General features: G+C 68.1%; 100 protein-coding genes, 1 tRNA gene and 1 riboswitch (1 of these 102 running past the window's edge). Of the genes, 32 read left to right on the forward strand and 69 right to left on the reverse strand.

Translation table 11 applies throughout. The features are described 5' to 3' along the window. Both VQ042_RS02855 and VQ042_RS02860 read right to left on the reverse strand, forming a co-directional pair. A protein-coding gene (locus tag VQ042_RS02855; protein ID WP_331815300.1) for a sulfite exporter TauE/SafE family protein crosses the window boundary here: on the reverse strand, nucleotides 1-783 show its 5' portion. It extends 6 nt beyond the left edge of the window; only the first 783 of its 789 coding nucleotides appear in the window; its start codon is at nucleotides 781-783; its stop codon lies beyond the left edge, outside the window. Nucleotides 784-800: 17 nt separating this feature from the next. Continuing rightward, the gene (locus VQ042_RS02860) at nucleotides 801-1,805 is read right to left on the reverse strand and encodes a complex I NDUFA9 subunit family protein (RefSeq protein ID WP_331815302.1); all 1,005 of its coding nucleotides are present in this window, start codon (nucleotides 1,803-1,805) and stop codon (nucleotides 801-803) included. A 482-nt stretch (nucleotides 1,806-2,287) separates the two neighbouring features. Between VQ042_RS02860 and VQ042_RS02865 the strand changes: the two genes are divergently transcribed. From VQ042_RS02865 to VQ042_RS02885, 5 genes are all read left to right on the forward strand, one after another. Then, a tRNA-Leu gene (locus VQ042_RS02865) sits at nucleotides 2,288-2,372 on the forward strand. A gap of 375 nt (nucleotides 2,373-2,747) precedes the next feature. Beyond that, the gene (locus VQ042_RS02870) at nucleotides 2,748-3,014 is read left to right on the forward strand and encodes a YARHG domain-containing protein (RefSeq protein WP_331815305.1); all 267 of its coding nucleotides are present in this window, start codon (nucleotides 2,748-2,750) and stop codon (nucleotides 3,012-3,014) included. Between the two features lie 576 nt (nucleotides 3,015-3,590). Then, the gene (locus VQ042_RS02875; protein ID WP_331815309.1) at nucleotides 3,591-5,270 is read left to right on the forward strand and encodes an NAD(P)H-dependent oxidoreductase subunit E; all 1,680 of its coding nucleotides are present in this window, start codon (nucleotides 3,591-3,593) and stop codon (nucleotides 5,268-5,270) included. Next, on the forward strand, nucleotides 5,267-8,062 hold the full coding sequence (fdhF, locus tag VQ042_RS02880; protein WP_331815312.1) for a formate dehydrogenase subunit alpha: 2,796 nt from the start codon (nucleotides 5,267-5,269) through the stop codon (nucleotides 8,060-8,062). Before VQ042_RS02875 ends, fdhF begins: the two co-directional genes overlap by 4 nt. A 79-nt stretch (nucleotides 8,063-8,141) precedes the next feature. After that, complete coding sequence (locus VQ042_RS02885) at nucleotides 8,142-8,393, forward strand: DUF3329 domain-containing protein (protein WP_331815315.1); 252 nt, start codon at nucleotides 8,142-8,144, stop codon at nucleotides 8,391-8,393. Between the two features lie 22 nt (nucleotides 8,394-8,415). Here the strand turns inward: VQ042_RS02885 and glgX are convergent, their stop codons facing one another. Next, complete coding sequence (gene glgX / locus VQ042_RS02890) at nucleotides 8,416-10,650, reverse strand: glycogen debranching protein GlgX (protein WP_331815318.1); 2,235 nt, start codon at nucleotides 10,648-10,650, stop codon at nucleotides 8,416-8,418. A 278-nt stretch (nucleotides 10,651-10,928) separates the two neighbouring features. Between glgX and VQ042_RS02895 the strand changes: the two genes are divergently transcribed. Next, nucleotides 10,929-11,339, forward strand: a complete 411-nt coding sequence (locus VQ042_RS02895) for a hypothetical protein (RefSeq protein WP_331815321.1) — start codon at nucleotides 10,929-10,931, stop codon at nucleotides 11,337-11,339. Between the two features lie 33 nt (nucleotides 11,340-11,372). Here VQ042_RS02895 and VQ042_RS02900 read toward each other — a convergent pair whose 3' ends face one another. Continuing rightward, nucleotides 11,373-12,197: a polyphosphate kinase 2 family protein gene (locus VQ042_RS02900; protein WP_331815324.1), complete on the reverse strand. Its 825-nt coding sequence runs from the start codon at nucleotides 12,195-12,197 to the stop codon at nucleotides 11,373-11,375. 162 nt (nucleotides 12,198-12,359) lie between these two features. On the opposite strand from VQ042_RS02900, the gene VQ042_RS02905 reads away from it, so the two are divergent. Continuing rightward, nucleotides 12,360-13,511 (forward strand): YbfB/YjiJ family MFS transporter, encoded by a 1,152-nt coding sequence (locus VQ042_RS02905; RefSeq protein WP_331815326.1) that lies wholly within the window; start codon nucleotides 12,360-12,362, stop codon nucleotides 13,509-13,511. Between the two features lie 52 nt (nucleotides 13,512-13,563). On the opposite strand, the gene VQ042_RS02910 is transcribed toward VQ042_RS02905, so the two are convergent. From VQ042_RS02910 to ugpB, 8 genes are all read right to left on the reverse strand, one after another. Then, nucleotides 13,564-14,979 carry an alpha,alpha-trehalose-phosphate synthase (UDP-forming) gene (locus VQ042_RS02910; protein WP_331815328.1) on the reverse strand — a complete coding sequence of 472 codons (1,416 nt, stop codon included), beginning with the start codon at nucleotides 14,977-14,979 and terminating at the stop codon, nucleotides 13,564-13,566. A gap of 75 nt (nucleotides 14,980-15,054) precedes the next feature. Then, nucleotides 15,055-15,798, reverse strand: a complete 744-nt coding sequence (gene otsB, locus VQ042_RS02915) for a trehalose-phosphatase (RefSeq protein ID WP_331815330.1) — start codon at nucleotides 15,796-15,798, stop codon at nucleotides 15,055-15,057. A 215-nt stretch (nucleotides 15,799-16,013) separates the two neighbouring features. After that, a complete protein-coding gene (locus VQ042_RS02920) occupies nucleotides 16,014-16,847 on the reverse strand; it encodes an N-acetylmuramidase domain-containing protein (protein WP_331815332.1) in 834 nt (277 codons plus the stop codon). Between the two features lie 119 nt (nucleotides 16,848-16,966). Further along, nucleotides 16,967-18,265 carry a D-amino acid dehydrogenase gene (locus VQ042_RS02925; RefSeq protein WP_331815334.1) on the reverse strand — a complete coding sequence of 433 codons (1,299 nt, stop codon included), beginning with the start codon at nucleotides 18,263-18,265 and terminating at the stop codon, nucleotides 16,967-16,969. Nucleotides 18,266-18,413: 148 nt separating this feature from the next. Next, a riboswitch (glycine riboswitch) is annotated at nucleotides 18,414-18,503 on the reverse strand. Nucleotides 18,504-18,614: 111 nt separating this feature from the next. Continuing rightward, nucleotides 18,615-19,688, reverse strand: a complete 1,074-nt coding sequence (locus tag VQ042_RS02930; protein WP_331815337.1) for a sn-glycerol-3-phosphate import ATP-binding protein UgpC — start codon at nucleotides 19,686-19,688, stop codon at nucleotides 18,615-18,617. 2 nt (nucleotides 19,689-19,690) lie between these two features. Then, on the reverse strand, nucleotides 19,691-20,539 hold the full coding sequence (gene ugpE / locus VQ042_RS02935) for a sn-glycerol-3-phosphate ABC transporter permease UgpE (RefSeq protein ID WP_331815339.1): 849 nt from the start codon (nucleotides 20,537-20,539) through the stop codon (nucleotides 19,691-19,693). An 18-nt stretch (nucleotides 20,540-20,557) separates the two neighbouring features. After that, the gene (ugpA, locus tag VQ042_RS02940; protein WP_331815341.1) at nucleotides 20,558-21,439 is read right to left on the reverse strand and encodes a sn-glycerol-3-phosphate ABC transporter permease UgpA; all 882 of its coding nucleotides are present in this window, start codon (nucleotides 21,437-21,439) and stop codon (nucleotides 20,558-20,560) included. A 100-nt stretch (nucleotides 21,440-21,539) separates the two neighbouring features. After that, nucleotides 21,540-22,847: a sn-glycerol-3-phosphate ABC transporter substrate-binding protein UgpB gene (ugpB, locus tag VQ042_RS02945; protein ID WP_331815343.1), complete on the reverse strand. Its 1,308-nt coding sequence runs from the start codon at nucleotides 22,845-22,847 to the stop codon at nucleotides 21,540-21,542. A gap of 349 nt (nucleotides 22,848-23,196) precedes the next feature. Between ugpB and VQ042_RS02950 the strand changes: the two genes are divergently transcribed. Beyond that, nucleotides 23,197-24,330 carry an iron-containing alcohol dehydrogenase gene (locus VQ042_RS02950; RefSeq protein WP_331815345.1) on the forward strand — a complete coding sequence of 378 codons (1,134 nt, stop codon included), beginning with the start codon at nucleotides 23,197-23,199 and terminating at the stop codon, nucleotides 24,328-24,330. A gap of 87 nt (nucleotides 24,331-24,417) precedes the next feature. On the opposite strand, the gene VQ042_RS02955 is transcribed toward VQ042_RS02950, so the two are convergent. Next, nucleotides 24,418-26,172 (reverse strand): DEAD/DEAH box helicase, encoded by a 1,755-nt coding sequence (locus VQ042_RS02955; protein WP_331815348.1) that lies wholly within the window; start codon nucleotides 26,170-26,172, stop codon nucleotides 24,418-24,420. Between the two features lie 318 nt (nucleotides 26,173-26,490). Here VQ042_RS02955 and VQ042_RS02960 point away from each other — a divergent pair, with 318 nt between their 5' ends. Both VQ042_RS02960 and VQ042_RS02965 read left to right on the forward strand, forming a co-directional pair. Continuing rightward, nucleotides 26,491-26,703, forward strand: a complete 213-nt coding sequence (locus tag VQ042_RS02960) for a cold-shock protein (RefSeq protein ID WP_009211216.1) — start codon at nucleotides 26,491-26,493, stop codon at nucleotides 26,701-26,703. A gap of 215 nt (nucleotides 26,704-26,918) precedes the next feature. Continuing rightward, complete coding sequence (locus VQ042_RS02965; protein WP_331815356.1) at nucleotides 26,919-27,437, forward strand: metallophosphoesterase family protein; 519 nt, start codon at nucleotides 26,919-26,921, stop codon at nucleotides 27,435-27,437. Nucleotides 27,438-27,483: 46 nt separating this feature from the next. Here VQ042_RS02965 and VQ042_RS02970 read toward each other — a convergent pair whose 3' ends face one another. Further along, nucleotides 27,484-28,737 carry an ATP-binding protein gene (locus VQ042_RS02970; protein WP_331815358.1) on the reverse strand — a complete coding sequence of 418 codons (1,254 nt, stop codon included), beginning with the start codon at nucleotides 28,735-28,737 and terminating at the stop codon, nucleotides 27,484-27,486. Then, the gene (locus tag VQ042_RS02975; protein WP_331815361.1) at nucleotides 28,734-29,477 is read right to left on the reverse strand and encodes a response regulator transcription factor; all 744 of its coding nucleotides are present in this window, start codon (nucleotides 29,475-29,477) and stop codon (nucleotides 28,734-28,736) included. Before VQ042_RS02975 ends, VQ042_RS02970 begins: the two co-directional genes overlap by 4 nt. 215 nt (nucleotides 29,478-29,692) lie before the next feature. Between VQ042_RS02975 and VQ042_RS02980 the strand changes: the two genes are divergently transcribed. Then, nucleotides 29,693-30,646: a hypothetical protein gene (locus tag VQ042_RS02980; RefSeq protein WP_331815363.1), complete on the forward strand. Its 954-nt coding sequence runs from the start codon at nucleotides 29,693-29,695 to the stop codon at nucleotides 30,644-30,646. Between the two features lie 66 nt (nucleotides 30,647-30,712). Here the strand turns inward: VQ042_RS02980 and VQ042_RS02985 are convergent, their stop codons facing one another. The 7 genes from VQ042_RS02985 to VQ042_RS03015 all read right to left on the reverse strand — a co-directional run bounded on the left by VQ042_RS02985 (nucleotide 30,713) and on the right by VQ042_RS03015 (nucleotide 37,005). Then, the gene (locus VQ042_RS02985) at nucleotides 30,713-31,786 is read right to left on the reverse strand and encodes a tartrate dehydrogenase (RefSeq protein ID WP_331815365.1); all 1,074 of its coding nucleotides are present in this window, start codon (nucleotides 31,784-31,786) and stop codon (nucleotides 30,713-30,715) included. Between the two features lie 90 nt (nucleotides 31,787-31,876). Then, complete coding sequence (locus tag VQ042_RS02990; protein ID WP_331815367.1) at nucleotides 31,877-32,491, reverse strand: glutathione S-transferase N-terminal domain-containing protein; 615 nt, start codon at nucleotides 32,489-32,491, stop codon at nucleotides 31,877-31,879. Nucleotides 32,492-32,541: 50 nt separating this feature from the next. Beyond that, entirely contained in the window at nucleotides 32,542-33,426 is an 885-nt protein-coding gene (locus VQ042_RS02995) for an SMP-30/gluconolactonase/LRE family protein (RefSeq protein WP_331815369.1), read from the reverse strand. Between the two features lie 139 nt (nucleotides 33,427-33,565). Beyond that, nucleotides 33,566-34,165: a phosphonate metabolism protein/1,5-bisphosphokinase (PRPP-forming) PhnN gene (phnN, locus tag VQ042_RS03000; protein WP_331815370.1), complete on the reverse strand. Its 600-nt coding sequence runs from the start codon at nucleotides 34,163-34,165 to the stop codon at nucleotides 33,566-33,568. Beyond that, nucleotides 34,155-35,291, reverse strand: a complete 1,137-nt coding sequence (locus VQ042_RS03005; protein WP_331815372.1) for an alpha-D-ribose 1-methylphosphonate 5-triphosphate diphosphatase — start codon at nucleotides 35,289-35,291, stop codon at nucleotides 34,155-34,157. The genes phnN and VQ042_RS03005 overlap by 11 nt, the downstream gene beginning before the upstream one ends. Nucleotide 35,292: 1 nt before the next feature. Further along, nucleotides 35,293-35,976 (reverse strand): DUF1045 domain-containing protein, encoded by a 684-nt coding sequence (locus VQ042_RS03010; protein WP_331815375.1) that lies wholly within the window; start codon nucleotides 35,974-35,976, stop codon nucleotides 35,293-35,295. Nucleotides 35,977-36,105: 129 nt separating this feature from the next. Further along, on the reverse strand, nucleotides 36,106-37,005 hold the full coding sequence (locus VQ042_RS03015) for a CehA/McbA family metallohydrolase (protein ID WP_331815377.1): 900 nt from the start codon (nucleotides 37,003-37,005) through the stop codon (nucleotides 36,106-36,108). Nucleotides 37,006-37,214: 209 nt separating this feature from the next. On the opposite strand from VQ042_RS03015, the gene VQ042_RS03020 reads away from it, so the two are divergent. The 4 genes from VQ042_RS03020 (at nucleotide 37,215) to VQ042_RS03035 (ending at nucleotide 41,221) form a co-directional block, all read left to right on the forward strand. Beyond that, the gene (locus VQ042_RS03020; protein WP_442880013.1) at nucleotides 37,215-38,333 is read left to right on the forward strand and encodes an ABC transporter substrate-binding protein; all 1,119 of its coding nucleotides are present in this window, start codon (nucleotides 37,215-37,217) and stop codon (nucleotides 38,331-38,333) included. A 73-nt stretch (nucleotides 38,334-38,406) separates the two neighbouring features. After that, on the forward strand, nucleotides 38,407-39,315 hold the full coding sequence (locus VQ042_RS03025) for an ABC transporter permease (RefSeq protein ID WP_331815380.1): 909 nt from the start codon (nucleotides 38,407-38,409) through the stop codon (nucleotides 39,313-39,315). Next, a complete protein-coding gene (locus VQ042_RS03030; protein ID WP_331815383.1) occupies nucleotides 39,312-40,136 on the forward strand; it encodes an ABC transporter permease in 825 nt (274 codons plus the stop codon). Before VQ042_RS03025 ends, VQ042_RS03030 begins: the two co-directional genes overlap by 4 nt. Further along, nucleotides 40,133-41,221, forward strand: coding sequence for an ABC transporter ATP-binding protein (locus VQ042_RS03035; protein WP_331815385.1), 1,089 nt, complete (start codon nucleotides 40,133-40,135; stop codon nucleotides 41,219-41,221). The genes VQ042_RS03030 and VQ042_RS03035 overlap by 4 nt, the downstream gene beginning before the upstream one ends. Nucleotides 41,222-41,244: 23 nt before the next feature. Here the strand turns inward: VQ042_RS03035 and purU are convergent, their stop codons facing one another. Further along, on the reverse strand, nucleotides 41,245-42,099 hold the full coding sequence (gene purU, locus VQ042_RS03040) for a formyltetrahydrofolate deformylase (RefSeq protein WP_331815387.1): 855 nt from the start codon (nucleotides 42,097-42,099) through the stop codon (nucleotides 41,245-41,247). A gap of 275 nt (nucleotides 42,100-42,374) precedes the next feature. Here purU and VQ042_RS03045 point away from each other — a divergent pair, with 275 nt between their 5' ends. Continuing rightward, complete coding sequence (locus tag VQ042_RS03045; RefSeq protein WP_331815390.1) at nucleotides 42,375-43,328, forward strand: D-alanyl-D-alanine carboxypeptidase family protein; 954 nt, start codon at nucleotides 42,375-42,377, stop codon at nucleotides 43,326-43,328. Here the strand turns inward: VQ042_RS03045 and VQ042_RS03050 are convergent. Beyond that, nucleotides 43,325-44,512 carry an FAD-dependent oxidoreductase gene (locus tag VQ042_RS03050; RefSeq protein WP_331815392.1) on the reverse strand — a complete coding sequence of 396 codons (1,188 nt, stop codon included), beginning with the start codon at nucleotides 44,510-44,512 and terminating at the stop codon, nucleotides 43,325-43,327. The two genes, VQ042_RS03045 and VQ042_RS03050, sit on opposite strands and share 4 nt — an antisense overlap. 237 nt (nucleotides 44,513-44,749) lie before the next feature. Here VQ042_RS03050 and ltnD point away from each other — a divergent pair, with 237 nt between their 5' ends. Then, the gene (gene ltnD / locus VQ042_RS03055; protein WP_331815394.1) at nucleotides 44,750-45,688 is read left to right on the forward strand and encodes an L-threonate dehydrogenase; all 939 of its coding nucleotides are present in this window, start codon (nucleotides 44,750-44,752) and stop codon (nucleotides 45,686-45,688) included. Between the two features lie 52 nt (nucleotides 45,689-45,740). On the opposite strand, the gene VQ042_RS03060 is transcribed toward ltnD, so the two are convergent. The 7 genes from VQ042_RS03060 to VQ042_RS03090 all read right to left on the reverse strand — a co-directional run bounded on the left by VQ042_RS03060 (nucleotide 45,741) and on the right by VQ042_RS03090 (nucleotide 51,408). Further along, entirely contained in the window at nucleotides 45,741-46,859 is a 1,119-nt protein-coding gene (locus tag VQ042_RS03060) for an ATP-binding protein (protein WP_331815395.1), read from the reverse strand. Further along, nucleotides 46,856-47,857, reverse strand: a complete 1,002-nt coding sequence (locus tag VQ042_RS03065) for an ATP-binding protein (RefSeq protein ID WP_331815396.1) — start codon at nucleotides 47,855-47,857, stop codon at nucleotides 46,856-46,858. The genes VQ042_RS03060 and VQ042_RS03065 overlap by 4 nt, the downstream gene beginning before the upstream one ends. Beyond that, complete coding sequence (locus tag VQ042_RS03070) at nucleotides 47,854-48,258, reverse strand: ATP-binding protein (RefSeq protein ID WP_331815397.1); 405 nt, start codon at nucleotides 48,256-48,258, stop codon at nucleotides 47,854-47,856. Before VQ042_RS03070 ends, VQ042_RS03065 begins: the two co-directional genes overlap by 4 nt. Before the next feature lie 10 nt (nucleotides 48,259-48,268). Further along, nucleotides 48,269-48,637 carry an STAS domain-containing protein gene (locus tag VQ042_RS03075; RefSeq protein WP_331815399.1) on the reverse strand — a complete coding sequence of 123 codons (369 nt, stop codon included), beginning with the start codon at nucleotides 48,635-48,637 and terminating at the stop codon, nucleotides 48,269-48,271. 3 nt (nucleotides 48,638-48,640) lie between these two features. Continuing rightward, entirely contained in the window at nucleotides 48,641-49,501 is an 861-nt protein-coding gene (locus VQ042_RS03080) for an STAS domain-containing protein (RefSeq protein WP_331815401.1), read from the reverse strand. Between the two features lie 181 nt (nucleotides 49,502-49,682). Continuing rightward, on the reverse strand, nucleotides 49,683-50,471 hold the full coding sequence (locus tag VQ042_RS03085; protein ID WP_331815403.1) for an SDR family oxidoreductase: 789 nt from the start codon (nucleotides 50,469-50,471) through the stop codon (nucleotides 49,683-49,685). After that, nucleotides 50,461-51,408, reverse strand: coding sequence for a dihydrodipicolinate synthase family protein (locus tag VQ042_RS03090; protein ID WP_331815405.1), 948 nt, complete (start codon nucleotides 51,406-51,408; stop codon nucleotides 50,461-50,463). Before VQ042_RS03090 ends, VQ042_RS03085 begins: the two co-directional genes overlap by 11 nt. Before the next feature lie 242 nt (nucleotides 51,409-51,650). Here VQ042_RS03090 and VQ042_RS03095 point away from each other — a divergent pair, with 242 nt between their 5' ends. After that, complete coding sequence (locus tag VQ042_RS03095) at nucleotides 51,651-53,243, forward strand: gamma-glutamyltransferase family protein (RefSeq protein ID WP_331815407.1); 1,593 nt, start codon at nucleotides 51,651-51,653, stop codon at nucleotides 53,241-53,243. A gap of 69 nt (nucleotides 53,244-53,312) precedes the next feature. Here VQ042_RS03095 and trhA read toward each other — a convergent pair whose 3' ends face one another. Beyond that, nucleotides 53,313-53,966, reverse strand: coding sequence for a PAQR family membrane homeostasis protein TrhA (trhA, locus tag VQ042_RS03100; RefSeq protein WP_331815409.1), 654 nt, complete (start codon nucleotides 53,964-53,966; stop codon nucleotides 53,313-53,315). Nucleotides 53,967-54,189: 223 nt separating this feature from the next. Here trhA and VQ042_RS03105 point away from each other — a divergent pair, with 223 nt between their 5' ends. Next, nucleotides 54,190-56,022: an acyl-CoA thioesterase gene (locus VQ042_RS03105; protein WP_331815411.1), complete on the forward strand. Its 1,833-nt coding sequence runs from the start codon at nucleotides 54,190-54,192 to the stop codon at nucleotides 56,020-56,022. A 23-nt stretch (nucleotides 56,023-56,045) separates the two neighbouring features. Here VQ042_RS03105 and VQ042_RS03110 read toward each other — a convergent pair whose 3' ends face one another. The 4 genes from VQ042_RS03110 to VQ042_RS03125 form a co-directional block, all read right to left on the reverse strand. After that, the gene (locus VQ042_RS03110; RefSeq protein ID WP_331815415.1) at nucleotides 56,046-58,385 is read right to left on the reverse strand and encodes a putative bifunctional diguanylate cyclase/phosphodiesterase; all 2,340 of its coding nucleotides are present in this window, start codon (nucleotides 58,383-58,385) and stop codon (nucleotides 56,046-56,048) included. A gap of 303 nt (nucleotides 58,386-58,688) precedes the next feature. Further along, nucleotides 58,689-59,354, reverse strand: a complete 666-nt coding sequence (locus VQ042_RS03115) for an OmpA family protein (RefSeq protein ID WP_442880017.1) — start codon at nucleotides 59,352-59,354, stop codon at nucleotides 58,689-58,691. Between the two features lie 184 nt (nucleotides 59,355-59,538). After that, on the reverse strand, nucleotides 59,539-60,570 hold the full coding sequence (locus VQ042_RS03120) for an aspartate-semialdehyde dehydrogenase (protein WP_331815422.1): 1,032 nt from the start codon (nucleotides 60,568-60,570) through the stop codon (nucleotides 59,539-59,541). Nucleotides 60,571-60,812: 242 nt separating this feature from the next. After that, nucleotides 60,813-61,712, reverse strand: coding sequence for a mechanosensitive ion channel family protein (locus VQ042_RS03125; protein WP_331815425.1), 900 nt, complete (start codon nucleotides 61,710-61,712; stop codon nucleotides 60,813-60,815). Between the two features lie 260 nt (nucleotides 61,713-61,972). Between VQ042_RS03125 and leuB the strand changes: the two genes are divergently transcribed. Then, complete coding sequence (gene leuB, locus VQ042_RS03130) at nucleotides 61,973-63,088, forward strand: 3-isopropylmalate dehydrogenase (RefSeq protein WP_331815428.1); 1,116 nt, start codon at nucleotides 61,973-61,975, stop codon at nucleotides 63,086-63,088. 283 nt (nucleotides 63,089-63,371) lie between these two features. On the opposite strand, the gene VQ042_RS03135 is transcribed toward leuB, so the two are convergent. Further along, nucleotides 63,372-63,986 (reverse strand): hypothetical protein, encoded by a 615-nt coding sequence (locus tag VQ042_RS03135; protein WP_331815430.1) that lies wholly within the window; start codon nucleotides 63,984-63,986, stop codon nucleotides 63,372-63,374. A 148-nt stretch (nucleotides 63,987-64,134) separates the two neighbouring features. Next, a complete protein-coding gene (leuD, locus tag VQ042_RS03140; RefSeq protein ID WP_331815434.1) occupies nucleotides 64,135-64,740 on the reverse strand; it encodes a 3-isopropylmalate dehydratase small subunit in 606 nt (201 codons plus the stop codon). 136 nt (nucleotides 64,741-64,876) lie between these two features. Here leuD and VQ042_RS03145 point away from each other — a divergent pair, with 136 nt between their 5' ends. From VQ042_RS03145 to VQ042_RS03155, 3 genes are read left to right on the forward strand one after another with little or no spacing between them, the layout of a single operon-like run. Then, nucleotides 64,877-65,761 (forward strand): HpcH/HpaI aldolase/citrate lyase family protein, encoded by an 885-nt coding sequence (locus tag VQ042_RS03145; protein WP_331815436.1) that lies wholly within the window; start codon nucleotides 64,877-64,879, stop codon nucleotides 65,759-65,761. Continuing rightward, nucleotides 65,758-65,964, forward strand: a complete 207-nt coding sequence (locus tag VQ042_RS03150) for a DUF1737 domain-containing protein (protein ID WP_331815439.1) — start codon at nucleotides 65,758-65,760, stop codon at nucleotides 65,962-65,964. The genes VQ042_RS03145 and VQ042_RS03150 overlap by 4 nt, the downstream gene beginning before the upstream one ends. Before the next feature lie 53 nt (nucleotides 65,965-66,017). Next, the gene (locus VQ042_RS03155; protein WP_331815442.1) at nucleotides 66,018-66,260 is read left to right on the forward strand and encodes a hypothetical protein; all 243 of its coding nucleotides are present in this window, start codon (nucleotides 66,018-66,020) and stop codon (nucleotides 66,258-66,260) included. Here the strand turns inward: VQ042_RS03155 and VQ042_RS03160 are convergent. The 15 genes from VQ042_RS03160 to VQ042_RS03230 form a co-directional block, all read right to left on the reverse strand. Continuing rightward, nucleotides 66,206-66,616, reverse strand: a complete 411-nt coding sequence (locus VQ042_RS03160) for a metallopeptidase family protein (protein ID WP_331815541.1) — start codon at nucleotides 66,614-66,616, stop codon at nucleotides 66,206-66,208. The two genes, VQ042_RS03155 and VQ042_RS03160, sit on opposite strands and share 55 nt — an antisense overlap. Nucleotides 66,617-66,624: 8 nt before the next feature. Beyond that, the gene (locus VQ042_RS03165; protein WP_331815444.1) at nucleotides 66,625-67,884 is read right to left on the reverse strand and encodes a c-type cytochrome; all 1,260 of its coding nucleotides are present in this window, start codon (nucleotides 67,882-67,884) and stop codon (nucleotides 66,625-66,627) included. Further along, nucleotides 67,884-68,261, reverse strand: coding sequence for a hypothetical protein (locus VQ042_RS03170; RefSeq protein ID WP_331815446.1), 378 nt, complete (start codon nucleotides 68,259-68,261; stop codon nucleotides 67,884-67,886). The genes VQ042_RS03165 and VQ042_RS03170 overlap by 1 nt, the downstream gene beginning before the upstream one ends. 9 nt (nucleotides 68,262-68,270) lie before the next feature. After that, the gene (ctaD, locus tag VQ042_RS03175) at nucleotides 68,271-70,832 is read right to left on the reverse strand and encodes a cytochrome c oxidase subunit I (protein WP_331815448.1); all 2,562 of its coding nucleotides are present in this window, start codon (nucleotides 70,830-70,832) and stop codon (nucleotides 68,271-68,273) included. After that, on the reverse strand, nucleotides 70,829-71,890 hold the full coding sequence (gene coxB / locus VQ042_RS03180; RefSeq protein ID WP_331815451.1) for a cytochrome c oxidase subunit II: 1,062 nt from the start codon (nucleotides 71,888-71,890) through the stop codon (nucleotides 70,829-70,831). Before coxB ends, ctaD begins: the two co-directional genes overlap by 4 nt. 133 nt (nucleotides 71,891-72,023) lie before the next feature. After that, on the reverse strand, nucleotides 72,024-75,527 hold the full coding sequence (locus VQ042_RS03185; RefSeq protein WP_331815454.1) for an error-prone DNA polymerase: 3,504 nt from the start codon (nucleotides 75,525-75,527) through the stop codon (nucleotides 72,024-72,026). Beyond that, nucleotides 75,524-78,112, reverse strand: a complete 2,589-nt coding sequence (locus VQ042_RS03190; protein ID WP_331815457.1) for a Y-family DNA polymerase — start codon at nucleotides 78,110-78,112, stop codon at nucleotides 75,524-75,526. Before VQ042_RS03190 ends, VQ042_RS03185 begins: the two co-directional genes overlap by 4 nt. 212 nt (nucleotides 78,113-78,324) lie before the next feature. Further along, the gene (locus tag VQ042_RS03195) at nucleotides 78,325-79,137 is read right to left on the reverse strand and encodes a metallophosphoesterase family protein (protein ID WP_331815460.1); all 813 of its coding nucleotides are present in this window, start codon (nucleotides 79,135-79,137) and stop codon (nucleotides 78,325-78,327) included. Then, entirely contained in the window at nucleotides 79,134-79,931 is a 798-nt protein-coding gene (locus VQ042_RS03200; protein ID WP_331815462.1) for a 4'-phosphopantetheinyl transferase family protein, read from the reverse strand. Before VQ042_RS03200 ends, VQ042_RS03195 begins: the two co-directional genes overlap by 4 nt. A gap of 102 nt (nucleotides 79,932-80,033) precedes the next feature. Next, nucleotides 80,034-80,612: an SH3 domain-containing protein gene (locus VQ042_RS03205; RefSeq protein ID WP_331815464.1), complete on the reverse strand. Its 579-nt coding sequence runs from the start codon at nucleotides 80,610-80,612 to the stop codon at nucleotides 80,034-80,036. Between the two features lie 121 nt (nucleotides 80,613-80,733). Next, nucleotides 80,734-81,672 carry a glutathione synthase gene (gene gshB / locus VQ042_RS03210; RefSeq protein WP_331815466.1) on the reverse strand — a complete coding sequence of 313 codons (939 nt, stop codon included), beginning with the start codon at nucleotides 81,670-81,672 and terminating at the stop codon, nucleotides 80,734-80,736. A 117-nt stretch (nucleotides 81,673-81,789) separates the two neighbouring features. Beyond that, nucleotides 81,790-82,815 (reverse strand): glucokinase, encoded by a 1,026-nt coding sequence (locus tag VQ042_RS03215; protein ID WP_331815468.1) that lies wholly within the window; start codon nucleotides 82,813-82,815, stop codon nucleotides 81,790-81,792. A 137-nt stretch (nucleotides 82,816-82,952) separates the two neighbouring features. Next, complete coding sequence (mepA, locus tag VQ042_RS03220; RefSeq protein ID WP_331815470.1) at nucleotides 82,953-83,930, reverse strand: penicillin-insensitive murein endopeptidase; 978 nt, start codon at nucleotides 83,928-83,930, stop codon at nucleotides 82,953-82,955. A gap of 160 nt (nucleotides 83,931-84,090) precedes the next feature. Beyond that, nucleotides 84,091-85,083, reverse strand: coding sequence for a Gfo/Idh/MocA family protein (locus VQ042_RS03225; protein ID WP_331815472.1), 993 nt, complete (start codon nucleotides 85,081-85,083; stop codon nucleotides 84,091-84,093). A 97-nt stretch (nucleotides 85,084-85,180) separates the two neighbouring features. Next, on the reverse strand, nucleotides 85,181-86,182 hold the full coding sequence (locus VQ042_RS03230; RefSeq protein ID WP_331815474.1) for an adenosine kinase: 1,002 nt from the start codon (nucleotides 86,180-86,182) through the stop codon (nucleotides 85,181-85,183). A gap of 144 nt (nucleotides 86,183-86,326) precedes the next feature. Here VQ042_RS03230 and VQ042_RS03235 point away from each other — a divergent pair, with 144 nt between their 5' ends. Next, nucleotides 86,327-87,106 (forward strand): sulfate transporter family protein, encoded by a 780-nt coding sequence (locus tag VQ042_RS03235; RefSeq protein WP_331815476.1) that lies wholly within the window; start codon nucleotides 86,327-86,329, stop codon nucleotides 87,104-87,106. Here the strand turns inward: VQ042_RS03235 and nth are convergent. Continuing rightward, the gene (nth, locus tag VQ042_RS03240; protein ID WP_442880014.1) at nucleotides 87,063-87,863 is read right to left on the reverse strand and encodes an endonuclease III; all 801 of its coding nucleotides are present in this window, start codon (nucleotides 87,861-87,863) and stop codon (nucleotides 87,063-87,065) included. The two genes, VQ042_RS03235 and nth, sit on opposite strands and share 44 nt — an antisense overlap. 25 nt (nucleotides 87,864-87,888) lie before the next feature. Between nth and VQ042_RS03245 the strand changes: the two genes are divergently transcribed. The 3 genes from VQ042_RS03245 (at nucleotide 87,889) to VQ042_RS03255 (ending at nucleotide 90,192) form a co-directional block, all read left to right on the forward strand. Further along, entirely contained in the window at nucleotides 87,889-88,398 is a 510-nt protein-coding gene (locus tag VQ042_RS03245; protein WP_331815480.1) for a DUF2244 domain-containing protein, read from the forward strand. An 86-nt stretch (nucleotides 88,399-88,484) separates the two neighbouring features. Then, on the forward strand, nucleotides 88,485-89,402 hold the full coding sequence (locus tag VQ042_RS03250; protein ID WP_331815482.1) for a bifunctional helix-turn-helix domain-containing protein/methylated-DNA--[protein]-cysteine S-methyltransferase: 918 nt from the start codon (nucleotides 88,485-88,487) through the stop codon (nucleotides 89,400-89,402). Between the two features lie 94 nt (nucleotides 89,403-89,496). Beyond that, nucleotides 89,497-90,192, forward strand: a complete 696-nt coding sequence (locus VQ042_RS03255) for an endonuclease III domain-containing protein (RefSeq protein WP_331815484.1) — start codon at nucleotides 89,497-89,499, stop codon at nucleotides 90,190-90,192. A 21-nt stretch (nucleotides 90,193-90,213) separates the two neighbouring features. Here VQ042_RS03255 and VQ042_RS03260 read toward each other — a convergent pair whose 3' ends face one another. The 10 genes from VQ042_RS03260 to rph all read right to left on the reverse strand — a co-directional run bounded on the left by VQ042_RS03260 (nucleotide 90,214) and on the right by rph (nucleotide 98,740). Further along, the gene (locus VQ042_RS03260; protein WP_331815486.1) at nucleotides 90,214-90,762 is read right to left on the reverse strand and encodes a formaldehyde-activating enzyme; all 549 of its coding nucleotides are present in this window, start codon (nucleotides 90,760-90,762) and stop codon (nucleotides 90,214-90,216) included. A 105-nt stretch (nucleotides 90,763-90,867) separates the two neighbouring features. After that, nucleotides 90,868-91,488, reverse strand: a complete 621-nt coding sequence (locus tag VQ042_RS03265) for a 2,3-bisphosphoglycerate-dependent phosphoglycerate mutase (protein ID WP_331815488.1) — start codon at nucleotides 91,486-91,488, stop codon at nucleotides 90,868-90,870. A gap of 55 nt (nucleotides 91,489-91,543) precedes the next feature. Beyond that, a complete protein-coding gene (gene dapB / locus VQ042_RS03270; RefSeq protein WP_331815489.1) occupies nucleotides 91,544-92,353 on the reverse strand; it encodes a 4-hydroxy-tetrahydrodipicolinate reductase in 810 nt (269 codons plus the stop codon). A gap of 23 nt (nucleotides 92,354-92,376) precedes the next feature. Further along, the gene (locus VQ042_RS03275) at nucleotides 92,377-94,254 is read right to left on the reverse strand and encodes an ABC transporter ATP-binding protein (RefSeq protein ID WP_331815490.1); all 1,878 of its coding nucleotides are present in this window, start codon (nucleotides 94,252-94,254) and stop codon (nucleotides 92,377-92,379) included. A 120-nt stretch (nucleotides 94,255-94,374) separates the two neighbouring features. Continuing rightward, entirely contained in the window at nucleotides 94,375-94,758 is a 384-nt protein-coding gene (locus VQ042_RS03280) for a YraN family protein (protein WP_331815492.1), read from the reverse strand. Continuing rightward, nucleotides 94,755-95,678: a 16S rRNA (cytidine(1402)-2'-O)-methyltransferase gene (gene rsmI / locus VQ042_RS03285; RefSeq protein WP_331815494.1), complete on the reverse strand. Its 924-nt coding sequence runs from the start codon at nucleotides 95,676-95,678 to the stop codon at nucleotides 94,755-94,757. Before rsmI ends, VQ042_RS03280 begins: the two co-directional genes overlap by 4 nt. After that, nucleotides 95,675-96,109, reverse strand: coding sequence for a BrnA antitoxin family protein (locus tag VQ042_RS03290; RefSeq protein ID WP_331815496.1), 435 nt, complete (start codon nucleotides 96,107-96,109; stop codon nucleotides 95,675-95,677). Before VQ042_RS03290 ends, rsmI begins: the two co-directional genes overlap by 4 nt. Before the next feature lie 71 nt (nucleotides 96,110-96,180). Then, nucleotides 96,181-97,377 (reverse strand): radical SAM family heme chaperone HemW, encoded by a 1,197-nt coding sequence (gene hemW / locus VQ042_RS03295; protein ID WP_331815499.1) that lies wholly within the window; start codon nucleotides 97,375-97,377, stop codon nucleotides 96,181-96,183. After that, nucleotides 97,374-98,018 carry an RdgB/HAM1 family non-canonical purine NTP pyrophosphatase gene (gene rdgB / locus VQ042_RS03300; protein ID WP_331815501.1) on the reverse strand — a complete coding sequence of 215 codons (645 nt, stop codon included), beginning with the start codon at nucleotides 98,016-98,018 and terminating at the stop codon, nucleotides 97,374-97,376. The genes hemW and rdgB overlap by 4 nt, the downstream gene beginning before the upstream one ends. Beyond that, complete coding sequence (rph, locus tag VQ042_RS03305; RefSeq protein ID WP_331815503.1) at nucleotides 98,015-98,740, reverse strand: ribonuclease PH; 726 nt, start codon at nucleotides 98,738-98,740, stop codon at nucleotides 98,015-98,017. Before rph ends, rdgB begins: the two co-directional genes overlap by 4 nt. Nucleotides 98,741-98,956: 216 nt before the next feature. Here rph and hrcA point away from each other — a divergent pair, with 216 nt between their 5' ends. From hrcA to VQ042_RS03320, 3 genes are all read left to right on the forward strand, one after another. Further along, nucleotides 98,957-100,066: a heat-inducible transcriptional repressor HrcA gene (gene hrcA / locus VQ042_RS03310; protein ID WP_331815506.1), complete on the forward strand. Its 1,110-nt coding sequence runs from the start codon at nucleotides 98,957-98,959 to the stop codon at nucleotides 100,064-100,066. A gap of 130 nt (nucleotides 100,067-100,196) precedes the next feature. Continuing rightward, a complete protein-coding gene (gene grpE, locus VQ042_RS03315) occupies nucleotides 100,197-100,919 on the forward strand; it encodes a nucleotide exchange factor GrpE (RefSeq protein WP_331815509.1) in 723 nt (240 codons plus the stop codon). Nucleotides 100,920-100,995: 76 nt separating this feature from the next. Further along, entirely contained in the window at nucleotides 100,996-101,454 is a 459-nt protein-coding gene (locus tag VQ042_RS03320; protein WP_331815512.1) for a DUF411 domain-containing protein, read from the forward strand. Between the two features lie 88 nt (nucleotides 101,455-101,542). On the opposite strand, the gene folD is transcribed toward VQ042_RS03320, so the two are convergent. From folD to VQ042_RS03345, 5 genes are all read right to left on the reverse strand, one after another. Continuing rightward, nucleotides 101,543-102,460, reverse strand: a complete 918-nt coding sequence (gene folD / locus VQ042_RS03325; protein WP_331815515.1) for a bifunctional methylenetetrahydrofolate dehydrogenase/methenyltetrahydrofolate cyclohydrolase FolD — start codon at nucleotides 102,458-102,460, stop codon at nucleotides 101,543-101,545. Nucleotides 102,461-102,557: 97 nt separating this feature from the next. Beyond that, nucleotides 102,558-103,127, reverse strand: coding sequence for a winged helix DNA-binding protein (locus tag VQ042_RS03330; RefSeq protein WP_331815517.1), 570 nt, complete (start codon nucleotides 103,125-103,127; stop codon nucleotides 102,558-102,560). A gap of 2 nt (nucleotides 103,128-103,129) precedes the next feature. Further along, the gene (locus VQ042_RS03335) at nucleotides 103,130-104,437 is read right to left on the reverse strand and encodes a TRAP transporter large permease (protein ID WP_331815519.1); all 1,308 of its coding nucleotides are present in this window, start codon (nucleotides 104,435-104,437) and stop codon (nucleotides 103,130-103,132) included. Next, entirely contained in the window at nucleotides 104,437-104,973 is a 537-nt protein-coding gene (locus VQ042_RS03340) for a TRAP transporter small permease (RefSeq protein ID WP_331815521.1), read from the reverse strand. Before VQ042_RS03340 ends, VQ042_RS03335 begins: the two co-directional genes overlap by 1 nt. Before the next feature lie 81 nt (nucleotides 104,974-105,054). After that, a complete protein-coding gene (locus tag VQ042_RS03345) occupies nucleotides 105,055-106,035 on the reverse strand; it encodes a TRAP transporter substrate-binding protein (protein WP_331815523.1) in 981 nt (326 codons plus the stop codon). A 108-nt stretch (nucleotides 106,036-106,143) separates the two neighbouring features. Here VQ042_RS03345 and VQ042_RS03350 point away from each other — a divergent pair, with 108 nt between their 5' ends. Both VQ042_RS03350 and VQ042_RS03355 read left to right on the forward strand, forming a co-directional pair. Next, nucleotides 106,144-109,851, forward strand: coding sequence for a hydantoinase B/oxoprolinase family protein (locus VQ042_RS03350; RefSeq protein WP_331815525.1), 3,708 nt, complete (start codon nucleotides 106,144-106,146; stop codon nucleotides 109,849-109,851). A 485-nt stretch (nucleotides 109,852-110,336) separates the two neighbouring features. After that, a complete protein-coding gene (locus VQ042_RS03355; protein WP_331815527.1) occupies nucleotides 110,337-111,074 on the forward strand; it encodes a PAS domain-containing protein in 738 nt (245 codons plus the stop codon). Nucleotides 111,075-111,148 lie beyond the last annotated feature (74 nt).

Raw genomic sequence — 111,148 nt, forward strand, 5'->3', positions numbered from 1 at the left:
GAGCCCGGTCACGCCGCGCCGCAGGAGGTCGAGCGAGATGACGACCAGGATCGTCGTGAGCACGAAGCGGAACAGCCGCTCGTCGATGCGCCGCAACAGTGCCGTGCCGGCGAGGGTGCCGGCAAATCCCGTGACGACCATCGCCGCGATCAGGGGCGCATAGGCGGTCAGCCCGATTCCCAGGGCGAAGAAGGCGACGCTCTTGAACAGGTGCTGGAGGAAGGTCGTCGCCGCCAGCGTCGCGACGAGTTCCGACCGGTCGTCGAAGGCCTTGGCGAAGAAGGCTGCGTTGATCGGCGCCGTCGCCCCGACAAACATCGACAGGAAGGTCGTGAACAGGCCGGCGAGCGCGAAGCCGGGCGGCCCGATCCGGCCGATCGCCGGCAGCTTCGCCAAAGCGAGAACCAGGATGAACGCCCCGAGCGTGGTCTGCAGCAGGGCTTCCGGCAGGGTCACGACGAAGCGCGCGCCAATCAGCGCGCCCAGCGCCGCCCCGACGAGGAACGGCACCAGGGCCCGGACCGCCACCGCCCGTCGCTGCACCAGCACGCGGCCGAGATTGGAGGCGAGCTGCACCAGCCCGTGCACGGGAATCAGCACGGCGACCGGCAGCACCGTGCTCATGATGGCGAGGAGCGACAGGCCGCCGCCGATGCCGAAGGCGGCCGTGGCGGCCGAGGTGAAGAAGCTCGCCACGACGAGCATGAGGGCCGTGCCGGCCGCAAGACCCGGCGGAAGCAGCGCCACGGCCATGCCGGTCAGCCGGTCACGGCCGCAGGGCATCGCGGCGCTGCAACGGCTCAGACCGCTTCGTCGTCCGGCATCCGGACGCCGCCGGCCTGGGGCTGCGGCTGGGTGAACTGGCCGTGCGGGCGAAATCGGACCAGATAGGTCGGCAGGATCGCGTCGATGGTGCGCGGCCGGATGCCGAAGGCCTCCAGCGTGCGGCCTTCGCGGATTGCCGCCTCGGACACGACATTGTCGGTCTGGAGCTGCGTGACCTGATCCGGGGTCAGCGGCGCGCCGGGCAGGAAGCGCATCACCCGGGCCATCGAACTCGCGGCGCCGAAGGGGATCGAGACGAAATGGCGCTTGCGCTCGATGATGCGCAGCATCTCCTCCATCAGCTGGCGGAAGGTCAGCACCTCCGGTCCGCCGAGCTCGTAGATCCGGCCGCCGGCGACCTTGCCGTCCACCGTGTCGGCGATCGCCTCGGCGACGTCGCCCACATAGACCGGCTGGAACTTCGTCTTGCCGCCGCCGATCAGCGGCAGGAACGGCGAGAACCGCGCCATGTCGGCGAAGCGGTTGAAGAACTGGTCCTCGGCGCCGAAGATGATGGACGGGCGCACGATGGTGGCGCCGGGAATGGTCTCCAGCACAGCCTTCTCGCCGAGCGCCTTGGTGCGCGCATACTCCGACCCGGACTGCTCGTCGACGCCGATGGCCGAAATCTGCGTCATCCCGGCGCCGATCCTGGCGGTCGCCTCGGCCACCGTGCGGGCGCCGAAGGACTGCAGCGCATCAAAGCTCTGCTGGCCGCTCTGGGCGAGGATCCCGACGAGATTGACCACATGGTCGGCGCCCTCGACCGCCCGCCCGACGGACCAAGGATAGCGCAGATTGGCCTGGATCGGCATGATCTGGCCCATATTGCCGTTCGGCTGCAGGTGATAGGCGAGATCCGGCCGCCTGCAGGCGACGCGGATGCGATGGCCGCGGCGGGCCAGCGCCTGCGTCAGATAGCGGCCGACGAAGCCCGACCCGCCGAACACCACCACCGTCTTGTTCGTGTCGACACTCATCGTAGTTCAAGCTCCTGCCTTGCCGCCGCCGTCGCCCGGTGTTCCGCCGGGCAGGGCCGGATGATTCGCGCCAACCGGCGCGGGGCCCTGTCCGCCGCGTCATAGCCGGTCTGTGGCCGCAGGTGAAGGCGCCGGGCTGCTGTCGCCCGTCGCATTTCCCGGCGGTTGCTGCCATTGCATGCCCGCGCGGCTTCACGTCTTCGCCGGAGATGGCGCAGGCGGTATTCCGCAAGCCCCGCGTCGAAGGACCACGCCGGTCCCCGGCAGGCAGCCCGAGACGGCCGCGTATCGCCGACTGGAATGCGACCTCGATACCTCCCCGACGAGCCCGGCATCAGCCGCCGATTCCGGGCAGTCCGGAGGGTCCCAAGCCACGCGAACCCCTGATCTGCCGCGCCGCGAAAGAGAAATCGCGGACCGCCGCCAAACTTCGCGAAACTGCGTTGACAGCGACCCGGCCGCCCTCTAATGCTCCGCGCCGTGCCCAGGTGGCGGAATTGGTAGACGCGCACGGTTCAGGTCCGTGTGCCGCGAGGCGTGGAGGTTCGAGTCCTCTCCTGGGCACCATTCCCCTGTTCGAGATGATCCGAAGTGATCCGAACAGTAGCCAAAACCCCCGAAATTGTTGAAGTATTGATCCGGCCTCGTCCGGGCTGTGGGTGCCCGGAAGGTGCGTTGGCAGCTTGTTGGTATGCGCTCGCTAAAGCGGCGGCATCCGATACCGGCAAACGCATGCCCGGATAGCCCTGTCCCATACGCAAATCGTGGCTTTCAGGCCCTCGGATCGTCCCTTCGACGGATGGTCGCGGCGGCAGTCGGATTCCCTTTGGTCATGTCGCGGTCTTGATTCGCATCAAGCCACATTCCGCTGCGTCTGCTAGGATGGGTCGTCAACAACCCGGCCGTAAGGTGACCAGCATGACCCTGCAGATCGGAAAATTCTTGCGCGCGACTCTCATCGTGGTTACCGGCATCTCATGTGTCGGCGTGTCGCCGGCTGTGGCGCAAAACTATCGCGGCATGAGCTGTTACGAACTCTGGTATGCCCGAAACGTCATCTACGCCGACAAGGGGTATTGCTTCGAGACCCGTCGTGCCCGAGAGGAATTCGGCCGCAACTGCTTTCCGCCCTACGGCGAGTTGACGGCCTCCGAGCAGCGGCGGGTCGCCGAGATCCAGCGATGGGAGCGCCGGAAGGGCTGTCGCTAGGCGGCCGGTTGCCGGCGACAGATTGACGCGAAGGTCGTTCGACGAGCCGGCGCCGCAGGCCTAAGTCTTCTTGTCGCAGCGCGAGGCTCAACCGGTCATGGGCCTGGCGCAGCTTGGTGTCCCTCGTTCCGCCAGGCAGCTTGTCCGGCGGGTCGAAGAGTTTGGCAGACAGTCTACATCGCGCTCACGCGGATATGCGGCATCCTCACCCCCCAACGAACCATCGCGCATGGCTGGGCTCCATCTGGTCGAGGCCCCGTTCGGCACCGACAGCCCCGCAGATCGCTGTCGGCCCGGCGGGGTGACACCAATCATGTTCGGACCTGTATCGGCCTGAAGAAAGAGTGCCGCCCTCCGTCCCATGTGATCCGATCGGTGGCGCCCCCTTGCCGGATCGCGCCTGCATATGTTCGTCTCCCGCGGTCAGCCTCGGCCTTGGTTCGTAAGGCACAAGGGCGAATTGCGGTCGCGCGACCGGCCGGTGGTGGCCATGGCCGTTAAAATTTTGGTACGGTCTTTTGTCTCAAGGCGTTATGCGGCATTGAGCTTCATGGTGGGCACCGTGAAGGAGGAAGAATGGCGGTGCGGGAGCTTCGACCACGGGATCGTGGGCCCAAGGGACGGGAACTCGACGAGGCGGCGTGGTCGGACATACGGGAACTCCTCGGCGAACGGCCGCGGCGACGGGACCTTCTCATCGAACATCTGCATCTGGTTCAGGACCGGTTCGGCTGCCTGAGTGCCGCCCATTTGCGGGCCCTGGCCGAGGAAATGCGGCTGTCCCAGGCGGAAGTCTACGAGGTGGCGTCCTTCTACGACCATTTCGACGTGGTGCGCGAAGGCGAGGCGAAGCCGGCGCCGCTGACCATCCGGGTCTGTGATTCGATCAGCTGTGCGCTGGCCGGTGCGGAATCGGTGATCGGCGAGCTGCAGGCCGGCGTCGATCCGGCCGCCATCCGCGTGGTGCGCGCGCCCTGCATGGGCCGTTGCGCCGGCGCGCCGGCGGCCCGTCTGGGGGACCGGGAGGTGGATCATGCCACCCCCGACGGCCTGCGCGCCATGGCCGCGGCCGGCGAGACCGGCGTCAATGTGCCCGAATACACCCATCTCGCCGCCTACCTGAAGGCCGGCGGCTACAAGCTGCTGAACAAGATCCGCGACGGCGCGACCCCGGTCGAATCGCTGCTCGGGACCCTGCAGGACGCAAGTCTGCGCGGGCTTGGCGGCGCCGGCTTTCCGGCCAGCAAGAAATGGGGATTCGTGCGGTCCTATCCGGGACCCCGCCTGATGACCATTAATGGCGACGAGGGCGAGCCCGGTACGTTCAAGGACCGCTATTATCTGGAGAGCGACCCGCACCGCGCGCTGGAAGGCGCCCTGATCGCCGCCCATGCGGTGGAGGCGGAGCGCATCTACTTCTACATGCGCGACGAATATCCGGCGGTGCTGCATATCCTGCGCACCGAGATCGCGGCGCTCGAGGCCGGCGGCATCGTCACGCCCGGCTTCATCGAACTGCGCCGGGGCGCCGGCGCCTATATCTGCGGCGAGGAAAGCGCGATGCTGGAGAGCATCGAGGGCAAGCGCGGCCTGCCGCGCCATCGCCCGCCCTATATTGCCGAGGTCGGCCTGTTCGGGCGCCCGACGCTGAACCACAATGTCGAGACGCTGTGGTGGCTCCGCGATATCGTCGAAAAGGGCGCGGACTGGTTTGCCGGGCTGGGCAGCCCGGGCCATCCGGGCATTCGCTCCTGGTCGGTTTCGGGCCGGGTGCGCGACCCCGGCGTCAAGCAGGCGCCGGCAGGCGTCACTGTGCGCGAGCTGATCGAGGACTATTGCGGCGGCATGACCGAGGGCCATGCGTTCAAGGCCTATCTGCCGGGCGGCGCGTCCGGCGGCATCCTGCCCGCCGCCATGGGCGACATCCCGCTGGATTTCGGCGGCGAGCTGGCGCAGCAGGGCGCCTTCATCGGCTCCCATGCGGTGGTGATCTTCTCGGATCGCGACAACATCAGGGGCGTGGCACTCAACCTCCTGCGCTTCTTCGAGCACGAAAGCTGCGGCCAGTGCACGCCCTGCCGGGAGGGCACCGGCAAGTTGGTGTCGCTGCTCGAGACGAAGGGGCCGATCGACGAGACGGCCATCCGCGATCTGGAGACCGTGCTGCGCGACGCCTCGATCTGCGGCCTCGGCCAGGCCGCGCCCAATCCGGTCAACCATCTTCTGACGCATTTTCGTGAGGATCTGTCGCAATGACCGATACGATCACCTTCACCCTCGACGGCCGGTCCGTCGCCGCCGAGGCCGGCGAAACCATCTGGGACGTGGCCAAGCGCGAGGGCACGCGCATCCCGCATCTGTGCCATGTCGACATGCCGGGCTACCGGCCCGACGGCAATTGCCGCGCCTGCATGGTGGAGGTCGACGGCGAGCGCGTGCTCGCCGCGTCCTGCATCCGCAAACCCGCCGAGGGCATGGTCGTGCACACCGCCACCGAGCGTGCGGTCAAGTCGCGCCAGATGGTGGTGGAGCTCCTTGCCAGCAACATGCGCCCACCCGAGGAAGGCCCGGACAACCAGTCGATGTTCTGGGACTGGGCCTCGTCCATGGGCGTCGCGGGCAGCGACCGCTTCCCGTCGAAATTCGCCGACGGCCATGTGCCGGCCGAATTCGACGTCACCAATCCGGCCATTGCGGTCAACATGGATGCCTGCATCACCTGCGGCGCCTGCGTGCGCGCCTGCCGCGAGGTTCAGGTCAACGACGTCATCGGCATGGCCCAGCGCGGCAACCGTGCGGTGCCGGTCTTCGACATCCACGACCCGATGGGCCTGTCCACCTGCGTGACCTGCGGCGAGTGCGTCCAGGCCTGCCCGACCGGCGCGCTCTACGAGAAGTCCCTGATGGACGGGGCGGGCACCACCCGCGCGGTCCAGGAGTTCGACAAGGTCGTCGACAGCGTCTGTCCGTTCTGCGGCGTCGGCTGCCAGACCAGTGTCGCGGTCAAGGACAACCGCATCGTCCAGGTCGACGGCCGCGACGGCTACGCCAACGAGAACCGTCTCTGCGTGAAGGGCCGCTTCGGCTTCGACTATGCCATGTCGCCCGAACGCCTGACGAAGCCGCTGATCCGGCGCGACGACGCGCCGAAGGCCGGCGACATCGACATGCGCAACGTCGATCCGCTGACCGTCTTCCGCGAGGCGAGCTGGGAAGAGGCGATGGCGCGCGCCGCCGGCGGGCTCACATCGATCATGAAGGACCATGGCGGCCAGGCGCTGGCCGGCTTCGGTTCGGCCAAGGGGTCCAACGAGGAAGCCTATCTCTTCCAGAAGCTCATCCGACAGGGCTTCGGCACCAACAACATCGACCATTGCACGCGGCTGTGCCACGCCTCGTCGGTGGCCGCGCTCATGGAAGGCGTCGGCTCCGGCGCGGTCTCGGCCCCGTTCAACGATGCGATGAAGGCCGAGTGCATCATCGTCATCGGCGCGCGCCCGACGACCAACCATCCGGTCGCGGCGACGTATTTCAAGCAGGCCGCCAAGCTGGGCAAGCAGCTCATCGTCATCGATCCGCGCGGCCAGGACCTGATGCGCCACGCCACCCACTCGCTGAAGTTCAAGCCCGGCACCGACGTGGCCATGCTGAACGCGCTGCTCCACGTGATCATCGAGGAACAGCTCTATGACGAGCAGTACATCCAGGCCAATGTCGCCGGCTTCGCGGCGCTGAAGGAGAAGGTCAAGGACTTCTCGCCCGAGGCGATGGCCGAGATCTGCAACGTGCCGGCCGAGATGCTGCGCGATGTCGCGCGCACCTACGCCAAGGCGGAGCGCTCAATCATCTTCTGGGGCATGGGCATCTCCCAGCACACCCACGGCACCGACAATTCCCGCTGCCTGATCGCGCTGGCGCTGATCACCGGCCATATCGGCCGGCCCGGCACTGGTCTCCACCCGCTGCGCGGCCAGAACAACGTCCAGGGCGCGTCGGATGCCGGCCTGATCCCTATGTACTATCCCGACTACAAATCCGTCGAGGATCCGGATATCCGGGCGAGCTACGAGAATTTCTGGGGCCAGACGCTCGATCCCAAGACCGGGCTGACGGTGGTCGAGATCATCGACGCCATCCATGACGACGCCATCAAGGGCATGTACGTCATGGGCGAGAATCCGGCCATGTCCGATCCGGACCAGGCTCATGCCCGCGCGGCGCTGGCCAGGCTGGACCATCTCGTGGTGCAGGACATCTTCCTGACCGAGACCGCCTGGCATGCCGACGTGGTGCTGCCGGCCTCGGTCCATGCGGAAAAGCTGGGCACCTTCACCAACACCAACCGGCAGGTGCAGATCGGCCGTCCGGCGCTCGACCTGCCCGGCGAGGCCCGGCAGGATCTCGACATCATCATCGATCTCGCGCGGCGCATCGGCCTTGACTGGAACTACGGCCACGTCTCCGAGGTCTATACGGAGATGGCGGCTGTCATGCCGTCCCTGAAACACATCTCCTGGGAGCGCGTGGAACGCGAGGATTCGGTCATCTATCCGGCCGACGGCCCGGACACGCCCGGCAACGAGATCATCTTCTCGACCAGCTTCCCGACCGCCGACGGCCGCGGCCGCATCGTGCCGGCCGACCTGCTGCCGCCCGACGAGGTGCCGGACGAGGAATATCCGCTGGTGCTCACCACCGGCCGCCTGCTCGAGCACTGGCATACCGGCGCCATGACCCGCCGGGCCGGCGTGCTCGACGCGATTGAACCCCAGGGCATCGCGGCGATGAACCCGCGGGAGATCGGCCGCCGCGGCCTGCACCAAGGTGAGATGATCGCGATCGAGACCCGGCGCGGTACGGTCGAGGCGATCCTGCGGGCCGACCGTGAAGTCGCGGACGGCATGGTCTTCATGCCCTTCTGCTTCAATGAGAGCTCGGCCAACATGCTGACCAATCCGATGCTCGATCCCTTCGGCAAGATTCCGGAGTTCAAATATTGCGCCGCCCGGGTCGCTCCGGCTGCTGTCACTCGCGAGGCCGCGGAGTAGGCAGCAGACGACGGCGTCACTTGCGGAGCCGCGCTGCGGCCGGCCCGCAAGCGAGCGTAACGAGAGGGAAGACATCGCCATGATGAGCAGCAAGGAAGCGGCCCATCCGTTCTATCGCCCGCTCTGGGTGCGGGTCTGCCTGGTGGCCTCGCTCGTCGCCTGGTCGGCGCTGGAGTGGTTCCACGCCGCCTCCTTCTGGGGCATCGTCACTGCGGCAGCGGCGGTCTGGGCGATCTGGACCTTCTTCGTCACCTATGACCCGAACGCGGCCAAGGACACCAACGCGGGTGCCGGCTCGCGCACGCCCAAAAGTGCACGCGAGCCGGACTGAACCTTGCGGGTGAGCCCGTTCCTCAGGGCCGCGAGGTGTCCAGCGGCCGTTCCTTGATGTCGAGGATGGCGCCGATCGCCTCGCGCAAATTCCTCGGCTGGCGGTCTTCCTGGCTCAGCACGAACACCAGCAGCGAGCGGCCGGTCACCTCGAACACTTCGCCGAAGTTGAAGACCGGCACGTCGGTGCGCTCCGGCGTGTTGGTGTCGATCAGGCAGACCCAGCGCTTGCCGTCCGGCACTTCCGGCAGGGTAAACTCCACCACGTCGTGATAGGCGTTGGTGATCATGAGCAGCGTGGCGTCGTCGCCGCGCTTCTTGATGCCGGTCGGCTGTGCCCGTCCGTCGAGCAGCATGCCGAAGCATTTCGCGCCGGCCTCGTCCCACTGTTCCTGGGCCATTTCCTCGCCGGTCGGCGACAGCCAGGTCACGTCCTTAACCTCCAGCTCCTCGTTGTATTCCCCGACGAGGAAGCGGCCGCGATGCAGGATCGGATAGGCGCGGCGCACGGCGATCAGCTTGCGGGTGAATTCCTGCAGCGCCCGGCCGTCCTTGCCGACCGCGTTCCAGTCGAGCCAGTTGATCTCGTTGTCCTGGGCATAGGCGTTGTTGTTGCCGTCCTGGGTGTGGCCGAACTCGTCGCCGGCCAGGATCATCGGCGTGCCCTGGGACAGGAGTAGCGTCGCCAGCAGGTTGCGCTTCTGGCGTTCGCGCAGCTCCTGGATCTCGGGATCGTCGGACGGGCCTTCCACGCCGTGGTTCCACGAATGGTTGTTGGAATGGCCGTCGTTGTTGTCCTCGCCATTCGCCTCGTTGTGCTTGTCGTTGTAGGAGACGAGGTCGTTCAGGTTGAAGCCGTCATGGGCGGTGATGAAGTTCACGCTCGCCCAGGGCTTGCGGCCGCGGCTGTTGAACAGATCGCCCGAACCCGAGATGCGCCGCGCAAATTCCGGCAGCATGCCCTCGTCGCCCTTCCAGTAGGCGCGGACTGCATCCCGGAACTTGTCGTTCCACTCCGCCCAGCCCGGCGGGAACTGGCCGACCTGATAGCCGCCCGGACCGATGTCCCACGGCTCGGCGATCAGCTTGACCCGGCTCAGGACCGGATCCTGGCGGCAGACGTCGAGGAAGCCGCCACCCTCGTCGAAGCCGTGCGGCTCGCGGGCGAGGATGGTGGCGAGATCGAAGCGGAAGCCGTCGACCCGCATCTCCGTCACCCAATAGCGAAGCGAATCCGCCACCATCTGCAGCACCCGCGGATGCGACAAATTCACCGTGTTACCGGTACCGGTATCGTTGATGTAGTAGCGCGGCTGGTCGGGCAGCAGGCGGTAGTAATTGGCGTTGTCGATGCCCTTCTGGGACAGCGTGGGGCCCAGTTCGTTGCCTTCGGCGGTGTGGTTGTAGACCACGTCGAGGATCACCTCGATGCCGGCATTGTGGAACTGGTTGATCATCTCCTTGAATTCGTTGACGAATGGCGTCTGCAGATAGCGCGGCGCCGGGGCGAAGAAGGCGAGGCTGTTGTAGCCCCAGTAGTTCTTCAGCCCCTTCTCGATCAGATAGCTGTCGTCGACGAAGGCATGGATGGGCAGGAGCTCGGCCGAGGTGACGCCGAGCGCCCGCAGATACTCGGCGACCCGCGCATGGGCGAGGCCGGCGAAGGTACCGCGCTCGGCCTCCGGAATGCGGGTGTTGAGCTTGGTAAAGCCCTTCACATGCATCTCGTAGGCGATCGTGCGCTCCCACGGGACCATCGGGTGAGCCGCCGATCCCCACGTGAAGGCCGGGTCGATGACGCGGCATTTGGGGATGAGATGCGCACTGTCCTGGTCGTTGAAGGACAGATCCTTGTCGGCGTGGTCGAGCTGGTAGCCGAACAGCTCCGGGCCCCATTCCAGATTGCCGACCAGCTGCTTGGCATAGGGATCGATCAGCAGCTTGTTGGCATTGAACCGGTGGCCGGCATCCGGCTCGTACGGTCCGTGGACGCGGAAGCCGTAGACCGTTCCAGGCCGTGCTTCGGGCAGGTAGCCGTGCCAGACCTCGTCGGTGTATTCGGGCAGCTCGATCCGTTCGCGCTCGGTGACGCCCTCATCGTCGAACAGGCAGAGTTCGACCTTGGTGGCGTTGGCCGAGAAGATGGCGAAATTGACGCCTAGCCCATCCCAGGTCGCCCCCAGGGGGAACGGCCGCCCCTCGCGCACCACGGCACGTTGCTGCACCTGCGGGGAGGATGGCCTCGGCGAGTCGGTCATGAACACATATCCTGGTGAGAAAGGCAGGCAGCAACGCCGTACCGGGTGATTGAGTTCCGCCTCGGCACCAGCGCGTCCGCCCGCGGTAACGTTCGGGTAAGCATAGTCGCAGGACCCGTCACCGGCGAAACGCGCTCGCGCAACTTTCGTTCGCGCCGGCCGTTCCGTCTTCGACGATCCGCGGAACAGGTGCCGCTAACCATTTCAACCGGGATCTACGGCGCTTAACCGGCATTTCATCGGTTCCGACGACGATCGGCACGAAACGTATCGAGTGAATGACGATGCCCGCCCCGACCTTTGAGCAGATCCTGGACGACGTGGCTACCAGCGAAGCCGCTGTTGCAGCTGGCAATGCCGGCATTCGCAGTTCGGCCGGTTTCTGGTCCGCCTTTGCACGCATCGCCCCGCCACGTTCGGCCCGGGCTGCCCGCCGGATGCCGGCGACGCCGGAGCCGATGGATACCCCGGAGCCGGCGCAGCCGCCGAGTATTGAACCCGCCGACATTGCGGCCGAACTCGATCTGCGGCCGGGAATGACGGCGGCCCAGTTGCAGGGGGTGCGGCGCGCCTTTGCCCGCCGCAATCATCCCGATGGCTACGGCCACGACTTCCCGGCTGAATCGACGGTGCGGATGCAGATCGCCAACGCGCTGATCGATCGGGCGCTGAAGACGGTCCAGCGCTGAGTCGCAGCGTTCCAGCGTCCTGTCCGCTTCGGATTACGCCCCCTCCGTCGCCGCAAGCTCGGCCGTGAAGCGCCTTTCGAGTTCCGGGTCGAGTTCGGGCGGAGCCAGGTTCACGTTCGCCGACAGGCGTTCGGCGATCGTTTCCAGCGCGGTGACGCGGGCGTATTTCTTGCTGTTGGCGGCGATCACCGTCCAAGGCGCGGCGGCCGTGTCGGTGCGCGCCAGCATCTCGTCGGCGGCCAGCTGATATTCGTCCCATTTGTCGCGGTTGCGGAAATCCTCGTAGGACAGCTTCCAGCGCTTCAGCGGATCGTGCAGGCGCCGTTCGAAGCGGCTGAGCTGCTCGCTGCGATCGATGTAGAGGAAGATCTTGGCGATCCTCACGCCGTCGTCGGCCAACAGCTTCTCGAAGCCGTTGATCTCCTCATAGGCGCGTTGCCATTCTGGCCCGGACGCAAAACCCTCGACCCGCTCGACCAGGACCCGGCCGTACCATGATCGGTCGAAGACGGCGATCTCGCCCCTGGCGGGCAGGCGTGACCAGAACCGCGCCAGATAATGGTGGGACAGTTCGGTCGGGGTCGGCGCGGCGATCGGCCAGACCTTGAAGCCGCGCGGATCCATGACCGCCGCCATGCGGCGGATTGCGCCGCCCTTGCCGGCGGCGTCCCAGCCTTCGAAGACGATGAGGGCCTTCTCCTTGCTGTTCAGATAGGCCTGCTGGATCTTCTGGAAGCGAAGCTGCACGGCCTGGATCCGGGCGTCGTACTCCGTGCTGTCGAGCTTCAGGCTCATGTCGAGCGCCTCGAGACGCCCCTTGCCGGTCTTGTTGCCCATGCCGTCCTCGTCGATCCGCATCCTGTCTCGCTGCCAATTAGGGCGGCGAGTGACGACGCGGAAGAGTGCCTGTCCTCGCAGCACGGGCAGGGCACCGGTGCACCTTCGGCATTTCGTCAGGCGGGCATATGGCCTACAAGCGGCCGACAGAGCGTCCCGCTTAAACCCCTGCCAGTGCGTGCCATGCACCCGACCAACCGAATGCTTCTCGGCGGCTTCCTGACCCTGGCCATCGTCATGGGCGTCGGGCGCTTCTACTACACGCCGCTCCTGCCGCTGATGCAGCGTGACTACGGCTTCGGCCCGGATATCGCGGGTATTGTGGCAGCGGCAAACTTTGCCGGCTATCTGGCGGGGTCGCTGATGGCGACCCTCTTTGCCAGGGGTGCGCTCCGGCTGGCCGCCTTCCGAATCGGCATTGTCGCCAGCATCGTCACCACCTTCGCCATGGGGCTGACCGACGACCTCGCAGTCTGGCTGGTGCTGCGCACCGTCTCGGGTCTCGCCAGTGCGTTCGCCATGATCACCGCGGCCGGCATGGTCGCCGAGGCGCTGTCCGCGATCGGCGCGGAAGCGCGGCTGAGCTGGATGTTCGGCGGGGTCGGAATCGGCATCGCCGTGTCCGGCCTGCTTGTCCACTTTGCCGCGCCCTTCTTCGATTCGGCCGAACTCTGGATGGCGGCGGGGCTCCTGTCGGCGGTCCTGGCGCCGATCGTCTTCTCCGAGATCGGCGAGCGCGAACTGCCTGCGACCATGCGTCCGCCCGATCCGCGCCGCCGTGTGCCGCGCCCGCTGCCATTCTGGCCGCTGCTGATCAACTACAGCTGCGAGGGGCTCGGCTATTCGGTCTTCGCCACTTTCATTGTCGCCATCGTCAAGTCGCGGCCGGGACTGGAGGCGATGGGCGACTGGGTGTGGATCATCGTCGGCCTTGCCGGACTGCCGAGCTGCCTGTTCTGGTCGCGGATCGCCGAGCGCTTCGGCTTTGCCGCCGCGCTCGTGGCCGCCTATGCGGCGCAGATCGTCGGCGTGATGCTGCCGGTGCTGTCGAACAGCGGCCCGGCAGCACTGGTCGCGGCGGTGCTGTTCGGCGGCACCTTCATGGGCATCACCCTCCTGACCATTCCGCTGGGGCGGCACGGGCTGGGCGGCCGCGGCTTTGCGGTGCTGACCGCAGGCTTCGGTCTCGGCCAGATGCTTGGCCCGCTGATCGCGGGCTTCCTCGTTGCGGGGGACGGCAATTACGACATGGCGCTGGCCGGATCGGCCGCGGTTCTGGGCGTCGCGCTCCTGGCGCTGGCGACGGCCATCCGGCTGCGGCCGGTCACGGCCTGAGGCGCCGGAGTTCCGCGCGTCCGGCAGGGTACACAAAGCACGCTGCTGCAGGTCAGGCCTGCGGCGCGTCGTCGGGCAGGCTGGAATCGGCGTTTTCGAGCGCCGCGATAAAGGTGTCGCACCAGATTTCAGACGTTCCGGCAAAGACCGCCTCGCGCATCCCTTGCCAGCGCCGCATGCGCTCGTCGAAGGGCATGGTCAGGGCCCGCTGCAGGGCACGCGCGACGTCATCGGTGGAGTAGGGATTGACGATCAGCGCGTCGGGAAGCTCGGCCCGCGCCCCGGCAAAGCGCGACAGGACGAGGACGCCCGGATCGTCGGGATCCTGCGCGGCGACGAATTCCTTGGCGACGAGGTTCATGCCGTCGCGCAGCGGCGTCACCAGGCACACCCGGGCCGCGCGGTAGATGCCGGCCAGCGCCCGGCGGGTGAAGCCGCGGGTCATGATCTGGATCGGCGTCCAGTCGAGGGTGGCGAAGCGGCCATTGATGTGGCCGGCCAGTTCCTCCAGTTCGCGGCGCAGCTCGACATAGGCGTCGAGTTCGGAGCGCGACAGCGGCGCCACCTGCAGGAACTGCACGTTGCCGCGATTCTCCGGGTAATCCTCCAGCAGCCGCTCGAAGCCGCGGAAGCGCTCCACCAGGCCCTTGGAATAGTCCATGCGGTCGACGCCGACGATCTGCAGCCGTTCTCCGGCCATGTCGCGCAGCATCTCCTCGTGTTCGCTGGCTTCCGGCGAGACCGCGAAGCGCTCGTAGCCCGGCGCGTCGATGCCGATCGGGAAGACCCGCGCGGTCACCACCCGGTCGCCGACGCGGATGCGGTTGTCGGACAGCTTCTCGCCGCCGAGTTCGCGGATGCAGAAGGCAACGAAGTTGCGCCGGTCCGTGTCGGTCTGGAAGCCCACCAGGTCATAGGCGAGCATTGCCCGGACGATGTCGTGGCTGGCCGGCAGCGCCGTGAAGATCTCCGGCGGACAGAACGGGATGTGCAGGAAGAAGCCGATCCGACCCTTGAAGCCGCACTGGCGCAGCTCCGAGCCGAGAAAGAAGAAATGGTAGTCATGGACCCAGACGATGTCGTCCTCGTTCAGGAGGGGCGCCAGCCGGGCGGCAAAGCGCTGGTTCACGGATCGGTAGATCCGCTCCGACTGCCGGTCGAACTGGGCGAGGTCGAGCCGGTAGTGCAGCAGAGGCCAGAGCGAGCGATTGGAATAGCCGAGATAGAAGCCGTCGAGCTCTTCCTGATTCATGTCGATGGTGGTCATCGACACGCTGTCCTGCACCTCGGTCTTCGCTTCGCTGAACGTGCCCTGCTCGGACGTCTCGCCGCTCCAGCCGAACCACAGGCCGCCGCGCCGCTTCAGCGCATCGGACAGCCCGACCGCCAGGCCGCCGGCCTTGCCCTCGTCGTTGAGGGGGCCGACCCTGTTCGATACCGCCACCAGTCGCCGCCGCGCGTCCGCCATCGTCTCCCGTCCCCTTCTGCGAAGCCGCGTCCCCGGCCTCTTTGCTCATCGTCGTGTCGCTGCCAGCGGCGCTCGTCAGGAGGCCGCCGCGATCCAGGCGTGCACGGCGGCGATGTCCTTCAGCCGGAACTCCGCCACGCTCGCCTTCTCGGCGCCGCCGACCTTGATGGAGACCCCGCCTTCGTTGCGCACGTGGCGCAGCGCGAACTCGTCCGTCGTGTCGTCCCCGACATAGACCGGAATGCGGCCGGCAAAGGGCGCGTCCTCCATCATGGCGGCGACGGCCTTGCCCTTGTCCATGCCGGCCGGATGCACCTCGACGATGCAGTCGCCATGCATGACGACGAGGTCCTCGCGGCCTTCGGTCGCCTTGGCCATGATGCGCTCGGCGAGGTCCTTCAGGTCCGGCGCCGTGCGGTAGTGGATGACGAGGGCGGTGTCCTTGTCCTCCAGATGCAGGCGCTGGTTGGCCTCGAGCGCGGCGGCGATTGTGTTGCGCACCGGATCGAGGGTCTCCGGGCCCGCCAGCCGCTCCACCTCGCCGTCGGGGCTTCGCCGGCGCTCCAGACCGTGCACGCCGGCCGCGGCGAAGCGGGCAGGGGACAGGAACCGGTCGAGATCGGCGATGCGCCGGCCGCTGACGACCGCGAGGGCGCCACCCAGCCGTCTGGCCAGGCTCGCCAGTTCGTCCCGCGCGCCGGGCGCGATCGCCACGGCCTGCGGGTCCTCGACGAGTTCGACCAGCGTTCCGTCGAAGTCCAGGAAGGCGGCGTGACGGGTGGTGTCGAGGGCGGGGGGAATGGCGAAATCATGAGTCATATCGGTTGCATTACATAGCACCTGCAGCGCCGGAAGCCATACGATCGATACGAAAGTCGGGCTGTTCCGGCCGCTTTCCGGCGCCCGGAACCGGGCCTGCGGGGCCGGTGCGCGACCGCATCGGCCCGAAAATCAGGATCGATTTTCGGAAAGCACGATGCGGATAGTCAGACGGTTAGAGCGTTCTTTGTGCGTCCTTCCGGACGCACGGCGCTTTAGCCGGCACCGGGGCAGGGCTGCGTCGCAAGTCCCAGTCGCGCCAGCGTCGCGGCGTCGGCCATGGCCGAGATCGGCAACCCGTGCGCGCGCTGGAAGGTGGACAGCGCAGATTGGGTTGCGGTACCGAAGATTCCGTCCACTGCGAGGCGATGACCATGGGCGACGAGCGCGCCCTGCAGCCGGCGAACGGCGTCGCCGCGCGCCCCGCGGCGCAGGTCCTGCAGCGGCGGGTTCGTACCCAGCAGGCGCCGGGCGGTGCGCAGCGCTTCGGCGATCTTCTCGTCATAGCGGTTGCGACGATAGGCGGGGCCGTTGTAGCCGCGGGCAAAACCGGCGACGTCGCCGGCGACGAGACGATCCGCCAGCCTACCGGTGGCGAGGAACCGTGCCGCGATCTCGAACTGGCCCTCGGCCGATGCGCGCGCTGCCGCTGCCAGATCCGCCGCGCCGCCATAGCCCAGCGCCTTCCAGTGGGCGTCCATCACCTGGCAGAGACCCCAGGACACCGAGGCGCAAGCCGCCGTCCTGTCGATGGCCGCCGCTGCCTCGAAGAGCTGCCAGCGGGCGCTCTGGGCGGAAGGGTTGCGGACCCGCCCGGCGCGCGGATCTGCCAGCCCGGCGGCCCTGGCGCGGCTGCGGGCGGCGGGGGCCAGCAGCCGGTCGAAATAATGACCCTCGAAGCGGATCAGCGGTTCGCGCCGATCGGCGAAATGCGCAAAGGCCACCGCATTGGTTTCCACGAGCGCGACCGCCAGAAGCACCGCCGCGTCGATGCCACCGGTCTCCGACACCCGGCACGCCGCATTCAGGACCGTTTCGTCCACCCTCATCGTCGTCTTCCGCTCCATCCATCCGCCACCAGTGTCGCAGGGGTTCGGAAAGCGGGGACAAGACGGCCGCCCCATCGGGTGACGGGGCGGCCGGGTAAGGTCGTTGGAAGAGGCGGGCGTCAGGCGGCCGTGGGCAGGCTCCGCTCGGCTGCCGGGACCGGCCGGAAGCCCCCGGCATGGGGCCGTGCATAGCGGGCCTCGACCTCACCGGCGATCATGTCCGCGGTGACCGCCGAGAGCGTCCAGCCCAGATGGCCGTGGCCGGTATTGTAGAAGACGCCGGCGGCGCGGCCGGCGCCGACCCGCGGCATCATGTTCGGCATCATCGGGCGCAGACCCGCCCAGGGCACGACCGAATCTGTCGCGATCTCGGGGAAGCGGGTGCGGCACCAGTCGACCAGCGGCCGGATGCGGGCATCCTTGATGTCGCGGTTCTCGCCGGCGAATTCGGCGGTGCCGGCGATCCGCAGCCGGTCGGCGCCGAGGCGGCTGGTGACCACCTTGGCGTGGTCGTCGAGCAGGCTCACCCAGGGCGCACCGGCCCGGCTCGCCGCGTCGGCGAGGTTCACCGTCACCGAATATCCCTTCACCGGATAGATGTTCACCCGGTCGCCGAGCTGGCGCGCGAAGGCGCGGCTGGCGACCCCGGCACAGACGATGATGCCGTCGAAATGTTCCAGCCGCGGTGCCGCGGCCGGTTGGCGCCCGTCCCGCCAGGTCACCTCGACGCCCTGCGCGCCGCGCGACCGCAGCTTGCGCACGTCCGCATCGAAGGCGAAGGTCGCGCCGTGCCGCCGGCAGGCCTCGGCGAGGCGGCGGGTATATTTGTGGATGTCGCCGGTGAAGTCGGATTCGGTGAAGAAGCCGCCGACGAAATCCCCGCGGATGGTGGGCTCGATGGCGGCGATCTCGGCCGGCGTCACGGCGTCGCGGCGCAGGCCGCCCTTCGCGAGCAGGCGGTTCACATCGGCGGCGTGCGCCATCTCCGCGCGGTCCTCATAGACATGCAGGATGCCGCGCTTTTCGGCATCGAAGTCGAAGCCCTCGCGCTCGGCCGCCTCCAGCAGATGCCGGCGTGCCGCGATCGCCAGCCGGGTGGTGGCGATGGTGTTGGTCTCGTAGCTGCGGGCGGCGAGGACGAATTCCATCATCCAGGACAGCTTGTGCCAAGACGGGGACGGATGGACGAGCAGCGGCGCATCCTTGCGCAGCATCCATTTCAGCCCCTTCAGGAAGGTGCTCGGCTGGTTCCAGACTTCGGCGTTGGAGGCCGAGAGCTGGCCGCCATTGGCAAAGGAGGTTTCCATGGCGGCATGGGCGTGACGGTCGAAGACGGTCACGTCGAAGCCCCGCAGGACGAGCTGATAGGCAGTGGTGACACCGGTGATGCCGGCGCCGATGACGGCGATGGAGGTCATGACGATCCTTTCGCCCCGCCGCAGCGGGGGCGTCGTTCATGCCCCTCCCGTCATGAGCCTGAGAGCTTCGCGGCCGCGGAAGAATTTCCGGCGGACACTTTCTCCTTCGGCGGACGACCAAGACGGCCGTCGCTCTTCGGAATTTGCAGTGACGCAGGCGGTCCTTCTGCCTGAGAGTTTCCGGGGCGGTTGCTCCTTCGGCGCCGGCCTTGCGGCCGGTCTCTCCCGCTTGCGTCTGTAGTACCCATTCTAGGCCGTCCGCGGGCCTGCGGCAAGCGGCGCCGTATCGGCCTTTGTGCCGGGGCTCGCATGCCGGCAGCGCGGGACTGCCCGCGCAGCGGGCCGCAGATCAGTCGAGGCGGCGACCGCTGGCGGCGTCGAAGCGGTGCACGGCGGCCAGCGACGCGGCGGCGCGCACCGGCGTGCCCGGCTCGAGGTGGCTGTAGCCGGCCACCCGCACGGCGATCTCCGGGCCCTGGTTGGGCAGGGCGCCATAGACGTAGCTTTCGGCACCGACCACCTCGACGCCGGTGACCGTCAGGTCGCAGACGAACTCGCCGTCGACAGCGGGCGTGTCAGCGAGAAGCCGCATGTGCTCGGGGCGGATGCCGAGGGTCATCGCGGCAGGGGTCGTCGCGGCCAGCGCGTCGAGACCTGTGATGCCGGTCACGCCGCTCTTGCCGTCGCCGAGCGGGACGAGGTTCATGGCCGGGGAGCCGATGAAGGTGGCCACGAACAGGCTGGCCGGACGCTCGTAGATCTCCATCGGCGAGCCGGCCTGCTCGATGCGTCCGGCATTCAGGACGACGAGCCGGTCGGCCAGCGTCATCGCCTCGAGCTGGTCGTGGGTGACGTACAGGCTGGTGGTGGCGAACTGGCGCTGCAGGCGGCGGATCTCGGCGCGCATCTGCACCCGCAGCTTGGCGTCGAGATTGGACAGCGGCTCGTCGAACAGGAACGCCGCCGGCTCGCGAACGATGGCGCGGCCCATGGCAACGCGCTGGCGCTGGCCGCCGGAGAGCTGCCCCGGCCTGCGCGACAGGAGCGGCGCGATCTCCAGCACCTTCGAGGCCTCGTCGACGCGTCGGGCGATCTCGTCCTTCGCCATCTTGCGGTTCTTCAGGCCGTATTCCAGGTTCTGGCGCACGGTCATGTGCGGATAGAGCGCGTAGTTCTGGAACACCATCGCGATGTCGCGCTTGGCCGGCTCCAGCTCGTTGACCACCCGGTCGCCGATGGTCACCGTCCCCGACGTGATCGCTTCCAGCCCTGCCACCATGCGCAATAGGGTCGACTTGCCGCAGCCGGAGGGGCCGACGAGGACGACGAACTCGCCGTCGGGGATCTCCAGCGAGACGCCCTTCACGGCCTCCACATTGCCGGCATAGACCTTGCGCACGTCCCTCAGTTCGATGCCTGCCAAGACTACTTCTCCGCTTCGACGAGGCCGCGCACGAACCAGCGCTGCATCAGGACGACGACCAGGACGGGAGGCGCGATCGCCAGGATCGCCGTCACCATGACGAGGTGCCAGGGCGTATCGGCGTCGGCGAAGGACACCATCTTCTTCAGGGCGATGACGATCGTGTTCATCTGGTTGTCGTTGGTGACGAGCAGCGGCCACAGATACTGCGTCCAGCCATAGATGAAGAGGATCACGAACAGCGCCGCGATGTTGGTCTTGGACAGGGGCAGCAGGATGTCGCGGAAGAAGCGCATCGGCCCGGCAGCGTCCACCCGCGCCGCCTCGACCAGTTCCGAGGGGATGGTCATGAAGAACTGCCGGAATAGCAGCGTTGCCGTGGCCGAAGCGATCAGCGGCAGGATCAGCCCGGCATAGGTGTCGATCAGGCCGAGATCGACCATCACCTTGTAGGTCGGCAGGATGCGGACCTCGACCGGCAGCATCAGGGTGATGAAGATGAGCCAGAAGAAGGTCATGCGCAGCGGAAAGCGGAAGAACACGATCGCGAAGGCCGACAGGATCGAGATGACGATCTTGCCCACCGCAATGCCCAGCGCCATCACCGAGGTGTTGAACAGCAGCGTCCAGACGCTGACCCCGCCGATCCGGTCGACGCCGCCGAACAGCGCCTCGCTGTAATTGTCGAGGAACTGGTCGCCCGGCAGCAGCGGCAGCGGCGGCCGCAGGATGGTCTGCAGTGTCTGCGTCGAGGCGACGAAGGTGTAGTAGATCGGGAAGGCGACGATCAGAAGGCCCAGCACCAGAAGCACGTGGGCAACTGGCCGGCCGATGGGGCTGCGCTCGATCATGGCCGGCTGTCCTGACGCTCAACCATAGTGCACCCGGCGTTCCACATAGCGGAACTGCACCGCCGTCAGGGCGATGACGATCGCCATCAGGATCACTGACTGGGCCGCCGAACTGCCGAGGTTGAGATTCACGAAGCCGTCGACATAGACCTTGTAGACCAGCGTTTCGGTCGCCCGCGCCGGCCCGCCGGCGGTGACGGAATCGATGATGCCGAAGGTGTCGAAGAAGGCGTAGACCGTGTTGACGACCAGGAGGAAGAAGGTGGTCGGCGCGATCAGCGGGAAAACGATGGTCCAGAAGCGCTTGGTGGAACCGGCGCCGTCGATCGCCGCGGCCTCGGTCAGCGATTTCGGGATCGACTGCAGCGCCGCCACGAAGAACAGGAAATTGTAGCTGATCTGCTTCCAGGCCGCGGCCACCACCACCAGCAGCATGGCCTGGTCGCCGTTCAGCAGCGGATCCCAGTCATAGCCGTTGCGCCGCAGCATGTAGGCGAAGGTGCCCATGGCCGGGTTGAACATGAACAGCCACAGCATGCCGGCGACGGCCGGGGCCACCGCATAGGGCCAGATCAGCAGCGTGCGGTAGAAACCCTTGCCGCGCGTCACCTTCTCGGCTGCCGAGGCGAGCAGCAGCGCCAGGGACATGGCGAGGAGGGCGGTCGAGATCGAGAAGACCGCGCTCACCTTCACGGCGTTGAGATAGCTGGGGTCGTCCAGCACCGACCGGAAATTGGCGAGGCCGACGAATGTCGTCTTCAGCCCGAACGGGTCCTGCCGCAGCACCGACTGGAAGAGCGCCTGGCTTGCCGGCCAGTAGAAGAACACCAGGGTGATCGCCACCTGCGGCGCGAGCAGCAGATAGGGCAGCCACTTGTTGGGAAAGACGGCTTTCGACACGGCGTCTCTGAAACTGGGTCGCCGCGGCGGGGCGGGGGCGACGGGAAGGAAACGCCGGGCGACCTGGCCGCCCGGCGTCGATGGATGATGGCGCGGGCGCTTACTGCGCTTCGGCGATCGCCTCGTTGCCGAGCTCGACAGCCTTGTCGAGGGCGGTCTGGGCGTCCTGCTGGCCCGACAGCATCAGCTCGAACTGCTCGTTCTGGATGTCGCGCAGCTGCGGCAGGTTCGGCAGGCGCACGCCCTTGGAGTTCTCGGTCGGCTGCTTGCCCATCATCTGCGTGATCGGCGTCTCGCGGCCGGGGTTCTCCTGGTAGAAGCCCGATTCCTTGGTCGCGTCATAGGCGGCGGCGGTCACCGGCAGGTAGCCCGAGACCTGGTGCAGGCGCGACTGGATCTCGGTCTGGGACAGGAAGTTGAAGAACTCCCCGATGCCCTTGTACTCCTCGTCCGACTTGCCGCCGAAGACCCAGAGGCTGGCGCCGCCCGGGATGGTGTTCTGCGGGGCGCCTTCGGCATTGGCGTCGTAGGGAAGCTGGCCGATGCCGTAGTTCAGGCCGGACTTGACGATGTCGCCGAGACCGCCGGAGGATTCCGTCAGGATTCCGCATTCGCCCGACAGGAAGAGCTGCTTGGCTTCCGAGGTGCGGCCGCCGTAGCGGAACACGCCGTCCTTGGCGAGATCGGCGATGGCCTGGAAGTGCTCGACATAGAGCGGTGCGTTGATCTTCAGCTCGACGTCGGTGCCGGCCAGGCCGTTCTCGTTCGTGCCGTAGGGCACGTTGTTCCAGGCCGCGAAGTTCTCCAGGTGGATCCAGGTCAGCCAGGTCGAGGTGTAGCCGCACTCGGCCGCGCCCGATTCCTTGATCGTGCGGGCGGCCTCGAAGACTTCCTGCCAGGTCTGCGGCGGGCTGTCGACGTCGAGGCCGGCCTTCTCGAAGACGTCCTTGTTGTAATAGAGGATCGGCGAGGACGAATTGTACGGGAAGGACAGCATCGTGCCATCCGGCTTGGAATAATAGGCAACGATGCCGGGCAGGTAGTTCGCCTTGTCGAAGCTGTAGCCTGCGGCTTCCAGCACCTCGGCGACGGGCATGACGGCGCCCTCGGCGCCCATCATCACGCCGGTGCCGACGTCGAACACCTGGATGATCGCGGGCGGCTGCTGGGCGCGGAAGGCGGCGATGCCGGCATTCAGCGTCTCCGGATAGGTGCCCTTGAAGACCGGGGTGATCTTGTACTCGTCTTGGCTCTCGTTGAATTCCTTGGCGAGCGTGTCGACGACTTCGTTGTTGGCGCCGGTCATGGCGTGCCACCACTGCAGCTCGGTCACGGCGAAGGCCTGACTGGCGCCGGCGATCAGCGCGCCCATGGCGACGGCGGCGCCCAGAATTTTGCGGTTCATCATGTGTTCCTCACCCTTGATGCGACTCTCGGGCCCTGTTGCCGAGCTCGTTGCAAGCCGCTTGTCTAGGAGTGCTTCAAAACCGCTCCATGACACAAGCATGAAGCTTCGATGACGGTGGAAAATCTGTCGAAAGGCCCGTGAATTCTTGATTCCGGCGCACAGGGTGCGTCTTCGGCGAGGCATTGCGGCCCGAAATCATCCCTGGCTCGCGGAGGTCGATGAGCGACGCGGGCGAGGATCGCCTGTCGGCATTTTCAAAGCCGTTCGCAAGGGTTATGGATCCCTCGCGGCGCGGCCGGGTCCTGAGGAGCGAAGGCCAGCGCTGCGACACGCCATTGGGGAGCCACGCATGGCCTTGATCACTTATCTGACGAAGATCCAGTTCGAGGTTGGCGCCGCCGCGCTTCTGGCCACCGAACTCCACGAGCTCGGCCTCGGCACCCCGATGATCGTTGCCGACAAGGGCATCGTCGCCGCCGGTCTGGTCGAGCGGGTGCTCGCGGCCGCCGGCCTGCCGGCCGATACCGTGGTCTTCGACGGCACCCCCGAGAACCCGACGGAGGCGGCGGTCCACGCCGCGCTGGCGCTCTATCGCGAACATGGCTGCGACAGCCTGGTGGCGATCGGCGGCGGCTCGCCCATCGATCTGGCCAAGGCCGTGTCGCTGCTGGCGACCCATCCAGGACCGCTGGAGCAATATGCGGCGATCCTCGGCGGCATTCCGCGCATCACCGCCGACAAGCCGCCGCTGGTCGCCATGCCGACGACGGCGGGGACCGGCAGCGAGGTCGGGCGTGCGGCGCTGGTCACGCTGGAGGACGGGCGCAAGCTCGGCTTCATCTCTCCCCACATGATCCCCAGCGTGGCGATCTGCGATCCAGAATTGACCTTGGGCCTGCCGCCGGCGCTGACTGCCGCCACCGGCATGGACGCCGTTACCCATTGCATCGAGACCTACCTGTCGCCGCGCTACAATCCGCCGGCCGAGGCGATCGCGCTGGACGGGCTTGCCCGCGCCATGCGGTGGATCCGCCGCGCCGTCGAACGCGGCGACGACATCACCGCGCGCAGCGAGATGATGATGGCGGCGCTGCAGGGGGGCATGACCTTCCAGAAGGGGCTCGGGGCGGTCCACTCGCTGTCGCATCCGCTGGGCGGGCTGAAGAGCGTGCGCCTGCATCACGGCACGATCAATGCCATCCTCCTGCCGGCGGTGCTGCGCTACAACGCACCGTCTGCCGAAGCGAAGTACCAGGCCCTCGCCGGTGCGATGGGTCTGGAGCCGGGCGCCGACCTCGCCGCGGCGATCACCGCGCTGAACCGCGATCTCGGCCTGCCGACGACGCTGTCGGAGATGCAGGTGCCGCGCGAAAGCTTTGCGGCCGTGGCCGAGGGCGCAGAGAAGGACCATTCGACGGCCACCAATCCGCGGCCGGCGGTCGCTGCCGATTTCCTGCGACTGCTCGAGGAAGCCTGGGCCTGAGGCGAACGTCGGCCGGCTCCGGTCAGGGGCGGGGTATCAGATCCGAGGCCGGGCGACAGCCGCCCGGCCTCGGTGTCGTTCGGGGTGTCAGGCGTTCGGCTTGGGCCTGGGGCGGCGCGGCTTGGCGCTGCCCGGGCCGGTGCCGCCCTTGCGGTTGAACGGCTTCTTGCCGCCCGGCTTGCCGAAGCCGCCCTTGCGGTCGAAGTCGCCGCCCCCCGGCGCCGCCGTGGTGGAGATGGTGATGTCGTCGCCGTCGCTGACTTCGGCGGCATCGGCAAAGCGCCTGGCGACGCTCTCGGAAATCTCGAACTTTGTCTCCCGGTCGAAGATCTTGATCATCCCGATCTCCTGCCGGGTGATCTTGCCGCGCCGGCACAGCAGCGGCAGGATCCATTTCGGATCGGCATTGTTGCGCCGGCCGACATCCATGTGGAACCAGACCATCGGACCGCTGGCCTGCTCGCGCTCCTTGCGGGCGCCACGATCCTTGCCCTCGGAAAAGTCCTTCCCGGCCTTCGGATCGGGGCCATAGCCCGGATCGAAGACGTCCTCGGGGGCGGGCAGGCGCGAGCGATAGAGCCGCGCGAGCGCCGCTGCCACGTTTTCCGGCGTGTGCTGTTCGAGCAGGGTGCGGGCAGCCGCCAGATCTTCCTCGCTCGATTCCTGCGACAGGATCGGGTCGGTCAGCAGCCGGTTCTCGTCCAGCTTGCGGATCGCGTCGGCCGAGGGCGTGCCGCCCCATTCCGCCCGGATCCGGGCTTCGGCCAGAAGCCGCTCGGCCTTGCGCCGGCGCGAGATCGGCACCAGCAGCACCGAGATGCCTTTGCGCCCGGCCCGGCCGGTGCGGCCACTGCGGTGTTGCAGGGTTTCGGCGTCGCTCGGCAGGTCGGCGTGGATGACGAGGGCGAGGCCCGGCAGGTCGATGCCGCGCGCCGCCACGTCGGTGGCCACGCACACGCGCGCGCGCCCGTCGCGCAGGGCCTGCATGGCCTGGTTGCGCTCGGCCTGGCCGAGTTCGCCCGACAGGGTCACTGCCGAGAAGCCGCGTTCCAGAAGGCTCGAGGACAGGTGCCGCACCGCTTCGCGGGTGTTGCAGAACACGATAGCGCTCGGCGCGTCGTTGAAGCGCAGCACGTTGACGACCGCATGTTCGAGCTCGTTCGGCGCGATGCGGATCGCCTTGTATTCGATGTCGGCATGGGCGGCGCTGCTGCGCGTCGCCTCGATGCGCAGGGCGTCGCGCTGGTAGCGCTTGGCCATGGTCGAGATGATCTTCGGCAGCGTGGCCGAAAACAGCAAGGTACGCCGCTCGCGCGGCGTGGCTTCCAGGAGGAACTCCAGATCCTCGCGGAAGCCGAGATTGAGCATCTCGTCGGCCTCGTCGAGGACCAGCGCCTTCAGGGCCCCGATCTGCAGCGCGCCGCGCTCCAGATGGTCACGCAGCCGGCCCGGCGTGCCGACGACGATGTGCGCGCCCTGCGCCAGCTTGCGCTTTTCGGCGCGCGGATCCATGCCGCCGACGCAGGTCACGATTTCGGCGCCGGTATTGGCGTAGAGCCAGGACAGTTCGGTCGTCACCTGCATCGCCAGTTCGCGCGTCGGCGCGACGATCAGCGCCATCGGTGCGCCGGCGGCGCCGAAGCGCTCGGCCTCGCCGAGCAGCGTCGGGGCGATGGCAAGCCCGTACGCGATGGTCTTGCCCGAACCCGTCTGGGCCGAGACGAGGAGGTCGCGACCCGCCGCCTGCGGCTCCAGGACGGCATCCTGCACCGGGGTCGGGTCGACGTAACCGCGCTCTGCGAGCGCGTGAGCGAGTGGCGTGCTCGTTGTACGGAACGGCATCTGGTAATCCTTGGGTATCGGCAGTGGCGGCGGCAACGAGCATGCGCGCGAGTGGCTGCATTTCCGCCCAGCCGCGCTTCCTATTGCACAGGCCGGGCCACGGCTCAACCGAGACGGCACCGGTGACGCCTCGTGCGGTGTCGGCGAACCGGCGTTTGCTCCGGCTTTTCCCGCCGGATCGCTCACTCGCTGCAGCCTGCCGCAGCGGAATCTCGCCCTGAGGCGCGTCCCGCCGCTTGCATCGCGAGCCATTGCCCACCATTCTGTCTCGGCGCGCGGGCGGTATGCCCGGCGCCGACTGGAAAAACAGGTAGTAAAATGGCTCAGACTGGTACGGTGAAGTTCTTCAACATGGACAAGGGCTTCGGCTTCATTAGTCCGGATGCGGGCGGAAGCGATGTGTTCGTGCACATCTCGTCCGTCGAGCGCTCCGGAATGACGTCCCTCACGGAGAATCAGAAGGTTTCCTTCGACACGGAGCCCGATCCGCGCGGCAAGGGACCCAAGGCGGTCAACATCCAGCCGGCATAATTCGGCCTGCGGGGCGGCAACGTCCGCTGCCGAACGGCCCGCCGCGAGGCGGTGCCCCGGCACGCCCCGAGGCGCCCCCTGATCGTCCTGCCCGCAGACGGGCCTGATCGCCGCATCGGCCAGCCCGACGCGATCGCCCGGTTGCCCGCCGCGGGTAGCTGATACATGACCGTGCCGGACCTTCGCATGGCCCGGCACGGCAAAGAGTCCGATCGATGTTCTTCACGGCCGACACGCACTTCAACGATCCGCGGGTCCTGCGGATCGACAGGCGTCCCTTTGCCAACCTTGCCGACCATGATGCGGCACTGATCGATCGCTGGAACGATATCGTGGGACCGGACGACATCGTCTGGCATCTCGGCGATTTCGCGCGCGGCGATGCCGCCGCCAAAGCCGCTCTTCTGGCTCGCCTCAACGGCCGCAAGCAGCTCGTCACCGGCAACAACGATAATCTCGACACGCTCGAAGCGCCCGGCTGGGAAACGGTCCAGGCCTATCGCGAACTCACCATCGACGATCACCGCGTGGTGCTGTGCCATTACGCCTTCCGGACCTGGAACGGCATGGGCAAGGGCGCGATCGACCTGCACGGCCACTCCCACGGGCGGCTGAAGCCGATGACCCGGCAGTTCGACGTCGGCGTCGATGCCTGGGATTACCGGCCCGTCACGCTCGACGACATGCTGGCGTCGCGGCCGCGCCGCGGCAAGGCGGTCGAACTCACACCCTGACGGGGCGTGCGTCCGCCGGCACGCACAGACGGATTGCTACTCCTTATCACACCGCCAGCGGCAGGCGGATGGTCTGGTCGAACCCACCGCCGGCCCGGTTGGCGACGCTGATCGAGCCGCCGGTCTGGTCGACGATCTCCTTGGCGATGGCCATGCCCAGCCCGGCGCCCGGCTTGAACTGGCGGCGGCCGAGATCGACCCGGAAGAACGGTTCGAAGGCCCGCCCGATGAGATGCTCGGGAATCCCCGGCCCGTCGTCGGCGAGGCTGACGACAGCCTCGTCGCCGTCGCGGGCGAGCGCCACGCGGGCGCCGCCGCCATGCATCGCGGCATTGTCGACGAGGTTGCGCAGGGCGCGCTTGACCGCCAGCGGCCGGGCCCGGATCGACAGCGGCGGTCCGTCGAGGACGGGCGGCTCCACCGGCCGGCCGATCTCGCGCAATTCGCCGATGATCTCGCCGAGCAGGCGGTCGAGCCGCACCGGCTCCAGCGCGCCGTCGTCCACCTCCTCGCGCACTAGCCGGATGGCGCTGTCGGCGATGCGGTCGAGCTCGGCCAGGTCCTTCAGCCAGACCTCCCGGTCCTCCTCGGGCAGGAACTCGGCGCGCAGCCGCATCCGCGTCATCGGGGTGCGCAGGTCATGGCCCGCCGCCGCCACCAGGCGCATCCGGCTTTCGACCGCCTCGCGTACCTGCGCGGTCAGGCGGTTGAGCGCGGCAGCCGTGGCGCGCACCTCGGCCGGCCCGTCCTCCGGCACATGGGCGGGCAGGCCGTCCCGTCCGACGGATGAGACCGCCTCGTCCAGAATTCGCAAGGGGCGGGTCATCTTCGTCGCGGCGAAGAGCGAGACGGTGGCGGCGCCGACGACGATCAGCGCCATGCAGAAGACGAAGACGGGCCAGTTGCGTGGCGGAAAGCCCGGATAGGGCAGATAGGCCCAGCGGCCGGGCGCAAATTCCAGCGCCATCTGCCGGGTACGCGCTTGCGGATCGCCGACGATCCGCACCGGAATTGCCAGGCCCTTTTCTGCCAGCGCCTCGGCGATGCCGCGCGCGTCGCGCACCCGCCTGTCGTCCTCCTGGACCGGTTCCGGCCCGACGGCCACCGCGAGCCGCTCGGCGGCCGAGGGATCCTCGGCCAGCACCGTGGCGACGATCCGCACCTCCTCGGCGAAGGTCTCGCGAAAGCTGTCGCGGTCCGGGCGCTCGAGCATCACGATCGAGACGAGGGCGGCGATCGCCACGACGCCGACGATGGCGAGGATCAGGAGCAGCGCCAGCCGCGAGCGAAGCGATCTCATGGCCGCTCCTCCCCCGGGACGGCCTCGCGCCGTTCCACCCGGGCGGCAAACTGGTAGCCGCCGTTGCGCACGGTCTTGAACAGGCGGAACACCCCGCCATCGTTGAACTTGCGGCGCAGCCGGCTCATCGTCACGTCGACCGAGCGGTCGAAGGGGTCGGCCATGCGGCCATGCAGGAGGTCCATCAGGATGTCGCGGGACAGCACCCGGCCGGGCCGCTCGAGGAAGATCATCAGGAGATCGAACTCGGCACCGGTCAGGACCAGATCTTCGCCCTCCGGACTGGTGGCGAGACGCCGCTCCGGATCGACGCGGAATCCTTCGAAGACATAGGTGGCCGGCCCGTCGTCGCCCTGGGGCGTCTCGGTGCCGCCGCCGCGGCGCAGCACCGCGCGGATGCGCGCGGCGAGTTCGCGTGGATTGAACGGCTTGCCCAGATAGTCGTCGGCGCCGATCTCCAGCCCGATGATCCGGTCGACGTCCTCCTTCAGCGCGGTCAGGAGGATGATGGCGATCTCCGGCCGCCGGTCCTTCATCTCCCGGCAGATGTCGAGGCCCGAGCCGTCGGGCAGCATCACGTCGAGGACGACGAGGTCGATGCGGGCATCGGCGATCTTCTGCTCGCAGGCCCGGCGGCTGGCGGCGATCGAGCAGCGGAAGCCCTGGCTCTCCAGATATTTGCCGAGCAGGCGGCCGATCTCGGGGTCGTCGTCTACGACGAGGATGTGGGGCTGGCTCATTCAGGCTCTCGGCTGGCGGGTCTTGCCCCCATGTGACCCGCGCGGCACGGGGGATGCGAGGCGTTTCTTGTAACGGCGCGTTGCAGGAACCGCCGCCAGCAACATTGCGTAACAAGTTTCCGTGCTGTGGACACGCTTCGCAACATTCCGCCGCATCCTCGCAACATCGGCGCCCTAGCTTCGGTCTCGGCAGTCACCAAGGGAAGGAAATCTCCATGACCTCCAATCAGAACCCGTCGAACACCCGCGGCCCCCGTCGCCTGTTCCGCCTCGCCGGCGCGGCACTCCTCGCCAGCGCCGCGGCAACCACCGCATTCGCCCAGGCGACGCCTGCACCCGCCACGCCGACCACCGCCGCGGGATCCACCGCGTCGGAGAGCGCCGGCCAGCGCGGCGACAATCGGCGCGTGGCGGAGCATCGCCGCGAGCGCGGCGGCAAGCATCATCGTGCCGGCCGGGGTGGTCGCGGTGGCCCCCACGGCATGCACCGCATGTTCTCCCCGGCCAAGGTCGCCGGTGCGCTCGCGGCGATCGAGACCGGCATCGGCGTGCGGCCCGACCAGATGGAAAGCTGGCGCGCCTTCACCAGCGCCCTGGTGGACTTCGCCGACGCCTCGCAGCCGCCGCGCATGGGCCGCGGCCCCGATGGCATGCGGATGATGCCGAACGCCGACGCCGACCCGGCGGATGCGGCCGATGACGAGGTCGCCGAGGACCAGGCCACGGACGAGACGGACGGTTCCGACGACACGGAGACAATGTCCGAAGCGTCAGATACTTCGGAAGCCGATGACGCGGTGGCCGGTCAGGGCGGCGATTTCGGCGCCTTCCGGATGCTTGACCGCATGGCCGACCGCGCCATCGCGCGCGGCGATAAGGCCGAGACGCTGAAGAGCGCCCTGGCCGATCTGCAGACGACATTGACGCCGCAGCAGATCACCACGGCCCGCAGCCTCGTGCGTTCGATGATGCGCGACGCGCGCGCCGAGCACCGCATGAAGATGCGCGCTCGCGTCGGCGAGCGCGGCGGTCATCATGGTCGGATGGGTCGCGGCGGTGACCATGGCGAGATGCATCGCCGTCACCACGGCGGCGGCAAGCATGAAGGCGGCAATCGTCGTCATGAGCGCCACCATGGCGGCGGCGAGCAGCGCCCCGACCGCGGCTGACCACATCGCCTCTGCAGGACATCAGCATGGCCGGCCCCTCGGGGCCGGCCATGCTGATGCGCGCAATCAGCCGAGCGCGTCGGCGATCGCCTTGCCGCATCCCTCGGTGCCGAGCGGCCCGCCGAGATCGCCTGTGCGCAGCTTTTCTTCCGCCAGCACGGTCTCGATCGCCGCGACGATCGCCGCGCCGGCATCCTTGTGGCCGAGATGGTCGAGCATCATCGCGCCGGCCCAGATCTGGCCGACCGGATTGGCAATGCCCTTGCCGGCAATATCGGGTGCCGAGCCGTGCACCGGCTCGAACAGCGACGGGAAGTCGCCCTCGGGATTGATGTTGCCGGACGGCGCGATGCCGATGGTGCCGGTGCAGGCCGGGCCCAAGTCCGACAGGATGTCGCCGAACAGGTTGGAGGCGACGACGACGTCGAACCTGTCGGGATTCAGCACGAAATGCGCGGTCAGGATGTCGATATGGTACTTGTCCCAGGCGATATCGGGATAGGCCTTCGCCATTTTCTCCACCCGCTCGTCCCAATAGGGCATGCTGATCGAGATGCCGTTGGACTTGGTCGCCGAGGTCAGGTGCTTCTTCTCGCGAGTTTGGGCGAGCTCGAAGGCATAACGCAGGATGCGGTCGACGCCGGTCCGCGTCATCACCGTCTCCTGCAGCACGAATTCGCGGTCGGTGCCCTCGAACATCCGGCCTCCGACCGAGGAATACTCGCCCTCGGTGTTTTCGCGCACGACGAAGAAGTCGATGTCGCCGGGCTCGCGGCCGGCCAGCGGGCTTTTCACCCCGGGCATCAGCTTGACCGGGCGCAGATTGACGTACTGGTCGAATTCGCGGCGGAACTTCAGGAGCGAGCCCCACAGCGAGATGTGGTCGGGCACCGCCTCCGGCCAGCCGACGGCGCCGAAGAAGATCGCGTCATGGGATCCGATCTGGGCCTTCCAGTCGCCCGGCATCATCTCGCCGTGCTTGGCGAAATAGTCGCAGGAGGCGAAGTCGAACTCGTCGAATTCCAGCGCCAGGTCGAATTTCGCCGCAGCCGCTTCCAGGACCCGCAGCCCCTCCGGCACGACTTCCTTGCCGATGCCGTCGCCGGCGATGACCGCGATCCTGAGCGCGTTGGATGACATGGAGACCTCGTGCTTTCTGCCGCCGACCGGCGGGGTGGGACGCTTGCGCCGCAAGCGGCTGGGTGACGAGCTATAGCGGAAGTAAGGCAGTCATAGAAACGGCTTCGTGTCGCGCAGCGCCGGACGTTCGGCAGTTACCGCGCACAGCCGCTCCAGCCGCGGCGTCGACGGGATCCAGCCGGCATCGGGAAAGCGTAGTCCGACATAGTCCAGCGCGGTGACCGCGCCGAGCGTCGCCAGGTCGAGCCGCTCGCCGGGCGTCTCGGCGATCCGGGCGTCGAGCTGGGCCAGCCCGTCGACCATGGCGCGCCGGCGCCTGATGCCGATCCCACCGGCGTCGAAGGCGGTGTCGGTGAAATTGCCACTGACGATACGGCGGCCGACCAGCGTCTGCACCGCGGCGTCGCAGATCCCCAGTGCCAGGCCCGCCAGTGCGAGGATGTGCGGATCCTCGTCGCGCGGGAACGGCGGCGCGGCACCTGCCAGGCCCGCATGCCGCGCGATCAGCAGGCACTCGGCAATCGCCGTACGGTCCTCGAGGACGAGGCACGGCACGCGCCCGGCGCTGTTGGCGGCCAGCAGAACCGGGTCGTCGTTCCACTGGTCGACGATCCGCACCGCAAGATCCGGCACCGCCGCCTCGATGAGCGCGGCATGGGCGATCCGGGCAAAGGGCGAGGTGGTGTTCTTCAGGAGGGTCGGCATGTCACCTGTCGCAATGGGGAGGGGGCGGTGCGGCACGCCGGGTGCCGCGGTCACAGCACCAGTTTCGGTTCGAGCCGGCCGCACACCGGCAGGTCGACGAGGAAGGTCTTTCCGGCGTGGGGATCGGCACGCCGGCCGGCGTCGTCGAGGCCCGTCCAGGCGGAGGTGACGATCATCCGGTCGGCCTTCGGTCCGATGAAGGAGGGACAGGTGACCTGCCGCGCGTCGAGCGCGACACGCCGGATGCGCGTCCCGTCGGGCGAATAGGCGTCGAGCGTGCCGCCGCCCCAGCGGGCATTCCACAGGGTGCCGTCGGCCTCGCAGACCGAGCCGTCGAGGCCGCCCTCGCCGCCGGAATGGTCGTGGAACAAGGCCGGCTCGCCGACCGGCAGGCCGCTGGCCGGATCGACGGCCACGCGCATCAGGCGATTGACCTGCGTGTCCGTGAAATAGGCGGTCGTCCCGTCCGGGGAGAAGCAGATCGAGTTCGGGATGCCGACCCTTTCATAGAGACACCGCAGTTCGCCGGCGCGGTACCAGTAGATGGCGCCTGCGCCGGCCTCGGCCTGCTTGCCCATCGTGCCGATCCACAGGGCGCCGGAGGGATGGACGCGGCCGTCATTGGAGCGGGTGACCGGATTGTCGGCTTCCAGCGGTCGGTGCAGGGTCAGCCGGCCGGTGGCCGTGTCGCGCAGATAGAGCCCGTCTTCGGCCGCGATCATCTGGCGGTCGCCGTCGATCACGGCCAGCGCGCTCGCCATGACGGGCAGCCGATGGACAATCGCCTCCGGCGCGTTGCCGGGCTTTTCCAGGAGCATCCGCCCCTCGATGTCGAACCACCAGGCCGTGTCCGTCGCCGGGTCGTAGGTCGGCCCCTCGCCGAGGCGGCAGGCAATGTCGGAGTACATGCTGACGGCAATCGCGGTGTCGCTCATGATGATCGGTCCGGTTCTCCTCTCCCGACCGGGCGGGGCAGCACGCATTGGCAGCGTGCGCGCGAAATCCGCCGCAGGTCGCGGGCGAAGATGGCCCGGCGGGCCGCATCTGTCGACCCTCCAGCCCCGGCCCGGATGGTCAGCCGGCGTTCCGCAGGATCTCGACCAGCCGGCGGCGTCCCTCGTCCGGCGTGCCGTCATTGACGATGCGATGATGCGCCTCGGCGCCGGGCGGGATTGCGAGTTCCACCTGCCGGGCGATGCGGGCGGAGATCTCCTCCGGCGTCTCGCGGCCGCGCGCGGCGATGCGCGCGACGAGAATCGGCTGCGGCGCGGTGACCTCGACGATGGCCAGCCGCGTAAAGCGCGCCGCCGCCTCGTCGAGGACCCGGCGCGAGACATTGGCGACCACCGTGACGCCGTCTGCGAGTGTCGTCTCCAGCCGGGCCGGCAGGCCGTAGGCCAGCCCGTGCGCCTGCCAGGACAGGCAGAAGCCGCCGGCCGCCTGATGGGCGGCAAAGTCCGCCCGGCTCATCACGTCGTGATCCTCGATCGCGGCGATGGCCTCGCGGGTGACGACCCGCCGGGCAAAGACGATGCCGGGCGTATCCGCCAGATCCTCTGCAGCCAGCGCCAGCAGCGTGTCCTTGCCGGCACCGCTCGGGCCGACCACGACCACGAAGAGGCCGGGTCGCAGACCGTTCGCTTCACCGTCGTCCCGCTGCGATTCAGGCGACACGCCGGCCCTCCCGCCAGACCGAGCGCACCACCGGCGGGTCGCCCTCGCTGGTCGACACGCGCACCAGATCGCCCCGAAGACCCAGGGCGATGGCGCCGCGATCGTCGAGGCCGACCGCTCTGGCCGGGTTCGCCGTCACCAGCCGGATCGCCGCCGGCAGGTCGCATTCGCCGCTCGCGGCCAGATCGAACACGGCCTGCAGCATGGAGAAGGGGACGTAGTCGGAGGACAGGATATCCAGCGTTCCCCGGCGCAGCAGCGCGATGGCCGACACATTGCCCGAGTGCGATCCGCCGCGCACGATGTTCGGCGCGCCCATCAGGACGTGGAGCCCCGCGTCCCGCGACGCTGCCGCCGCCTCGATCGTGGTCGGGAACTCGGCGATGCGGGTGCCCAGTCCGATGGCCTCGGCGACATGGGCTGCGGTGGCGTCGTCATGGGAGGCGACGGCGATGCCGCGCTCGCGGCAGGTGGCAGCGATGGCTCGCCGGGCGGGCGGCGCGTGGGCCTCGGATTCGGCAAGCCGCCGGGCGCTGAAGGCGTCGAACTCGGCGTCCGACAGCCGCAGCTTCCTCTGGAAATAGGCGCGATAGGCGTCCATGTCGGCGAATTGACGCTGGCCCGGCGCGTGATCCATGAGCGAGACCAGCCGCAGTCGCGGATTGGCGGCGATCCTGTCGAAGCCCTCGACCACGTCCGCAGCCGAGACCTCGCAGCGCAGGTGGATGTAGTGGTCCGCCCGAAGCCGATCCTCGGCGACGGCGCGCGCGATGGTGCGGCCCATCTCCGCCATGTCCGCGGCGGTCAGGGTGCCGTCCTCCTCGGTGCCGACCCGCAGTGCGTCGAAGACCGTGGTGATGCCCGACCCGGCGATCTGGTTGTCGTGGGCCTGGATGGCCGCCATCTTGTTCCACATCACCCGCGGGCGCGGATTGAAATGGCCCTCGATATGGTCGGTGTGCAGTTCCACGAGGCCAGGGGTGAGGGTGTCGCCGCCCATGTCCTCGCCGGCGGCCGGACCGTCCGAGATGGCGGCGATCAATCCGTCGCGCAGCACCACATGGCCATCGATGGCCGCTTCGGGGGTGACGATGCGGGCATTGGTGAGAACGGTCTCTTGGGGCAAGTCAGGCGTCTTCCGAAGGTCGGCGGAACGGATGGACCGAGTGGACGCGGAACGGCGCGCCGGGCTCTGGCTCCATGAAGAGGGCGAGATGGTCGATGGCAAGCGGGGCGCCGTCGAATTCGCCGAACGTGTCGCGCAGCTGCGCCTCGACGGTGTCCCGCTCGGCGGCCGGAACCTTGCCGGTCAGCGTCATGTGGAAGCGGAATTCCTCGAAGACATGCGGGTAGCCCCATTGCGCCAGATAGTCGCGCTGGCGCTCGCTCAGCGCCTCGGGCTGACGACGGGCGATCTCCTGGGGCGTGGCCGCCGCGCGCAGCGGCTCGAAGCTGTTGACCACCGCCGCCTCCAGATCGCCCAGCGCCTCGGGAGCGCGCTCCGGCACCAGGGCGAAGAACGGGCCGAGCCGGGCGATGACCAGCCGGTCGATCCGCACCCGGTCCCGGGACGCGCAGAAGGCGGCGAGCCGCGCATCCACTTCTGCCAGATCCACGCCCTCGGCGAAGCGGAACGGCGCGCGCATGGTGGCGTGGAAGCCGTAGCGCGCCGGCGAGGCGACGAGCGGGTCGACGGCGGGATCGGGCGCACGCGTCGGCTCGCCGTCGAAGGCGCTGCGGCCCAGCCACCGTGCGGCGGTGCGGGTCAGGGGCGCACCCGCGGGCGGCGTGAAATAGATGGCTGCGCGCATGGGTCGGGTCACGGATCGGGGGAGGGATGGGCGATGGCGGCGAAACCGCCGGCAGGCCCGGCGGCGGCGGGCGGAACATAGGCAACCGGATCGATTTGCCCAGCATTGCCAACTCCCGCCTGCAACGCATCAGAGCCAGATCGGGTTCGACCAGGCGCGATGCCCGGCGGCATCGGTCACGACCACGCGGCACCAGTGGCCCGCAAACCTGTCAAGCGGCAGGGTGGTGCGGGTCAGCTGGCGGCCGGTCACGCAGTCCGCCCGCGAACCGCGCCCGACGAGCGAGATCGTCACCACCGGAGAACTCGTGATTTCCAGTTGGTCGGCCACGACGACGAGATCGACGATGGCCGGGCCCTGCGAGGAATAGTAGGCGCCGGCCTTCATGGCCGCGAGCAGAGCCTCGGGCTCGTTCGCCTCGGCCTTCACCATCATCCAGCCGCCATTGTGGTCGGAAAGCGTGAAATGCGCGTCGTCGGCGGCGTAGCCGGTCAGGCGGTGGCCTTCGTTCAGCAACGCGTCGAGCAGCATCCTGCCGTCGCCGCGGGCACATTCGACGTCGCAGCCGGTGTTCCAGATCTCGACCGCGTGGGCGATCCCAGCCATCTGCCGCCCGTCCTCGATGGTCAAAGACGACCATTGCGGGTGCGCGATGCCGAGAAACGCCCCGGCGGCCACCGCGCGCGTCGCCAGCGCCACGGCGTCCTCGTCGGGGCCGAGCGGCGCGAAATCGAGCGGCAGGCCGCAGGCCAGCAGATGCCAGATCTCGCCATGACTGTTTTCGGGCGCGTGGATCTCGGCACCGAAGATCGTCGTCATGCGGTTGCTGCGATAGGGCGTCGTGTCGGTGACGGGAAAGCCGAAACGCTCCAGAAAATGGTCGGACAGGCAGAGGAAGTCGTAGCCCGCCTCCTCGTAGTGGCGGCAGACGGCCTGCGGCGAAAGCACGCCGTCCGAGCGATCGGAATGGGTGTGGATGTTGCCGCGATGAAAGCGGCCGGCGGCCGGAAAGGCGGACAGTCCGGTCATGTTTCCCCCTGCTATTGTCCGTCGCGGGATTACCGGTGCTTAATATCGGATTGATGACGCCTCGCGTGAACGGCGCCCGACGGGCCGCCGCATCTGCGCAGCGACATCGAAGTGTCATGCGCCGATGCTACCGCACCATCGCTCCGAGTTGAGACGACTGGGTTTGAACGCCATCGCCGATCCGGCGAAAGGCCAGAGAGGGTTTCCGTATGAACAGGTCCTGCACACGCATCGCGGCACTGACCGCAATCCTGTCGCTGTCCACCAGCGCGGCCTTCGCCCAGGCCGACGGCGCAGCGATGTCGATGGATGAACTCGTCGCCGCCGCCAAGGAAGAAGGCCAGCTCACCACGATCGCCCTGCCGCACGACTGGTGCAATTACGGCGAGATGATCGAGGGCTTCAAGGCCAAGTACGGCATCGAGGTCAACGAGCTGAACCCGAATGCCGGCTCCGGCGACGAGATCGAGGCCGTCAAGGCGAACAAGGGCAATACCGGTCCCCAGGCGCCCGACGTGCTCGACATCGGGCTTTCCTTCGGCCCGGCGGCTCAGGCCGAAGGCCTGCTGATGCCCTACAAGGTCGCGACCTGGGACGAGATCCCGGACGACGCCAAGGATGCGGACGGCCACTGGTATGGCGACTATTACGGCGTGCTGGCTTTCGGCATCAACAAGGATGTCATCGACACGGCGCCGCAGAGCTTTGCCGATCTCCTCAAGCCCGAATACGCCAATTCGGTCGCCCTCGCCGGTGATCCGCGCAGCGCCAACAACGCCATCATGTCGCTCTATGCCGCCGGCATCGCCAAGGGTGCCAAGAACGGTCAGGACGCGGCGACCGCCGGTCTCGATTTCTTCAAGCAGCTGAACGAGGCCGGCAACTTCGTCTCCGTCGACGCCGAGGCGGCCCCGATCGCCCAGGGCACGACGCCGGTGGCGATGAACTGGGACTACAATCTCCTGTCCATGCGCGACAATCTCAACGGCAACCCGCCGATCGAGGTCGTTGTGCCGTCCGACGGCGTCGTGGCCGGCGTCTATGTCCAGGCGATCAGCGCCTATGCGCCCCATCCCAATGCCGCCAAGCTGTGGATGGAATATCTGTATTCGGACGAGGGCCAGCTGACCTGGCTGAAGGGCTACTGCCACCCGATCCGCTTCAACGCCATGTCGAAGGCCGGCAAGATCCCGCAGGACCTGCTCGACAAGCTGCCGCCGGCCGAAGCCTACGAGAAGGCGGTCTTCCCGACCCTCGAGGACCAGAACGCCGCCAAGGCCGAGATCGCCGCCAAGTGGGACAGCGTCGTCGGCGCGACCGTCCAGTAACAACGACATCGAAGGGAGCGCCCGTGCCTGGCGGGCGCTCCCCTTCTACGGGTCCGGTGATTTGCGGGGGTCCATGGGCGCAGCCATCGATGCAGCAGCGGCTGACGCCGTCGGCGACGTGGTTCCGGCACGCCGGCCAACCCGTTCGCTCGCCTGGCTCGGGCTGGCGCCCTTCTTCGGCTTCGCCGTCCTGTTCCTGATCGGCCCGACCCTCTATCTGATCACCGGCGCCTTCCAGGATCGGACCGGCGCCTTTACCTTCGACAACATTCTCGGCCTGTTCACGCCGCAGATCATGGCGGCCTATGCGATCTCGATCCAGGTCAGCCTCGCCTCGGCCGCTCTCGGGGCGCTGATCGGCTTCTTCCTTGCCTATGCCATCGTCCATGGCCGCCTGCCGGCGTGGATCCGTCCGACCGTGGTGACCTTCTCCGGTGTCGCCTCGAACTTCGCCGGCATTCCGCTGGCCTTCGCCTTCCTCGCCACCCTGGGGCGGCTCGGCCTGGTGACGCTGTTCCTGAAGGACGCTGCCGGCATCAACATCTATGCGCTCGGCTTCAACCTCCTGTCCTTCTGGGGGCTGACGATCACCTATCTCTATTTCCAGATCCCGCTGATGGTGCTGATCATCACCCCGGCCCTCGACGGCCTCAAGGGCGAATGGCGCGAGGCCGCGTCGATCCTCGGGGCCTCGCGCTGGCAATACTGGCGCATGGTGGCGCTGCCGGTGCTGGCGCCGTCGATCCTCGGCTGCTTCCTCCTGCTCTTCGCCAATTCCTTCGGGGCCATCGCCACCGCCTATGCGCTGACCGGCTCGTCGCTGAACATCGTGCCGATCCTGCTGTATGCGCAGATCCGCGGCGACGTCCTCTACAACCCCAATCTCGGCTATGCGCTGGCCTTCGGGATGATCGTCATCACCGGCTGCTCGAACCTGCTCTATCTGTGGCTGCGGGCGCGCGCCGAACGGTGGCAGCGATGACGGCCTCGCGGATCGGCCCGGCCGTCATCGTCGTCCTCGGCGCGCTCTACTTCGTGCTGCCGCTGGTGGCGACCTTCGAGTTCTCCCTGTCGATGCTGCGCGGCATCTGGAGCTTCGAGGCCTATCGCGTGGTCTTTTCCGACCCGCAGTTCCGCACGACCTTCACCTTCTCCGTCGTCGCCGCCCTGGCGACCATCGTGCTCGGCGCGCTGCTCGTCGTGCCGACGGCCTACTGGGTGCGGCTGCGCTTTCCCAAACTGCGGCCGCTGGTCGAGTTCATCACCCTGCTGCCGCTGGTGATCCCGCCCATCGTCCTCGTCTTCGGCTATATCCGGCTCTACAATTCGTCCTCCTGGCTGCCCTTCACCAACAGCGCGAACGGCACCAATCTCCTCCTGGTCTTCGGCTATGTGATCCTGTCGCTGCCCTACATGTTCCGGGCCGTGGATACCGGCATGGCGGCGATCGACATCCGCACCCTGACGGAGGCGGCCGAGAGCCTCGGGGCGAAGCGCTCGACCATCCTGTTCAAGGTGATCCTGCCCAATGTCAGGGCCGCGGTACTGTCCGGCGCCTTCCTGACCTTTGCCATCGTCATCGGCGAGTTCGTGCTGGCGAGCCTGCTCAACCGGCCGGCCTTCGGTCCCTATCTGGCCCTGATCGGCGCCAACCGGGCCTATGAGCCGGCGGCGCTGGCCATGATCGCCTTCGCGATCACCTGGGCCTGCATGGGGCTGCTGCAGCTCTTCGCCAGCCAGTCGCCGGGACGGCCGCGATCGGGGCGTCCCCTGTTCAAACTCGCAAGGCGGGCCACGCGATGAGCTTCCTGGAAATATCCGGCGTATCCAAGAGCTTCGGCCCGAGCACCGTGGTGCGCGACTTCGCGCTGGGGGTCGAGAAGGGCGAGTTCGTGTCCTTCCTCGGCCCGTCCGGCTGCGGCAAGACGACGATGCTGCGCATGATCGCCGGCTTCGAGACACCCTCGGCGGGGCGCATCGTCATCGACGGCGAGGACGTCACCGGGCTGGCGCCGAACCGGCGGCGGATCGGCATGGTGTTCCAGGCCTATGCGCTGTTTCCCAACCTGTCGGTGGCCGACAATGTCGCCTTCGGCCTCAAGGTCGCGGGCCGGTCGAAGCGCGAGGTCGCCGCGCGCGTCGAGGAGATGCTCAGACTGATTGGTTTGCCGCATCTGGGTGACCGCTATCCCTACCAGCTGTCCGGTGGTCAGCAGCAGCGCGTCGCGCTGGCGCGGGCGCTCGCCCCGAGCCCGCGCGTGCTCCTGCTCGACGAGCCCCTGTCGGCGCTCGACGCCAAGATCCGGGTGTCGCTGCGCGAGGAGATCCGCGCGCTGCAGCGCGAACTCGGCATCACCACGATCTTCGTCACCCACGATCAGGAGGAGGCGCTGTCCATGTCGGACCGCATCGTGGTGATGAGCGAGGGCCGGATCGAGCAATGCGATGCCCCGTTTGCCATCTACAACCGGCCGCAAAGCCGCTTCGTCGCCGGCTTCGTCGGCTCGCTGAGCCGCGTTGAGGGGGTGGTGTCGCCGGACGGGTCGGTCGTGGTCGAGGGCTGTCCGGTGACCCTGGCCGAGCCGCCGACCTGCAGCGCCGGTACGGCCGTGACCCTGGCGCTGCGACCCGAGGCGCTCCGGCTGGAGCCGTCCCCGGACCGGACCAACCGCCTCGTCGGACTGGTCGAGGACGCGCATTTCCTCGGCTCGGTGGTGCGGCTGAAGCTGATTGTCGCCGGCGGTACCGTCCTGGCCGACACCTTCAACCGTCCGACCTCGCCGCCGCCGGTGCGCGGCACCCGCGTCGATCTGCATTTCTCGCCGGCGGACGTCTTCGCCCTGCAGGCCGAGGAGGTGGCTGCCGCGCGGATGGCCGAGCCTGCCTGAGCCCGGGTCCCGGCGGCCGCAGATCAGCGGAAGACCACCGTACGGTGACCGTTGACCATGACGCGGCGCTCCAGATGCATCTTGACCGCACGGGCCAGGACCCGGCTTTCCACGTCCCGGCCGACCGCGACGAAATCGTCGGGCGACAGCGCATGGCTGACCCGTTCGGTCTCCTGCTCGATGATTGGCCCCTCGTCGAGGTCGGGGGTGACGTAATGGGCGGTGGCGCCGATCAGCTTGACGCCGCGCTCATGGGCCTGGTGGTAGGGCTTGGCCCCCTTGAAGCTCGGCAGGAACGAGTGGTGGATGTTGATGATCTTGCCGGACAGGCGCCGCGAGAGATTGTCCGACAGCACCTGCATGTAGCGGGCCAGCACCACGAGATCCGCATCGCTTTCGCGCACCAGCGTCAGGAGCCGCTCTTCCTGCTCGGCCTTGGACTCGCGTGTCACCGGCCAGTGGTGGAAGGGCACGCCCTCGTGATCGGCCGTGCGGCGGGAATCGGCGTGGTTGGAGACGATCGCGACCACCTCGGCCCGCAGCCATCCGACGCGGATCTGATAGAGGAGATGCAGCAGCGCGTGGTCGAATTTCGAGACCATGAGAATGATCTTCGGCACCCGCGCCTCGTCGGCGATCGCGAGCTTCATGTCGAAGCGCGTGGCCACCGGAGCGAGCTGGCGCTCCAGCGCGTCCCGGCTGGCCCCCGCTGGCGCCGTGAAGGCGATCCGCAGGAAGAAGCGCCCGGTCTGTCGGTCCCAGAACTGTGCGCTCTCGGCGATGTTGGCGCCGGCATCGGCCAGTTCGGTCGTGACGGCCGCGACAATGCCCGGCTGGTCGCTGCAGGACAGCGTGAGGATGAAGGCAGGCTCGATCATGGCGGCAATCCGGGGTGAGGGCTGGCGGGTGGACAACGGCGGGTGGCGACCGGGGGCCGCAGGCCGCGCGCACCGGCATCTTCTAGACCGCCGGAACAGGCGAACGCCATCGCAGCCATGCATGTCCCGCTGCAAAGGCCGGGACGACTGGCAAAGCCTCCGCGAGAGTGTGGTCGCGAAAGCACAACCAGCGTTAAGCGATCATGAAGTCGGGACTGTTATTTGACAGGGCCGGGTCGAGGCGACTTAGCTTTCGGCCATTCGAACCTGACGAGATGATCTTGACCCAGCGCCTGCCGCTCCGGCTTCGCCCGCTCGCTTTGCTCAAACCGGCGCTTGCCCCGCTGCTGGCGCTGGCGATGGTCGCCTGCCAGTCGTCCGAACTGACGACAGACGGCCTCCTGCCCTATGCGCGGGTTGGCGCCGCGACCGTGTCGCCGGGCCAGGCGGAAGTGAGGGCCGCATCGACGCTGGTCGTCGACTATGGCAGCGGCCGCACCCTCTACGAGGAGGCGGCCGACGGCCTGCGCTATCCCGCTTCGCTCACCAAGATGATGACGCTGTACCTGCTGTTCGAGATGATCGAGGCCGGCCGCCTGTCGATGAACAGCGAGCTGACCGTCAGCGAGAACGCCGCATCGCAGCCGCCCTCCAAGCTCGGCCTGAAGGCCGGCTCGACCATCCGGGTGGCCGACGCCGCCCAGGCGCTCGCTGTGAAGTCGGCCAACGACGTGGCGACGGTGATCGCCGAGAATCTCGGTGGCAGCGAGGCCGCCTTCGCCAACGCCATGACCGCGAAGGCGCGGGCGCTCGGCATGACGCGGACGCGTTTCGCCAACGCCTCCGGCCTGCCCGACAAGGACCAGATCTCGACGGCCCGCGATATGGCGACCCTCGGCCGGTCGCTGCTGACGCGCTTTCCCGCCTATGCCTCGCTGTTCACCCGGACCGGCTTCGACTATGGCGGCCGCCACTACAACGCCACCAACAAGCTGGTCGGCAGCGTTCACGGCGTCGACGGCCTGAAGACCGGCTACATCCGCGACGCCGGCTTCCATCTCGTGGCCACCGCCACGCGCCGGGGCCGACGGATCATCGTCGTGGTGATGGGCGGCCGCACGGGCCGCGAGCGCAATGCCCAGGTGGAGGCGCTGATCGACCAGTATCTTGGCCCCGCACCGGCGACGGGCATCATCGCCGGGCTGCCGGGCGTGGGCCTCGCGCGTTAGCGGGCGGCCGCGTCCTGACGATCGGCGGCGGCGCTCGCGGCGAGGGCGTTGTAGCCGTCGACGAAGCGGCGATCGTTCCAGTCCTTCCACCGCCAGACCCAGCGCCCTTCCAGCGACAGGCCCCATTTGTCGGCGACGGCGCGTCCGTCCGCGGTGGACAGCAGCGTCAGCCAGTGCCGCTGCGGACGATAGGAGCGAAGCGGCTCGCCTGCGATGGCGCGGCGCAGGTTCTGCGCCAGCACCGGCCCCTCCCGGACGGCGAAGACACCGGCCTTGGGCCGCGGATCGGGGAGGGCGGCGATGTCGCCGGCGGCGAAGATCTCGGGATGCGAGATCGAGCGCAGCGTGGCGTCCACCCGCACGAAACCTTGCGGATCGAGGGCAAGGCCCGTCTCGCGCAGCCAGGGCGCCGCCGCGCTGCTGGTCGCCCAGAGCAGCGTATCTGCCGCAATCGTCCGGCCGTCCGCCGCCCGGACCTGCCCGTTTGCGAACCCGGTGACGTCGAAGCCCGTCCGAACGGTGATCCCCCGCCGTGCCAGCGTGGCCGCGATCCGGCGCTGCGTCCGTCCGCTGCGCTCCGGCAGAATGGTTTTCGCCCGCCCGAGCAGGGCGATCGCGACATCCGGTGTGGCATCTCCACCGACTTGCCGCACGGCGCCGGACAGGCGCCGCTGGAGCGCCAGCGCCAGTTCGACACCGGCAGGCCCCGTGCCCACGATGGCGATGCGAACCGGTCCTGGACCCGCGGGCAGGTCCGCCGACATCTGCTCCAGCCGTTCCACGAAGCGCCCGATGGGCTTGACCGGAATGCCCGGCATGTCGGCGGGCCGGCTCGGCGCCGACCCGATGTCGATGGACAGGAGATCGTAGGACAGGGGCGATCGATCCGTGACGCTCAGCGTCTGTGCCGCGGTGTCGATGCCGGTCGCCTCGCCCGTCACCAGCGCGGCGCCGGCAAAGCGCGCCAGGCCACCGGCGTCGATATGCAGGTCGGCGTGGTCGTACTGGCCCGAGACGAAGCCTGGCAGCATGCCGGAATAGGGTGTGGCGACATCCCGGGTGACCAGCGTCAGGGCGACACCGGGATGTGGCCGCTCGCCGAAGGCCTTGAGGACGGCGACATGGGAATGCCCGGCGCCCAGGAGCACGATATGCTTGCGTGTGCGGCTGTCGGGCAGGGTCACGGCTCCAGTCTGCGAGGCGGCGAGCCCCCGTTTCTCACGGATTTGCCAAGCATTCCACGGCCCTTGCGGCAATGGTGCCGCGATCACGAACGCGCCAGAAGCGGCCTGTTCCGGCCGTCAGGACCGGGGCGCGGGGGCGCGGCGGTAGACTGCCGGGGGGTTGCCCGACTATGTCAGCGTCAGAGTTTGTCTCCCGCGCCGTTGCGCGGGATTCGCTGAAAGCGGGAGAAGATCACGATGGGCATTGACGACAAGGCGGCCGAAGCCGCGACGCGCGGGGGCATGCGCGTCGCCGTGGTCGGTCTCGGATCGATGGGCATGGGCGCGGCGACCTCCTGCGTCGCGGCGGGTCTGACGACCTACGGCATCGACCAGCGCGAGTCCGCCTGCGAGGCGTTCGTCGCGGCCGGCGGCGCGGGTGCGGCCAGTGATGGACGCGACTTCGCCGGCCAGCTCGACGCCGTGATCCTGCTGACCGTCAACGCCGCCCAGTGCCGCGACGCACTGTTCGGCGCCAATGGTCTTGCCGCGCATCTGCGCGCCGGCACGCCGGTCATGGTGTCCGCGACGATCTCGGTGGCCGACGCAAAGGCCCTTTCCGGCGAACTCGAGGCCGCCGGGCTGACGATGCTGGACGCGCCGGTTTCGGGCGGGGCGGCGAAGGCCGCATCCGGCGAGATGACGGTCATGGCCGCAGGCCCGGCCGCCGTCTTCGACCGGCTGCAGCCGGTGCTCGACGCGGTGGCGGGCAAGGTCTACCGGATTTCCGAGACCATTGGCGACGGGGCGACGGTGAAGATCATCCACCAGCTCCTGGCCGGCGTGCATATCGCCGCCGGCGCCGAGGCCATGGCCCTGGCCGCCAAGGCGGGCATTCCGCTCGACACCATGTACGACGTCGTAACCAACGCCGCCGGCAATTCCTGGATGTTCGAGAACCGCATGCGCCATGTGGTCGATGGCGACTACACGCCGACCTCCATGGTCGACATCTTCGTCAAGGATCTCGGCCTCGTCACCGAGACCGGCCTGTCGCTGAAGTTCCCGCTGCCGCTGGCGACCACCGCCTATTCGATGTTCGCCACAGCCAGCCAGGCCGGTTACGGCCAGCTCGACGACAGCGCGGTGATCAAGGTGTTTCCGGGCATCGACCTGCCGGATTCGGGCAAGCGCTGAATTTGCGCCGAACGGGTGGCATCCCTGCCGCCCCTTCGGCCCGCTTGCGCGGTCAGATCGGGACGGTGAGGGTGATGGCCAGACCGTCACTGCCGTCGACGTCGATCGTCCCGTTCAGCTTGCGCACGCACCCCTCCACGATCCGCCAGCCGAGCGACTTGGAATTGCGCAGCACCGTCTCGGCGTCGGGAAGACCCTCGCCGTCGTCGGCGATGCGCAGATGCAGCTTGCCGGCATCCTGATGCGCTTCGATCACCACCAGGCCCCGCACTTTGCCCGACTGCATGGCGTGCTTGGCGACGTTGGTCACCAGCTCGTTGACGATCAGCGCGAGTTCGGTGGCGGTGTCGAAGGCGACCGGGACCGCATCGACGCGGCAAGTGATGGTCAGCTGCTGATCGCCCAGCGCCGACGACAGCCGGTCGGTCAGGCTTTCCAGATGCTGTTTCAGGTCGACCTGGGTGACGTCTTCCGCCCGGTGCAGGAAATTGTGGGCGTTGGCGAAGGCCTGGATGCGGTTGGTCAGGACCGACAGCGCTTCCTGGGTCTCTTCGGTGGTCGCCTGCCGCGCCTGCATGATCGCCAGCGACTGGATGATGGCCAGGTTGTTCTTGGTGCGGTGATGCAGTTCGCGCAGCAGGAACTGCTGCTCGGCCAGCGAGTCCCGCAGCGCCCGGTTCTGCTCGGCCAGTTCCTCCATGGGCGAGCCGTGGCTGGCCTGTACTAGTGCCGACGCGGTGGCTTCCGCCAGTTCCTCCGGCCGCTTCGTCGTGGTCAGCTGCAGGCCGAGCGTGACGACGGTGCCGCCGGAGCCGGTCTTCAGGTCGAAATCGTCGACGAGCTTCTGCGACCCGCTGAGCCCGAGGCCGGCCCCGGTATGGGACTGGTGCCGGCCGCGCAGCATGGTCTCGACCGCGGTGATGCCGTTGCCCTTGTCCTGCACCCGCGCCATCAGCCGCGTGATGTTGGCGCTGCGATCGAAGGCGAATTCGGTGACGCCGCCCTTGGCGTATTGCAGGGCGTTGCGCGAAATCTCGGAGACGGCCGTGGCAAAGCGGATCTGGTCGCGCGCCGGTGCTCCGGCAACCTTGGCGATCAGCCGGGCGGTGCGGCGGGTGTGCGAGACGTCCGCATCCTGCTCCAGATTGATCGAGGTGACGACGGACTTCATTGCCGCGCCCGCGCGATGACGACGCCGCAATCGTCGCTGCCCCGGCGGCGGCGCTTGTACAGGGTCGCCGCGACGGTGAGGACGTCGCGGAAGAACAGGCCGGACGGTTCGGGAAAGCGTTCGCCGCCCTTCAGCCCGTCGGTCGTCAGGATCAGCAGGGCGTTCTTCCCCCAGCCATGTTCGGTGGCCCGCGGGCGGCGGCTGGACGCGCCGACGATGCCGGGCGCCGAGGGGATGCCGTGGCGGCTGCCATCGGCCGCGAGGATCTCGCCCTTGACGTTGCCCACGCCCAGGGCCCGGAGCGTGGCGCCGCCATGCCGCATCTCGACGATCAGCGAGGCCGCGCCGCGGCTGCCAGCCATGGCGTCCGCCACGTGAAGCTCGGTATCTTCCAGTGACTTGCCCTTGGCCGCCAGAAACGCCGCCAACCCCGTCTCGGCATCCTTGGCGGCCGTCGGCCCGTGGCCGAGAACATCCATCAGCATGATCATCGTGGCACCGCCGTCCTTGCGGATGCCGCAGATGTCGCCGCCCGCCTCGAAGCCCGGCTTGGGAATGACGAGGCCGGCCGTTTCCATCGGTCCGCGCGAATAGCGTCCGGTCTTGCCGATGGTGACCGTCAGGGTGGTCCCCCGGCTGTCGCTGTGGATGTCGAGGCTGTCGGACATCCGGGCGATGGCGCCGAGACCGCTGCCGAGGCTGCGCTCGCCTTCCTCGGCCGTGGTGAAGCCGTCGGCCATGGCCGCCTCGACATTGGGCAGGCCCGGACCGTCGTCGAGCGCGATGACGTCCATGCCGGCGGTCGTCTTGCTCTTGTGGGGCGACAGCAGGATCTCGCCCCCGGTGGCGTGACGAAGGAGGTTGGTACCCGCTTCCGTGACGACCAGCGCGAGCCGGTCGCGATCGTCGCTGGACAGGTCGATGGTTTCGGCTTCCTGCAGGGCCCGTCTGCGCGCCGCACCGATCTGGCTGGTTTCCGAGATGGGCAGAGAGATCATCGGGACGCGCACTCCAGTATGACGGTCGTGCCCGTATCGGACGACGACGTGATCTTGAACCTGTCGACCAGGCGTCGGGCTCCGCTCAGGCCGAGCCCGAGGCTCTTGCCGGTGCTGAAGCCGTCTTTCAGAGCCTGATTGACGTCCGCGATGCCTGGACCCCTGTCCGTGCACTCCGCAACGACGCTGCGCCGCGCGCCGTTCCCCACGATCTCGAAAGAGATCACACCCCCATTGCCATAGACGACGGCATTGCGCGCGATCTCCGAGACCGCGGTCACGAACTTCGTCTTCTTGATCTGGCTGGCACCGATCGACGTCATGGCCTGCAGCGCGGCGCGCCGGGCAAAGGCGACGTCGCTCGCCCGCGACAGGGTGACGGTCAGTTCGTTGTCAGCCAAGGACCCGCGCCTAGGTCCGCTCGCCCAGAATCAGGCGGATCGCCCTGTCGGCGGTCAGCGCGGTCTCGACGCCTTCGAGTGTCATGCCGAGTTCGACCAGCGTCATGGCGACGGCCGGCCGCATGCCGACGACGACGGTGCGCGCATTCATCATCCGCGCCATCTGCGCCATGGCACCGAGCATCCGCCCGGCGAAGGTGTCGACGATCTCCAGGCTGCCGATGTCGATGATGACGCCGACGGCGTTCTTGCGCGACACCTCCTCGACCAGCTGATCCTGCAGCGACAGGATGTCGTGGTCATCCAGATCGTCCCGGATCGCCACGATGACGCAGCCGGTGATGGTGACGATCGGGGTGCTACCAAGCGAGGCGTCCACCCGTCATTTCTCCCGGGGGGACACGCCGATGCGCTCGAAGGCGTAGGCAAGTCCGCTCTGCAGATCGACGCGGGTGGTGATGTTGGGCAGCTCGACGCCGAGATTCACGACGGTCTGGGCGATCTTCGGACGGATGCCGCAGATCACGCAATGGGCGCCCATCAGGCGGACCGCCGCGGCGGTCTTGAGCAGGTGCTGGGCGACCAGCGTGTCGACGGTGGAGACGCCCGTGATGTCGATGATCGCGACTTCGGCCTCCCACTGGACGATGGCGTCGAGAAGGTTCTCCATCACGGTCTGCGCCCGGAAGGAATCGAGCGTGCCGATCAGCGGGACCGTGACGATCCGGTCCCAGATCTTGACCACCGGCGCCGAGACCTCGGTCATCTCCTCGCGCTGGCGCTCGATCACGGCCTCGCGCTTCTGGACCAGCGATTCGATCGCCTGCAGCACGATCTGGTCGACCATGCGGGTCGTGTTCCAAAGCTCCGCGCTCATCTGCTTGGGCTTTTCGCTCAGATCGGCAGCCAGGTGATCGAACAACGGCTGCTTCAGGGAGGCGATAAACCAGCCCATCTCGGAGGGCGTGACGCCGCGCTGGGTGCGGCTTTCGGTGATCTCCTCGATGGCGTCGCGCACCGGATCCCAGCCGGGATTGGCGAAATCGAAGCTGGCGTCGGTCGCCGCCGTCTGGCTGGCGCGGGCCAGCGCGGTCAGGAGGTCCCGGCTCTGCCGCTCCGTCTCCTTCGCCGACACGAGATCGGTCCGCCGGACGCCTTCCTTGGCCTGGGCCTTGAGCCACGCGGCCAGGATCTTTTCGAATTCGTCCTGCAGGAGTGAGGCCGTCGTCGTTTCGCTCGCCATTTCGTGCCTTCGTGTACCGTGATGTCCCTGATCGTCTATGACCCGTCGAGGGGCCTCATGCAACGTCGGGGCCCGCACGAGGGGTTAGTCAGCTAACGGCCAGGACACATTGCGGGCGGCACGCCTGCCGGACACCGGTAGGCGAAGCCTTGCGACCTCGCCCGCCGGGGATCTGTGTCCGTCAGACCGACTTGGTGGCACCGCCGTCGCAGCGCACGACCGAACCGGTGACGTAGCTCGCCTTTCCGGAGACGAGGAAGGTCGCGACCGCGGCGAACTCCGCCACGTCGCCGTAGCGCTTGGCGGGGATCGCCAGGCGCGACGCCTCGCGAACCTCCGCGACCGGCTTGCCGGACTTGCTGGCATTGGCGTTGTCGAGCTCGTCGACGCGCTCGGTGTGGATGCGGCCGGGCAGCAGCATGTTCACGCAGACGCCGTCGCCGGCAACCTCGTTGGCCAGCGACTTCGACCAGCCGACGAGCGCCGAGCGCAGCGTGTTCGACAGGGCAAGGTTGGGGATCGGCTGGAGGACGCCGGACGAGGCGACGGTCAGGATGCGGCCCCAGCCCGCCTCGCGCATGCCCGGAAGGACGCGGTTGGTCAGGTCGATGACCCGCTGCACCATCATCTGGAACTGCGTCTCCAGCACCGCGACATCCATGCCCACGGCGCCGCCCGGAGGCGGTCCGCCGGTGTTGTTGACCAGGATGTCGACGCCGCCGAGCTTGTCCTGCGCGGCCTGGTGCAGCATCTCGGGGAAGGCCGGATCGGCGAGGTCGGCGGCGATGAAGTCCGCCTTGCCGGCGCCGCGCGCGTTGATCGCCTCGCAATTGGCCGCGAGCTTGTCGGCGCTGCGGCCGCACAGGAGGACGTTGGCGCCTTCCGCCGCCAGTGCCTCGGCGATGCCGAGGCCCAGACCGCGCGAGGACGCCAGGACGAGGGCGCGCTTGCCGTTGAGATCAAGATCCATGGCCGAGCCTTTCCAGTTTGATTTCGGTGCGTTTCATCAGCCGGTCGATGTCCGTGTGATCGGCCGGAGAGAGTTTCGGTCCCGGCGCGCGGACGCGGGCCGAGGCGATGGCGCCACGACGGCGCAGCACTTCCTTGCGGGCCGCCAGGCCGAAGACGAGCTGCTGCTCGTAGCGCAGGATCGGCAGATAGGCGTCGAACAGGTCCTCGGCGCCGTCCACGTCGCCGGCATGGTGGCGGCGGACCACCTCGACCAGCATTTCCGGATAGGCAAAGCCGGTCATGGCGCCGTCGGCGCCGCGCTGCAGCTCCTGCGGAAGATACAGGCCACCATTGCCGCACAGGATAGACATGCGCGGCGTGTCCGCCGTGCCGGACTTGGTGCGCACCGCGGTGACCTTGGCCAGCCCCGGCGAATCCTCGTGCTTCAGCATGACGATCTGCGGGTGGTTGCGGGTCAGCGTCAGGATCGTCGCGGAGGAGACCGGCACGCCGGTGGTCTGCGGAAAATCCTGGAAGCAGATCGGCACGTCCGCGCCGAGCGCCTCGCAGACCTGGCCGAAATAGTTGATGATCCGGTCCTCGATCGCCGGCCCCGGCGTCGGGGCGATCATCACGCCCGCCGCAGCCGCGCCCATGGCGAACTCGGCCAGCCGCTGCATGTTGTCGATGCCCGCGCCCGAGGCGCCGACGATGACCGGGATGCGGCCGTCGATCCGGTCGAGGACGCGCCGGGCAAAGGTGCGGGTCTCCTCCTCGGTGAGCTTGTTCGACTCGCCCATGATCCCGAGGATCGTCATCCCGTTGACGCCGCTGTCGAGGTAAAAGTCGACCAGAGTGTCGGTGCTGGCAAGGTCGAGGGCGCCGTCCTCGGTAAAGGGCGTCGCGGCGATGATGAAGACCCCCCGGCTGTCGCGGTCGATCAATGTGGCTGGCACGGTGCGTGTTCTCCCTGGCTGTGGTCTGCGGCCGGCATGGCGGCTTCCCGAAACCGGCCGGCATGCGGGTTTCCTGCGACAGGGCGTAGCCGCCCCCATGATCGCATGCAACCTGCGCCCGCCTCTCGCCGGCACTTGGACGACCCAACCATGCCGGTTGCCACAGACGCCGGACGCGGGGCATCCTCGCCCGGCTGGGCTCAAGGGGTCCGGCTCGCCGACCCGAGGAGGAACAGTCCCGCATGCGCTTTCGTCACGACACGCTCTACGCGTCCCGCCGCTCGCCCGTCTTTGCCCGCAACATCGTCTCCACCTCGCAACCGCTGGCCTCCCAGGCCGGCCTGTCGATGATCGCCAGGGGCGGCAACGCCGTGGACGCGGCGATTGCGGCGGCGGCCGTGCTGGTGCTGGTCGAGCCCACCGGCAACGGCCTCGGCAGTGACGCCTTCGCCATCGTCTGGGACGGCATTGAACTGCATGGGTTCAACGCCTCGGGCCGCGCGCCGATGGGCTGGAGCCCGGAGCGCTTCGCCGGCCTGACCGAGATGCCCATGCGGGGCTGGGACAGCGCGACGGTGCCGGGCGCCGTCGCCGCCTGGCGCGACCTGTCCGAGCGCTTCGGCAAGCTGCCCTTCGCCGACCTCCTGGCCCCGGCGATCGGCTATGCCGAAGACGGCTTCCTGGTGTCGCCGATCATCGCCGAATTGTGGGCGAGGGGCGCCGAGATCCTGGCCGAGCAGCCCGGTTTCGCGGAACATTTCATGCCCGGAGGCAAGACGCCCGCGGCCGGCACGCTCTATCGCAGCGCCGATCTCGCCCGCTCGCTGCGGCTGATCGCAGAGACCGGGGGTGACGCCTTCTATCGCGGCGAACTCGCCGAACGCATCGCCGCCTTCGCCCGCGAGAGCGGCGGCGCGATGACCGAGGCGGACCTGGCCGCCCACGAGAACGAATGGTGCGGCACCATCCGCCAGGATTACGGCGGCGTCGACCTGCACGAGATCCCGCCCAACGGGCAGGGGATCGCCGCACTGATGGCGCTCGGCATCCTGAAGCATCTGGGGCTCGAGCGCTTCGCGCCGGACAGCGCCGAGGCGCTGCATTTGCAGATCGAGGCGATGAAGCTCGCCTTCCGCGACATGTGGGCCTACGTGGCCGATCGCGAGCACATGCGCGAAATCGAAGAAACGCATCTTCTTGATCCCGGCTATCTCGAACGCCGCGCCCGGCTGGTCGACCCCGAGCGGGCACAGGACTTCAAGGCCGGCGCGCCGAAGGAGGGGGGCACGGTCTATCTGTCGGCGGCCGATGCCGACGGGATGATGATCTCCTTCATCCAGTCCAATTATGCCGGCTTCGGCTCGGGCGTCGTCGTGCCGGACACCGGCATCAGCCTGCAGAATCGCGGCGCCGGCTTCTCGCTCGAAACCGGCCATCCCAACGAGGTCGCCGGCGGCAAGCGGCCCTTCCACACCATCATTCCCGGCTTCCTGATGAAGGACGGCGAGCCGCTGATGAGCTTCGGCGTGATGGGCGGACCGATCCAGGCGCAGGGGCACGTGCAGATGGTGCTGCGCACGCAGCTCTGGGGCCAGGATCCGCAGACCGCGGTCGACGCGCCGCGCTGGCGCATCGTCGAGGGACTGGACGTGGCGGTGGAGGCGGCGGCCGGCGACGACGTCATCGCCCGGCTCGCGGCGATGGGCCACCGCATCAGCCGCGAGATGCCCGACACCTCCTACGGCTTCGGGGGCGCGCAGCTCATCCACCGCGTCGAGGGCGGCTATGTCGCCGGCTCCGATCCGCGCAAGGACGGCCAGGCCGTCGGGTTCTAGACGGAGTATCGGCCGGGACGGGCGCTCAGGCAGGGTCCCACCCTGCCGGACGCCGCATTCCAGCGCCGGTCAGACGGTGATCAGCGTGGAATCCCAGACGGCGACGAAGTGGATGGCCGCGGCCGCCACGACAAAGGCGTGCCAGATCGCGTTCTGGAAGCGCAGCCGCGTCATGATGTGGAAGATGACGCCGATCGAATAGACCAGCCCGCCGGCCACGATCAGCCAGAGCACCTGGGCGGGCAGTTGCGTCGACAGATGATCGTAGGCCACGATCCCGCTCCAGCCCATGGCGAGGTAGAGCAGGATCGACAGGCGATCGAACTGCCCGGGCCGGACGATCTTCAGGCTGATGCCCACCGCCGCAATGCTCCAGACCCCGATCAGCAGCCACCATGTGCCGCTGCGCACGAGGAAGGGCGTGTAGGTGCCGGCGATCAGCAGATAGATCGCCGAATGATCGAACCGGCGCAGCATCCACTTGATCCGCGATACCGGCCAGACATTGTAGGCGGCCGAAACGCCGATCGAGAACAAGAGAGTCGCCAGATAGACCGTGACGGCGACGAAGGTGCCCGCCGGAACCTCGCCCACCATGCTGATCAGGAACGCGATGGCCCCGGTCAGCGCGGCCACCACGCCGACGGCATGGACGGCCGCGTCCGCCCGCAGCTCGGTGACGGAATAGGTCCAGCTGACGGCGCCGGGGTGTACGTCTGGCATTTTGTTACTCGTTCGTCCGGCGATCCACGGCCGTGTGCTTCGGATCGGTCTCGTTGCCGACTGTGACGGCGCATTTGGCGTCTGGGGATGCGACACGCGGTAGCGCCGTCATCCCTTTGCCGCCCAACTTCGGTAGTATTTGAATGGTTGCCGGGATTTGTTAAGCGAATCTGTCCCGCCGGGCGCACACGCGCCCTTCGCGGTATCGGGGATGTGATGCGTAATGACCCAGTTTCCACCTCTCAAGGCCATCCTTTGGGCACCGACGATCGCCCTGTCGTGGCTCTGGGGGCTCGGGTTCTTCTACGCCATCCACGTCACCCTGACCCATGGCTGGCTCGCCTTCGTCGCCTTCGCCTCGGCCAACGTCACCGGATTGTTCCTGTTCGGCTGGATTCTCGGGTCACCGGACCGTGACGCGGCGGCGATCTTCCGGCAGGTGCAGAGCGCCTATGGCGGCATCTTTCTTCTCTGCCAGCTCGGCGCCGTGGCCCTGACCATCTTCGGCTTCGCTGCCTATCTTTGGCAGCCGCTCTTCGGCGGCGATGCAGCGATCATGCTCGCGCTGCTGGTCCTGATGGGCTGTGCCATCGGCCACGCCCTGCCGCTGGCCCGGCTGAAATTACTGCATGTCGCGTTTCTCGTCGTCGGTGTGGCGGCCGGCGGCATCGCGCTGGCCGGGCTGCCCGCAGCGGCCAACCTTCCCGCAGTGCCGCTCGCCGCCTTCGACCCCACCTTCTTCGGCCTCGTCCTGCCGACCCTCGTCGGCTTCCTGCTCGGCCCCTGGATGGACGTGCAGCAATGGCAGCGCGTCCTGGAGATCCGCCGCGAGGGCGGCTCGGTGCGCCTTGCCTATGGCGCCGGGTCCCTGCTCTTCTTGGCGCTGCTGGGCCTCAACGCGCTTCTTGCCGGCGCGGCGGGGCTGCTGACCATCCCGTCTGTCGATGGCGTCGCCCAGGTCCAGCCGGCCGTTGCGCTGGCGCTGGCCGGGAGCGGCGCGGGCGCCGCGACCCTCGCCTATCTCGTCTGGTCGGTGGTCGCAGCGGCGACCACCATCGACAGCTTCTACGTGGCGACTCGCTGGCATCTGGCCGCCCTGACCGAGCGCAGCCTCAGCCCGCTGCTTGCCTTCGTTCCGGCCGGGCTCGTCTCGTCGCCGCTCTGGCTCGTGGCATGCGCGGCCGCCGTGGCCGGCCTGGCGTTGCAGGCAAACCTGTCTCAGCTCATCCTGATGCTGCCCTTTGCAACGCTTCTGGTGGGCGGCGCGGCCTGTCTCGTCTGCGAGGTGCTGGGGGCGCGGCGCCGCTACGACCCGGTGCTGTGCTACCTGATCGGCCTCGCCGCGATGCTGGTCTTCCTGATCGGCCACGTCGCGCCGATACCGGCTTTCGTCGCGGGAGCGCCGCTGATCGCCCTGATCGGGGCATTTCCGATGATCGGGCATCTCCTGTTCGGCGCGCCGCCCGCCGCCGCAACTGGGCTGGTTCCGGCGATGGCGGTGCCGGCGAGGGTCGAGCTGGTACCGCGTGACGAAACCCTGCCGACCCCGGCCAACACCGCGAGCCTGTCGCATGGCTTCGACGGCCAGACCTTCGTCATGAAGCTGATGCCGACCTATGACGACACCAATTCGGTCGGCAACGTGTACTTCGCCAATTACGTACGCTGGGTCGGCAAGGCGCGGGAGCTGTTCTTCAACATCTGCATGCCGAATTTCGACCTGAAGTCGACGAGCTACTACGTGCTGACCAAGTCGTTCAATCACGACTTCCGCCGCGAGGCGAGCGAGTTCGACCCGGTGACGGTCCGCATCAGGATTGCCCGGCACAACCGCAAATTCGTCACGCTCAGCCACGAGATCCACAGCGAGAGCCAGGGCCTGCTGGGACGCGGCGAGCAGTCGCTGATGTTCGTCGACACCGAGCACCACCGGCCGCTCGACATTCCGCGCGACATCGTCAGCGGCTTTCTGCCCTACTGGCCGAAGGAATCGCCGCATCTGGCGGACACGCCCGATCTCGCCAGCCTGGCGTCCGCGCAGCAGCCCGGCACCTGACGCGAGCCCTCTTCGGCCAGGCGTCATGCCGCGTGGGGGTTCACCAGGTTCAGCCGCGGCTTGCTGATCAGCGCTTCGGCCTCCTCGGCCGGGACCGGGCGGCTGTAGAGATACCCCTGGAACTGATGGCATCCCTGCTCGGCGAGGCAGTTCTGCTGGCCGATGGACTCCACGCCTTCGGCCGTCACGGTCATGCCGAGACTCGTGCCGAGCTGCACCACCGCCCGGATGATGGCGACATCCGTCCTGGCGTCGGGCAGGTCGCGGACGAAGCTGCGGTCAATCTTGATCTTGGTGAAGGGCGCCCGGCGCAGATAGCTGAGGCTCGAATAGCCGGTGCCGAAATCGTCCAGCGACAGGCTGACTCCCATGTTGCGCAGGGTCCGAAGGATGTCGAGGATTTCCTGCGTGGCCTCCAGGAACACCGATTCGGTGATTTCCAGTTCCAGCCGCTCGGCGGCCAGGCCGCTTTCCTGCAGCGCGTCCCGCACGATCGCCACGACGTCGCTGTGGCGGAACTGGATGGGCGACAGATTCACCGCCACGGTCAGATTGGACGGCCAGGAGGCCGCGATCCGGCAGGCTTCGCTGATTACCCACTGACCCATGGGGATGATCGCGCCGCTCTGCTCGGCCAGCGAAATGAACTCGTCGGGCGGCACCAGCCCGCGGGTCGGATGCTGCCAGCGCAGAAGCACTTCGAAACCCTCGATGGTGGCGCCCCTGGCGGAGACCTGCGGCTGGAAATGCAGGACGAATTCGCGCCGTTCGAGGGCGCCGCGCAACTCGCCCGTCAGCGTCCGGCATTCCTCGATCTGCTCGTCCATCACCGCTTCGTAGAAGCGGAAGCCGCGGCCGCCTTCTTCCTTCATCCGGTACAAGGCGACATCGGCGCGGCGCATGACCTCTTCCGAGCCGTTCTCCGGCGCGGTGGCGATGCCGATGCTGACGCCGACGGAAATCCGCAGATCACCGATCCGGTAGGGCGCGCTGATCCTGTCGACGAGCTGGCCGGCCAGTTCCGCCGCCATATCGCGGTTGTGGCCGTCGGCGACGATGGCGAATTCGTCGCCCGCGAGACGCGCGACGGTCAGGGCAGGGCCCGTCAGGTTCGACAGCCGCAGGGCCACGTTCTTCAGGAGGGCATCACCTACACCGTGGCCGAAGGTGTCGTTGACGCTCTTGAACGCGTCGAGATCAAGGCGCAGGACCGCGAAGCGATTCGCTTGCGGGTCGCCGCTGCACACGTCCGACAGCTTCTTCTGGAAGAGCGAGCGGTTGGGCAGCTCCGTCAGCGCGTCATGGCTCGCCAGATAGGACAGGCGGTCGTCCGTCAGCTTCTTCTGCGTCACGTCCGAGCCGACGCCACGATAGCCGGAGAAGCGGCCAGCGGTATCGATGATCGGTTTGCCGCTCAGTGCCCACCACCGTTCGGTTCCCGAGACCTCGACGGGCAGGACGATGTTGCGGAACGGCAGGCGTGCGCCGAGCGAAGACCACAGCATCGCGGCAGCCGGGGCCTGGCCGGTGCGCGCGGGCGGCGGCAGCAGCTTGCCGAGCGGCTGGTCCTGCAGGTCCTCGACGCGGGCGTCGGCCACTTCGCCGAAGCGCGTCGAGACATGACGCAGGCGCAGGTCACGATCGGTCTCCCACAGCCAGTCGCTGGCATTCTCCTCGAAGTCGTTGAGCAGCAGGTTGGTCAGTTCCTGCTGCCGTTCGAGCTCGACCTGCGACGTCGCCCGCATGGTGACGAGGCGGGCGAGATGCACGATGGTCTCGTAGATGAAGCCGGAATAGATTGCCAAAAGGATCGCGACGAAGATGTAGAAGGCCTCGCCGGTCGATGCGAGGGCGATGAAGGACCCCACCACGATCGGGCCGGAAAAGCTGATCGCCGCACGCGGCACGACCGCCAGGCCGATGCCGGTCGCGATCAGGCCGGCGCAGGTCGAGGCGATGAGAAGCCGGCCGTCGGCGTCGGCCCGGGCGAACAGCATCAACGGGATCGATCCCACCAGAACGCCCGAGACGAACGCCAGCCGGACGAACCATTCGACATAGCCGCTCTCGACCCGCTGCGGCTTGGCCGTGCTGCGCCAGCGCCAGCACCGCTCCAGCGCGATGGCTGCCGCCGGCAGCGCGAGAAGCTGCAGCGTGGCGAGATAGAGCGCGATGTCCGGGTGCCAGAACAGATAGGTGACGACCTGGATGACGCTGACGCTGGTGATCACCGTGAAGGGCGCCAGGCGAAGGGCGAAGTCCAGCTGTTCGACCCGCACCCGTTCCTGAAGCTGCAGCTCAAGCGGGCGCGGCCTGCGATCCATGTCGATCAGATAGGAAGCCAGAGCCCTGAACAATTCCATCCATCCTGCCGCCGCGGGGCGGGCTGGTTTCGGGCACAACAACGGATCATCTTAGTCGCGAGCCATTAACAATGTCTGAAGGCGCGTCGCAGCCGAAGCGAGAAGGCGTGATGGGGGACGGGATTGGATCGACCGCGAGTTGTGAGATGCAACCATCCCATGCGCCATGGTGACCGCATGCTTCCAGCTCGCCATGCAGGCGTATCCTGCTGACCCGGTTTGCCGGCACCTGAAACGGCCGAGGCCGCCCGGTTGCCCGGACGGCCTCGATCGTCACCCATGCTGTTGCCGGCGGCGGCCGGCTCAGCCGGACGTCAGGGGCGAGATCGCGATCTCGACGCGGCGGTTCTGGGCGCGGCCGGACTCGGTGTCGTTGGAGGCGATCGGCTGGCCTTCGCCGAAGCCCTGCGTATTCAGGCGGCGCGGGTCGACGCCCTGCGACGACAGGAACTGGCTGACCGACCCGGCGCGCTGCTGGGACAGCGTGAAATTGTAGCCGTCCGAGCCCTGGCTGTCGGTATGGCCGTAAACGTTGACGATCGACTTCTCATATTCCTTCAGGACCAGCGCGACCGAGCTCAGCGTCGGGTAGAAGGCCGGCAGGATCGAGGACTGGTCCGACGGGAAGGTGATGTTGGACGGCATGTTGAGGATGATGCGGTCGCCGACGCGGGTGACCGACACCCCGGTGCCGCGCAGCTGTGCCCGCAGCTTGGCTTCCTGGTCATCCATGTAGGCGCCGACGGCGCCGCCGCCGAGCGTACCGATGCCGGCGCCGATCAGCGCCGCGCGTCCGGCGTCGACGCCGGTTGCGCGGCCGACCAGATAGCCGCCGAGCGCCCCGACGCCGGCTCCGATGCCGGCGCCGCCGACGGTGTTGGAGAGCTTCTGCTCACCGGTATACGGATCGGTGGTGCAGCCGGCGAAGGCGACGGTGAGTGCGAGGGCGAAAGCGAGCTTCTTCATCAGAGATAGTCCAGCCTTGTGGAGCGGGCGAGGCCCGCGCGAAATGTCCCGGTCCGATCGCCGTTAGACAGCACAGATGTCTGGAATGTGGCTGGAACGGCCTGCCCACGCTGTCGTGGGCTTCGAACATGATGTTTGAAGCGACGCGGCCGCCGGATAGAACCGGGCGGCCGCATCGCGGATTGCGTCAGGCAGCGTCGCGCTGCTTCAGGAGGCCGCGATTGACCAGCAGCTCGGCGATCTGGACGGTGTTGAGCGCCGCGCCCTTGCGCAGATTGTCCGACACCACCCAGATGTTCAGGCCGTTGTCGAGGGTCTGGTCCTCGCGGATGCGCGAGATGTAGGTCGCATCCTCGCCGGCCGATTCGTAAGGGGTGATGTAGCCACCGTCCTCGTGCTTGTCGATGACGAGGCAGCCCGGCGCCTCGCGCAGGATGTCGCGCGCCTCGTCGGCGGTGATCGGCTTCTCGAACTCGATGTTCACCGCCTCGGAATGTCCGATGAAGACCGGCACGCGCACCGCGGTGCAGGTGACCTTGATCTTCGGGTCGAGCATCTTCTTGGTCTCGGCCATCACCTTCCACTCTTCCTTGGTGGAACCGTCTTCCATGAAGACGTCGATATGGGGAATGACGTTGAAGGCAATGCGCTTGGTGAACTTCTTGCGCTCGATCTCGTCGGCCACGAAGACCGCGCGGCTCTGCTTGAACAGCTCGTCCATGCCTTCCTTGCCGGCGCCGGAGACCGACTGGTAGGTCGACACCACGATCCGCTTGATCGTCGCCGCGTCGTGCAGCGGCTTCAGCGCCACGACCAGCTGCGCCGTCGAGCAGTTCGGATTGGCGATGATGTTCTTCTTGGTGAAGCCCACCACCGCATCCGCGTTCACTTCCGGCACGATCAGCGGCACGTCCGGGTCGTAGCGATAGGCCGAGGAATTATCGATGACGATGCAGCCGGTGGCGGCGATCTTCGGCGACCATTCCTTGGAGATGTCCCCGCCCGCCGACATCAGGCAGATGTCCGTGCCATTGAAATCGTACTGGTCCAGCGAGACGATCTTCAGCGTCTTGTCGCCGAAGGAGACTTCCGTTCCCTGGCTGCGGCGCGAGGCCAACGCCACGATCTCGTCGGCGGGAAAGCCGCGCTCAGCCAGGATTTCCAGCATTTCGCGCCCGACATTGCCGGTAGCGCCGACGATGGCGACCTTGTAACCCATGGGATGAATCCTTCGCTCTCCCCGCTCGATCATCGCACGCACGCTTCTGCGCCCCGGGGGAGACCAGCGGGGCAGGCGGCGTCAGAATGTCGACGGTTTGACGGTGCAGCGTACGGACATGACGGCGATATGCGCGGATGCGCGGGGCTTGTCAATTGCACGGGCCCTTCCCGGGGCGGTCGCGCGCGCCTCGTCGCGGCTTGCGGGAGCCCGGTTTGCCTGTGGACGCGGGCACCGCCGCCCTACGCAGCCTTCTCGCGGGGCCGCGCCGATTCGCGCAATTGCCGGGCGATCTCGTCCCAGGCGCGCTGTTCGCCGGGCTTGACCGCAGGCGCCGCGCCGAGCCCGTCGAAGACCTCCAGCGTGATGGCCTGCTGCAGGGCGCTGGCGTCCTGGACGAGGCAGTAGAGCATGACGTGGTACTGCAGCTTCCCGAGGTCGGAGGTACCGACCGTCACCTCGTAGCCCGGTCCCGCGACCTCCGCGCCCGCCTTGCCGCCGGCCAGCCGATGGAAGCGCGTTGCCCGGTCCAGATCGTCGGCCAGCGCCGCCTCTGCCGCGGCCTCGATCCGCGCCACCGTCTCGCGTACGGGCACCGGGGCCTCGAGGGTCAGGGTGAAGCGATGCGGGAAGAAGTGCCGCGGCTGTCCGCCCACCCGCACCGGCCCGGTGAGCAGGATCGCGTTCGGCAGCATCACCACGCGCCCGGTACCGGAATGGCCAAGATGGTGCGGCGGCAGCTCCATGATCGTCGTGGAGAACAGCCCGTGGTCGATCACCTCGCCATGGATGCCGTTGATGTCGATGCGGTCGCCGACCTTGAAGAGATGGCCGCCGAAGCGCAGCACCGAGCCGGCGACGCACATGATCAGCTCCTTGGTCGCCACGACCAGCGCCACCATGACGGCGGCAAGCGAGAACAGGAGGTTCTGGATCTCGCTGAGCCAGATGCCCAGAAGCGCCACCGCCAGCACCGCATTGGTGATCGCGCGGATGGTGAAACGGCGCCGGCGCGCCTCGATGGGGTCGGCGCGGCGGGTGGCGAACCACTCGACGCCCCAGCGCAGGCTGAGGCTCACGACGAGGATCACGAGGCTCAGGAGCAGATTGTCGGCGATCCGGGACGGGATGAAGAACGGCACGGGATACTCCATGGCGTCGCCGGGCGGCGAGCCCTTGCGGGCTGCCTTGCGATCGCCGACGTTTCCTTCGTATCGCTCGCTTATGGTCCCGGGCGGTTAACGGGCCCTTGACGGAACAAGGCCATTTCGCGGCATTTGCGGACGGGATACTCGGTGCGGGAACACCAACGGGAGATGCCGGCCTTCGCCGACAGGGTGTCCACCGGCGTCCTTTGGTGTAAAGCCGGCGCGATGACTGGCATGACGGAGGATACGCCAAGATGACGACCCGCAAGCTCCTGCTGCTGCCCGGCGACGGGATCGGCCCCGAAACGACGGCACAGGTCGAGAAGCTGACCGCGCTCATGAACGAGACGGTGGGCGCCGGCTTCGAAACCGAGACGGCGCTTGTCGGCGGCTGCGCCTACGACGCGGAAGGGGCGCCGGTGTCCGACGCGACCATGGCGCTGGCCATGGCCAGCGACGCGGTGCTGTTCGGCGCGGTCGGCGGGCCGAAATGGGACGGTGTCGAATACGACAAGCGTCCCGAGGCGGGTCTCCTGCGGCTGCGCAAGGACATGGAGCTCTTCGCCAATCTGCGGCCGGCGATCTGCTATCCGGCGCTGGCCGGCTCGTCGTCGCTGAAGCGCGAAGTGATCGAGGGTCTCGACATCCTCATCCTGCGCGAGCTCACCGGCGGCGTCTATTTCGGCGAGCCCAAGGAGATCATCGAACTGGGCAACGGGCAGAAGCGCGCCATCGATACCCAAGTCTACGACACCTACGAGATCGAGCGCATCGCGCGCGCCGCCTTCGATCTTGCCCGCACGCGCCGGGGCAAGGTGACGTCGATGGAAAAGCGCAACGTCATGAAGTCCGGCCTCTACTGGAACGAGGTCGTGACGCGGATCCATCGCGACGAATATGCCGATCTGGAGCTGGAGCACATGCTGGCCGATGCCGGCGGCATGCAGCTGGTGCGCGCGCCCAAGCAGTTCGACGTCATCGTCACCGACAATCTCTTCGGCGACATGCTGTCCGACATCGCCGCGATGCTGACGGGCTCGCTCGGCATGCTGCCCTCCGCGTCGCTGGGGGCCGCCGACGCGGTGACCGGCACGCGCCGGGCGCTCTACGAGCCGGTGCACGGCTCGGCGCCGGACATTGCCGGCAAGGGCATCGCCAATCCGCTGGCGATGATCGCGTCCTTCGCCATGTGCCTGCGCTACTCGTTCCAGATGGTGGACGCGGCGGACGCCCTGGAGGGCGCGATCGCCGATGTTCTGGACTCCGGCGTGCGCACCGGCGACATCATGGGCGAGGGATGCCGCCAGGTCGGCACCGACGAGATGGGCGATGCAGTGGCGGCGCGCTTCCGCGAAAAGCTCGCCGGCTGAACGACGGGAAGACCGGTCGCTCTGCGCGGCGGCGACGCAACCCGACGGGGACATGTGCGTTTCTTGTCCAAGAGCACGCCAAACAGGAGCGCAGGATGATCAAGAGTATTCTGAAGACCATCGTCGTCGGCTGGATTGCCAAGAAGTTTCTCGGACGTGGCGAAACGCCCCGTCGGGGACCGCGCCGGGCGTGACCCCGCCGAATTGATGATGATGTCCGGACGGCCGGCCTCGCAAGGGGTCGGCCGTCTTGCGTTGCGCGGGCGCCGACGGCCCGCGCCCGCTACATGTGCTTCGTCAGCTTGCTGCGCAGAAGCTTGCGGTCGCGGCGCGTGCGCAGCTGAATGGTTTCCACCGTGTCCGGCGCGATCTGCCGGTCGCCATTGTCGTTCTTGTTGACCGCGAACCGACGCGTGGCACCGACCGGCATCCGCTCGGTACCGTAGAGCGCGACCACCGTGAGTTCGAAACTGGTGATCCTGTCCTTCCGGGTGAACTCCGGGTCGGTGCTGGTGATCTCCTGCAACAATTCGTCGAAATGCCCCAGATCCATGGAACGGCCGGTGCCGAGACTGCCCTGGCGCATGGCCGCATGCGGATTGTCGCCGAGGTCTTCGGGCAGGTCGCGCAGATCCGTCAGCGTGTATTCGCGCGTCTCCTCTCCGGCCTGGACGGTGGCGAGGAGGCTCGTCACATAGACTTCCTCGGCGCCCATGTTGGTGACGAGGCAGCGCGAACGGATGCCGTGACCGGCGCCACGGGTGATCAGGATCGAGGACCGGCGCTGGTGGCGGTAATTGTTGACGATGATCTGCAGGTAGACGGCCCAGACGCAGAGCATCGCCGCATTGATGAGGACGTTGAGCAGGCCGCTGTTTTCGGACATCCAGTTGAGCATGCCGACCATTCTCCTTCGGGTTCCGGTGGAGCCCGCGACCAGCCACGGCGCGGGATGCCCGGGCTAACTGCCGTCGCCGCAGCCTGCGGCAACGGCCGGAATGGTCAGCCGCCTACCGGCCTTGGCCGGGAGACGACGGCGCGGCAGGTCAGGCCCAGGGGCGGCGTTCGGCCAGCGCCTGCTCGTACGAGCCGATGGACTCGGCCTTCTCCATGGTCAGGCCGATGTCGTCGAGCCCGTTGAGCAGGCAATGCTTGCGGAACGGGTCGATCTCGAAGCTGATCTCGCCGCCGTCCGGACCGGAAATGGTCTGGGCCTCCAGGTCGATCGTCAGGCGCGCATTGGCGCCGCGCTCGGCGTCGTCCATCAGGAGTTCGAGCTGCTCAGGCGTCACCTTGATCGGCAGGATGCCGTTCTTGAAGCAATTGTTGTAGAAGATGTCGGCGAAGGACGTGGAGATCACGCAGCGTATGCCGAAGTCGAGCAGCGCCCACGGCGCATGTTCGCGCGACGAGCCGCAGCCGAAATTGTCGCCCGCCACCAGGATCTCGGCATTGCGGTAGGCCGGTTTGTTGAGGACGAAATCCGGGTTCTCCGAACCGTCGCGGTTGAATCGGGATTCCGCGAACAGGCCGGCGCCGAGACCGGTGCGCTTGATCGTCTTCAGATAATCCTTCGGAATGATCATGTCGGTGTCGACATTGATGATCGGCAGCGGCGCCGCGATCCCGGTCAGACGGTCGAATTTCTGCATGATGTCCATCCCCTTGTGACGCCGGATATCCTCGGATGCGGGAGATAGCATGCCGGTGCCCGCAGGCAAACTTGCGAGGGACGACGAGCCTGCCGGGCAATTGCCTCGCGCGGCTGAATCGGCCATGACATCGGCCATGACCTCATCCTATCGCCCACGCCGCTCGCTGCTCTTCGTTCCCGGCGCCAATGCCCGCGCGCTCGAGAAATCCACCGGGCTCGACGCGGACGGGCTGATCTACGATCTGGAGGATTCCGCCGCCCCGAACGAGAAGGACGAGGCGCGCGAGAGACTGCGTACGCATCTGGCGGCTGGCGCCTTCCAGGGGGAGCGCATCGTGCGGATCAACACGCTCGACACGAAGTGGGGCACTGAAGATCTGCTGATGGCGCGCGGCGCCGGCGTCGATGCCATCCTGCTTCCCAAGGTGGAGAGCGTGGAGATGCTGCGCGAAGCGGCCGACGCGCTGGCCGAAACGGACGCGCCCGACACGCTGAAGCTCTGGGCGATGATCGAGACGCCGCTCGGTATTCTGGACGTCGGCGCGATTGCCGCCGCCGGCCGCCGCCACCGGCTTGGCGTCCTCATCGTGGGGCCCAACGACATCGCCCTGTCGACGGGCATCGAGCCTGGCCCCGACCGGGCGGAACTGCTGTCCTGGATGATGCAGATCGTCGTAGCGGCGAAGGCCTATGGCCTGGCCGTGCTCGACGGCGTCTATGCCGATTTTCGCAACGAGGCAGGCTTTGCCGGCGAATGCGCGGCCGGACGGCGCATGGGCTTCGACGGCAAGACGCTGATCCATCCCGCCCAGATCGGCGCCGCCAACGCGGCCTTCTCGCCGACGCCCGAGGCCATTGCCTGGGCCGAGCGGATCGTCGCCGCCTTCGCCGAGCCCGAAAACCGGGACAAGGGCGTCCTGCAGCTCGACGGCCGCATGGTCGAGCGGCTGCATCTGATGCAGTCGAGGGCGCTCCTCGAGATGCGGGACATCATCGCCAATCGGGGGACGACGGCATGACACTCTATCGGTTCCTGTCCGGCCCGGACGATTCCAGCTTCTGCCACAAGGTCTCGCTGGCCCTGTCCAGTGGCTGGGAACTGCACGGCTCGCCGACCTACGCCTTCGACGCCGCATCGGGCATGATGCGCTGTGGCCAGGCGGTCACCAAGGTCGTCGAGGGGCGGGACTACGACCCGGCGATGAAGCTCGGCGAGCAATAGCGACAGGACTCAAGGGAGGCGGTTCGAGGCGCAAGGCCAGCCGCCATGCCGCCATGCCCGACAAGACGAAGCGACATCTGGAATCGGCCCTCGGCTACGGAATCGGCTGTGCCGTCCTCGGCGTCGTGGCGCTCATCGGCCTGGCGATCTTCGGGCTCGTCGCCGTCGCCATGCCGATGACCCTGTCGATCGTCCTTGGCACGCTCTCGGTGCTGGCGTTTCTGGGCTGGCGCCGACGGCGTCAGGCGACCGATTCCTCCAGAGCCTCCATGTCGTCGTCCGACAGGCCGAAATGATGCCCGATCTCGTGGATCAGGACATGCGAGACGAGGCTGCCCAGCGTCTCCTCGTGCTCGGCCCAGTAGTCGAGGATCGGCCGGCGATAAAGCAGGATCCGGTTCGGCATCTCGCCGGTGACCGGGCTGGCGAGATCGCCGATGGCACGGCCCTCGAACAGGCCGAGAATGTCGAAGGGGCTCTCCAGATCCACCTCCCGGACGACGTCGTCATCGGGAAACTCGGCGACGAAGAAGCGAATGTCGCCGGACAGCGCGCGGAATTCGGCGGGTAGCTCGCCATAGGCCTTGATAGCGATGGCCTCGATTACGTCGAGCCCCGGCGCCATCTGCCGTTCCCAGTTGCCGGGCATCATCCCATCGCTCACGGTCGGATCTCCTTCTCTGCGTCGTCGCCCGATGCGGTCTGGCCATACCAGGCGGAGACGGCCTCGATGTGCTCGTCGGTCAGGTGCTTGGCGATGTTGCGCATCACATGGGCATAGGCGGTGCCGCCGCGCTCGCCCTCCTTCCACAGGTGAAGCTGCGTGGCTAGGTACCATTCCGGCTGACCGGCGAGGCGCGGATAGGCGGCGTTGCGCAAGGTCTCGCGGTTGGGACCATCGGGCCCGTGGCAGCTTTCGCAGGCGGGCAGCTTGCGATCCGGCAGGCCGGTTTCGGCCAGCATGCGCCCCAGCGCCAGCAGGCCCTCGCGGTCATGAGGCGGCCCGGATGCCGCCGCCGGCAGCACGGTCTCCGCGGTCCCGGTCCGTAGCGGCTGGGTACCCGTTTCTGCGACAGCAGCCGCAACGATCGGCGTCACCGCCTCGGGGCCCTCCACGGCGGCGTAGTGCCTGGCGAGTCGCTCCAGCACGTCAGCCTCGTAGCGCCGTGCCGGCGGCTGCATGAAGCCGCTGGCACGCTTGCCGGCGGCATAGGCGAGGAGACTGGCGTAGAGATAGTCGGCCGGCTGGCCGGCCAGCACCGGGAAGGTGCCGGCGGGACCGCGCCCATAGCCGTCGCGGCCGTGGCATCGGGCGCAGTCGGCCAGGGCGTCCGCGAAGGCCGGATCGGCGTCCACGCCGGTCTCGGCACCCGCGTCGGCGGCGTCGCCGCCCGAAAGGGCCAGGTCGCGATAGGCCGCCGGCGGCATGCCGGGCAGGGCGCGCAGGAAGGCGACCTGGGCCCAGATCTCGTCACTGCGGTGCTGGGTGGGCCAGGCCGGCATGCCGGTATATTTGATGCCGTGCTGGACGATCCAGAACAGCTCCCGGTCGGACCATTCCGGGATCCGGTCCTCGAGGCGCGGCGGGTGCGGCGTCATCGACAGGACGACCGGCGACTGCTTCTCGGTCGGGCTGGCGTGGCATGGCGCGCAGCCGGTGGCGAAGTGTCCGGCGCCCCGCTTGACCAGCGAGGGGTCCGACAGATCGAGGTCGTCGGGGATCGTCACCGCCAGCGACTGCTTTTCGGCGGCATTGCCCATGACCCAGTGCAGGAACCAGCCGACAGGCGCGAAATGGCCCGAAGAGGCGGCGATCGGCACCATGCCGGACCATCCGACCGCGAAGGCGGCGAGAACGCCGGCGGCCCCGGCGAGGCCGATCCGCTTCCAGGTCAGGACGAAGTCGATCCGCTTGCGCATTATCGGCAATCCGCGATCATGATGGCGGGCAGGACGCTGAAGATGACGCCGATGAAGGACAGCGCGGCCAGGAGCAGCGTCGAGAACTCGAAAAACCGCTCGCGGTCCTCCGGCGTGTTCTGGTCGTGGCGATAGCCGCCACCGTAGCGCGACCAGTCCCGCCAGGCGCGCCTGAAGCCGTAGGCGATCACGATCAGCGACAGGAGCGTGACCACGCCGATGGCGATCCGCGCGGTGGTCAGGTCGTCGAACAGCCAGTTCTGCGGCGCGCAGGCATAGGCTGCCACCGTATAGCTGAACAGGAAGTGCAGCGCCCAGACCAGGGGCGCGGCGATCAGCGTCCACAGATTGTCATAGGTGCGTTTGTCGACCGACATCGTCGCCTCCTAGACCAAGAGCGGGAAGAGCGAGATCGTCACCACCGTCGCCAGCGCGGTCACGCCCATGAAGTGCCAGTAGAGGGCGACATTGTGGATATCGATGTCGAAGACCGGGGTGAGCTTGCCGGCCAGCGAGCGGGCGAGGCAGTAGAACAGCATGAGCGCGCCGACCGCACCATGGGCGGCGGTCCAGATGACCAGCGTCCAGACGATCGCCGGATGGACGTGGACCGTCGGGTCCATGCCGGTGGAATAGGGCGCCCAGACCAGCGCCGCCGACGCCGCGAGGCTGAGCGCGGCGCCGCCGCCCATCAGGAGACGCGACAGGCCGACGCGTTCGCGGTTGTTGGCGATAAGCGCCAGCTGGGGCGCGATCCACGCCGCGGCGAACAGCCCGAGCGCGATCAGCGGCCAGAGGAGCCCCGGCCCCTGCGAGACCGGCGGCGGGAAGTCCGCATGGATGGTGAAGAAGAAATAATAGCCGAAGGCCAGTCCGGCAAAGGCGGTGCCGTCGCCGATCATGGTGATGAACATCGCCCACCAGCCGACCGAGTGCGGGCCCGAAGTGTAAAGCGGCAGCGACAGGCCACGCCCGACATCCTTCGACATCTTCTCCGGGATCACGGCCGTGCCGCGCCATAGCCAGACAATGATCGCCGCGGTCGCCAGCACCATCGCGGCAATCGTCAGGTACCAGTAGTGGAACGTGGCGAGGATGAAGACGGCGCCGAGGAACATCGCTGCCCAGAAGGTCATGAAGGTCGGTCCGGGCACGCGCAGGCACTGGATCGGCCGCCCGTCGAGGACGCTGGTCACGATGGTCTCGCGCTTCATCTCGACGGCGTCGGGCAGGTAGAAGCGCCCCTTGTCGACATCGTCGATGAAGTTCGGCTGATCCCAGATCGGGTAGCGCGTGGTGACCAGCGGGATCGAGCGCGCGCCCCAGTTCTCGCCGGGCATCTCGCCCAGCCATTCCAGCGTGCCGGCGTTCCAAGGATTGCGCCTGGCGTAGGGCTCCTTGCCGCGCGGCCGCAGGACGTCGGCCACGACCACGAGGAAGCCGGACGCGAAGATGAAGGCGCCGATCGTCGAGATCAGGTTGGGAATCTCCAGCCCCAGCGCCTCCGGATAGGTCCAGACCCGTCGCGGCATGCCCATCAGCCCGGACCAGTGCATCGGCATGAAGGCGACGTTGAAGCCCACGAACATCAGCCAGAAGGCGATCTTGCCGAAGCGGTCGGACATCTTGCGGCCGCCGATCAGCGGCCAGTAATAGTAGACGCCGGCGATCAGCGGGAACAGCATGCCGCCGATCAGGACGTAATGGAGATGGGCGACGATGAAATAGGTGTCGTGCGCCTGCCAGTCGAAGGGCGCCAGCGCGATCATCACGCCGGTCAGCCCGCCGATGACGAAGATCGCCAGGAAGCCGGAGACGAACAGCATCGGCACCGAATAGATCACCCGGCCGGTGAGCATCGTCGCCAGGAAGACGAAGATCTGGATGCCGGTGGGGATCGCCACCGCCTCGGAGGCGGCGGAGAAGAAGCCGAGCGAGATCGCCGGCAGTCCGGTGGCGTACATGTGGTGGACCCACAGGCCGAAGGACAGAAAGCCCGTGCCCACGGCGGCCAGCACGATCCAGGAATAGCCCAGGAGCGGACGCTGGGAGAAGGTCGGCACGATCATCGCCAGCAGCGCGATGGCCGGCAGGAAGACGATGTAGACCTCCGGATGGCCGAAGATCCAGAACAGGTGCTGCCACAGCATCGGGTCGCCGCCGCGGGTCGGGTCGAAGAACGGCCAGTTGAACAGCCGTTCGAGCTCGAACAGGATGTCCCCGGCGATCAGCGGCGGGAAGGCGAAGAGGATCATGCCGGCCACGACCAGCACGTACCAGCCATAGAGCGGCATCAGATTGAGCCGCATGCCCGGCGGCCGGCACTTTAGCGTGCCGACGATCAGCTCGACGGCCGCCGCGATCGAGGCGACCTCGATGAAGGAGAGGCCGAGGAGCCAGATGTCAGGGCCATAGCCGGGCGAGAACCGCTCCTGGGTGGTCAGCGGCGGATACATGAACCAGCCGCCCTCGGGCGCGGAATCAAAGAAGATCGACCCGCAGACGAAGACCCCGCCGATCAGGAAGCACCAGTAGCCGAAGGCCGACAGGCGCGGGAACGGCAGGTCGCGCGCACCCAGCATCTGCGGCAGGAGGATGATCGCCACGGCCTCGAAGATCGGCACCGCGAACAGGAACATCATCACGGTGCCGTGCAGCGTATAGACCTGGTTGTAGAAGGATGCCGTCAGGAAGTCGTTTTCGGGCACGGCCAGCTGGCTGCGGATCATCAGCCCGAGCACGCCGGCAAACAGCATGAAGGCGAAGGAGGTGGCGGTGTACCAGACCCCGACTTCGGTATTGTTGACCGCCGACCAGTAGCGCCAGCCCTTCGGCGCGGCCCACACCTTGCGCAGCCGGTCCTCCTGCTCGCGGCGGACGGCCTCGTCCTCCTGGTCGCGATCCGAAGCGCCGGTGAACGCCGGATTGTCGAAGGGTGTCTCGCTCATTCGAGGCTTCCCAGCCATTGGGCCATGACGGCGATTTCGGTGTCCGGCAGGACGCCGAAGGACGGCATCTCGACGCCCGGCTTGACGTGATCGGTGGAGTGGATGAAGCGGGCGATGTTGGCCTCGCTCGTCGGCAGCAGGCCGGCAGCGATGGTCCGGCGTGCGGCGACATGGGTCAGGTCCGGGCCGACGCGGCCGTTGGCCTTGGTGCCGCGCACCGCGTGGCAGGCGCCGCAGCCATTCTTCAGGAACAGGGTCCTGCCTGGATGGTCGGTCACGGCGGCGGGGCGGGCCATGGCCGCGACATGGGCGTCGTATTCGGCCTGCGGCACGACCACGACGCGCAGGCCCATCTGAGTGTGGGCGTCGCCGCAGAATTCGGCGCAGACGCCGTTATAGACGCCTTCGCGGGTCGGCTCGAGCACCAGCCGGTTCACCCGTCCGGGGATTGCGTCGGTCTTTCCGGCGATGGCCGGGACCCAGAAGGAGTGGATCACGTCGGGGCTGCCCAGCAGGATCTCGCTGCGCCGCCCGAGCGGCAGCCACACTTCGTTGGCGCTTTCGACGCCGCCGACGGGCAGGCTGCGCACGACGCCGGTCTCGCCTTCGACATCGTAGGAGACGCGCCACCAGAACCGTTCGCCCGAGACCGCGATGGTGGGCCCGTCCGCCGCGCGTCGCAGCTCCGGCATCATTGCGAGGCCCCAGATCAGCAGCCCGGCCAGCACGACGACGGGAAAGACGCCGCCGCCCCAGACGATCAGCCGCAATCCGGTCTTCTCGCTGTGGGCGCGGGGCCGCGTCTTCGTGGCGTAGATGCCGAGCCCGATGACGAGCACCCAGATGGCGACCGAGCCGACCAGCATGACCCAGAAGAGGAACTCGACCGCGCTGGCCTCTGCCCCGGCACCCTCGAAGACCGATTGCGGTCCGGCGCAGCCGGCAAGGAGTGCAAGGCCTGTCAGGGCCAGAAGCCGGACACCCCCGGACAGGAGCGATCGCGCGGACGACCGGCGGAAAGGCGGAGACCCTCTCGTGAGCGGCCGCGGTGCCGGCATGGTCGTCCTTTCGATATGGCGCGGTCGCCGGGCAGAGGGCGCTCATGGCGGTCTTCGATCCGAAGATAGGGGCCGTGGTGGTTTCGGCCAGAACCAAATCGGCAGGCGCCGAAGCCTCGGGGCAAGCCGGCGGTCACTGGAAGTTCCGGCCCTTGGGCAGGATCTCCCGGCTCTGGCGATCGGCCATGCCGGGTTGATGCGGGACGCCGCCCGCCGCCACCATCCGCAGGTGCCGGTCGACCAGCCGCTTCTGCAGGCGCTGTTCGTCGACGGGCCTGCGCACCTCGTCGGCGCGGGCAAGCGCGGCGCCGAGCGAGGAGGCGAGCGTCGCCGCCTCGGCGCCCGGGCCGGCCGGGCGGCTGGAGGGCCGCCGCAGGGGGCTCTTCACATGATCCGCCGGCGCTACGGCGTAATCCGTCGCCGCACCGCCATCGGCCACCCGCATCAGGAGCGGCGTCAGATCCTCGATGGTCTGGGCCACGACATGGATGACGCCGTGATCGCTCTGCATGCGCCCGGTCACCTTGACGAAACGGGCACCCAGGACGAGGGCCCGGTGGCTTTCGAAGACCTTGGGCCAGACGATGATGTTGGCGGTCCCGGTCTCGTCCTCGATGGTCATGAAGATGACGCCCTTGGCCGAGCCGGGCCGCTGGCGGATCAGGACAAGGCCGGCGACACTGACCCGGCTGCCGGAGCGCAATTGCTCCAGCCGCTCGTCGGGGATCACCCGCAGGGCGTCGAGGTCGCGGCGCACGAAGCTCACCGGATGGGCCTTCAGCGACAGCGACAGGAAGCGGTAGTCGTTAATGACCTCATCGCCGACCGGCATCGGCGGCAGCCGTGCGTCGGGCTCGGCCTGCAGGTCGCGGGTCGCGGCCCGCTCGAACAGCGGCAGCCGCTCCGAGGATCCCTTGGCGTCGAGCGCCCGGCAGGCCCAGAGCGCGTCACGGCGGCTATAACCGAGGCAGGCGAAGGCATCGGCGTCGGCCAGGCGTTCGATCGTGGCGCGCTTGAGGCCGGAGCGCAGCCACAGGTCGCGCACCGAATCGTAGCCGGCGCCGCGCGCGGCCACCAGCGTCCGCATCTCCGCCTCGCCCAGGCCCTTCACCTGCCGGAAACCCAGGCGCACCGCATGGCGCGTGCGGATATGGTCGCGCATTTCGCCATGGCGGGCCTTCATGCGCCCGGGCGCGAAGGGCGCCGCCTCCAGCGACTGGTCCCATTCGGAGCGGTTGACGTCGACCGGCCGCATCTCGACGCCGTGCTCGGCCGCGTCGCGCACGATCTGCGCCGGGGCGTAGAAGCCCATCGGCTGGGCGTTGAGGAGGGCGGCGGCGAAGACGTCCGGATAATGGCATTTCAGCCAGCAGGAGACATAGACCAGGAGCGCGAAGGAGGCGGCGTGGCTTTCGGGAAAGCCGTATTCGCCGAAGCCCTCGATCTGCTTGAAGCAGCGCTCGGCGAAGTCGCGCTCGTAGCCGCGCTCGACCATGCCCTCGACCATCTTCTTCTGGAAGGTGTGGATGGTGCCGACCCGCCGGAACGTCGCCATGGCGCGGCGCAGCCGGTCGGCCTCGTTGGGCGTGAAGCCGGCGGCGACGATGGCGATCTTCATCGCCTGTTCCTGGAACAAGGGAACGCCGAGGGTGCGGCCGAGCACCTCGCGCAGTTCCTCCTTGGGGAAGGTGACCGGCTCCAGCCCCATCTTGCGGCGCAGATAGGGGTGGACCATGTCGCCCTGGATCGGCCCCGGCCGTACGATCGCCACCTCGATGACGAGATCGTAGAAGCAATCGGGCCTGAGCTTCGGCAGCATGGTCATCTGCGCCCGGCTCTCGATCTGGAAGACGCCCAGCGTGTCGGCGCGCTGGATCATCGCATAGGTCGGCAGGTCGTCCTGCGCCTTTGACAGATCCGCCAGGGTCAGCGGCAGGTCGTAATGCGTCTTCAGCAGGTCGAAGGCGCGGCGCAGGCAGGACAGCATGCCCAGCGCCAGGATGTCGATCTTCAGGATGCCCAGTTCGTCGAGGTCGTCCTTGTCCCATTCGACGATGGTGCGCCCCTCCATGCCGGTGTTGAGGATCGGCACGACCTCGTCGATGCGGCCCTTGGTGATGACGAAGCCGCCGACATGCTGGGACAGGTGCCGGGGGAAGCCGGCGAGTTCGGCGGAAAAGGCCAGCACGTTGGCGGTGGTGGCATCCTTCGACGACAGCCCGGCCGCAGCGGCCTCGCGCTCGCCGAGATCGGTGGAGGAATAGCCCCAGACCGAGCCGGACAGGGCCGAGACCGCATCTTCCGACAGGCCGAACGCCTTGCCGACCTCGCGGGCGGCCGAGCGCGCGCGATAGGTGATGACGGTCGCGGCGATGGCGGCGTTGTCGCGGCCGTAATGCTCGTAGATGTACTGGATCACCTCCTCGCGGCGCTCGTGCTCGAAGTCGATGTCGATGTCCGGCGGCTCGCGCCGGTCCGAGGAGATGAAGCGTTCGAACAGGAGGCCGGCCCGCTCCGGCGAAACCTCGGTGACGCCGATGCAGAAGCAGACGACGGAATTGGCCGCCGAGCCACGGCCCTGGCACAGGATGCCCTTCTCGCGGGCACCCCTGACGATGTGGTGGACGGTGAGGAAATACGGCTCGTACTGCAATTCGCCGATGATCTTCAGCTCGTAGTCGATCCGCGTCGTCACGCTGGCCGGCACGCCCTCCGGATAGCGCCATCGGGCCCCCTCATGGGCGAGGTGGCGCAACTCGTCCGCCGGCGAGCGGGAAAGCTTCAGCGCCTCGTCGGGATATTCGTAGGCTAGGCTCTTCAGGTCGAAGCCGAGCTCGGCGAAGAACCGGCCGCTCTCGGCGATCGCCTCGGGCGCGTGGCGGAACAGCCGTTCCATTTCGTGCGGCGCCTTCAGGTGCCGCTCGGCATTGCGCGCCAGCAGGAACCCTGCCTCGGCCAGGGGCACGTGCTCGCGGATCGCGGTCATCACGTCCTGCAGGCGCCGCCGGCCGGGGGCATGGTGGAAGGCGTCGTTGGTGGCCAGCATCGGCGTGCGGCAGCGCGCGGCAAGACGGGCCGCCCGCGCCATGCGGCGCTGGTCGAGCCCGTCATGGGCCGGCGCGACGGCCAGCCGGACAGCGCCGCCGAACGCCTCGCGCAGCCGCTGCAACGGGTCGGCCAGCCCGGCCTCCCTCGCCGCGCCCTCGCCGTTCTCGCCGCCGCCGAGCGCCAGCGGCGCGACCACCGCCAGATTGAGGCCCTCGCCCCATTCCAGCAGGTCGGGCAGGGCGAGGATGCAGCTGCCCTTCGTCGCCCGCAGATTGCCGCGGCTGAGCAGCCGGCAGAGGCGGCCCCAGCCGGTGCGGTCGCGCGGATAGGCAAGGATGTCGGGCGTGGCGTCCGAAAACACCAGCCGGGCGCCGGGCGCATAGGGCAGTTCCGCCTCGCGGGCGGCCTGATGGGCGCGCACGACGCCCGCCACGGTGTTGCGGTCGGCGATCCCGAGCCCGGCCAGGCCGAGGCGATGGGCGGTGACCACCAGCTCCTCCGGCTGCGAGGCGCCGGTGAGGAAGGAAAAGCAGCTGGCGACGCCGATCTCGGGAAAGGCCCGCGGCGCCCGATAGGGCTCGATCCTCATGCGAAGATGCCGTGCAGGAACCAGGCCGGACGGCCGTCCGGCACCTGCAGCTCGGGGTCGACGGCCGGGTCGGCGCAGCCCTCGCGGAACAGCCAGAAGCGGCGACCGTCCGCGTCCTCGACGCGGTAATAGTCGCGGGCGGCCTCGTCGGGCTGGCGCCACCATTCGCCGGCGATGCGCTCCGGCCCCTCGGCCCGGCGCACCACATGCAGCGCCCGGCGCCAGCGGAATTTCAGCGGCGCGCCGTCCGGCACCTCGAAGCTCGCCTCGATCGGTTCCGGGATGGCAAGGAGTCGCAGTGGTCGCGGTGCCGTCTGGGGTGGAGCGACCGGAACGGGCCTGGCCAGCGCGGCCGAGCCGGCCGCCATGGGCCGCCAGCGTTCGGCCCGTTCGGGCCAGTGGCTGGCGACGGCGTCGAGCCGCAGGACGCTGGCCTCGCCGAGCCGCGCCCCGAGCCGGTCGACGAGGTTGCCGAAGGCGTCGCTGCCGATGGTCTCGCCCGACAGGTCGGTCTGCAGGTCCGGCATCGCCTCGGTGGCGTAGATGGCGAGCTTGACGAGGTCGTAGCCGAAGCCGGCGTCGAATTCCTCGCCCAGGCCTTTCATGCGCTCGCGGAACAGGCGCTGGATGGCGGCGGGTTCGCGCACCGGCCGCGATGCGCCGACCATCAGCCGGTTGACCGCGCCGTCGACGCGGAACAGCGACAGTTCGAGCTGCCGGGCGCCGACGCCGCGCCGTTCCAGATCGCCCTTCAGCCGCGCGGCGAGAAGCAGGAGGATGCGATCCACGTCGTCGGTCAGGCTGATCGGCTCGAACAGCCGCCGCTCGGCGGTCAGGTCGGGCACCGGCCGGCGCGGGCTGATCGGCCGGGAGGCGTGGCCCAGCGCCGTGTCGAGGCGCGCCAGCAGATCCTCGCCGAAGCGCCGCGCCAGCCCCGCCCGGGGCAGCGCCAGGAGCGCGTCGATCGACTTCAGCCCGAGCCGGCGAAACATCGCCGCGACCGGTGCCTCCAGCCGCAGGGCGGCGACGGGCAGCGGGGCGACGGCCGCCAGCTCGTCGTTCGCGGCGACGATGGTGCCGCCCCGTCCCCTGCCACCGCCGACCAGCGCCAAAGCGGTGCCGGCATGGCTGGCGATCGCCGCCAGGGCGGAAAGGCCCTGGTGGAACAGCCGCACGAGCAGGTCGTCCATCAGCGCCTTCTCGCCGCCGAAGAGATGGGCGCAGCCGGAAATGTCGAGGACGAGGCCGTGCGGCGCGTCGAGGGCGACGAGCGGGGTGTAGCGGTCGCACCAGTCGGCCACCGCTTCCAGAAGCCGCCGGTCGGCCGCCGGGTCGGTCAGCATGACCTCCATGTCCGGAAACCGCGCCTTCGCCTCGGCAAGACTGCTGCCTGGCGCCAGGCCCATCGCCGCGGCCGCCTCGCAGGTCGCGACGATGCGGTTGGCGTTGCCGATCGTCTCGTAGAGCGCCAGCGGCGACAGGCCTGCGCCGTTGGTGGCGTCGGTGCCGGCCGGCACCTTACGAGGCGCGTCGGAGCGCCACGACCGTCCCATCCGCTCGCGTCGGATCCGGTCCGTCGACAATCGTGGAAACGAGAGGGCGAGGTAACGGTTCGGAACCGGCCGGAGGGTCGAAACGTCGCTCATGGGAATTCCACTCCAGGACAACATGCTGCGGGCGACCGTCGCGGGATTNGGTAACGGTTCGGAACCGGCCGGAGGGTCGAAACGTCGCTCATGGGAATTCCACTCCAGGACAACATGCTGCGGGCGACCGTCGCGGGATTTCTCCACCGTGACGTCGAAGACCGGGTGACCGATGAGCTTGTCGCGCTCGTACAGGTCGGCGACGCGGCTGGCCGGGCCCGACCGGATCCGCAGCCGGAGCGGCGCGGCGGTAGCCTCGGGACGGGCACTCTGGCGCAGCAGCAGCAGCGGCAGGCCGGCCTCGCGGGCCCGCAGATGCAGCCGCCGGGTGCCGTCGAGGCCGAGCCGGGCGGGATTGCCGCGCACCTCCAGGATCGCCATGGCCAGCGCCCGCGAGGCGGCGGCCTCCTCGCCGGCCCAGGCCGCCTCGTCCAGCTTGCGCGTCCTCACGAGGCAGAGCGCCGCGGGATCGAGGCCGAAGCCAGCCAGCCCCGGCAGATAGGGAAGCCCGGCCTCTAAGAAGGCCATCCTGTCGCCGATCCACAGGAGCGGCCGGCCGGGCCGTGCGCCGAAGCGGATCGCCAGGGCCAGGGCGAAGCCGGCGAGCGAGCCCCCGTCGCGGGTTTCGTCGAGATGGATCTCGGCCAGTCCCGCCGCCGGAAAGCCGCCGCCCAGCGCCGCGTCGGCCGCCGCGCAGCCGAGCGGCATCAAGCCTGGCGCCCCGCGCCGCACGGCCGCCGCGTCGCCCTGCCGGGCGCGGTCGGGGGCCGGGGTTTCCAGCCGGCAGACCGGCTCGTCCTCGATCTGCGCGATGCGTTCGCGCAGCTCCGACAGGGCACGATTCCTAGCAAAGCCCCGATCCGTGCCATGCAGGCGAACGGGGGCTGGCGGGTCCGCGGGCCGGGCAGCGGGCCGCGGGAAGGGATCGGTCGAGGCCATAGGATTCTCCTTCGATCGCAAGGGATTCGCGATCGTTCCGCCTCACCAAGAGGTTTGTTCCTGATATGTTCATATGGATTCCAGAGCGGCCCGGGAGAGTCAAGCCGAGTCTGCGCCGGCGCGAGCGCGGCGTCGGGGAAGGGCAGGATTCCTAAGGGTCTTTGCGGCAAAGCCCCGCAAAAAGATCGCCGGACAGGCGACGCGGGCGGTCGCTACATCCGGATCCGCCGCAGCGCGTCGGCCGGTTCGCGGCGGCCGCGCCATTGCTTGGGATAGCCGAAGGAGACCTCCTCGAAGGCGACGCCGTCGATGATCTTGGAGGACGGCATGTGCAGATGGCCGGAGATCACCGCCCGGGCATTGTAGCGGGTGTGCCAGTCCTCGGTGCGGGTGGTGCCGCACCAGAGCGAGAAGCGCGGGATGCGCGGCAGGCGCGCGAGTTCGCGGCGCAGCGGCCAGTGATTGACGAGGATGTTGGGAGTGCCGTTGTCGAGGGCGTCGAGGCGGGCCTGCGTCGCCGCGCAGCGCGCCGCGCACCAGGCGCTGCGGCTGTCGTGGGGATCGGCCGGCAGGAACTGCTCGTCGGCGCAGACCGGCCCGCCTTCGCGCGCCCAGGCGACGGCGTCCGCGTGGGACACGTCCGCGGGGCGGAAGGAATAGTCGTAGAGCAGGAACATCGGCACGATGCGCACGTCGCGGCCATCGATGGCGACCAGCGGATAGGCGTCTTCGGGCGTCAGCACGCCGCGCGCCCGGCAGCGCACGACGAAGTGCTCGTAGCGCGCCTGGCCGCGCAGCGGCACGCCCTGGCTCGCCACGGCCCAGAGCTCGTGATTGCCCGGCACCCAGACGATCTGCCGGTATTTCGGCTGCAGGACGTCGAGGGCCAGATCCAGATGCCGCTCGGTCTCGCCCACATCACCGGCGAGAATCAGCCAGTCGTCCGGATGGGCGGCGATCTCGTGGATCGCCTCGCGATTGGCCGGATGGCCGAGATGCAGGTCGGCGACGGCGAAGAGCTTCACGGGGCGGGGTCCGCGGCGTCGAGATCTGTCGCCGAACCGGACAGGGGAATCGTGCGCAGGAACCGCACGGCACCGATCCGCGCAGGTGGCGAGACGGCGAAGGCCAGCCGGTGATCGGCGGAGACGGGCCGGCGCAGGAACGCCCAGCGGACCGGATCATCGGGGCAGCCGGCATGGAAGGCGATCGTCGGCGCGCCGGCGTCGTCGTCGAGGGTGAAGGAGAAGCCGTCCAGCGGCAAGGCGAGGCCCATGCCGCGCGCCTTGATATAGGCTTCCTTCAGTGTCCAAACGGCGAAGAAGCGCTCGGCGAGAGCCGGCCCGGCGGCGGCCCTCACCCATGCCCCTTCGGCCTGCGAGAAATAGCGGCCCGCCAGGTCGAAGGTTGCGCTCTGCCGGCCGACGGCCTCCACGTCGACGCCGATCTCGCAACCATGGGAGACCGCCAGCGCGACGAGGCCGCGGGTGTGGGAAAGGTTGAAGACCAGCCCGCCCGGCGCCTCGCCGACGATCGCCGGCCGGCCGTAGCGGTTGGTCTCGAAGCGCCAGTCGCCGGGGGCGACGTCGCGGTAGCGCGACAGGGTGGTGCGAAGCAGCGCCCTGCCGACCAGGAATTCGTCGCGTGCGCCCGTCACCATGTAGCGGTCGTGGCGCGCGACCTCGCCCGGATCAAGCAGCGCACGATAGGCGTCGCGCTCGCTCTCGCCGATATCGTCGAGGAAGGTCAGCCAGATGGCGGCGCCATTCTCCGGCAGGCCAAGGTTGGCGGTTCGGGCGGCGGGAGTGGTCGTGGGCAAGGACTTCCTCGGCGGCTCGGGCGGCCGCATCCGACCGCCGCAAAAGGATCGAGGCGCGGGGGGACATCCGCGCCTCGATCATCGTCTCAATGTGGGGTGGCCTCAGTCCACCCGGTAGAGGGGCACCGGCCGCTCTTCGCGGCGTTCCTCGCGCACTCCGCGGCGATCGTCCCGACGGTCCTCGCGGAAGTCCCGCCGGTCCTCGCGCCGCTCTTGGCGCAGTTCGCGGCGCTCTTCGCGCCGATCACGCCTGTCGTCGCGGCGATCGAAGTCGGGACGTCCGCGGCGGGTGTCGTAGCGGTCGCGGTCGCGGTAGAAGTTGCGGCCGCGATAATGGCTGTCCCAGTAGCTGCCGATCGAGAAGGAGACGATCGGCGCTTCCATCCGCTCGATATAGCGCGGGCCGGTGTAGCGGCGCGCGCCCGCATCGGCGAGATAGTTCGACGACATCCAGCCACGCTGGCCGGCATAGCCGACATCGCACCAGGCACGGGTGTCGAGGCAGCCGAAGACGCGGACCCGGTCGCCGGCGCCGACGACGTTGACGGCGGGGTAGGAGGTGGACGGGCCGGCGCGCAGATTGACGTCGGTGGTGGCGATCGCCCGCGACTGGGCCTGGGCGGCCGTCGGGATGGTGAAGGCGCTGGCGACCGCGAGCGCTGCAAAAAGCATCTTGTTCATGGCGTTCCTCGGACTGAGCCGGAACCTCTCCGGTTCTCTTGCTGCAGTAAGCCACATCGAGTCCGAACGGTTCCCGAACGCATCCGTTATCCGGCGTTCATCTTCCGCAGGGGCAGCCGTGTCAACGCTTTGCCTCGATGGCGTCCCACAGGAGCGCGGCGATGTCGGCGCCGCCGAACCGCTTGACCTCGCGAATGCCGGTCGGGGAGGTGACGTTGATCTCGGTCAAGAGGTCGCCGATCACGTCGATGCCGACGAAGATCAGGCCGCGCTCCCGCAGGGCCGGTCCGATCCGCTCGCAGATCTCGTGCTCGCGCGGTGTCAGCTCGGTCGCGGTCGCCTGGCCGCCGACATGCATGTTGGAGCGGGTGTCGGTCTCGGCCGGCACGCGGTTGATCGCGCCGGCGAACTCGCCGTCGACCAGGATGATCCGCTTGTCGCCCTTGCGCACGTCCTTCAGGTAGCGCTGCACGATGAAGGGCTCGCGGAACAGGATGCCGAAGGTCTCCAGGAAGGAGGTCAGGTTGCGGTCGTCCGGGGTGATGTGGAAGACGCCGGCGCCGCCATTGCCGTAGAGCGGCTTCATGACGATGTCGCCGAATTCGGCGCGGAACGCCATCACCTCTTCCGGGTCCTTGGTGATCAGCGTCTCCGGCATGAGATCGGCGAATTCGGTGACGAAGATCTTCTCCGGCGCGTTGCGCACGGAGGCCGGGTCGTTGACGACCAGCGTCTTCGGGTGGACACGTTCCAGAATGTGGGTCGAGGTGATGTAGGCCATGTCGAAGGGCGGGTCCTGGCGCAGGAGGACGACGTCCATCTCGGCGAGGTCGACCTTCTCCTGTGGCCCGAGGGTGAAGTGGTTGCCCTCTTCCTCGCGCAGTTCCATCGCCTCGCCGCGGGCCGTGGCGCGGCCGTCGCGCAGGGACAGCCGGTCGGGCGTGTAGTGGAACAGGCTGTGTCCGCGGTTCTGCGCTTCCAGGCAGAGGGCGAAGGTGGAATCCCCCTTGATCGAGATCGAGGAGACATGGTCCATCTGGACCGCGACTTTGAGCGCCATGGGGTTTCCTTCGCCTGGGAACGGGTACGACCGCGCTGCGACGTAGCGCCGGCGGGCGGCTTGCGCAATGGCTTCAGACGCATCGTTTCCGGCCAGACCCCCGGGGCGCGCCTCCGGTCAGGCGACCCAGCGCCGCCCGGTGGTCTCCAGACCGAAGAAGCGCGGCGTGCGGGCGAAGGTGGCCAGCCCGGCCAGCGCGGCCAGCGGCTCGGTCACGACGAAGAGCGGGATCTCGCGCATCAGCGCGCTGTGCGGCGCCTTGTCCTCGAAGGCGGCGCGCACCTGGTCGGCCTTCAGGATTGGAATGATGCGCTGGAAGATGCCGCCGGCGATGTAGACGCCGCCGCGTGCCATGAAGATCAGCGCGATGTCGCCGGCCACCCGGCCGAGATAGGTGGCGAAGAGGTCCACGGCCTCGCCCGATGCCGCATCCTTGCGGTTGACCGCAGCTTCGGTGACCTCGGCAGGCGAGGTGTGGACGGCCTCGGTGCCGTCGGCGGCGCAGATCGCGGTGTAGAGATTGACGAGGCCGCGACCGCACAGGATCTGCTCGCCGGACACCCGCCCCTCGATGGTCTTCAGATGTGGCCAGATGGCGTAGTCGCGCGGGCTGCGCGGGCCGAGATCGATGTGGCCGCCCTCGCCGGCGACGGGGATCCACATGTTGCGGGCGCGCACGAGACCGGCCACGCCGAGGCCGGTGCCGGGGCCGAGCACGGCGCGGCTGGCGCCCTCGTGCACGGTGCCGCCGCCGACCTGCGAGCGCGCGGAATCGCCGAGCGAGGAGATCGCCAGCGCCTGCGCCTCGAAATCGTTGAGAACGATGACCTCCTGGATGCCGAGTTCGGCTAGCATCTTGCGCGGCCGCACCACCCAGGGGCAGTTGGTCAGATCGATCTCGTCGCCATCGACCGGGCCCGCGACTGCCAGCACTGCCGATTTCGGCTGGATCGAGGTCTTGTCGAGGACGCTGGCCTGGATGGCTTCGTCGATCGTCTCGAAATCGGCGGTCTGGACCACCGGAAACGGCTTGGGGTCGGCGAAGGCGTCGACCAGCAGCGAGAAGCGTGCATTGGTCCCGCCGATATCGCCGATCAGGATCGGAAATTTCAACGCGTCGCTGTCGTCGCGCTTGCCTGCCATGGAGATGCCCGCTTCAATCGATTCGTATGCCTTGCCACATAGGCCATCACCGTGACGAACGCAAAACGCCGCTACCGGGGTTGGTGCGATGCGTGCGCGCCGGCCAGGGCGGTCGGCGGCGGCACCGACGCGCTGGATCAGCGCGACGGCCGATTGGTGGGAATCGGCACCCGGACCTGCGGTGCATAGCTGAGCGCCGCCGGTGGCGGGGCCGAGACGCCGGCGGCTATCACACCGCCGCCGTCGAAAATGGCGGGGGCCCCGGCGACCTGCCGGCAGGCATCGGGCATGTCGGCCAGCATCATCGGCGGCTTCGGCTTGGGTGGCTTGCCACCGGGCTTGGGCGGCTGCAGCGCGACGTCGAACCACCAGTCGAGTTCGCCGCAGCCATCGCCGCTGCCGGTGGAGCGCTGCTCGGTACAGCCGGGCGAGCCGGGCTGGCAGAACAGCCGCACGTGGAAATGTTCGTGATGGCCGTAGAAGGGGCGGACCTTGTTCAGCCAGGCGCGTTCGCGCCCCGTGGTCTCGCACAGCTTCTTCTTGATGCCCGGATGGACGAAGATGCGCTGGACCTTGGGATCCTCGGCCGCCATCCGGATGAGATCGCGGTAGTTCGACGACCAGATCCGGTCGTCGACCTCGAAGGTGCCGGGCTTCAGGACCGAGCGGAACGGATAGTCCTCCCGCTCGGCCGGTGTCAGGCGGCCGGCCGGCATCGGACGCAGCCAGATGTCGGCGTCGAGGCCGATCTGGTGGGAGGCATGGCCGGAGGGCATCGGTCCGCCGCGGGCTTGCGAGATGTCGCCGACCAGAAGGCCGGGCCAGACACCGCGGGCGGCGGCCTCCCGGGAGAGGCGCTCCAGAAAGGCGACGGTGTTGGGGTGGCCGTAGCGGCGGTCGCGTGACATCCGCATGGCCTGCCAGGTCGGGCCGTCGGCGGGAAGCTGCGCCGCGCCGGCCAGGCAGCCCTTGGAATAGAAGCCGAAACTGGCCGAGGGCATGGCCGCCGCCGCACGCTGGCTGCCGAAGATCTCCTTGGCGGTCGGCTCGGCCGCTGCCACCGTGCACGCCAGGAGCGCCGCGGCCAGGAGCGCGCCCGCCGCGGTGCGTGTCATGTCCATCGCCGTCATCTGCCTCGTCTTTCCCGGGTCATCGCCTCGGTGAGCCTATCCGGCGCATATGGGCCGAAGCTTGCCGAGGGCTCCGGGCGGCGCGGTGCGCCGGCCCGCATCATGGGGTGCAGACTGGCGCAGGCTTATGCCGTTTTCGTGGCCGTCAGCGCGGAACCTGGACCCAGTCGCCGGTGCGCCCGGCCTCGAACAGGGCATCGATCGCCGCCTGGTTGCAACGGCTGGATTCCAGGGGGAACAACTCGGTGCCCTTGCCCGCCACCGCGTCGGCGAAGCTTTCGACCTGCAGCCGGTACTGGTCGACGCCGGGGAAGCGGAAGGTTTCGGTATGACGGTGCGTACGGTCGTGCAGGAACACCTTGTCGCCGTCGTAGAGGCTGGCATTGAACGGCGCCGCGATCTCGATGAAGCCGTCCTGGCCATGGAAGACGATGCCCTGACGGTTCGCCATGCGGGTCCCCAGATACAGGCTCATCTCGAAGTCGCCGAAATCGACGGTGCCGGTGACGAAGGAATCGGTGCCGAATTCCGCGTCCGTGACCACCTTGGCGCGCACCCGCTCCGGCTCCATCTCGGTCGCGAAGCGGCAGGTGACCATCGGATAGACGCCGATGTCGCGCAGCGCGCCGCCGCCGAGCTCGGGCCGGTTGCGCATGTTGGCGGCATCGACATTGTAATAACTGAAGGCGGCCTGGACATGCACCAGCCGGCCGATGGCGCCCTCGGCGATCAGCGCCTGCACCTTGGCCCATTGCGGGTGGTAGGTGACCATGAAGGCTTCCGAGACCGTGACGCCGGCGGTCTTTGCCGCCTCCGCGATCGTCGCGATCTCCGCGGCAGTCATGCCCATCGGTTTTTCGCACAGGACATGCTTGCCGGCCTCGATGGCCTTCAGCGTCCATTCGGCGTGCTGCGAGGTCGGCAGCGGAATGTAGATCGCGTCGATCTCGTCGGACGCCAGGAGCTTGTTGTAGCTGCCATAGGCGCGCGGGATGCTGAAGGCTTCCGCGACCTCGCGGGCCCGATCCTCGTCGCGGCTGGCGATGGCCGCCAGCGCGCCGTTGCTGGCCTTCGCGATCGCCGGCATCACGTGGTCCCGCGCGATCTTGGCGGTGGACAGAATTCCCCATCTGAGCATGCCGGTTCCCCCTCTTTCGTTGTCTGCTGCGTCGTCGATGGTCGCCCATAGCTGCCACGGCCGCCCGCCCTCGCCAGGCGGCCGGCCGCGGATCATATCAGGTGTTCAGGACAGCCTTCACCGCGTCCAGCTCGGTCAGCGGCGTCTGCGGCCGCGGGCCGATCTGGCCGATGATGTGGCCAGCCGAGGCAACGCCCAGCCGCGCCGAGTTCTCATGGTCGAGCCCCATTGTGTAGCCGCGCAGGAAACCGGCGGCGAAGAGATCGCCGGCGCCGGTCGCGTCGACCACCTTGTCCACCTTCAGCGCCGGCACGGCGACACGCTGGTCGCCCTCGGCCACGACGCAGCCCTTCTCGCTGCGGGTGACCGCGGCGAAGCGCTTGACGTCCTTTGCCAGGGCATCGATCGCCGCGTCGATGTCCTCGGTCTCGTAGAGGGCCTTCGCCTCGGCCTCGTTGGCGAAGACGATGTCGACGGTGCCCGAGCGGATCAGCTCGAGGAATTCGTCGCGGTAGCGATGCACGCAGAAGGAATCCGACAGGGTCATCGCCACTTCGCGGCCGTTCTCGTGGGCGATCTTCGCCGCCGCGACGATGGCCTCCTTGGCGCGGGGCGGATCCCAAAGATAGCCCTCGAAATAGGTGACCCTGGCGGCGCCCACCAGCGCGGCGTCGATGTCCTCGGGGCCGAGCTCGGTGCAGGCGCCCAGGAAGGTGCTCATGGAACGCTCGCCGTCCGGGGTCACCAGAACCATGCAGAGCGCCGTCGGTGGCGTGGACTCCAGAGGCTGGGTGTCGAACCTGACGCCAAGCGCGCGGATGTCGTGGGTGAAGATCCGGCCGAGCTGGTCGTTGGCGACCTTGCCGATGTAGGCGCCCGTGCCGCCCAGGCTGACCAGCCCGGCGATGGTGTTGCCGGCGCTGCCGCCCGAGGTTTCCGTGCCCGGGCCCATGGCGTCGTAGAGATGCTCGGCGCGCTCGGCGTCGATGAGCGTCATGCCGGCCTTCTGCACCCCTTCCTTCTCCAGAAAGGCGTCGTCGGCGCGCGCGATGATGTCGACGATCGCATTGCCGATCGTCAGAACGTCGTAGTCTGCCATGGTCCATCCTGTCATTGCAGCGTGCCGTCTGGTTAACCTGCGGGGGCCGAAATGGCCAGAGCGGCGGGATTAGGACAGCTGCCGGTGGCTGCGTTGCGGCAACTGCGGCGCGTGCCTATCTCGACAGGGCAGAAAGGATTCCCGATGATCTTCACCGCCGCCCGCCTGGCCCTCGCCGACATCTTCTCGCCGCCGTTCCGGGCCGCCCTGTGGAAGACCCTCGGCCTGACGGCGGTGGTGCTCGTGGCGCTCTGGTTCGGCATCGGCGCCCTCGCAGAGATCGTTGCGGTGCCCTTCCTGTCCAATCTCTTTCCGGACGATCTGAGCTGGATCGACGAGGCCGGCACCGCAGCCGGCTGGGCCGCCGGCCTGCTTCTGGCGGTGCTGCTGGCCTTCCTGATCGGCCCGATCAGCGCGATCATCGCCAGCCTGTTCCTCGACGACGTGGCGATGGTGGTCGAACGCGAGAGCTATCCGGCCGCGCCGACGGGCACTGCCATGGCGCTGCTGCCGGGCATCATCCTGTCGGTGAAATTCTTCGGCGTCGTCATCCTCGGCAATCTCCTGGCGTTGCTCCTCCTCCTGGTGCCGGGCGTCAACATCGCCGCCTTCTTCCTCGTCAACGGCTATCTGCTCGGCCGCGAATATTTCGAGTTCGCGGCGATGCGCTACCGCACCGAGGACGAGGCCAAGGCGGTCCGCAGCCGCCATGGCGGCACGGTCTTCGTCGCGGGTCTGCTGATCGCCTGTTTCCTGGCGGTGCCGGTGGTCAATCTCCTGACGCCGCTCTTTGCGGCGGCGCTGATGGTGCATCTGCACCAGCGGATCGCGGCCAGGACGGGCGGGCTGCCCGCGCCCGGCGATGGGCCGGCGCGCCGCGTCAGGGGAGCGGGCGAAGCGGCGCCGGAACGTCGTTCGTCTTGATCTCCGCCTTGCAGAGGTCCGCGATGACGCAGACCTCGCATTCCGGTTTGCGCGCCTTGCAGACATAGCGGCCGTGCAGGATTAGCCAGTGATGGGCGTGACGGCGGAAGGCCGGCGGGATCACCTTAAGGAGCCCCTGTTCCACCGCTTCCGGCGTCGTGCCGGGCGCCAGCTTCAGGCGGTTGCCGAGCCGGAAGATGTGGGTGTCGACGGCCAGCGTTTCCTCGCCGAAGGCGACGTTGAGGACGACGTTGGCGGTCTTGCGCCCGACGCCGGGCAGCGCCTCCAGGGAGGCGCGGTCGCCCGGCACCTCGCCGCCATGCTGTTCGACGATCGTGCGCGCCAGGGCAGCGACGTTCTTCGCCTTGTTGCGGTACAGCCCGATGGTGCGGATATGCTCGCGGATGGCATCTTCGCCCAGCGCTGCCATGGCCGCCGCGTTGTCGGCGACGCGAAACAGCGCGCCGGTCGCCTTGTTGACCCCGGCATCGGTCGCCTGCGCCGACAGGACGACGGCGACGAGGAGGGTGAAGGGATTGGTGTAGGCGAGTTCGGATTCGGGCTCCGGTCGCTGCACCGAGAAGCGCCGGAAGATCTCCGCGATCTCAGCCTCGCCGTAGGGGATCTTCACGCGCCGCGGCCGGCCCGGGCGCCGCGTCGCCGCGCGGGCCGGATGCCTGGCCGTCGCCGGGCGAGGCAATGCGCCGCTTTTGCCGCGCTTGACCCCTTGGCCGGATGGTCCAATCTTCTCGCTCATCATTGCCCTATAGCGAGACGACGCCGTGACTGACAATCGCGATGGCATTGGACAGCCCGACGACCTGTCGGAACGGCCGATCTTCGAAGCGCTGCTGACGCCCTACCGCTCGCTGGGGCGCCGCGGCTTCAACATCCTGATGGCCTTTGTCTGCATCGTCAGCGTCATCACCGGCCTGGCCTTCGTCGCCAAGGGCGCCTGGCCGGTCTTCGGCTTCTTCGGGCTCGACGTCCTGTTGATCTGGTGGGCGTTCAGGGCCAGCTACCGGTCGGCCAGGGCACGCGAACTGGTATCCGTCTCGCGCACCGATCTGGCGATCCGCAAGATCTCGCCGGCCGGAATCGTCCGCGAGACCCATTACAATCCCTTCTGGGCGCGGTTCAGCGTCGTCCGGCGCGAGGAGATCGGCATCACCCGCATGAGTGTCGAATCGAAGGAGGCCTCCACCGAGATCGGCGGGTTTCTCAATCCCGACGACCGCGAGAGCTTTGCCCGCGAATTCAATCGCGCGCTCCTGACCGCCAAGGGTCGCTGAATCGCCCGATAACGGCCGATCGGCCAGAAAACGGGTGGCGCAGGCCCCGCGCGACGGCGATGATCGGCCAGCAAGGGAGATTTGCCATGTTGTCGATCGCACCAGAGGCCACGGGGTACGAACAGGCCGCCGACCTCCGCTCCGCCGGTTCGGACGGTCTGGGCGACTACGATACGGTCCGCCGCACCATCGAGTTCATCTCGACCCATTACAGCGAGCAGCCGAGCCTGGGTGAGATCGCCGCGGCTCTCGGCCGCTCCGAAGAGGCGCTGACCTCGGTGTTCCGCCGCTGGGCGGGGCTGACGCCGAAGGCCTTCCTGCAGGCCGTCACCATGGACCATGCCAGGCGCCTGCTCGACGGCGGCGCCTCGCTGCTCGACGCGGCCTTCGAGGTCGGGCTGTCGGGCCCGTCGCGCCTGCATGATCTCTTCGTCAAGCACGAGGCCCAGTCGCCGGGCGCCTACAAGGCCAAGGGGGCGGGGATCGCTTTCGACTACGGCTTCCATGCCACGCCCTTCGGCCTGGCGCTGGTCGTCGCCACCGAGCGGGGCCTTGCGGGCATCGGCTTTGCCGAACCGGGCGATGGCGGCGAGGCGGCAGCCCTCGACGACATGCGGCGGCGCTGGCCGAAGGCGCGTTTCCAGGCCGCGCCGGATCTCACCGCGCCGCTGGCCCGGCGGATCTTCGAGCCGGGTCACTGGCAGAGCGAGCGCCCGCTGCGCGTGGTGCTGATCGGCACGGATTTCGAGATCCGTGTGTGGGAGACGCTGCTGACCATCCCCGTCGGGCAGGCGACGACCTATGCCAGCGTCGCATGGTGCATCGGTGCGCCGAAGGCCGCCCGCGCGGTCGGAGCGGCGGTCGGGCGCAACCCTGTTTCCTTCGTGGTGCCCTGCCACAGGGTGGTCGGCAAGTCCGGCGCGCTCACCGGCTATCACTGGGGCATCACCCGCAAGCGGGCCATGCTCGGCTGGGAAAGCGGCCTTCTGGCCCGGGACCGCTGAGCCGCGCCTCCTGGCGTTGCCGGGGCAAGCGGTCGCATCCGCCTCTTGCAGCCCGCGCCCTACCTCACCTTCGTGCATAGCGCGGGAGGGGTCGGTGTCGGCAGCGGGCAAGAGCGAGGCGGCGGCGGTGCTGCCGGCCGCGGAGATCGAGACGGTGTTCCGCCGTCTGGCCGCCGCGATGCCCGGACGCACGGCGACGGCGAAGGGGCCGAAGGACCAGCCCGATCCGTTCCGCTCGCTTGTCTCCTGCGTCCTCTCGGCCCAGAGCCTCGATCGCAACACGGCCGCGGCGGCCGAAGCGCTGTTTACGCTGGCAGCAACCCCGCAGGCCGTGCTGGCGCTGGGCGAAACGGACATCGCCCGGGCGATCCGACCCTGCGGCCTCTACAACATCAAGGCGCGCAACCTGACGCGGCTCTGCGACGCGGTCATCGAGCGCCATGGCGGGAACGTCCCGCAGGACCGAGAAGGGCTGATGGCGCTGCCGGGGGTGGGGCGCAAATGCGCCGACATCGTGCTTAGCTTCACCTTCGGGGCCGACATCATCGCCGTCGACACCCATGTCCACCGGGTGGCCAATCGCATCGGCCTGACGGCGGCGCGCTCGGCCGACGCCACGGCGGACCAGCTCGCCGCCCGCGCCCCTCACTGGGCGCAGGGCGACGGGCATTTCTGGCTGATCCAGTTCGGCAAGGCCGTGTGCGTTGCCCGCCGGCCCCGCTGCGAGGCCTGCATGCTGACCGATCTCTGCCGCTGGTTCGCGGCGAACCGCGACGGCGCCGCCCCCTGAGGGGCAGCGATCGCCGGGACCTCAGATCTTACCGTCGAGGCCCATCTGGTAGTATTTGTGGACGATCGTGTCCTGGTTCTCCAGGAGCCAGTCGATCGAAGGCTCGTTCGCCATCGCCTTGCGGATCGCCTGGATCATGCCCTTGCGATGGATGTCGAACAGCACCTTGTGGTCGAGGTCGGGCACGTCGACGATCGTCGGGGCGAGCCACACCGAGCAGATAATGCCGAGATCGTTGACCCGGTCCTTGGGCAGGATGCCCTCGCGCACGGCGTCGAGCACGCCGTTGGCGATGGCGAACTGGACCGTGCCCATCAGGATGTTGGTGTATTTCGGATCGTCGACGGTCACCTTCGACACGCAGAGCGTGACCGGGCGGACCATGATGTCGGTGTTGAGCAGCGCGAAGACGCGGCTGTGGCCCTTCACCTGGTCGCCGGTGAGCGTGGCGAGGGCGGTGCCGACCGGCCCGTCGAGCTCGCCGATGACGACTTCGGGCTCGGCGGCTGTGCCCGGAGGGCCGCCGGCGACGAGGGCTTCGCCGCTGCGCAGGACGATACGGTCGGTCATGATGGCATTCTCTCAGCTGTTTCGGGCGCCCGCCGCGCCCTAGCAGGTCCCGCCCGCGCACTCAAACCCGCCGGCGGAGGCAGGTTCGAGCGAACGGCGCAGATATCAGCCTTCCAGCACGGTCTTTTCGGCGACGCTGGTGTCGGCGTTGAGCCGGTAGACGATCGGCACGCCCGTGGCGATTTCCTGGCCGACGATCTCCTCGCCGGTCAGCCCGTCCAGCGCCATCACCATGGCGCGCAGGGAATTGCCATGGGCGGCGACCAGCACCGTGCCGTCATTCATCACCTTCGGCAGGATGTCGTGGATGTAATAGGGCCAGACGCGGGCGCCGGTGTCCTTGAGGCTCTCGCCCCCCGGTGGCGGCACGTCGTAGGAGCGGCGCCAGACATGCACCTGCTCCTCGCCCCATTTGGCACGGGCATCGTCCTTGTTGAGGCCGGACAAATCGCCATAGTCGCGCTCGTTCAGGGCGACGTTGCGGATCGTCTCCAGCCCGGTCTGGCCAAGCTCGGCCAGCATCAACGTCAAGGTGCGCTGGGCGCGGGACAATTCGCTGGTGAAGGCGATGTCGAAACGGAGACCCGCCGCCTTCAGCCGGCGCCCGGCATCGGCGGCTTCCTCGACGCCTTTCTCGGTCAGGTCGGGGTCCTTCCAGCCGGTGAAGAGGTTCTTGAGGTTCCAGTCGCTCTGGCCGTGGCGGACGAGGACGAGGGTTCTGGACATGGCGGGGACCTTTCCTGTGCGTCGGATCAAACGGGCGGGCCGTCGGGGGCGGTCGTCAGAGGCCGAGGACGTCGGCCATGGTGTAGAGGCCGGGCGAGCGGTCCTTCGCCCAGAGTGCGGCACGGACGGCGCCGCGGGCGAAGATCGCCCGGTCCGTCGCCAGATGGGAAATCTCGATGCGCTCGCCCTCGCCGGCGAGGATCACCGAATGCTCGCCGGTGACCGAGCCGCCGCGCAACGTCGCAAAACCGATGGCGCCCTCGGGGCGCGGTCCGGTATGGCCGTCGCGCACCCGCACGCTGTTGGCGGCCAGATCGATACCGCGGCCCCTGGCGGCGGCCTCGCCCAGAAGCAGTGCGGTGCCCGACGGCGCATCCACCTTGTGCCGGTGGTGCATCTCGAGGATCTCGATGTCGAAGGCTTCCGGCCCGAGCGCCCGGGCAGCCTTCTCGACCAGGCCGGCGAGGAGATTGACGCCGAGGCTCATATTGCCGGACTTGACGATGCGCGTGCGCTCGGCGCAGGCGGCGATCGCCGCATCCTGCTCGTGCGAGCAGCCGGTGGTGCCGACGACATGGACGAGCCCGCGGTCGGCGGCGCGCTCGGCCATCGCCACGGACGCGTCCGGTGCGGTGAAGTCGATGATGCCGTCGGCGCCTTCGAGGGCCGCGTCGATGTCGGCGGTGATGGTGATGCCCAGCGTGCCGGCGCCGGCAAGCATGCCTGCATCCTGGCCGATCGCCTCCGAACCCTGGCGCTCGACCGCGCCGGACAGGACGGCGCCCTCGGTCTCGCCGATCACCGTGATCAGCGTGCGGCCCATGCGGCCGGCGGCTCCCAGGACGACCAGCTTCATCGCGGACATGTCCTCACTCCCTTGTCGCGGCCTCACGCGTCAGCGCGGACGGACGCGGCGATCGTCTCGGGCTGCGTTTGCGTCCCGGCACCGCGATCGCTCGACTGCAGGCCGTGGAACCGGGCATAGAGTCCGTCGCGGCGTCCGACAAGTTCCTCGTGGCTGCCGCGCTCGATGATCTCGCCGCCGTCGACGACCAGGATCTGGTCGGCGCCGACGATGGTCGAGAGGCGATGGGCGACGACGAGCACCGTGCGGTTCTTCATCGCCTCGTCCAGCGCGGCCTGCACCAGCGTCTCGGACCGTGTGTCGAGGGCCGAAGTCGCCTCGTCCAGCAGAAGGATCGGGGCGTTGCGCACCAGCGCACGGGCGATCGACAGTCGCTGGCGCTGGCCGCCCGACAGCGAGATGCCGTTTTCGCCGAGCGGCGTGTCGTAGCCCTGGGGCTGGGTGAGGATGAATTCCTCGGCCTGGGCCTGGCGGGCGGCCTCGGCGATTTCCGCGTCGCTGGCGTCGGGGCGGCCAAGACGGATGTTTTCGCGGATCGTGCCCTCGAAGAGATACGGCGTCTGCGGGACGTAGGCGATCTGCCCGCGCAGCGAGACGGTCGCCACCTCGCGGATGTCCTGGCCGTCGATGCGGATGGCGCCGTCGGAGACGTCGTAGAAGCGTTGCAGGAGCGAGATCACGGTGGATTTGCCGCCCCCCGACGCGCCGATCAGCGCGGTGGTGCGGCCGGGACGGGCAGTGAAGCTCATGCCCTTGAGCACCGGCTCGCCCGGATAATAGGCAAAGCCGACATCCTCGAAGACGATCTCTCCCCGATCGACGGCGAGCGCTGGCGCGCCGGGCTTGTCGGCCTGGCCGGGCTTCAGGTCGAGAATCTCGTAGATCATCTGGGCGTTGACCAGCGCCCGTTCGAGCTGCACCTGCAGCTTGGCGAGGCGCCGGGCCGGGTCATAGGCCAGCAGCAGCGCCGTGATGAAGGCGAACATGGCGCCCGGCGAATAGCCGTAGACTATGGCGCGGTAGCCCGAATAGGCGATCACCCCAGCAATGGCGAGGCCGGCGACGATCTCGGTCACCGGCGTCGTGCGCTCGGTGATGACCGCGATGCGGTTGGACCGTTCCTCGGCGCCCAGGATCAGCGTCTCGATCCGTTCGCGCAGGGGCTTTTCCATGGTGAAGGCCTTCACCACGGTGATCCCCTGGGCCGCCTCCTGGATCGAGCCGAGCACCCTGGCATTGAGGTCGATCGATTCGCGCGTGACCACCCGCAGCTTGCGGGCCAGGCTGCCGATCATCAGCGCGATGGGCGGGCCGGCGATCAGCGCGATCATCGACAGGAGCGGGTCCTGATAGATCATCACGAAGACCAGGAAGATCAGTGTGAGGAGATCGCGGGCGATCGAGGTGACCGTCAGGTTCAGCGTATCGCGGATACCGGCGACGTTCTGGTTGATCCGTGCAGCCAGGTGCGCCGAGCGGTTCTCGCCGAAGAAATCGACCGACAGGGCCATCAGATGGGCGAACAGCCGACGCTGGTAGCGGGCGACGATATGGTTGCCGATCCGGGCCAGGATCACGCCCTGGCCGTAGGTCGCAAGGCCGCGTACGGCGAAGGCGATGAAGACGACGATCGGCAGCGTGACGATCGCGGTGCGGTTCTGGTTGACGAAGATGTCGTCGATCACGCTGCGCATGATCCAGGCGAGAAACGCCGTCGAGGCCGCCACGAGGACGAGGCAGACGATCGCCAGTGCGTATTGGCGCAGGAACTGGCGGCCGTTCTCCTGGATGATCCGCTTGAGCAGACGCAGCACGAGGCCGCGCTCGTCCGGCTTGGTCAGGGAGATCCGCTTCTTTTTCTTCACGCTGGCGGTCTGCCGGGATGTCGATTTCTTGCTCATCGCGACGTCCTATAGAGCGTCATGCGCCCGGTGCCTATCGTGGCAGACCGTGCGGGCCGTGCGGTGCGTCGGAAATGCACCCGGATTGACCGATCGGCAACGGTTGGCGTCGCGCAGAAGTCAGTCGCGGGGCTGCCAGGCACCCGGCACATGGACGGGCCAGCGCCGCGGCAGCACGGCGACGATGTCGAACCGCCGGGAGAGGCGCGCGAAATCGTGTCGGCGCGCGATCCACAGATCCGCCGCCGCCTCGATCCGGCGCTGGGCCTGGGGGCCGACGGCGTCCATCGCCTGCGTCAGTGTCGCACGGGCCTTCACCTCGACGAAGGCGACGAGGTCGCCGCGCCGGGCGATGAGGTCGATCTCGCCGCCCCTGGTGCGGTGGCGCACGGCCAGGATGCGATAGCCCTTCAGGCGCAGCGCCCAGGCCGCCAGCCATTCGCCGCGATGGCCCTTGTGAAAGCCGCGGCGCCGGCGGGCGAGCGAGGCGTCGCCGGATGTCACCGGCGGTCCTTGAGGGCGAGGGCGCGCTGGTAGAGGTCGCGCCGCCCGAGGCCGGTCAGCCGGGCCGCTTCCTGCGCCGCCTGGGTCGGCTTCATCTCGGCGAGCAGCCCCGTCAGGATGGCGTCGGCATCGGCCTCGCTCGCCGCTTGGGGGGCATCGGGCGGGGCGATGCAGACGACGATCTCGCCGCGCACCCGCTCCATGGCGGCGAATTCGGCGGCGAGCTCGGCCAGCGTACCGCGATAGATGGTCTCGAACGCCTTGGTGAGCTCGCGGCAGACGGCCGCCTGGCGCGGGCCGAAGGCGCCCTGCATGGCTGCGAGGCTGTCGGCGATCCGGTGTGGCGCCTCGAAGAAGACCAGCGTGCCGGGAATGCGGGCCAGATCCTCCAGCCGGCTCGCACGGGCCTGCTCCTTCTGGGGCGGAAAGCCGGCGAAGAAGAAGGAGTCCGACGGCAGGCCCGAGGCCAGCAGCGCGGCCAGCGCCGCCGACGCACCGGGAATCGGCACGACGGGAATGTCCGCGGCGATCGCCTCCCGGACCAGCCGGTAGCCGGGATCGGAGACCAGCGGCGTGCCGGCGTCGGACACCAGCGCCACCGACAGGCCTGCCGCCAGGTCGGCGAGAAGCGCGGCCCCGGCCTCCTCGGCATTGTGCTCGTGATAGGCGGTCATCCGCCGCTCGATGCCGAAGCGGGCCAGCAGCTTGGCGGTGACGCGCGTGTCCTCGCAGGCGAGGCGATCGGCGCCGGCGATGAGTTCGAGGCCGCGCAGGGTCACGTCGCCGAGATTGCCGATCGGGGTCGCCACCAGATAGAGCCCGGGCTCCGGCCTGGGCGCCGTCTGCGCGGCATCGCGGATGCGGTAGCGGCGGGTGGGGGCATGCTCGCTGGTCGGTGTGGGAAGACTATCAGGCTTCACTTGGCGATGGACTGCTTCAGCGTTTCGTCGATCCGTGCCTGCCAGCCTGGCCCCGTGGCCTCGAAGTGGGACACGACTTCCGGGTTCAATTCGAGCGAAACCGCGACCTTGCCGGACGGCGTCATCGGTCCCCGCGTGCCGCCGAACTGCGCGAGAGTCTCCGGGGACAAGGCCGCTTCGGGCGATTTGGCCCTCCGGAAATCCGCCTCGGTCCACTCCGGATTGTCGATGTCTGTGACGGGCTCTCTGCTGTTGCCGGACATAGCGTTCGAACTCCTTTTGTGGGCACGACGAAGGCTGATCGGACGGACCGCGCCATCATCATGGCGGTCATCCTCGATCGCCATCCGCAGATCCATGTCCACCGTTCTGGCCAAGGATATGCCATGCTTTCCAAGATCGTCGGCATCCTTGGCGGGATCGAAGTCCAACGCACGACAGCTTCGGCCAGTGGCAGTCGCCGGCTTTTATACAGGGCGGCCGGGCTTCGACAAAATCGGCCTCAGGCGAGATCGGCGACCACGGCATCGAGGACGAGCATGCCGGCGGGGGTGGCGCGCAGGCGGTCGGGGCCGAGGCGTTCGACCATGCCGTGGGCCCGCAGGTCGGCTTCGCTGACCGGATCGAGATCGCGGCCGGTCAGCTTGCGCCAGCGCCTGAGGTCAGTGCCTTCGGTCAGCCGCAGACCCATCAGCAGCAACTCGTCCGCCTGCTCGGTCGGGCTCAGCAATTCGTCGACCACCGCCCCGTTGTCCCAGGACTCGACCATCTTCAGCCAGGTTTCCGGCAGCGGCTCGTTGGAGATGGCATGGCGTCCGCCCGGGCCCATCAGCCGGCCATGCGCGCCCGGACCGACGCCGGCATAGAGGCCATAGCGCCAGTAGGTCAGGTTGTGGCGGGATTCGGCGCCCGGAACGGCGTGATTGGAAATCTCGTAGGCCGGCAGGCCGCGAGCCGCGGTAATCTGCTGCGTCGCCTCGTAGAGATCGGCCGACAGGTCGCCATCCGGCACGATCAGCTTGCCCGCCTTGTGCAGCGCGTAGAAGGGCGTGCCCTCCTCGATGGTCAGCTGGTACAGCGACAGGTGATCGGCGGCGAGGTCGATCGCCTGGTTCAGCTCGGCCTCCCAGGCCGAAACGGTCTGGTCGGGCCGGGCATAGATCAGGTCGAAGGACAGGCGCGGGAAGATCTCGCGGGCGAGGCCGATCGCATGCAGGGCCTGCTCCACGTCGTGCAGCCGGCCGAGCAGCTTCAAATCGCGGTTGTTCAGCGCCTGCACGCCGAGCGATACCCGGTTCACACCGGCCGCGTGGTAGCCGCGGAAGCGCTCCGCCTCGACGCTGGACGGATTGGCTTCCAGCGTGATCTCGGCGCCCTCGGCGATGGTCCAGTTCGCCGCCACCGCCTCGAGGATCCGCCCGACGGTCGCCGGTTCCATCAGCGATGGCGTGCCGCCGCCCAGGAAAATGGAGGTGACGGTCTCGCCCGCCGAGCGGCGCGCCGCTTCGGCCAGTTCCCGCTCGAAGGCCGCCGCATAGCGCGCCTGGTCGACCGGCTTGTGGCGGACATGGCTGTTGAAGTCGCAGTAGGGGCACTTGGCCGCGCAGAACGGCCAGTGCACATAGACGCCGAATCCGGGCGCGCGCGATTGCGGCTCGAAGGCGAGAACGTCAGGGCCTGGGCGGGAATGGATCGTCATTCGACTCCGAGTGCGTCGCGCGCGAATTTCTGGAAGGCCCGGGCCCGGTGCGACATGGCGGTCGGCTGGCCGGGCTTCCAGGCGTGCTTTTCCGCCGACATCATCTCGCCGAAGGTGCGGTCGCTGTGGTCGGGCAGGAAGATCGGATCATAGCCGAAGCCGAGATCGCCGCGGGGCGGCCAGACGATGGTCCCCTCGACTTCACCACGAAAGAGATGTGTTCCGCCTGAGGGGTCCGCAAGGCAGAGCACCGCGACGAACTGCGCCCGGCGCGTCTCGGGCGTCGTCGCGCCGGCGGCCTGCAGCTTTTCCTCGACATTGCGCATGGCCATGGCGAAGTCGCGGTCCGGTCCGCCCCAGCGCGCCGAATAGATGCCCGGATCGCCGTTCAGCGCATCGATGGCGATGCCGCTGTCGTCCGATAGCGAGACGAGGCCCGTGGCGCCCATGGCGGCCAGCGCCTTGATCTCGGCATTGGCCTCGAAGGTCGTGCCGGTCTCTTCGGGATCGTCGAGGCCCTTGTCCTTCGCCGAGGTCACCTCGAAGCCGAAGGGCTCCATCAGCTCGCGGATCTCCCAGATCTTTCCGAGATTGTGGCTGGCGACGAGGAGCGGGCCGTCCTTCGGGTCGAGACGCTTCATTGCGCGGCCTCGATGGCCTGGCGCTGCATGGTGACGAGGTCGTTGATCCCCTTGCGGGCGAGATCGAGGAGCTTCAGGAACTCGTCCTGCGAGAACGGCGTGCCTTCGGCCGTGCCCTGGATCTCGACGATGCCGCCGGTGCCGGTCATGACGAAATTGGCGTCGGTCTCGGCGGTGGAATCCTCCGGATAGTCGAGGTCGAGCACGGGCTCGCCCTTGTAGATGCCGCAGGAGATCGCCGCCACGTGGTCCTTCAGCACCTTGGCCGGGTCGACCATGGCGCGCTGGCCCATCCATGCGAGGCAGTCTGCCAGCGCCACGTAGCCGCCGGTGATCGCCGCGGTGCGGGTGCCGCCATCGGCCTGGATGACGTCGCAATCCACCGTGATCTGGCGCTCGCCGAGGGCCTGCAGGTCGACCACGGCGCGCAGGGAGCGGCCGACGAGGCGCTGGATTTCCTGGGTGCGGCCCGACTGCTTGCCGGAGGCCGCCTCGCGGCGCATGCGGTCGCCGGTGGCGCGCGGCAGCATGCCGTATTCGGCGGTTACCCAGCCCTTGCCGGAATTCTTCAGCCAGCCCGGCACGCGCTCTTCCAGGCTCGCCGTGCACAGCACATGGGTGTCGCCGAACTTGACGAGACAGGAGCCCTCGGCGTGACGCGAATAGTTCCGCTCGAGGCTGACGGGCCGCAATTCGTCAAAGGCGCGTTTGGATGGCCGCATGATGGGATCCTGACAATCGGTCCTGGAGAAGGGGATAAATGCTTCGGGTTGCGCCGGGCTTGTATCGGCGATGGCCCGACGGATCAAAGATTTTCGCGCCGGGCATTGCGGCAAGCCCCGCGGGCGCGGCGCCGTGCTGTTTTGACGGGCAGGAACGGCTTGGCGCCGCCCCGTGCAGTCCCTATAGTCTTTCCATGCGGGAAACGATGCCACGCCATGACTGAGTTCCGCTTGCCCATCAGCGATTTGGCATCCGGCGCACTGCCGCTGGACGAACGCTCGCGGGAAATCTTCCGGCTGATCGTCGAAAGCTATCTCGACATCGGCGAGCCAGTGGGCTCGCGCATGCTGTCGCGGCTCCTGACCAATGCGCTGTCGCCGGCCTCGATCCGCAACGTCATGAGCGATCTGGAAGCGCTGGGCCTGATCTACTCGCCCCATGTCAGCGCCGGTCGCATGCCGACCGAGTTGGGCCTGCGCTTCTTCGTCGACGCCTTCCTGGAGGTCGGCGATCTCGGCTCATCCGAACGCGAGGAGATAGAGGAGAAGGTTCGCGTGTCGGGGGATGGACGCCCGTTCGAATCGCTGCTGACCGAGGCCAGCCAGCTCCTGTCGGGCCTGTCGCGCGGCGCCGGTATCGTGCTGACCTCCAAGACCGATCTGCGGCTCAAGCATATCGAATTCATCCGGCTGGAGCCGACCAAGGCGCTGGCCGTGCTCGTCGGCGCCAATGGCGACGTGGAGAACCGGATTCTCGACCTGCCGGCCGGCGTGACCGCCTCGCAGCTCGTCGAGGCCGGAAACTTCCTCAACGCCCATATCGTCGGCCGCACCCTCGGCGAGGCGAGCGAACTGATCGCCCAGCTCAAGGACGACACCTCGACCGCCCTCGACTTCCTGTCGCGCGATCTGGTCGAGAAGGGGCTGGCGGTCTGGTCCGGTGCCTCGGCCGACCAGCCGGCGCGGCTGATCGTGCGCGGCCGCGCGAACCTTCTGGAAAACGTCACGGCCTCGGAGGACCTCGAGCGTCTGCGCCTGCTGTTCGACGATCTGGAGACCAAGAGCGGCATCATCGAACTGCTCGGCCTTGCCGAGAAGGGCAATGGCGTGCGGATCTTCATCGGCTCGGAGAACAAGCTGTTCTCGCTGTCGGGCTCCTCGCTGGTGGTCGCGCCCTATCAGGGCGGCGGCGAAAGCGTGATCGGCGCGGTCGGCGTCATCGGTCCCACGCGCCTCAACTACAAGCGCATCGTGCCCATGGTGGACTACACCGCGCGCATCGTCTCGCGGCTGCTGACCTCCGGCGCGGCCGCCCGCGAGGCTTGATTTTCCGTCCCGTCAATTCGATATGCGGCGCGACAACGATTTTCCGCCGCATTCGGCCGCATTCGGTGGTTCGCGTGGGCGACCCCGCCGACGGATCGCGGAAATTGGCCCCGACACGAGGTGATGACGCATGAGCGATACCGGCAAGCGCGAACAGGACGAAGCCCGCAACCGGGCGGCTGACACCGCCTCCAGCGATCGGTCGGATCCGGCGAGCGAGGCGGAAGCCCGGCGTGCCGCCAACGCCAATGGCGGGTCCCATGCCGAGCCCGCGAGCGGTTTTGCCGATTCCGACAACGCGGCGGCGGCTGACGCCGAACGCATCGCCGCGCTGGAAGCCGAGAACGCCGACGTCAAGGATCGCCTGCTGCGGCTGGCCGCCGACATGGAGAATCTGCGCCGGCGCACCGAGCGCGAGGTCAAGGACGCGCGCACCTATGCGGTGACCGGTTTTGCCCGCGAGATCCTGTCGGTCGCGGACAATCTGCGCCGTGCGCTGGAAGCGGTGCCGGCCGAGGCCAAGGCCGGCGGCGAGGGCGGCCTGATCGGCCTCATCGACGGCGTCGAGGTCACCGAGCGCTCGCTGCTCGGCACGCTGGACAAGCACGGCGTGAAGAAGCTCGATCCCGAAGGCCAGCGCTTCGACCCGAACTTCCACCAGGCGATGTTCGAGATCCCCAACACCGACGTGCCGAACGGCACCGTCCTGCAGGTCGTGCAGGCCGGCTACGCCATCGGCGACCGGGTGCTGCGCCCGGCCATGGTGGGTGTCTCCAAGGGCGGTCCCAAAGCGTCGGCCGCCAAGCCCGCCGAGGCCGCTTCCGCCGCGCAGGATGCCGGCGACACCATCTGATCGCCACAAGACCCGCCGAGTGTTCGCAGATCGCGGGTGCAGCCCGCGCTTCGGATTTTACAGAGGACCGCGGCCCATGACGAAGCCCCTCGTTTCCATCGCTGTGTCCGCCGTGCTGCTCATGCTCGGTACGATGGCGGCCCGCGCCGACCACGCCGACCGCCACATGTCGGTGTGGAAGTCGCCGACCTGCGGCTGCTGCGAGGCCTGGACCGACATCGCCCGCGAGCACGGCTTCGACGTGACGGTGACGAACACCGACGAGATGTCGCCGATCAAGCGCGCGGCCGGTGTGCCGGCGGCGATGGAGGGCTGCCACACGGCGACGATCGACGGGTATGTGATCGAGGGTCACGTGCCGATGGACGCGATCGACCGGCTGCTGGCCGAGCGGCCCGCGCTGGCCGGCCTGTCGGCGCCGGGCATGCCGATGGGTTCGCCCGGCATGGGCGACGATCCGGACGCCCGCTACGATGTCTACGGTTTCGGCGGCGATACCGCGCCGGCGGTCTATCAGCAGGTAGGGCCCCGCTGACACCGCGTTGACGTTGCCCGCCAAGGCCATCAGCAGGTGGCGCACGGCAGCGGCTCACCGTACCGCCCGATCCTGTGTCGGCCCAGCGTCAGAAACGCGGCGGGGTACGGCCGGCGGCGCGGCAGGCTGCCACCAGCGTATTGGCCATCAGCATGGCGATGGTCATCGGCCCGACCCCGCCGGGCACCGGCGTAATCGCGGCGGCCTTCGTCGCTGCCGCCTCGAAGGCGACATCGCCGACGAGCCGCGTCTTCACCGACCCGTCCGGGTTGGTGCCCTTATCCGGCGCGTCGATGCGGTTGATGCCCACATCGATCACCACCGCACCGTCCTTCACGTAGTCCGCACCGATCATCTCCGGCCGGCCGACGGCCGCGACCAGGATGTCGGCGCCCCGGCAGATGCCGGGCAGGTCCTTCGTGCGCGAATGGGCGATGGTCACGGTGGCGTTGGCGGCGAGCAGGAGCTGCGCCATCGGCTTGCCGACGATGTTGGAGCGCCCGACGATCACCGCGTTGCGGCCCGACAGGTCGTCGCCGAGGACGTCGCGGATGAGGATCATCGCGCCGGCCGGCGTGCAGGGCACGAAGGCCTCGTCGACCGCCCCGGTGGACAGCCGCCCGACATTGACCAGGTGAAAGCCGTCGACATCCTTGTCAGCGTCGATCGCCTGGATCACCTTGCCCTCGTCGATCTGCTTCGGCAGTGGCAGCTGGACGAGGATGCCGTGGATTTCGGGATCGCCGTTGAGATCGGCGATCAGGTCGAGCAGCGCAGTCTCCGACGTGTCGGCGTCGAGCACGTGCTTGACCGACTTGAAGCCGCATTCGACGGCGCGCCGGGCCTTGGAGCCGACATAGACCTGGCTCGCCGGGTCCTCGCCGACGATCACCACCGCCAGCCCCGGCTGGACTCCCGTGTCGGCCGTCAGCCCCGCCGTCGCCGCCGTGACCTCCTCGATGATCCGCGCCGCGCGCCCCTTGCCGTCGATCGTCCGTGCCGTCATGCGTCGGTTCCCCAATGGCGGTGCCGGGTTGCTTCTTAAGGCAGATGGCCGGTGCGGGGGAAGAGGCGGGGTTCAAGCCAACAAGCCATTGCAGGTCTCACAGGCTCGCCGCCGTGCGCGCTGCCTGGTCGTAATGGCCCGACAGAACCCGCAGGAGGCGGGCGACGCTGGACAAGGCGTCGGAGGAGATGCCGAGTTCCTGGGCGCCGGAGACGAGGATGCGTTCGCGCAGTTCCTTGTAGCGCCGGCATGCGGCCTCGCCTTCGGGGGTGATCGAGACCAGCCGCTCCTTGCCGGATTTTTCCCGCGCCACCAGCCCCTTCGCCTCCAGCTTGCGGATCGCATAGGTCGCCAGATGGGTGTCCTCGATGCCCAGCACGAGGCAGATGTCGGCGAGGCGCTTGGGCTTGCCGCGATGGGTCACCGTGTGGAGGACGAGGATCTCGGTCGCCGTCAGACCGGGCTGGCCGGCGGCGGTCATGCAGCGGATCATCCAGCGCTCGAAGGCATGGCCGGCGAGGATCATGCCAAACTCCACCTCCGACAGCGCCGGCATGGCGCCGTCGGCCAGATGCGCCGAGGAGACGATCGGCCCGAACCCGCCGGCGGGTTCGGCGGCGGCCGTCCCGGTGCCCTCATGTCGGGTGTCGTCATCCTTTCCGGCCATGCTCAGCCCCCGGAAAACATCGTGCGCGGCAGATAGAGGGCGAGGTCCGGAAAGACTGCGAGCAGCACCACCATCAGCGCCAGGAGGCAGAAGAACGGCGCCGTGGCGGCCGCGATCCTGAAGATGTTCTGTCCGGTCAGGCCCTGGATGACGAAGAGGTTGAAGCCGACCGGCGGGGTAATCTGCGCCATCTCCACGACGATGACGAGATAGATGCCGAACCAGACGAGATCGAAGCCGGCCTGGGTCACCAGCGGCATGATCACCGAGGTGGTCAGCACCACCATGGAGATGCCGTCGAGGAAGCAGCCGAGCACCATGAAGAACAATGTCAGCGCGGCCAGCAGGGCCAGGGGAGAGAGTTCGAGCGAGCCGATCCAGGTGGCGAGTTCACGCGGCAGGCCGGTGAAGCCCATCGCCGTGGTGACCACCGCCGCGCCGGCGAGGATGAAGGCGATCATCGCCGAGACCCGCGTCGCCGCCATCAGTCCCTCGCGGAAGCTTTGCCATTCGAGCGAGTTCTGCGCCCGCGCGATGACCAGCGCCAGCACGACGCCGATCACCGCCGCCTCGGTCGGCGAGGCGATGCCGCCGTAGATCGAGCCGATGACGCCGGCGATCAGCAGGATGGTCGGCAGGATGCGGGCGAGCGAGCGAAGGGCGCTTTCCTTGACGATGACGTCGGCGGCAGCCGGGATGAGCGACGGCTTCAGCGTCGTGATTAGCGCGACATAGCCCATGAACAGGAGCGCCAGCAGGATGCCCGGCACGACGCCGGCGATGAACAGGCGGGCGATCGATTCCTCCACCGCCGCGCCGTAGACGATGAGGATGATCGAGGGCGGGATCAGCAGCCCCAGCGTGCCGGAGCCGGCGAGCGAGCCCATGGCGATCCGCTCGTCATAGCCGCGCTCCTTCAGTTCCGGCAGGGAGATCTTTCCGATCGTCTGGGTGGTCGCCGCCGAGGAGCCGGAGATGGCCGCGAAGATGGCGCAGCCGACGATGTTGACGTGGATCAGCCGGCCCGGCAGCCGCCGCATCAGCGGCGCGAGACCGGCGAAGAGGTCTTCCGACAGCTTCGAGCGGAAGAGGATCTCGCCCATCCAGATGAACATCGGCAGGGCGGTGAGGTCCCAGGAGGTCGATGCCGACCAGAAGGAGGTGGCCAGGATCTGCGCGTCGGGCAGGGCCGGCCTGGTGAGCAGCGCGGCGAGCGCCGTCAGGGTCAGGGCGAGCGCGACCCACAGGCCCGAGGCAAGCGCGCCGAAGAGGACGACAACGAGCAGCAGCGAGACTTCGAAGACGCCCATCAGACGCCGCCTCCGCTGCCGGCGATGCGGTCCTGCCCGCGGAAGGCCAGCACGGCTTCGTCGACGAGGGCGACGGCGAAAAGGAAGAGACCCAGGGCCAGCGTCGCCTGGGGCAGGGCGAGCGGAACGGCGACCATGCCGTAGGAGACGTCGCCGTAGCTGAAGCTCTTCAACGCCAGCCCCCCGGCGGCATAGGCCCCGAACAGCGCGACCCCGGCGCCGAGAAGGGCAACGATCCCGTCGACGCTCTGGCGCGCCCGGGCGGGCAGTCGCTGGGTGACGAGATCGACGCGGATATGGACGTTCTTCGCCAGCGTGTCGGCGAGCGCCAGGAAGGTCGCGCCGGCGAGCAGGAAGCCGGCGATCTCGGCGAGCGAGGGCACGGCGAAGCGCGTCGGCGTCGCCCCCAGGCTGATCAGTGCGAAATCGAGGAGCCGCGCGCCCACCTGCAGGGCGACGAGAACGAGAATGGCGACAAGGCAGAGGGCGGCGATGCCGCCGGCCACGCTGTAGATCGTATCGAGGATCCGACGCATCGGCGCTCCGGGCAGGTTGGTGGGCGGGCTCGGGGCCAGAGACGGGCGGCGTTGGCCGCCGCCCGTTTCACGATGCGAGGATCAGTTGCGATAGGCCTCAAGCAGGGCCGCGCCGTCTTCCCCGGCCGACTGCTTCCAGGATTCGGTCAGCGTCTCGCCGATCTTCTGGAAGTCCGCCTTCATCTGCTCGGACGGCTCGTTGACCGAGATGCCGTTCTCCGACAGCGTCTTGGTGGCGCTTTCGGTCTCGGCGACCGAAGCCTCCCAGCCGCGGGTCTCGGCGGCGGCGGCAGCCTCGGTGATGGCGGTCTGGGCCTCGGCCGGCAGGGCGTCGAAGGCCGACTGGTTGACGATCACCATGTTGCGCGGGAGCCAGGCGTTGAGGACGTAGTAATTGGACAGGAAGTCCCAGGCCTTGGTGTCGACGCCGGTCGAGGGCGAGGTCATCATCGCCTCGACGCGGCCGGTCGAGAAGGCGGTCGGCACGTCCGAGGCCTCGATCTGGGTGGGCACCATGCCCGCCTCGTTGGCGATCGCCTCGGTCGAGGTGTTGTAGGCGCGGAACGACTTGCCGCCGAGCTCGGCGACGGAATCGACGGCGTCCTTGGTGTACAGGCCCTGCGGCGGCCACGGCACCGAGAACAGGAGCTTCAGGCCATCCCTGGCCAGCGCCTCTTCCATCATCGGCTTCTGCGCGTCGTAGAGCTTCTTCGCGTCATCGTAGCTGGTGGCCAGGAAGGGCACCGAATCCGCGCCGTAGATCGGATTCTCGTTCTCCAGCCGCGACACCAGCAGCTCGCCGATCGGCACGATGCCGTCGCGGACGGAATTCTTGATGTCGGGATGCTTGATCAGCGACTGGTTCGGGTGCTGGGTGATCTGGACGGCGTCGCCGGCCGCCGCATTCACGTCCTCGATGAAGGTGGCGATGTTGGTTTCGTGGAAATTGCCTTCCGCATAAGGGGTCGGCATGTCCCAGGCGGCCTGGGCGAGGGCGGCGCCCGGCAGGGCCAGAGTAGCGGCAAGCGTGATCGTCGACAGATGCTTCATCACAGTCTCCATGGCTGTTTCCGGAGGAAAGACTTCCACGAAAATTGCCCTCCGTCAAACACGCTGATAATCTGTCGATAAATCGTCGACAACGATGAATTCTTGAGCGGAGTGCCGAAGATGAGTGCAATCAACAGCGGCAAGTGGGACTTCTGGGTCGACCGGGGCGGCACCTTCACCGACATCATCGGCCGCGACCCCGAGGGCGGGCTGCATCCGCGCAAGCTCCTGTCGGAAAATCCCGGTGTCTACGAGGATGCCGCGCTGGAGGGCATTCGCGACCTCCTGGGCCTGGACGGCGACGCGCCGATCGTCGCCGATCGCGTCGGCACGGTGCGCATGGGCACGACGGTCGCCACCAATGCCCTGCTTGAGCGCAAGGGCGACCGCACCCTGCTGCTCATCACCAGAGGTTTCCGCGACGCGCTGAAGATCGCTTACCAGGCCCGGCCGGACATCTTCGCCAAGGAGATCATCCTGCCCGAACAGCTCTACGAGCGGGTCGAGGAGGTCGGCGAGCGGGTCCTGGCCGACGGCACGCTGGAGTGCGAACTGGACGAGGCGGACGCGCGCCGGGCGCTGGCGGCGGCCAAGGCGGACGGCATCGATGCGGTCGCCATCGTCTTCATGCATTCCTGGCGCTACCCGGCCCATGAGCAGCGCGCCCGCGCCCTCGCCGAAGAGGCCGGCTTTTCCCAGATCTCGGTCAGCCACGAGGTCTCGCCGCTGGTCAAGATCGTCGGACGCGGCGACACCACCGTGGTCGATGCCTATCTGACGCCGATCCTGTCGCGCTATGTCAGCCAGGTCGCCGCGGCGCTGGGCGCCAGCACCGATGACGCGGCGGCGCCGTCCCTGCAGTTCATGATGTCCTCGGGTGGCCTGACCGCCGCCGATCTCTTCCAGGGCAAGGACGCGATCCTGTCGGGTCCGGCCGGCGGCGTCGTGGGAATGGCCGAGACCGCCCGGCTGGCCGGCCAGGAGAAGGTGATCGGCTTCGACATGGGCGGCACGTCCACCGACGTGACCCATTTCGCCGGCGCCTACGAACGGGCGCTGGATTCGGAGGTCGCGGGCGTGCGCATCCGCGCGCCGATGATGCGCATCCACACGGTGGCGGCCGGCGGCGGCTCGATCCTGCATCTCGACCAGGGCCGCTTCCAGGTCGGGCCGGATTCGGCCGGCGCCCATCCGGGACCGGCGGCCTATGGCAAGGGCGGCCCGCTGACCGTGACCGACGCCAATGTCATGCTCGGCAAGCTGAAGCCCGCTTTGTTTCCGGCGGTGTTCGGGCCCGACCGCAACCAGCCGCTCGATGCCGATGTCGTCACCGGGAAATTCGCGGCGATGGCGGCCGAACTGGGCGACGACCGGGACCCACGGCAGATCGCGGAGGGCTTCCTGACCATCGCGGTCGAGAACATGGCCAATGCCATCAAGAAGATCTCGGTGCAACGCGGCTACGATGTCTCGCGCTACCTGCTCAACTCCTTCGGCGGCGCCGGCGGCCAGCATGCGTGCCTCGTCGCCGACGCCCTGTCGATGGAGCGGGTGCTGATCCATCCAATGTCGGGCCTTTTGTCGGCCTACGGCATCGGCCTGTCCTCGCTGTTCTCATCGCGCAGCAAGGCATTGGTCGCGCCGCTGGAGGAAGCGTCGCGCGGTGCCATCGACGGACTGGCGGCGGATCTGGCGAAGGCGGTGGCCGGCGAACTCGCCGCACAGGGCGTTGGCGCCGAGCGCATCGACACGACGCGGCTCCTGCAGCTGCGCTATGACGGCACCGACACGACGCTCCCTGTGGTCTATGCCGACGACTTCGCGGTAGCGCGACAGGATTTCGAGGCGGCGCACCGGGCCCAGTTCGGCTTCGTCTACGAGAACCGCCCGATCGTGGTGGAGAATGTCTCGGTCGAGGGCGCCGAGCGCCGAGAGGCGAGCGACGACGCTGGCGAGAGCGATGTCGCCGCCTATGACGCGAAAACCTCCGAGACCGGCCGCATCTTCACCGGCGGCACCGAGCGCGAGGCCGGCATCTTCCGCCGCGAGGCGCTCGAACTGGGCGCCCGCATTGCTGGGCCCGCGCTGATCGTCGAGCCCAACCAGACCATCGTCGTCGAGCCGGGCTGGTCCGCGGAAATCACCGCGCGCAACGACGTCCTCCTGACCCGCACCGAGAAGAAGGCGCGCCACGCAGCGCTTGGTACGGCGAAGGCCGGCTCCGGCGAGGCTGGCGCCGATCCGGTGTTGCTGGAAGTCTTCAACAATCTCTTCATGTCGATCGCCGAGCAGATGGGCGTGACGCTGCAGAACACCGCTTCCTCGGTGAACATCAAGGAACGGCTGGACTTTTCCTGCGCCGTCTTCGACGCCACCGGTGCGCTCGTCGCCAACGCCCCGCACATGCCGGTGCATCTGGGCTCCATGGACCGCTCGGTGGAAACGATCATCGCCCAGAACAGGGACGCGATCCGGCCGGGTGACGTCTTTGCCCTCAACGCGCCGTACAATGGCGGCACCCACCTGCCGGACATCACCGTCGTCACGCCGGTCTTCGACGAGGCCAAGCAAGCGGCGCCCGGTGCCGAAGGCAGGAGTGGAGCGACAGGAGACCCCCGCATCCTGTTCTATGTCGCCTCGCGCGGGCACCATGCCGATGTCGGCGGCATCGCGCCCGGCTCGATGACGCCGCGCGCCACCAGGGTCGACGAGGAGGGCGTCCTGATCGACAATCTCCGGCTCGTGGACGGCGGCACCTTCCAGGAAGACGAATTGCGGCGGGTCCTGACCGACCACCCCTATCCCGCCCGCAATCCGGACCAGAACATCGCCGACCTGAAGGCGCAGATCGCGGCCAACGAGAAGGGCGTCGCCGAACTGCGCAAGATGGTCGAGACCTTCGGCCTCGACACCGCCCGCGCCTATATGGCCTTCGTCCAGGACAACGCCGCCGAGGCGGTGCGCCAGCTCATCGACGGGCTGGATGATTGTTCGTACGAATATCCCACCGATACGGGCCAGATCATCAAGTTGGCGATCACCATCGACCGGGCGGCCCGGGAGGCGACGGTCGACTTCACGGGCACCTCGCCGTCGATGGGCAACAATTTCAACGCCCCCGAGCCGGTGACGCGGGCCGCCGTGCTCTATGCGTTCCGGGTGATGGTGGAAAAGCCGATCCCGATGAATGCGGGTTGCCTGCGGCCGGTTCGCATCGTCGTCCCCGAGGGCTCGATGCTGAAGCCGCAATACCCGGCCGCCGTGGTCGCCGGCAATGTCGAGACCTCCCAGCACGTCACCAATGCGCTGTTCGGCGCCTTCGGCGCGCTGTCCAATTCGGAGGGCACGATGAACAACCTGACCTTCGGCGACGCGCGCTACCAGTATTACGAGACCATCTGTTCGGGCTCGCCGGCCGGGCGCATGAATGACGGGCGCAGCTTTGCCGGCACCTCCGGCGTGCATGTCCATATGACCAATTCGCGCCTGACCGATCCCGAGATCCTGGAGATGCGCTATCCGGTGGTGCTGGAGGATTTCCATATCCGCCGGGGCTCGGGCGGCGGCGGCGAGAAGGCCGGCGGCGACGGCACGGAACGCACCATCCGTTTCCTGCAGACCATGGACTGCGCCATCCTGTCCTCGCACCGCACGCTGCCGCCCAGGGGAATCGCCGGCGGCGGCGACGGCGAGATGGGCCGCACCGAAGTGCGCCGCCTGGATGGCCGGCTGGAACGGCTGGAAGGCTGCGACCAGACCGTGCTGGAGGCCGGCGACGCGGTGATCGTCACGACGCCGACGCCCGGTGGCTACGGCTCGCCCGCATAGGCAAGCGGCGCCGGGCCTGACCGGCATTTGCCCTGGCGCTTTGCGCGCTCATCCTGTTGTCCGGCCTGTCATCCTGGATGGCCGGCTGCTTCGCCACGCGCGTTTCCGAAGATCTCGGCCGGGCCGAATGGGATGACGTTCGAGGAGTCGCGGCGATCCCGCCAGTGCGGTCGACAACAAAGGCCCTTTCGGGCTGCCACGCAGATGGTCTTGTTGCGGCAACGGGACGTCAGCCGAGTGGAAACTGGTTCCATCACGAGTGCGTGAAGAGTAAGTTGAAATCATTTTGGGTGTATACTTTTAGGTTGGCCGAATTAACCGGATGTTTACACGTGTGTCGTAGTAACATGGCAAGATAAGCTAAAGGCTCACGCTGCCTGTTGCCCGCTACCCGACGCTCTTCCGGTGCGTCGGGTAGCGGGGGACGCAGCCAGTCGCCCTAAGCGCGCACACATTCTTCCCCATTCAAGAGAAAGATCGTTCGTATGACCTTGTTCGGACGCGACGCCGCCAATGTCCTGAGTGCAATGGGCAAATCGCTCGCCATCATCGAGTTCGACCCGTCCGGGAAGATCCTCTCGGCCAACGGCAATTTCTGTGCGGCCATGGGCTACGGCGAAAGCGAGATCGTCGGCCGCCATCACCGCATCTTCGTCGAGCCCGCCCAAGCCAATACTGCCGAATACCGGGCCTTCTGGCGCAGGCTCGCGGACGGCGAGTTCGTTGCCGGCGAGTTCAAGCGCATCGGCAAGGACGGTGACGAGATCTGGCTCCAGGCCTCCTACAACGCGGTGCGCAACCGCGCGGGCAAGGTCTACAAGGTCGTCAAGTTCGCCAGTGACATCACGGCCGGGAAACTCGAGGCTGTTGCCACGACCGGCAAGCTCGACGCGATCAACCGCGCCCAGGCCATCATCGAATTCGACGTCGATGGCCGGAACCTCTCCGCCAACGACAATTTTCTTGGCGCGATGGGCTATACTCTCGGCGAGATTGCCGGGCGCCACCACAGCATGTTCGTGGATACGGCGCATGCCCGCTCCACCGACTATGCCGAGTTTTGGGCAAAGCTGCGCGGTGGCGAGTTCGTGACGGGCGAGTTCCGGCGCATCGGCAAGGGCGGCCAGGACGTCTGGATCCAGGCATCGTACAATCCGATTTTCGACATGAACGGATCGGTGGTGCAGGGCAATCGGGTGAAGAAGGTGATGACAAGCGGCTGAAGAGCTGAATCTTTCGAACTCCTCTGATTCTTGCGGGAGGAGATTTCGATGGTGGAGAGCGATGGCGATTTTGT

Origin of the sequence: Aurantimonas sp. A2-1-M11, from assembly GCF_036549475.1 — a bacterium.
Lineage (GTDB): Bacteria > Pseudomonadota > Alphaproteobacteria > Rhizobiales > Rhizobiaceae > Aurantimonas.

Excerpts from the sequence above, each read along its gene's own strand:
- VQ042_RS02860 (WP_331815302.1), bottom strand. The coding sequence starts at position 1,805 with ATGAGTGTCGACACGAACAAGACGGTGGTGGTGTTCGGCGGGTCGGGC.
- VQ042_RS02875 (WP_331815309.1), top strand. The coding sequence starts at position 3,591 with ATGGCGGTGCGGGAGCTTCGACCACGGGATCGTGGGCCCAAGGGACGG.
- fdhF (WP_331815312.1), top strand. The coding sequence starts at position 5,267 with ATGACCGATACGATCACCTTCACCCTCGACGGCCGGTCCGTCGCCGCC.
- VQ042_RS02885 (WP_331815315.1), top strand. The coding sequence starts at position 8,142 with ATGATGAGCAGCAAGGAAGCGGCCCATCCGTTCTATCGCCCGCTCTGG.
- glgX (WP_331815318.1), bottom strand. The coding sequence starts at position 10,650 with ATGACCGACTCGCCGAGGCCATCCTCCCCGCAGGTGCAGCAACGTGCC.
- VQ042_RS02895 (WP_331815321.1), top strand. The coding sequence starts at position 10,929 with ATGACGATGCCCGCCCCGACCTTTGAGCAGATCCTGGACGACGTGGCT.
- VQ042_RS02900 (WP_331815324.1), bottom strand. The coding sequence starts at position 12,197 with ATGCGGATCGACGAGGACGGCATGGGCAACAAGACCGGCAAGGGGCGT.
- VQ042_RS02905 (WP_331815326.1), top strand. The coding sequence starts at position 12,360 with ATGCACCCGACCAACCGAATGCTTCTCGGCGGCTTCCTGACCCTGGCC.
- VQ042_RS02910 (WP_331815328.1), bottom strand. The coding sequence starts at position 14,979 with ATGGCGGACGCGCGGCGGCGACTGGTGGCGGTATCGAACAGGGTCGGC.
- otsB (WP_331815330.1), bottom strand. The coding sequence starts at position 15,798 with ATGACTCATGATTTCGCCATTCCCCCCGCCCTCGACACCACCCGTCAC.
- VQ042_RS02920 (WP_331815332.1), bottom strand. The coding sequence starts at position 16,847 with ATGAGGGTGGACGAAACGGTCCTGAATGCGGCGTGCCGGGTGTCGGAG.
- VQ042_RS02925 (WP_331815334.1), bottom strand. The coding sequence starts at position 18,265 with ATGACCTCCATCGCCGTCATCGGCGCCGGCATCACCGGTGTCACCACT.
- ugpE (WP_331815339.1), bottom strand. The coding sequence starts at position 20,539 with ATGATCGAGCGCAGCCCCATCGGCCGGCCAGTTGCCCACGTGCTTCTG.
- ugpB (WP_331815343.1), bottom strand. The coding sequence starts at position 22,847 with ATGATGAACCGCAAAATTCTGGGCGCCGCCGTCGCCATGGGCGCGCTG.
- VQ042_RS02950 (WP_331815345.1), top strand. The coding sequence starts at position 23,197 with ATGGCCTTGATCACTTATCTGACGAAGATCCAGTTCGAGGTTGGCGCC.
- VQ042_RS02955 (WP_331815348.1), bottom strand. The coding sequence starts at position 26,172 with ATGCCGTTCCGTACAACGAGCACGCCACTCGCTCACGCGCTCGCAGAG.
- VQ042_RS02960 (WP_009211216.1), top strand. The coding sequence starts at position 26,491 with ATGGCTCAGACTGGTACGGTGAAGTTCTTCAACATGGACAAGGGCTTC.
- VQ042_RS02965 (WP_331815356.1), top strand. The coding sequence starts at position 26,919 with ATGTTCTTCACGGCCGACACGCACTTCAACGATCCGCGGGTCCTGCGG.
- VQ042_RS02970 (WP_331815358.1), bottom strand. The coding sequence starts at position 28,737 with ATGAGATCGCTTCGCTCGCGGCTGGCGCTGCTCCTGATCCTCGCCATC.
- VQ042_RS02975 (WP_331815361.1), bottom strand. The coding sequence starts at position 29,477 with ATGAGCCAGCCCCACATCCTCGTCGTAGACGACGACCCCGAGATCGGC.
- VQ042_RS02980 (WP_331815363.1), top strand. The coding sequence starts at position 29,693 with ATGACCTCCAATCAGAACCCGTCGAACACCCGCGGCCCCCGTCGCCTG.
- VQ042_RS02985 (WP_331815365.1), bottom strand. The coding sequence starts at position 31,786 with ATGTCATCCAACGCGCTCAGGATCGCGGTCATCGCCGGCGACGGCATC.
- VQ042_RS02990 (WP_331815367.1), bottom strand. The coding sequence starts at position 32,491 with ATGCCGACCCTCCTGAAGAACACCACCTCGCCCTTTGCCCGGATCGCC.
- VQ042_RS02995 (WP_331815369.1), bottom strand. The coding sequence starts at position 33,426 with ATGAGCGACACCGCGATTGCCGTCAGCATGTACTCCGACATTGCCTGC.
- VQ042_RS03010 (WP_331815375.1), bottom strand. The coding sequence starts at position 35,976 with ATGCGCGCAGCCATCTATTTCACGCCGCCCGCGGGTGCGCCCCTGACC.
- VQ042_RS03015 (WP_331815377.1), bottom strand. The coding sequence starts at position 37,005 with ATGACCGGACTGTCCGCCTTTCCGGCCGCCGGCCGCTTTCATCGCGGC.
- VQ042_RS03020 (WP_442880013.1), top strand. The coding sequence starts at position 37,215 with ATGAACAGGTCCTGCACACGCATCGCGGCACTGACCGCAATCCTGTCG.
- VQ042_RS03025 (WP_331815380.1), top strand. The coding sequence starts at position 38,407 with ATGGGCGCAGCCATCGATGCAGCAGCGGCTGACGCCGTCGGCGACGTG.
- VQ042_RS03030 (WP_331815383.1), top strand. The coding sequence starts at position 39,312 with ATGACGGCCTCGCGGATCGGCCCGGCCGTCATCGTCGTCCTCGGCGCG.
- VQ042_RS03035 (WP_331815385.1), top strand. The coding sequence starts at position 40,133 with ATGAGCTTCCTGGAAATATCCGGCGTATCCAAGAGCTTCGGCCCGAGC.
- purU (WP_331815387.1), bottom strand. The coding sequence starts at position 42,099 with ATGATCGAGCCTGCCTTCATCCTCACGCTGTCCTGCAGCGACCAGCCG.
- VQ042_RS03045 (WP_331815390.1), top strand. The coding sequence starts at position 42,375 with ATGATCTTGACCCAGCGCCTGCCGCTCCGGCTTCGCCCGCTCGCTTTG.
- ltnD (WP_331815394.1), top strand. The coding sequence starts at position 44,750 with ATGGGCATTGACGACAAGGCGGCCGAAGCCGCGACGCGCGGGGGCATG.
- VQ042_RS03060 (WP_331815395.1), bottom strand. The coding sequence starts at position 46,859 with ATGAAGTCCGTCGTCACCTCGATCAATCTGGAGCAGGATGCGGACGTC.
- VQ042_RS03065 (WP_331815396.1), bottom strand. The coding sequence starts at position 47,857 with ATGATCTCTCTGCCCATCTCGGAAACCAGCCAGATCGGTGCGGCGCGC.
- VQ042_RS03080 (WP_331815401.1), bottom strand. The coding sequence starts at position 49,501 with ATGGCGAGCGAAACGACGACGGCCTCACTCCTGCAGGACGAATTCGAA.
- VQ042_RS03085 (WP_331815403.1), bottom strand. The coding sequence starts at position 50,471 with ATGGATCTTGATCTCAACGGCAAGCGCGCCCTCGTCCTGGCGTCCTCG.
- VQ042_RS03095 (WP_331815407.1), top strand. The coding sequence starts at position 51,651 with ATGCGCTTTCGTCACGACACGCTCTACGCGTCCCGCCGCTCGCCCGTC.
- trhA (WP_331815409.1), bottom strand. The coding sequence starts at position 53,966 with ATGCCAGACGTACACCCCGGCGCCGTCAGCTGGACCTATTCCGTCACC.
- VQ042_RS03105 (WP_331815411.1), top strand. The coding sequence starts at position 54,190 with ATGACCCAGTTTCCACCTCTCAAGGCCATCCTTTGGGCACCGACGATC.
- VQ042_RS03110 (WP_331815415.1), bottom strand. The coding sequence starts at position 58,385 with ATGGAATTGTTCAGGGCTCTGGCTTCCTATCTGATCGACATGGATCGC.
- VQ042_RS03120 (WP_331815422.1), bottom strand. The coding sequence starts at position 60,570 with ATGGGTTACAAGGTCGCCATCGTCGGCGCTACCGGCAATGTCGGGCGC.
- leuB (WP_331815428.1), top strand. The coding sequence starts at position 61,973 with ATGACGACCCGCAAGCTCCTGCTGCTGCCCGGCGACGGGATCGGCCCC.
- VQ042_RS03135 (WP_331815430.1), bottom strand. The coding sequence starts at position 63,986 with ATGCTCAACTGGATGTCCGAAAACAGCGGCCTGCTCAACGTCCTCATC.
- leuD (WP_331815434.1), bottom strand. The coding sequence starts at position 64,740 with ATGCAGAAATTCGACCGTCTGACCGGGATCGCGGCGCCGCTGCCGATC.
- VQ042_RS03145 (WP_331815436.1), top strand. The coding sequence starts at position 64,877 with ATGACCTCATCCTATCGCCCACGCCGCTCGCTGCTCTTCGTTCCCGGC.
- VQ042_RS03150 (WP_331815439.1), top strand. The coding sequence starts at position 65,758 with ATGACACTCTATCGGTTCCTGTCCGGCCCGGACGATTCCAGCTTCTGC.
- VQ042_RS03155 (WP_331815442.1), top strand. The coding sequence starts at position 66,018 with ATGCCCGACAAGACGAAGCGACATCTGGAATCGGCCCTCGGCTACGGA.
- VQ042_RS03160 (WP_331815541.1), bottom strand. The coding sequence starts at position 66,616 with ATGATGCCCGGCAACTGGGAACGGCAGATGGCGCCGGGGCTCGACGTA.
- VQ042_RS03165 (WP_331815444.1), bottom strand. The coding sequence starts at position 67,884 with ATGCGCAAGCGGATCGACTTCGTCCTGACCTGGAAGCGGATCGGCCTC.
- VQ042_RS03170 (WP_331815446.1), bottom strand. The coding sequence starts at position 68,261 with ATGTCGGTCGACAAACGCACCTATGACAATCTGTGGACGCTGATCGCC.
- ctaD (WP_331815448.1), bottom strand. The coding sequence starts at position 70,832 with ATGAGCGAGACACCCTTCGACAATCCGGCGTTCACCGGCGCTTCGGAT.
- coxB (WP_331815451.1), bottom strand. The coding sequence starts at position 71,890 with ATGCCGGCACCGCGGCCGCTCACGAGAGGGTCTCCGCCTTTCCGCCGG.
- VQ042_RS03185 (WP_331815454.1), bottom strand. The coding sequence starts at position 75,527 with ATGAGGATCGAGCCCTATCGGGCGCCGCGGGCCTTTCCCGAGATCGGC.
- VQ042_RS03205 (WP_331815464.1), bottom strand. The coding sequence starts at position 80,612 with ATGAACAAGATGCTTTTTGCAGCGCTCGCGGTCGCCAGCGCCTTCACC.
- gshB (WP_331815466.1), bottom strand. The coding sequence starts at position 81,672 with ATGGCGCTCAAAGTCGCGGTCCAGATGGACCATGTCTCCTCGATCTCG.
- VQ042_RS03215 (WP_331815468.1), bottom strand. The coding sequence starts at position 82,815 with ATGGCAGGCAAGCGCGACGACAGCGACGCGTTGAAATTTCCGATCCTG.
- mepA (WP_331815470.1), bottom strand. The coding sequence starts at position 83,930 with ATGACACGCACCGCGGCGGGCGCGCTCCTGGCCGCGGCGCTCCTGGCG.
- VQ042_RS03225 (WP_331815472.1), bottom strand. The coding sequence starts at position 85,083 with ATGCTCAGATGGGGAATTCTGTCCACCGCCAAGATCGCGCGGGACCAC.
- VQ042_RS03230 (WP_331815474.1), bottom strand. The coding sequence starts at position 86,182 with ATGGCAGACTACGACGTTCTGACGATCGGCAATGCGATCGTCGACATC.
- VQ042_RS03235 (WP_331815476.1), top strand. The coding sequence starts at position 86,327 with ATGATCTTCACCGCCGCCCGCCTGGCCCTCGCCGACATCTTCTCGCCG.
- nth (WP_442880014.1), bottom strand. The coding sequence starts at position 87,863 with ATGAGCGAGAAGATTGGACCATCCGGCCAAGGGGTCAAGCGCGGCAAA.
- VQ042_RS03250 (WP_331815482.1), top strand. The coding sequence starts at position 88,485 with ATGTTGTCGATCGCACCAGAGGCCACGGGGTACGAACAGGCCGCCGAC.
- VQ042_RS03260 (WP_331815486.1), bottom strand. The coding sequence starts at position 90,762 with ATGACCGACCGTATCGTCCTGCGCAGCGGCGAAGCCCTCGTCGCCGGC.
- VQ042_RS03265 (WP_331815488.1), bottom strand. The coding sequence starts at position 91,488 with ATGTCCAGAACCCTCGTCCTCGTCCGCCACGGCCAGAGCGACTGGAAC.
- dapB (WP_331815489.1), bottom strand. The coding sequence starts at position 92,353 with ATGTCCGCGATGAAGCTGGTCGTCCTGGGAGCCGCCGGCCGCATGGGC.
- VQ042_RS03275 (WP_331815490.1), bottom strand. The coding sequence starts at position 94,254 with ATGAGCAAGAAATCGACATCCCGGCAGACCGCCAGCGTGAAGAAAAAG.
- hemW (WP_331815499.1), bottom strand. The coding sequence starts at position 97,377 with ATGACGATCCATTCCCGCCCAGGCCCTGACGTTCTCGCCTTCGAGCCG.
- rdgB (WP_331815501.1), bottom strand. The coding sequence starts at position 98,018 with ATGAAGCGTCTCGACCCGAAGGACGGCCCGCTCCTCGTCGCCAGCCAC.
- rph (WP_331815503.1), bottom strand. The coding sequence starts at position 98,740 with ATGCGGCCATCCAAACGCGCCTTTGACGAATTGCGGCCCGTCAGCCTC.
- hrcA (WP_331815506.1), top strand. The coding sequence starts at position 98,957 with ATGACTGAGTTCCGCTTGCCCATCAGCGATTTGGCATCCGGCGCACTG.
- grpE (WP_331815509.1), top strand. The coding sequence starts at position 100,197 with ATGAGCGATACCGGCAAGCGCGAACAGGACGAAGCCCGCAACCGGGCG.
- VQ042_RS03320 (WP_331815512.1), top strand. The coding sequence starts at position 100,996 with ATGACGAAGCCCCTCGTTTCCATCGCTGTGTCCGCCGTGCTGCTCATG.
- folD (WP_331815515.1), bottom strand. The coding sequence starts at position 102,460 with ATGACGGCACGGACGATCGACGGCAAGGGGCGCGCGGCGCGGATCATC.
- VQ042_RS03330 (WP_331815517.1), bottom strand. The coding sequence starts at position 103,127 with ATGGCCGGAAAGGATGACGACACCCGACATGAGGGCACCGGGACGGCC.
- VQ042_RS03335 (WP_331815519.1), bottom strand. The coding sequence starts at position 104,437 with ATGGGCGTCTTCGAAGTCTCGCTGCTGCTCGTTGTCGTCCTCTTCGGC.
- VQ042_RS03340 (WP_331815521.1), bottom strand. The coding sequence starts at position 104,973 with ATGCGTCGGATCCTCGATACGATCTACAGCGTGGCCGGCGGCATCGCC.
- VQ042_RS03345 (WP_331815523.1), bottom strand. The coding sequence starts at position 106,035 with ATGGAGACTGTGATGAAGCATCTGTCGACGATCACGCTTGCCGCTACT.
- VQ042_RS03350 (WP_331815525.1), top strand. The coding sequence starts at position 106,144 with ATGAGTGCAATCAACAGCGGCAAGTGGGACTTCTGGGTCGACCGGGGC.
- VQ042_RS03355 (WP_331815527.1), top strand. The coding sequence starts at position 110,337 with ATGACCTTGTTCGGACGCGACGCCGCCAATGTCCTGAGTGCAATGGGC.